Raw genomic sequence first — 113,420 nt, 5'->3', positions numbered from 1 at the left:
CCGGCCCTGGCCAGGTCGCCACGAGCGCACAGCACCTCCACGGCCCGGGTCCTCAGCGCCTCCATCGGCACCACGCGCGCCACCGGGTCGGCCCACAGGTCGTGTGCCCGGTACCGCCCGTCGTCGAGGAGGTCGACCAGCGGAACCCACCGGAGCAGGTTCTCCAGTGGCACAGACTTCCCTGCCACCGCAGCAAGCTCACCGGCCGTCGCACTGCCGAGCGTCACGAGCGCCGCCAGCGTCAGCCGCACGGACTCGGGCAGGCGGCTGAGCACCTCCTCCCTCGCGTACCGCCACGACGCGGCGGGACCGGCGGTGAGGGACAGCCGCACCAGCGCGGGCCAGCCGTGCAGGTCCTCGGGCGGCTCGCGGCCGAACCGTCCCGCCAGCGCGGCCGTCTCGGCCTCGGTGAAGGCCAGCTCGGCGGAGTCGATGCCGGCTACCTCGCCCGCCGCCTCCCTGCGAGCCAGCCGGCAGCTCGGCACGCGCCGCCCCGACAACACGAGGTGCGCGGTGCCCGGCAGCGCCCGCACGACCGCACCGAGGAGCTCCGCGCCCGGCGAGTCCTCCGGGACCTCGTGCACGTCGTCGAGCAGAAGACACACGTCGAGCGGTGCGTGCCGGAGCAACGCGTCCACGACGTCCCGCACGCCGAGCACACCGGGACGGGCGCGGACGGCGAGAGCGCCGAGAATCGATCGCGCCAGCCTGTCCGCGTCCTCGTGGGCGGGCTCGCAGCTCACCCAGGCGTCGATCCCGCGCGGCTCCAGCAGGTTCGCCCGCACCGCCTGGGCGAGCGCGGTCGTCTTGCCGAACCCCGGCCCCGCCACGACGAGCGTCACCGGCAGGGTCCACCGCCCCCGCAACCGGTCGACCAGCCGCAACCGCGGCAGCTCGACGTCCAGCGGCCGCGGCACCCCGTGCAACGGCAGGATCTTGTTGTCCCCCACGCACTACGGAGTCGGCACGCACCTCGGAGATACCGCGCGGAGCCGCTCGCGCACACGGGCGACGAGGGGTCGTGCGCCGAGCCCCTCGAAGACCGCGAGCGCCTCGGCCAGGTCACCGGGGTCGTCACTCTCCAGGAGGGCGACGGCACACCAGTAGTCGCACCCGGCCTGCTGCCACGTCTTGGCGGCCTCGCACCACCGGCCCGTCGCCAGCAGCGCGTGGGGCAGCCCGGAGTCGTCCGGCACCGGACGGCCCGCGACGCGCAGCCACCAGGCCAGTTCCGCGGCCAGCGCCCGCACGCCCAGCCGGCTCGCTTCGGCGTGCAGGGGTTCGAGCACCGCGACCGCGATCTCCTCGCCGCGCAGCCACTCCGCCTCGGCACGAGCCACGGCGACCGGGCCGATGTTCTGCAGCTCCCCGGTGCGGTGCGCGAGATCCCACGCCTCCGCGAGCGCCTCCTCCCCACCGGGCAGACCGCGGCGCACCCGCACCCTGCCCAGTGCGACGAGCGCGGGGCACAGGGTCGGAGGGTTGGCCGGCGGCCGCACCCCGGCCACCAGTTCCGCGTCCGCCGCCGCCCGGTCCCACTCGCCCGTCTCCACCGCGACCGTCGCCCGGATCGTGTACATGCGGTGCAGGTACCGGAGCTCCTCCGCGTCGTCCGCCATCTCGAGCGCGGTCGCGACACACGCCATGGCCTCGTCGAGGCGGAACTCCCAGAGCAGGATCTCGACGACGTTGACCGTGTACCTGCAGAAGTCGCTGACCGAGCCGGACGCCAGCGTCACCCGCCTGGCCTCCGCCAGCGTGGTCCACGCCTCCGTCAGGCCCAGGTCGGCCTGCGCGGTGCCGACGCTCGTCAACGCGTGGGCGAGGGTCTCCTGGTCTCCGGTCGCGCGGGCGAGTGCGATGGCGCGCTCCCCCAGCACAAGGCTCTCCTTCGAGCGGTAGACGATCGACCACAGAGCGCTCTGGTGGGTCAGCGCACGGGCGAGCATCCTGTCGTCACCCGCGCTCTCCAGCAGTGCGGTGGCCTCCTCGGCGGTCTGGTGGGTGAGCTCGGGCATGCCCGCCTGCCAGCAGATCCGCGACAACCACACGAGATCGGCACCGAGCGCGCGGGCGTCACCGAGCCCGCGCCGCAGTGCGACCGCCTCCCGCTGGGCCTCCACAGCCGGGCCCATGTCACCGATGACGCTGTTCTCGATCGCGTAGCGGCCGAGCAGCCCGGCTCGGCGTTCCGGGTCGAGCGGTGTTTGCTGCCGCAGCACCAGCCTCAGGTGCGCCGCTGCCTCCCGGTGTGAGCCCGCCCTGCTCGCGGCCTCGGCGGCCATGGGGCCGTAGCGCACGATCGCGCCGGTGTCGCCGGCCTCGGCCGCGTGGTGCACGACGCGGGCCAGGTCGGTGTCGCCACGTGCCACGAGCGCGGCGAGGACGCGGCCGTTCAGCTCGACCCTCCTGGCCACCGGCAACGCGTCCACGACGGTGCGCCGGATCAGCTCGTGCCGGAACCCGGTGCGGTCCGGTGTCACGGTGAGCAGCCCGTGCCGTTCCGCGGTCACCACGGCGGCGACCCCCTCCGGCAGCAACGCCTCGAGCAGCCACTGCTCGACGGCGGACGGCACGACCGCGAGCTGCGCCAGGGCCTCCTGGCCGGCGTCGTCGAGCCGGTGCAGCCGGGCGAGCACCGCGTCGGCGACCGTCGGCGGGACGCGGCCGAGGTGTCCCGCCGCGAGGACCTCGGTGACGAAGAACGGGTTTCCCCCTGTCACGGCGAACACCTCGCGAGGGTCGAGCCCGCTGGCCGTGACCAGCCGTTCGACCGCCGCGGCCGACAGCGGCGCCAGCTCGAACCGCCGCACCCGCGCCGCCGCCACCTGCCCGAGCAGGCGCTGCGGCAGCCGCCCGGAGGTGCGGTGGGTCAGCACCAGCAGCACCGGCCACGACGCCACCCGCCTGACCAGGAACGACAGCGCGTCCACGGTGGCCTCGTCGGCCCAGTGCACGTCCTCGACGACGAGCACGGCCGGCCGGGCCAGCTCGGCGCGCAGCACCTCGAACACCTCGTCCCGGTCCCCCGCGCCCCGCAGCAGCGGACCGAAGACGTCGCGGAACGGGCCGAGCGCGCGAGGCGTGGCCAGGTCGTCGCACCAGCCGACGAGCAGCCGGGCCTGGGGAGGCGCCGCCCACCGCACCGCGTCCGCCAGTGCCGACTTGCCGACGCCGGGCTCGCCCGACACCAGCACCACCGAGCCCTTCCCCGCGACCGCCTCCCGTGCGGCGGCGGCCAGTTCGGACAGCTCGTGCTCGCGCTCGAGCAGGACTCCCGCCCGCGGCGTGGGCCCGGCTACCGGCACGTCGAGTGCGGTGTCCTGGCGGAGGACGGCGGCCTCCAGCTCCCGCAGGGCCGGGTTCGGGTCGATCCCCAGTTCCTCGCCGAGCGTGTGCCTCAGTCGCTGGTACACCGCGAGCGCCTCGGACTGACGCCCGCCGCGGTACAGCGCGAGCATCAGCCGTCCGTGCGCGTGCTCGTCGAACGGCTGCTCCCGGACGCGCCACTCCAACTCGGGCACCAGCGCCGTGTGCTCGCCGAGCGCCAGCCGCACCTCGGTGAGCGCGTCCACCGCTCCGGTCCTGAGCGCGGTGATGCGTTCGGCCTGCTCGTCCAGCCACGGGTGCCCGGTCACGTCCGCCAGCGGCCGGTCCCGCCAGCACGCGAGCGCCGCCCGCAGCTGCACCGCGCGGACGGCCGGGTCGGCCTCGTCCTGGTCCAGCAACCGCTGGACCGCGAGGAGATCCGTGTCGGCGTCGAGCACGTACCCCGGCCCGCGCACCGCGATCGCCGCACGGTCGCCGAGCACGCCACGCAGGTACGACACGTGGTGCTGAAGCGTGTTCACGGCAGTCCGGGGCGCGCGGCCGCCCCACACCACCTCGCCCAGCCGGTCCGTGCTCACGATCTCGCCCGCCCGCAGCGCCAGCACGGCAAGCACCGCCTTGCGGCGAAGGCCCCGCACCTCCCTCGGCACGCCGTCCACCGTGACGTCGACCGGTCCCAGAATCCGCACCTGCACACCAGGTAGTCGTCCGGCGACGCGGTGATGTCAGCCTGGAACGCCGTTTCCGTCAGGTTTCCGTCCCACGCCAGGCCCCGCGGTCATGGTTCGGCCATGAACCTTCGCAGAAAGACGCTCGTCGCGCTGGCGGCGCTCGGGCTGGCGCTCACCGCGAGCGGTGGGATCGCGAACGCCGCCGGGGTCTTCCACCCCATCAAGAACACCTGGACCGGCATGTGCCTGCAGCCCGAGGGCGGCAGCACGTTCGACGCGCGGATCGTGCAGATGCCGTGCGTGCCCGGCAGCGCCATCCAGAACTGGCACTTCGACAAGATCTCCGGCAACAACTACCAGATCATCAACGAGGCCAGCGGCCGCTGCTTCTACATGAACGGCCCGGTCCGACGCGGGTCGGAGGTCGCCCAGGTGGCGTGCCTGCCTCGGGTCAGCAACCACGTGTGGAAGACGCTCCCGGCGCCGCCGAGCATCGCCGAGATCGAGTCGATGGCGGGCGGCGACCACAACCTGTGCCTGGACGTTCCCGGTGCCGAGGCCACCCCGGGGCTGGGCATGCAGACCTGGGACTGCAACAACACCCCCGCACAGCGGTTCGTCGTCGGCTTCTGACAGCGCAACGGCCCGCCTCCCGGAAGGGAGGCGGGCCGTGTCAGCGGACTATCAGGCGCCGGCGGCCTTGCGCAGGTCCTCCGCGCGGTCCGTCGACTCCCAGGGGAGGTCGACGTCGGTGCGGCCGAAGTGGCCGTACGCGGCGGTCGGGGCGTAGATCGGGCGGAGCAGGTCGAGATCGCGGATGATCGCGGCGGGCCGGAGGTCGAAGACCTCGGTGATGGCCTGCTGGATCTTCTGCGGGTCGACGGTCTCGGTGCCGAAGGTCTCGACGAACAGGCCCACGGGGGCCGCCTTGCCGATGGCGTAGGCGACCTGGACCTCGACGCGGGTGGCGAGGCCCGCCGCGACGGTGTTCTTGGCGACCCAGCGCATCGCGTACGCCGCGGAACGGTCGACCTTCGACGGGTCCTTGCCGGAGAACGCGCCGCCACCGTGACGGGCCATGCCGCCGTAGGTGTCGACGATGATCTTGCGGCCGGTCAGGCCGGCGTCACCCATCGGGCCGCCGATGACGAAGCGGCCGGTCGGGTTGGTGAGCAGGCGGACGTTCGAGGTGTCGAGACCGAGCTCGGCGATCTCCGGGGCCACGACGTGCTCGCGCAGGTCGACGCCGAGGAGCTTCTCCAGGTCGATGCCGTCGGCGTGCTGCGTGGAGATGACGACGGTGTCGAGGCGCACGGGCTGGTCGCCCGCGTACTCGATGGTGACCTGGGTCTTGCCGTCCGGGCGCAGGTACGGCACTGTGCCGTCCTTGCGGACCGCGGTGAGACGACGCGACAGGCGGTGGGCCAGCGCGATCGGCAGCGGCATGAGCTCGGGCGTGTCGGTGCACGCGTAGCCGAACATCAGGCCCTGGTCGCCTGCGCCCTGCTTGTCGATCTCGTCGTCGGCGCCCTCGACCCGGTTCTCGAAGGCCGTGTCGACGCCCTGCGCGATGTCCGGGGACTGCGCGCCGATGGCGATGTTCACGCCACAGGAGTTGCCGTCGAAGCCCTTCTGCGACGAGTCGTACCCGATCTCCAGGATCTTCTCGCGAACGATCGTGGGGATGTCCGCGTACGCCTCTGTGGTCACCTCACCCGCGACGTGGACCTGGCCGGTGGTGACCATCGTCTCCACCGCGACGCGCGAACGCGGGTCCTTGGCCAGCAACGCGTCCAGGATCGAGTCGCTGATCGCGTCACAGATCTTGTCGGGGTGTCCCTCGGTCACCGACTCACTGGTGAACAGCCTGCTGCTGTGCTGGCTCACGGACACTCCTTGTTCGAGGGGCTTCAACGGAAAAATTCTACTGAGGTTCGGTCAAGCGAGCGGTAACTGCGTCCCACACGGCGGACGCCACTTGCGTTTTGGGGCCGTGCGGGATAGCCGTCTCGGCGCCGTCCGGGGACAGCAGCCAGCCCGCGTTGTCGTCCTGCTCGAACGCCTTGCCGTCGCCGACCGCGTTCAGCACCAGCAGGTCACACCCCTTGCGGCGCAGCTTCGCCCGCCCGTAGTCGAGCACCGACGTCGTCGCGTCGCCGGTCTCCGCGGCGAACCCGACGATCAGCTGGCCCGTCCTGCGTGCGGACACGAGCTCCACGAGGATGTCGGGGTTCTTCGTCAGCGCGATCGGGTCGGGGTCGCCGTCGGTCTTCTTGATCTTGTGCCCGGTGAGCGACAACGGCCGGAAGTCGGCCACCGCGGCGGCCATCACGACCACGTCCGCGTCCGCCGCGACCTTGTGCATCGCGTCGCGCAGCTCCAGCGCGGAGCCCACCCGGACCAGGTCGACACCGGCGGGTGTGGCCAGATCGGCCGTGTTCCCGGCGACCAGGGTCACCCTCGCACCGCGTTGTGCCGCGACCCGCGCGAGTGCGAAACCCTGCTTGCCGGACGAGCGGTTGCCGATGAAGCGGACCGGGTCGAGCGGTTCCCGCGTGCCACCGGCGGAGATCGCGACGTGCACGCCCTCCAGCGTCCTCGCGAGGGCGTCGCGGCGCACCAGCAGCAGCCGGGCCAGCTCGACGATCTCGGCGGGGTCCGGCAGGCGGCCCTTGCCGGTGTCCTTGCCGGTCAGCCGGCCGGACGCGGGCTCGGCGACGATCACGCCACGACTGCGCAGCAGTTGCACGTTGTGCTGGGTGGCCGGGTGCTCCCACATCTCGGTGTGCATCGCCGGCACCAGCAGGACCGGGCAGCGCGCGGTCAGCAGGGTGTTCGTCAGAAGATCGTCCGCGAGGCCGTGCGCGGCCTTCGCGATCAGGTTCGCGGTCGCCGGGGCGACCACGACGAGGTCTGCGTTCTGCCCGAGCTTGACGTGCGGCACCTCGTGCACGTCGTCGAACGGGTCCGCGGACACGACCTGACCGGACAACGCCTCGAACGTGGCGGCTCCCACGAACTTCAGCGCACCCTCGGTCGGGATGACACGCACGGAGTGACCGGACTCGGTCAACCGGCGCAGCACCTCACAGGCCTTGTACGCGGCGATGCCCCCGCCAACCCCAAGAACGATCTTGGGGCGAACAGGGGCATCAGCGTCGGATGACGCCGTCACTCGCCCTCGGTGTGCTCAAGCAGACCCGCGTGGATCTCGCGAAGAGCGATCGAGAGGGGCTTCTCACGCGGGCCCGGCTCGACGAGCGGGCCGACGTACTCGAGCAGGCCCTCGCCGAGCTGCGCGTAGTAGTCGTTGATCTGGCGGGCACGCTTCGCGGCGTAGATCACCAACGCGTACTTCGAGCTCACCTGCTCAAGCAGGTCGTCGATCGGCGGGTTGGTGATGCCCTCCGGAGAACCGGTCAGGTGACCGAGCTCGGTGTGGGTGATCACTCGTCAATCTCCTGAATTTCGTGGTCCGACCATCAAGGATAGCAAGTCGGCCGCGGCCGACTGCACGTCGGCGTTCACGACGACCTCGTCGAACTCCTTTTCGGCCGCCAGCTCCTCGCGGGCGATGGCCAACCGGCGTTCGACGACGTCCGGGTGTTCGGTGCCTCTGCCGGTCAACCGGTCCACCAGGTGCTCCCAGGACGGGGGCGCCAGCATGACCAGCTGGGCTTCCGGCATGGCCACGCGGACCTGTCGCGCGCCCTGCAGTTCGATCTCCAGGAGCGCGGGACGGCCCGCGGCCAAAGCTTCCTCGACGGGCCTGCGGGGAGTTCCGTAGTGGTTTCCGGCGAACTCGGCGTGTTCCAGGAACTCGCCCGCCTCGGCCATCTGCTGGAACTTCTCGTGGTCGACGAAGTGGTAGTGCACTCCGTCGACCTCGCCCGGCCTCGGCTTCCTGGTGGTCGCCGAGACGGAGAAGTAGATATCGGGTTGCTGGCTGCGCAGCTCCGCGAGAACGCTGGACTTGCCAACGCCCGACGGCCCGGACAAGACGGTGAGGCGGGAACGGGCAGAACCCGTTCCCGCCTCGGTGCCAATCACTCTCCGCTGAACTCGGAGAGCAGGGCCTTGCGCTGACGGTCACCAAGACCGCGCAGGCGACGGCTGGGAGCGATCTCAAGGCGCTCCATGATCTGCTGAGCACGCACCTTGCCGACACCCGGCAGGGCCTCAAGCAGCGCGGACACCTTCATCTTGCCAAGGATCTCATCGCTCTCGGCGGACTTCAGCACGTCCGTCAGGGTCGTGCCGCCACGCTTGAGGCGCTCCTTGAGCTCAGCCCGAACGCGACGAGCGGCAGCAGCCTTCTCCAGCGCTGCGGCCCGCTGCTCCTCGGTAAGCTGGGGAAGAGCCACGATTTCCTCCGTGGTGTGGATTCTTTTCGGATCGGTGCCGCGACCGTACAAGCCGCAATTGCCTGGGGACAACGTGACCCAGTCAGGTAAATCTTCAGCGGCCTTGATGATGCGGCGGGTGGTAGTAGTACCAACACCCTCCGGCGGCCTGTTCACTGCCCTCCGGCAACTCGTCGCCCACTCTAGGTGTGCTATGAGGCCGGTGACCAGCGGGGCAGCCGGTGGCGTGGACCCTACCAACACATGTTTGCCCAGGTGAGCGCACCACACCCCAAAAGGCGTGGCGCGCCCCTCCTCAGAGGCTCTCCTGAACCCTTCGCACGGCGCTGACCAGCGACGACACGTCGGGGCCGTGCTTGAGAACATCTCGTGAAGAAGTCGGAAAGACGTTGCGCATGTCGGGTCCGAAGAGCCGTTTTAGATCAGCGACCGACCCTCCCTGAGCGCCGAAACCGGGCGCCAGGATCGGTCCGTTGAACCCGGAGAGGTCTACATCCGTTTCCCCGATCGTGGCACCCACGACGAGACCGACATCGCCGCACGGGGAAATGCCTGAATTCCGGGCGGTCGCGAAATCGATGATCGTCTGCGCCACGGTTCGCCCGTCCGGAGCAACCGACCGCTGGACCTGCGCGCCCTCCGGGTTGGAGGTGAGGGCGAGCACGAACACGCCCCTGCCCGTCGCCCGCGCCGTGTCGAGCGCGGGCTGCAGCGAGCCGAAACCCAGGAACGGGGAGACCGTGACCGCGTCACCGGCCAGCGGCGAGCCGTCACCCAGGTACGCCTGGGCGTAGGCGGCCATGGTCGAGCCGATGTCGCCGCGCTTGGCGTCCACGAGCACCAGCGTGCCCGTGCCGCGCAGCTCCGCGATCACCCGCTCCAGCACGGCGACGCCACGAGACCCGTAGGCCTCGAAGAAGGCCGCCTGGGGCTTGACCATCGACACCGTGCCGCCGAACGCCTCCACGGCCGTCAGAGCGAACCTTTCGAGGCCTTCCACGGTCGGGGACAGGCCCCACGACTCCAGCAGGCTCGGGTGCGGGTCGATCCCGACGCACAGGGGTCCGTGCGCCGCAACGGCTTTCGCGAGCTTCTCGCCGAAGGTCACTTGTCACCCCGCAGAGCGGCCTGGAGGGCTTGCAGCGGCTGGACCCCGATGTCACCCCGGATGAGCGCCTCGATGCCGTGCACGGCCGCCGCAGCGCCCTGGATCGTGGTCACACAAGGGATGTCCTTCGCCACGGCGGCGGTGCGGATCTCGTAGCCGTCGATGCGCGGGCCGCTGTTGCCGTACGGCGTGTTGAAGATCATGTCGATCTCGCCGTTCAGGATCATGTCGACGACGTTGCCCTCGCCCTCGAAGTGCTTGCGCACCTCGGTGCACCCGATCCCGTTGCGCTTCAACACCTCGGCCGTGCCCGCGGTCGCCAGGATCTGGAAACCGAGGTCGGCCAGGCGCTTGACCGGGAAGATCATCGCGCGCTTGTCGCGGTTCGCGAACGACACGAACACCTTGCCCGACGTCGGCAGCGAGCCGTACGAGGCCGTCTGCGACTTCGCGAACGCCTTGCCGAACGACGAGTCGATGCCCATGACCTCGCCGGTGGACTTCATCTCCGGGCCCAGCAACGAGTCCACGCCGTGGCCCTCGGGGGTGCGGAAGCGGTGGAACTGCATGACCGCCTCCTTGACCGCGACGGGGGCGTGCTCGGGCAGCCGGGCACCGTCACCGGTGGCCGGCAGGATGCCCTCCACGCGCAGCTCCGCGATCGTCGCGCCGAGCATCACGCGGGACGCGGCCTTGGCCATCGACACCGCCGTCGCCTTGGACACGAACGGCACCGTGCGCGACGCACGCGGGTTCGCCTCCAGGACGTACAGCACGTCGTCCTTGAGCGCGTACTGGACGTTCAGGAGCCCCTTCACGCCGATGCCCTTGGCGATGGCCTCGGTGGAGCGGCGGACGTTCTCGATGTCCGAGGCGCCCAGCGTGATCGGCGGCAACGCGCACGACGAGTCGCCGGAGTGGACCCCGGCCTCCTCGATGTGCTCCATGACGCCGCCGATGAACACCTCCTCGCCGTCGCACAGCGCGTCGACGTCGATCTCGATGGCGTCGTCGAGGAACCGGTCGACCAGCACCGGGTGCTCGGGCGTCACCTCGGTCGCGCGGGCGATGTAGCCCGACAGCGACTCCTCGTCGTACACGATCTCCATGCCGCGCCCGCCGAGCACGTAGGAGGGGCGCACGAGGACCGGGTAGCCGATCTCGTCCGCGATCTCCTTCGCCTCGTCGAACGACGTGGCCGTGCCGAACTTCGGCGCGGGCAGCCCCGCCTCGCCCAGCACCTTGCCGAACTGGCCGCGGTCCTCGGCGAGGTGGATCGCCTCGGGCGTCGTGCCCACGACGGGCACACCGGCGTCGGACAGGCGCTGCGCCAGGCCCAGCGGCGTCTGGCCGCCGAGCTGGACGATCACGCCCGCGACGGTGCCGGAGCGCTGCTCGGAGTGCACGACCTCCAGCACGTCCTCGAACGTCAGCGGCTCGAAGTACAGCCGGTCCGACGTGTCGTAGTCCGTCGACACCGTCTCCGGGTTGCAGTTGACCATCACGGTCTCGTACCCGGCCGCCCGCAACGCCATCGCCGCGTGCACGCACGAGTAGTCGAACTCGATGCCCTGGCCGATGCGGTTGGGCCCGGAGCCCAGGATCAGCACCTTGGGCTTCTCGCGCTGCTCCGCGACCTCGGTCTCCGCGTTCGGGTCCAGCTCGTAGGCGGAGTAGTGGTACGGCGTCTCGGACTTGAACTCCGCCGCGCACGTGTCGACCGTCTTGTAGACCGGACGCACGCCCAGGCGGTGCCGCAACGTGCGCACGCCGTCCTCACCGGCCAGCTCGGACCGCAGCGCGGCGATCTGCCGGTCGGAGAGCCCGGCGCGCTTCGCCTTGCGCAGCAACGGTTCGTCGAGCACGGGCGCGTCCAGCAGCTCCTGCCGCAGCGTCCCGAGCCACGCGATCTGCTCGATGAACCAAGGGTCGATCTTCGACGCGTTGTACACGTCCTCAATGGACGCACCGAGTCGGAGAGCACGCTCGACCGTGTAGAGGCGACCGTCGTGGCCGCGCTCCAGCTGCTTCAGAGTGGACTCCAGGGTAGAGCCCTCCGGGTCCGGCTGCGTCCAGAAACCGACCGATTTCGTTTCCAGCGAACGCAGCGCCTTGCCCAGCGCCTCCACGAAGTTCCGGCCGATCGACATGGCCTCGCCGACCGACTTCATCGTGGTCGTCAGCGTCGGGTCCGCACCGGGGAACTTCTCGAACGCGAACCGCGGCGCCTTCACGACCACGTAGTCGAGCGACGGCTCGAACGACGCCGGGGTCTCCCCCGTGATGTCGTTGGTGATCTCGTCGAGCGTGTAGCCGATCGCGAGCTTCGCGGCGATCTTGGCGATCGGGAAGCCCGTCGCCTTGGACGCGAGAGCCGACGACCGCGAGACGCGCGGGTTCATCTCGATGACGACCATGCGGCCGGTGTCCGGGTGGATCGCGAACTGGATGTTGCAGCCACCGGTGTCGACGCCGACCTCGCGGATGACCTGGATGCCGACGTCGCGCATGTGCTGGTACTCGCGGTCGGTCAGCGTCATCGCGGGCGCGACCGTCACCGAGTCACCCGTGTGGACACCCATCGGGTCGATGTTCTCGATCGAGCAGATGACGACGACGTTGTCGTTGCGGTCGCGCATCAGCTCGAGCTCGTACTCCTTCCACCCGAGCACGCTCTCCTCGATGAGCACCTCGGTGACAGGGGACTCCTCCAGGCCGATCGCCGCGAGGCGCTCCAGCTCCTCCGGCGTGTACGCCATGCCGGAACCCAGGCCGCCCATGGTGAACGACGGCCGGATCACGACCGGCAGGCCGAGCTCGGCGACCGTCGTGCGGACCTCGTCCATCGTCTTGCAGACGGCCGAGCGCGGCACCTCGGAACCGATGCCCCGCACCAGGTCCTTGAAGATCTGCCGGTCCTCGCCGCGCTGGATGGCGTCGATGTCCGCGCCGATCAGCTCGACGTCGTACTTCTCCAGCACGCCGCGCTCGTGCAGCGCGATGGCCGTGTTCAGCGCCGTCTGGCCGCCCAGGGTCGCCAGGATCGCGTCCGGGCGCTCCTGCGCGATGACCTTCTCCACGAACTCGGCCGTGATCGGCTCGATGTAGGTGGCGTCGGCGAACTCCGGGTCCGTCATGATCGTCGCCGGGTTCGAGTTCACCAGGCTGACCCGGATGCCCTCTTCGCGCAGCACGCGGCAGGCCTGGGTACCGGAGTAGTCGAACTCGCACGCCTGTCCGATGACGATCGGACCGGAGCCGATCACCAGGATGTGCTTGAGATCAGTCCTCTTCGGCATCAGCGGGCCTCATTCATCAGCGTCACGAACTCGTCGAACAGGGGCGCGGCGTCGTGGGGACCGGCCGCGGCCTCGGGGTGGTACTGCACGGAGAACGCCGGCGCGTCGAGCAGCCGGACGCCCTCGACGGTGCCGTCGTTCGGGCAGTAGTGCGACAGCACGGCGCGGCCGAACTCCGAGGAGAACTCCTCCCCCGGCGTGCCCTCCAGCGCGAACCCGTGGTTCTGCGAGGTGATGGCGACCTTGCCGGTGGCCACGTCGATCACCGGGATGTTGATGCCGCGGTGGCCGTAGCGCATCTTGTACGTGCCGCGGCCGACCGCGCGGCCCAGGATCTGGTTGCCGAAGCAGATGCCGAACAGCGGCAGCTTGCGGCCCAGGGCCTCCTTCGTCAGCGCGATGGCGTGGTCCTGCGTGGCCGGGTCGCCCGGGCCGTTGCTCAGGAACAGGCCATCGGGGCTGACCTTCAGGATGTCCTCGAAGGAGCTGGTCAGCGGCAGCACGTGCACCTCGATGCCGCGCGCCGCCATCATCCGCGGGGTGTTCGACTTGATGCCCAGGTCGAGCGCCGCCACGGTGAACTTCTTCGTGCCGATGGCCTCGACCACGTACGGGCTCGACGTCGTGACGTCGACCGCGAGGTTCGCGCCGACCATCTGCGCGGAGGCCTTGACCTGCTCGACCATCGACGCGTCGTCGGTGAGCTCGGAGCCCGAGAACACCCCGGCGCGCATGGCGCCCTGCTCGCGGATGTGGCGGGTCAGGGTGCGGGTGTCGAGACCCGCGATGCCGACGACGCCCTGGTTCGTCAGCTCCTCGTCGAGGCCGCGCTTGGACCGCCAGTTCGACGGCGTGCGCGCGGGGTCGCGGACCACGTAGCCGGCGACCCAGATCTTCGACGACTCGTCGTCCTCGTCGTTCCAGCCGGTGTTGCCGATCTGCGGGGCGGTCTGCACCACGATCTGGCGGTGGTAGGAGGGGTCGGTCAGGGTTTCCTGGTACCCGGTCATGGCCGTGGAGAACACGACCTCGCCGAGCGAGACGCCGGTCGCTCCGTACGCCTCACCGCGGAAGACACGTCCGTCTTCCAGCACCAATGCCGCGTTCGTCACGCCTTGCCCTCCGTGTTGATCGGGTTCTGGCTCAGAGCCGCGACCCATTCGTCGTATACGTCCTTGTCGTCACCGCGGAACCCGGTGTCGAACAGGTGGCCTTCGTTCTCCCACTGGACCACCAGAAGACCTTCTTCGCTGAACATGACCTTCCCGGCCAGGCCGCGGTCCGTGCGGGCGTCCCGGATGGACTCGGCGGGGATGAAGATCGCCGACGCGCCGACGCGTTCGATGGCGACGCCCTCCGGCACCAGGCTCAGCGTGGCCTCTGCGCGGAAGCCGATGTCGCCGACCTGGATGCGGTCCTGCCAGTTGCCCGCGTTCGTCGTTCCGATGTAGACGCCCGTGGTCGCGAGCCTGGGCGTGCCCAGGGCGGCCGGGGTCGCGGGGAAGGCGGGCAGGTCTGCCTGCTCGCGCTGACGTCGCTTCCAGCCGTGCCACATGCCGTACACGCACAGGGCGAAGAAGACGAAGACCGCCAGGGACAGGAGGATCCGGGTCATTCCGCGATCCTCCCCGCCAGCGCGGTCACCCGGCCACGCAAGATGGTGGCCGTCACCGCGGCGGGCAGCTCCATGCCCTCGAACGGGGTGTTGCCCGCGATGCTCGCGAGCTGCGCGCCGTTCACCGTCCACGACGCGTCCGGGTCGACCAGCACGAGGTTCGCGGGCTCGCCGACCGCGATCGGACGGCCCTGGTCTGTCAGGCCGGCGATCTGCGCGGGCTTCTCGCTCATCACCCGTGCGACGCCGCGCCAGTCCAGCAGGCCGGTCCGCACCATCGTCTCGACGACGATGCCGAGCGCGGTCTGCAGGCCGAGCATGCCAGGACGGGCAGCCGACCACTCGCAGTCCTTGTCCTGGACCGCGTGCGGGGCGTGGTCCGTGGCGACGCAGTCGATCGTGCCGTCCGCCAGTGCCTGCCGCAGCGCGTCCACGTCGGACTGCGTGCGCAGCGGCGGGTTGACCTTGTTGACCGGGTCGTAGGTGCTCAGCCGGTCGTCGGTCAGGATCAGGTGGTGCGGGGTGACCTCGGCGGACACCTTGGTGCCGCGCGCCTTCGCCCACTTCAGGACGTCCGCCGTGCCGGTGGTGCTGACGTGGCAGACGTGCAGCCGCGCGTCGACCTGCTTCGCGAGGATGCAGTCGCGGGCGACGATCGACTCCTCCGCGGCCGCCGGCCAGCCCTGCAGGCCGAGCCTGGACGCGTTCTCGCCCTCGTGCGCCTGCGCACCGACGGTGAGGCGTGGTTCCTCGGCGTGCTGGGCGATGACGGCGCCCAGGGACTTCGAGTACTCCAGCGCACGGCGCATGATCAGCGGGTCGTGCACGCAGTGGCCGTCGTCGGAGAAGACGCGGACGTTCGCCTTGGACTTCGCCATCGTGCCGAGCTCGGCGAGCTTCTCGCCCTTGAGCCCGACGGTGACGGCGCCGACCGGGTGGACGTCGACCAGGCCGACCTCCTGGCCGCGGCGGGCGACGTGCTCGACGATGACGGCGTTGTCGGCGACCGGATCGGTGTTGGCCATGGCGAAGACGGCCGTGTAGCCACCGAGTGCGGCGGCCTTGGAGCCCGTCTCGATGGTCTCGGTGTCCTCGCGACCCGGCTCACGCAGGTGGGTGTGCAGGTCGACGAAACCGGGCAGCAGCACTGCCCCGTTGCCTTCGATGACTTCGGCTTCTGGATCCGTGCCCTCTGCGATCACGCCGTCGCGGATCAGCAGGTCGATCGGTTCCCCCTCGCCGTAGGGACGTACTCCCTTGAGAAGCAAGGGTTTCACGCGGTTTCCTCCTCGTGGGCAAGCAGGTGGTACAGCACGGCCATGCGCACGTGGACACCATTGCGGACCTGCTCGGTGATCGCGGCCTGCGGGCTGTCGGCGACGACGGAGGCGATCTCCATCCCGCGCAGCATCGGGCCGGGGTGCAGCACTACGGCGTGCTCTGGCAGCAGCTTCAGGCGGCGCTCGTTGAGGCCGTACGCGATCGAGTACTCGCGCGAGCTCGGGAAGAACCCGCCGGTCATCCGTTCGGCCTGCACGCGCAGCAACATCACCGCGTCCTGCGAGGCGAGCTCGGAGTCGATCTCGTGCGAGACCGCGACCGGCCACTTCTCGACGCCGGTGGGCAGCAGGGTCGGCGGCGCGACCAGCGTGACCTCGGCACCGAGGGTGGTGAGCAGGTGCACGTTCGACCGGGCGACCCTGCTGTGCAGGACGTCGCCGACGATCGCGACGCGGCGGCCGTCGAGGTCGCCCAGCCGGTCGCGCAGCGTGGCGGCGTCGAGCAGCGCCTGCGTGGGGTGCTCGTGCATGCCGTCGCCGGCGTTCACCACGGACGTGCTGGTGTGCTTGAGCCAGCCCGCGAGCCGGTGGGCCGCACCGGAGGCCGGGTGCCGCACGATCACGCAGTCGGCGCCCGCGGCCTGCAACGTCAGCGCGGTGTCGCGAAGGGACTCGCCCTTGCTGACGCTGGAACCGGAGCTGCTGACGTTGATCACGTCCGCGGACATCCACTTGCCGGCGATCTCGAACGACACCCGCGTGCGGGTGCTGTTCTCGTAGAACATCGTGATCACCGTGCGGCCGCGCAGCGTCGGCAGCTTGCGGACCTCGCGGCCGAGCAGCGCCTGCTTCAGCCGGTCCGCGGTGTCGAGGATCGCGATCGCCTGGTCGCGGTCGAGGCCGTCGGTGGAGAGCAGGTGCTTCACTTCAGCACCACTCCGTCGCGGCCGTCGAACTCTTCCAGCATCACGACGACGTCCTCGGTCTTGGACGTGGGCAGGTTCTTGCCCACGTAGTCCGCGCGGATCGGCAGCTCGCGGTGGCCGCGGTCGACGAGCACGGCGAGCTGGACGGCGCGGGGCCGGCCGTGGTCGCGCAGGGCGTCGAGGGCGGACCGGATCGTGCGGCCGGAGAACAGCACGTCGTCCACGAGGACGACCAGCTTGTCGTCGATGCCGCCCTCGGGCAGCTTCGTCGCCTCCAGCGGCCGCGTGGGGCCTCTGCGCAGGTCGTCGCGGTAGAGGGTGATGTCGAGCGTGCCCTCGTGCACCGTCCGGCCGGAAAATTCGGCGATCTTAGCGGCTAGCCGGCGTGCGAGGGGGGCTCCCCGGCTGGGAATACCCATCAAGACGACGTCGGGTGCGCTGGGTGCATCGAGAGCGGTCTTCTCGATGATCTGATGGGCCATTCGGGCGACAGTGCGCGCGACGTCACCGGCCGAGAGAATCTCGCGATCCCCGGCCGGATCCGTCGCGCCACGTTGACGTGACGCCACGGCTGGACCTCCTTCCCCGCCTCACTGGACGGGTCCTTAAAGGACGTCGGACACCTAGTAATAACTAGGCTGACCTGCACCGTATCACCTACGGACGGTCAACCATCCGAGTGGTGTGCCAGGCGTGGCGCGCGTCTCTCCTTGAGATCAGCTTGACCTGTCGACCACGGCGAGTAATCATTACTCTGCGTATCGATCTAAGCCTCCCCGCAGCGCGCCAGTACTGCTGTCGGGGCGAATGAACGGAGAACCGCCACATGGGCGACTACGCCAAGGCGTTGGGGGCCAAGCTCCGCGCTATCCGCCAGCAGCAGGGACTGTCCCTGCACGGCGTCGAGCAGAAGTCCGGCGGTCGCTGGAAGGCCGTGGTCGTCGGCTCCTACGAGCGCGGTGACCGCGCGGTGACCGTGCAGAAGCTGGCCGAGCTGGCCGACTTCTACGGCGTCCCCGTCGCCGAGCTGCTGCCCGAGGGCCGCGTCCCCTCCGGTGCCGAGCCGGCCACGAAGATCGTGATCAACCTCGAACGGCTGCAGCAGCTGCCGGTCGAGAAGGTCGGCCCGCTGGCTCGCTACGCCGCGACCATCCAGTCGCAGCGCGGTGACTACAACGGCAAGGTCCTCTCCATCCGCACGGAGGACCTGCGTTCGCTCGCGATCATCTACGACATGACGCCGGGCGAGCTCACCGAGCAGCTGATCGACTGGGGTGTGCTGCCTCCCGAGGCCCGCCCCGCGAAGGAAGACTGACCTTCCTCACACGTTCGGAGCAGTGGCTCCCCTGACGTCCTGCCAGTCGCCCTGAGGACGTCGGGGGAGCCACTGCTGCATTTGTTGCGGAAGCAACCCAGCGTGACGACCGGTCGCCGGGTCCCGTTCAGGGAGCCACGAGCCGCCGGACGTGCTCCCGGTCCGTGATCGCGTGGATCGCCGCGATCCTGCTCTCGCGCACCGTGAACGCCACGAGCGCGACCGGCTGGCCGTCCACCGTCGACACCAGACCGGCCTCACCACCGACGACCGCGGGTTCCATGCACGGCGCCTCCTGCAGCACCGCCGCCTTGGGCCCGACCATGCCGGAGCCGCGCAGCCAGATCCCCTCCGAACGCAGCGTCACGTCGGTGTCCAGCACGTTCCTCCCGGCCATGAACGCGTCGACGATCTCGCGCTGACCTGCGAGACCGACGTCGGACACCGGCCGGTTCGCCACCCGCGCCCGCGCCCTTGCCTCGACCTGCAACGCGCCCAGCGGTGTGCGCCCGATCAATGGCGCCACCTGCTCGAACGGCTCCTCGAACATGTCGTGCAGCACGTAGGCGACGCGTTCGTCGGGGGTCAGCGCGTCGAGTGCGGTCAGCACGCCGAGGCCGGGTTCGTGGTTCGGCTCCCTGCTCACCACCGGGTCCGGCATCTGGAACCCGTTCTTCGCCCGCACGCGCAGCATCGTCAGGCTCACCCGCGCGACCACGGTGCCGAGCCAGCTCGGCTCACCGGTCTTCTCGATCCTGCGCCGCGCCTCCCGCACCGCGTCCGCCGCCTCGGCGAACCGCCCGAGCATGCGGTAGGCGAGTCTGTCCTCCTGGTCCGGCTCCCCGATCATCGTCGGTCCCCCTTCACCTAGAGCGCCCACCTGGAATAGACATCTGGCGGGAGCTAGACGTGACCAGCGACAGCAGTGGTATTGCTCACGGAATAAGCGCGGCCAGTCGTTCGCGGTCCTGGATGACGTGGATAGCGGCGATCCGGTCGTCGCGCACGGTGAACGCCATGATCGAGAACGGCACGCCGTCCACCCGCGTGACGAAGCCGATCTCGCCGCCGACCAGCACGAACTCGACGGACGCCGTGGCGGCGTACTTCCGGAACAGGCTGGCACGCCCGGCGACCGCCCGCCCGCCGATGACCTCCAGGGCACCCGCGCGCAGCAACACGTCCGGGTGCAGCACCGACACCAGGCCTTCCAGGTCGCCTTCCCGCGACGCCCTGAGGAACGCCTGCACCGCCTCGCGCTGCCGGGACAGGTCGACGTTCGGCTGTGGCCGGTCCTGCACGCGCTTGCGGGCCCTGCTCGCCAGCTGACGAGCGGTGGCCGGGGTCTTGCCGATCAACGGCGCGATGTCGTCGAACGGCACGGCGAACATGTCGTGCAGCACGAACGCCAGCCGCTCGTCGGGCTTGAGCGAGTCCAGCACGATCAGCATCGCGAGCCCGACCTGGTCCTTCGCGACGGCCTGCTGCTCGGGCTCCTCCGCCGGTTCGATCACGGGGTCGGGCATCTCGAACGCGTGCTCGCGCCGGTCGCGCAGCATGTTCAGGCACACCCGCCCGACGACGGTCGTGAGCCACGCGGCCGGGTTGTCGATCTCCGCGGTGTCCGCGCGCCCGACGCGGAGCCAGGCGTCCTGCAGCGCGTCGTCCGCCTCGGCGAACGACCCGAGCATGCGGTGGGCGATGGCCCGCAGGCGTGGGCGTTCCTGCTCGAACTGCGCGATCAAAGCTTAGCCCTGTGGCCTGGCGCACACCCTGTCACGTTCCCGCGCGCTGCCGGGTCGACCGGGCAACGACTCATTCGGGAGGGTAATCATGGAGATCCTCGTGACCGGCGGCACCGGCACGCTCGGCAGGCACGTCGTCCCCGCGTTGCGCGAGACCGGCGCCGGGGTGACCGTGCTGAGCCGCCACGGCGACATCGCCTGCGACCTGCTCGGCGAGGTCCCGCCGATCGAGGCCGACGTGGTGGTGCACCTCGCCGGCGGGCAGAAGGGCGACGACGTCGCGACCCGCAACCTGCTGGCGGCCTGCCGGGGAGTCCGCCACCTCGTCCACATCTCGGTGATCGGCGCCGACACGGTGCCGCTGGCGTGGCTGCGCACCAAGCTCGCCTGCGAGCAGGCGATCGTGGACTCGGGCATCCCGTTCACGATCCTGCGTGCGGCCCAGTTCCACGACCTGACCCTGACCATGGTGCGCGGCCTGGCGAAGCTGCCGGTCGTACCGGTGCCGGGCCTGCGGCTGCAGCCCGTCGACGTCCGCGACGTGGCCGCGCGCATCGTCGAACTGGCGCTCGGACAGCCCGCCGGACGCGTCGCGGACCTCGCCGGCCCCACCGTCTACGAGATGCGGCAGCTCGTGCGGGACTTCCTGTCGCTCACGGGCAAGCGCCGCCTCACCGTGCCGGTGCGGCTGCCGGGCAAGGCCGGACAGGCCTACCGGGACGGGCGGAACCTCACGCTGGACGGCGACCGCGGCGCCCGCACGTGGGAGGAGTTCCTGGCCGATCGGTAGCATCCTGGCAACGTGACCTCTTCTCACGCAGACCTTCTCGCCGACCGTAACCCGCTGCCGTCCAGTGTGGACTCCCGGCTGCGCGACCACCTCACGTTCCTGATCGAGGTCGACCGGCTCAAGACCGTGCTGCGCGCGTCCCCTCTCGCGGCGGCCGACCGGCGGGAGAACGACGCGGAGCACTCGTGGCACCTCGCGCTGATGGTCATGACGCTCGCGGAGTACGCCGACGAACCGATCGACGTCGGCCACACGATGAAACTCGTGGTGGTGCACGACCTCGTCGAGATCTACGCGGGTGACACGCCGATCTACGACACCGAACTGGGCGAGAGCCAGCAGGAACGCGAGGAGGCGGCCGCGGACCGGTTGTTCGGGATCCTGCCGCAGGACGCGGGCCGGACGCTGCGCGCGTTGTGGGACGAGTTCGAGGCGCGGTCGACGCCCGAGGCGCGGTTCGCGAAGGCCATGGACCGGCTGCAACCGTTGTTGCTCAACTGGATGGCGAAGGGCGGGACCTGGAAGACGCCCGGTGTGACCGCGGACGCCGTGCGCGGGCGCAAGGCCGTGATCGGCGAGGGGTCGTCGAGGCTCTGGGAGGCGGCGCTCCAGTTGATCGACGAGGGCGAACGACGGGGCTGGGCGCGGTCCTAGGGGGTGTGCCAGCCGCCGGCGAACCACTCGACCTCGCCGGTCGCCGGGTCGTAGCGGCGGCGCTGGATGGTGCCGATGTCGGCGCCGTAGACGTGGATGCCGATCGTGGGCTCGCCGGATTCGGCCACGACCGAGTGAACGTCGTCGTCGGTCGTGCAGCACACGGTGACCTCGCCGCGCCGGAAGACCTGGTCGCCGAGCTCGACCAGGGGACCTGGTCCGGTGGGCTTGGCGTAGCGGATCTCGCGTTCGGCACCGGAGTAGATGCCGACGACGCCCCACGTCTCATGGCCGTGCACGGGCGTGCGCTGTCCCGGTGCCCACACGACGACGGCGACGCACCAGTCGTCGGCGAGGTGGAGCGGGTAGTTGACGTGGTGGTCGGGCGACGGCCGGGTGAGCTCGGGCGGGAGCCGGTAACCGCTGTCCATCAAGGCGGACAGGCGGTCCGCGACCCGTTTGGTGATCTCGTGCTGGTCGTCGGAGGCGGCCACGATCGTCGCCACGTCGTCGAGGAAGGTCTGCAGGTTCATGACCTGAAGCGTGAGGCAGCGCTGGTATGACGTCCAATGCCAAAACCGCGGGCGTCCCATCAACATGGTTGATGAGACGCCCGCGGAAGGGAAACTACAGGACGGCGCGCAACTGGTCCGCGATGACCGCGATCCGGCCGAGCACACCGTTCACGAACCGCGGCGAGTCGTCCGTGGACAGGCCCTTCGCGAGCTCCACGGCCTCGTCGATGGCGACCGCGTCCGGCACGTCGGCCGCCCACAGCAGCTCGTACAGGCCGAGGCGCAGGATCGCGCGGTCGACCGCCGGCATGCGCTGCAGGGTCCAGCCCTCGGCGTGCTCCGAGATCAGGTCGTCGATGCGCGAACGATGTGCGGTGACGCCCTCGACCAGCGAGATCGTGTAGTCGTTCACCGGCGGGACGTCCGGGGACCCGACGCGCGAAGCCAGCAGCGTCACTGCGTCGCTGCCCAGCAGATCGGCTTCGTAGAGGAAGTCGACCGCGCGTTTGCGGGCCTTGCTCCGAGCACCCATCAGGACTTGTCGCTGATGCGGCCGAGGTAGCGGCCGTCGCGGGTGTCGACCTTGATCTTCTCACCGGTCGTGACGAAGAGCGGGACCTGGATCTCGGCACCGGTCTCGAGGCGGGCGGGCTTGGTGCCGCCGGTGGAGCGGTCGCCCTGCAGGCCGGGGTCGGTGTGCTCGATCACGAGCTCGACCGAGGTCGGGAGCTCGACGAACAGCGGCACGCCCTCGTGGGTGGCGACCATCGCCTCCTGGTTCTCCAGGAGGTAGTTCTGGGCGTCACCGACGGTCTCGGACGGAACCGGGATCTGGTCGTAGGTGTCACCGTCCATGAAGATGAAGTCGGTGCCTTCCTTGTACAGGTAGGTCATGCCGCGCTTGTCCACGGTGGCGGTCTCGACCTTGGTGCCCGCGTTGAAGGTCTTGTCGACGACCTTCCCGGTCAGCACGTGCTTGAGGGTCGTGCGCACGAAGGCGCCACCCTTGCCGGGCTTGACGTGCTGGAACGCGGTGACGGTCCAGAGCTGGCCGTCGAGGTTCAGCACCAGGCCGTTCTTCAGGTCGTTCGTGGTGGCCACGGTGGGATTTCTCCTGTGTAGGACGGGGGTGTCAGACGACCACGAGTTCTTTCGTGGTCAGGGTGAGGAGCTCCGGCCCGCTCTCGCGGACCACGAGGGTGTCCTCGATGCGGACCCCGCCCCGCCCCGACAAGTAGACGCCGGGCTCGACGGTGACCGCCATACCGGCCGAAAGTGTACCGGCACCCACCTTCGACAACGCCGGTGCCTCGTGGATCTCCAGGCCGACCCCGTGGCCGAGGCCGTGCAGGAACTCGTTCCCGTGCCCGGCCTTCTCGATCACCTCGCGCGACGCGTGGTCGACGTCGCTCACCTTCACACCCGGTGCGAGCGCGTTGCGGCCCGCCGCCTGCGACCGCGCGACCAGGTCGTAGAGCTCGCGCTGCCAGTCCGCGGGCTTGCCGAGCACGAGCGTGCGGGTCATGTCGGAGTGGTAACCGCCGACCAGTGCGCCGAAGTCGAGCTTGATGAAGTCGCCCACGTGCAGCGTCGCGTCCGTCGGCGAGTGGTGCGGCACCGCCGAGTTCGCGCCGAACGCCACGATCGAGGAGAACGACGGGCCCTCCGCGCCGTGGTCGAGCATGCGGCTCTCCAGCTCGCGCGCGACCTCGCGTTCGGTGCGGCCGGCGCGCAGCCCGCCGTGCCCGATCAACGCCGCGAGCGCGCGGTCCGCCGCCGCGCACGCCATCCGCAGCGCCTCGATCTCGTCCTCGTCCTTGACCAGCCGCAGCTTCTCGACCAGGCCGCCGGCCTTGACCAGCTCCGTCCTGCCCGCGGCCGCCGTCAGCTCGTCCAGGCCGTCGACCGTCACCTGGTTGCTCTCGAACCCGAGCCTGCCCTTCGCGCGCTGGGCGAGGGCGGTGTCGCACGGCCGGTCGATCAGCCGTTCCAGGTCGGGCACCTGCTTCGCCGACTGGGTGAGATAGCGGCCGTCGGTGCAGAACACCGTGGCGTCGTCGCCGTTCGCGTCGACCAGGACGGCGGCGTTCGATCCGGTGAACCCGGTGAGGTACCGGACGTTCAGCAGGTTCGTGACGAGCAACGCGTCCAGGTTCGTGGCCTGGAGCTCCTGGCGCAGGGCGGTTCGGCGTGCGGCGTACGACGACATGTCTCGCAGCGTACGGCCAGTCCTAAGCTGTCCGCATGAGTCCTTGGTTCGTCCGTGCGTTGTGGATGGGGCTCCTGCACGGGGCCGTGCAGACCGGTGTGGCGGCCGTGGGCGTGCGCAGCCCGGAGGCCTCCTCGGTGCGCCCGATCGCGATCGGGTTGCTGATCGCCGCCGCCGTGCTCTGGGGCGCCGTCGACACCATGCGCGACCTGGAGGGGCGCGGCATGCAGTGGTTCATCGCGTCGCTGATCGCCGGGCCGTTCGCGGGCGCGCTGGGCGTGATCGGGTCGGCGTTGCTCGTCGACCAGACCGGGCAGGAGGCGCTGTGGGTGGCGCTGACGGGCGGGGCTGCGTTCACGGCGTTGCTCGTGCTGGCGCCCGCCGGACTGGGGATGCTGCTGGGCGGGTTCCTGGTCAGCAAGGACTCGGCGCGCGGCTAGCGCCTGGTGGTCCTGCCGCTGGCCATCCCGCGCCGACGGGCACCGCCCCGTCTTCCCCGGCACCGTCGTAGCGGCTCGTGAGAGCACGGCCGATCAACCTGACGCGCACGGCCGGGCAGTCGTCCACGATCTCGGCACCCGTGTTGTGTCCACAACGTGCCGCGGTCAGCCCCGCCTAGTCCGACGAGCTGACGATGAGCAGGTACCGCGCCGTCGTGCTGAAGGTGCCGGACTCGCCCTTGACCACCAGCTCGTGCTCCCCCGGCGTGAGCGGCGGGATCCACGCCCACAGCCCGCACCCCTGCGCCGGCACGCGTCCCTCGCGCTGCCCCACCACGTTGTCGCGCGCGGCCTGGTAGACGATCGCGACCGGAGCGATCCGGCGCATCTCCACCACCTGCCCGTCCAGCGTCACCGAGCCCTTCGCCTCCGCCATGAACGCCGTGCAGTTCGCGTCCGTGGAGGCGAGGTTGGCCGCGGGACCCGCGAGCGGGCGACCGGCGGGCACCTGGCAACGGCGGTTCACCGTGCCGCCGAACGTCCCGGCGAAGAACCACACGTCCTTCGGCTGGTTCTCCGCGCACCACTGCCCGGTGTCGTCGACCACGGGGTTGCGGTTCTCCGGAGTCGACGCCGCCCACGTCCACCACTTCGCCTGCAGGTCCTGATCGGACAGTTCCTGCGCCTCGGCCCCCGTCGTCTCACTGCTGACGGGCACGGGCTCCGGCGAGGCCGCGCATCCGGCCAGGAGCAGGGCGAACGCGGCGATCAGCAGTCTCGGCACGATCAGCATCTTCACACGTTCAGGTGGCGATTCAGGTGGCGACGAGCTCGATTTCGAAGCCGTCCTCGTTCTCCAGGAACGCCGCGTAGTGATCCGGTCCTCCCGCGTGAGGATGCCGGTCCGCGAACATGAGTTTCCAGCCGTGCGCCTCGGATTCCAGGGTCAGCCGGTCGACGTCCGCGCGAGTGCCGGCGTGCAGGGCGAGGTGGTTCAGACCCGCCTTCATCCGGTCGTGCGGACCGGTCATGGCCGGCGACCGCTCGACCACGACGTAGGTCTCGCCGAGTTTCCAGCTGACGCCTGCGGGCCAGCGCTGGTGCTCGGCCCAGCCCAGTTCGGTGAAGATCCACCCGAACGTGTGCTCTGCCCGCGCGAGGTCCGGCACCCACAGTTCGACGTGATGCAGCATCGCCCGCTCCCCCTGGCTCCTACGATCGGCTCGTGAAGATCGTCTCGAACGGCGAGCGGCCCGATCTCCAGGGCCCCGCCCAGGCCTCGCTGCGGGACGGCTGGCCGCCGTTCGTGCTGCGCGGCCAGGTCCCGCGGGACCACCGCGACGCCGTGGCGCGGTACTTCCCGCGCTACGACGTGCTGCTGCTCGACGACGACGTGGTGCTCGCGAGGGCGACCGCGGTGGCGCTGAGCTGGGACGGCGAGACCTCGACCTTGCCGGCCGGAGGGTACGACGGTGCCCTGGTCGCGGCGGTCACCGAGCACGAGAGCGGGATCGCGCCGGACACCCTGTGCGTGGTGGCCGCGACCGTGCGGGCCGACCGCACCGGGGGCGGGCTGGCGGGGAAGGTGCTCACCGGCCTGCGCGAACGGGCGGCGGCCGACGGGCTCGCGCGGGTGATCGTGCCGGTGCGGCCGACGCTCAAGGCGGCATACCCGCTGACGTCGATGGCGGACTTCCAGGGGTGGGCACGCGAGGACGGCCTGCACCTCGACCCGTGGATCCGCACGCATCAGCGGCTCGGTGCCACGATCCTCGGGCCTGCGGACCGGTCGATGGTCGTGACCGGCACGGTCGCGCAGTGGGAGGGGTGGACCGGGATGGCGTTCCCGCAGACCGGGCGGTACGTGGTCGCGGGCGGGCTGGACCTCGTGGCGATCGACCGGGAACGCGACCTGGGGGTCTACGAGGAGACGAACCTCTGGATGCGCCACCGCTGAGACACCTCGTGAGCGCCGCCTCCCGAGCCCGCGTCCCGAGCACCGCCTCGTGAGCGCGGCCGCCCGAACGACTCGTCCCGGGCGCTACCTCTTGAGCGCCAGCCAGCGCAGCGCCAGCAGGTAGCCCTCGACGCCCAGCCCCACGATCACGCCGCTCGCCACCGCCGAGATCACGCTGTGGTGCCGGAACTCCTCGCGCTGGTGGATGTTCGAGATGTGCACCTCGACCAGCGGCGCGGTCAGCTGCGAGCACGCGTCGCGCACGGCGATCGAGTAGTGCGTCCAGGCGGCGCCGTTCAGCACCACCGGGATCGAGAGGTCGGCGGCCTCGTGCAGCCACGCGACCATCTCGCCCTCGTGGGCGGTCTGGCGGACCTCTACCTCGAAGTTCAGTTCCTTGCCCTCGGCGACGCACAGGTCGACGAGGTCCTTGTAGGTGGTGCGGCCGTAGACGTCGGGCTCGCGGGTGCCGAGGCGGTCGAGGTTGGGGCCGTTCAGGACGAGGACCCTCACAGCAGCACCTTTCCGGAGCCCGTGGTCGGCTCGGCGGCGACGGCCGAGTACGCGGCGGCGATCAGGGCCGGGTCCGGGCCTTCGAGACGGCCCGGCTTGGCGAGGCCGTCCAGGACGACGAAGCGGAGCACGCCCGCCTTGTTCTTCTTGTCGACCTTCATGCCCTCCATGAGCTGCGGGAGGCCGTCCGGGTCGTACGTCGTCGGCAGGCCGAGCAGCTCCAGCACGCGCTTGTGGCGGTCGGCGGTCTCGTCGTCGAGGCGGCCGGCGAGGCGGGCCAGTTCGGCGGCGAAGACCAGGCCCACGCTGATGGCGGCACCGTGGCGCCAGCGGTAGCGCTCGCGGCGTTCGATGGCGTGGCCGAGGGTGTGGCCGTAGTTCAGGATCTCGCGCAGCGACGACTCGCGCAGGTCCGCCGTGACGACGTCGGCCTTGATCTGGATCTTGCGGCGGATCAGCTCGGCCAGCACGTCGCCGGTCGGGTCGAGGGCCAGGGCCGGGTCGGCCTCGATCAGGTCGAGGATGACCGGGTCGGCGATGAAGCCGCCCTTCACGATCTCGGCCATGCCGGCGATGAGCTCGTTGCGCGGCAACGTCTCCAGCGTCGCGAGGTCGACGAAGATCGCGTCGGGCTCGTAGAACGTGCCTACGAGGTTCTTGCCCGCGTCGGTGTTGATGCCGGTCTTGCCGCCGACCGCCGCGTCGACCATGCCGAGCAGCGTCGTCGGGATGTTGACCAGCCGCACGCCGCGCATCCACGTGGACGCGACGAAGCCCGCGAGGTCCGTCACCGCGCCGCCGCCGAGGCCGACGACGACGTCGGTGCGCGCCAGGCCGATCTTGCCCAGCACGTCCCAGCAGAAGCCCGCGACGGCCAGGTCCTTGCCGTCCTCGGCGTCGGGGACCTCGACGCGGTGCGCGTCGACCCCGACCGCCTTGAGCTCGTCGACCAGCACCTTCGCCGTCTCGGCCAGCGTCGGCTGGTGCACGATCGCGATCTTGGCGACAGGAGCCAGGAACTCGACGATGTCGCCGAGCAGGCCGCGGCCGATCACCACGTCGTAGGGCTTCTCCGCGGCGACCCGGATGCGCACGGGCTCGGTCATGCTTCAGCTCCCTTGATCACCGCGTCGGTCACCTGCTCCGGGTCCAGCGAATCCGTCAGGACCTCGATCGTCGCGACCTCGCGGTACAGCGGCAGGCGCGCGTCCAGCAGCGCCTTGAACGTGGCACGCGGGTTCATGCCGGTCAGCAGCGGCCGTGAGGACGACAGCCCGGTGCGGCGCACTCCCTCGGCCATGCCCACGTTCAGGAACACGACGGTGTGCTCGGCCAGGCGTTCGCGGGTCGTGGCGGACAGCACCGCTCCCCCGCCCAGCGCCAGCACGCCCTCGTGCTCGACGAGCGCCTTGGCGACCGCTTCCTCTTCCATGGCGCGGAAAACGGGCTCGCCGTCGTCGGTGAAGATGTCCGAGACGGGCTTGCCCGCGAGCGCGACGATGTCCGCGTCGACGTCGCGGAACGGCAGCGACAGCCGCGCGGCCAGCAGTTCGCTGACGGTGGTCTTGCCGGCGCCGGGCGGGCCGACGACCACGAAGCGCGGGCTCACATGCCCTCCCAGCGGGCTTCCAGCGCCTTGAGGTACGCGTGGGCGTTGCGGCGCGTCTCGTCCAGCGAGTCGCCGCCGAACTTCTCCAGCGCGGCCTCGGCCAGCACCAGCGCCACCACCGACTCCAGCACCACACCGGCGCGCGGCACGGCGCAGACGTCCGAACGCTGGTGGATCGCGGTGGCGGCCTCGCCGGTGCGAACGTCCACAGTGGCCAGTGCGCGCGGCACGGTCGAGATGGGCTTCATCGCCACGCGGACGCGCAGGATCTCGCCGTTGGTGATGCCGCCCTCGAGGCCGCCTGCGCGGTTCGAGCGGCGCGTCACGCCGACCGGGCCGCTGCCGCGGTCGATCTCGTCGTGCGCCTGCGAACCCCAGCGCTTGGCCGACGTGAAGCCGTCGCCGATCTCCACGCCCTTCATCGCCTGCACACCCATCAGGGCGGCGGCCAGGCGCGCGTCGAGCCGGCGGTCCCAGTGCACGTGCGAGCCGAGACCCGGCGGAAGCCCGTACACGAGCACCTCGATCACGCCACCGACGGTGTCGGCGGCCTTCTGCACGGCCTCCACCTCGGCGACCATCGCGTCGGTGCCGCGGGAGTCGAAGCAGCGCACCGGCGACTCGTCGATCGCGGGCAGGTCGTCGGGCGTCGGCAGCGCGGAGTCCTCCGGCGTCTCGGCCTTGCCGATGGACACCACGTGGCTCAGGACCTGCACGCCGAGCAGCTGCTGCAGGAACTGGCGGGCGACCGTGCCGAGCGCGGTGCGGGCGGCCGTCTCACGGGCGGAGGCGCGCTCCAGCACCGGGCGGGCCTCGTCGAACCCGAACTTCTGCATGCCGGGCAGGTCGGCGTGGCCGGGGCGCGGGCGGGTGAGGGCCTCGTTGCGGCCGGTGGGCTTGAGCAGGCTCGGGTCGACCGGGTCCGGCGACATGACCGTCTGCCACTTGGGCCACTCGGAGTTGCCGATCGTGACCGCGACCGGACCGCCCTGGGTCTTGCCGTGGCGGACGCCGCCGAGGATCTCGACCTCGTCCTGCTCGAACCCCATGCGCGGCGAGCGACCGAAACCGAGCCTGCGGCGCCCGAGCTGGGCTACCAGGTCGTCGGTGGTCACCTCCACCCCGGCGGGCATGCCCTCCAGGACGGCGACGAGGGCGGGGCCGTGTGACTCTCCAGCGGTGATCCAGCGCAGCACGTCCACAATCCTTTCACAGCGTCGTCAAAGCCCAGGTGGCGGCCAGCAGCCCCGGTCCGTGCGGCACGGCACGGCGTCTTCGCAGCACCGCGAGGGCGAGGGTGACCGCGCTCGCCAGGATCGCCGCGGGTAGCAGGGACGGCAGCGGGAGCGCCGCGCCGAGCCCGAAGGCCAGCTTCACGTCCCCGCCGCCCATGAACTCCGGCCGCAGGCGCCGCACGATGAGATGAGCGCCACCGAAAACGAGCGCGGACAGCACGGCGGCTCCCAGCCCGTGGAACGCCAGGAGCAGGAGCGCGGCACCCAAAGGGAGGGTCAGCGCGTCCGGCAACCGGTGGTGCCGCAGGTCGATCACCGCGAGCACGATGCCGACACACGCCAGCACGAACGAGGAGGGCGGTGCGTCCAGGACGTCCGCGACCGTCCACAACGCACTCAGCACAGACGCGAGCAGGACCGTGGTCATGACACCACGGTCCTGCTGGGTACGGCTCGGGCACAAATCCTGACCCGTCGTGAACGGTCCATCCACGCACGGCTCAACGATGCCTCAGACCTGGCTGGGAGAACGCCAGGAACAACGGTTCAGCGAGACCAGTCGAACAGGGCGTCGTTCGCCGCCACGTCCACGCCGACGGCGAGGTCGGCCAGCACCTCGGCGGACGCGTCCAGCGCGATCACCGGGCAGATCGGCGCGAACCCGGCAGCCTCGACCTCGGCCGGGTCCCACGTCACGATCTTCTGACCGGCCTGGACCTGCTCGCCCTTGACGACGTGCAGCTCGAAGCCCTCGCCCTTGCGCTTCACGGTGTCGATGCCGAGGTGCACGAGGATCGCCGCACCGTCACCGCTGGCCACCACGAACGCGTGCGGGTGCAGCGTCACGATCGTGCCGTCGAGCGGCGAGACCACGTCGGACTTCGACCGGACGGGCTCGACGGCCACGCCGGGTCCGACCATCGCCTCGGCGAAGACCTGGTCCGGCACCTCGGAGAGCGCGACCACGCGGCCGGCCACGGGGCTGCCGACGCGGAGGCTCACAGGAGGTCCTCGATGTCCGACGCGATGGTGTCCGCCTCGGGTCCGACGACGACCTGGACGACGTTGCCGGAACGCATGACTCCGTGCGCTCCCAACGCCTTCAGGGCCTTCTCGTCGACGACGGAACCGTCTTCGAGCTCACACCGCAGGCGGGTGATGCAGGGCTCGATCTCGATGATGTTGTCCCGGCCGCCCAGCGCCTCGAGGATCTTCTGAGCCTTCTCGTCAGCCACGTTCGTACCTCTCGTTCCCGTAACAGCGGTTGACACCCGCTCGGTGCGCGGAGCATTCTCCCGCACCAACTGGTCTAGACCGGAAAGTACCACTAGCGAGGAGGTGACCGAGTGAACGAGATCGTGGACGGGCCCAAGCCCAAGCACGCGCAGCTGCGCGAGATCCTGCGAAAGCTGGCCGAACAGGAGCTCGCACCCGGTTCACCGATCCCGTCCGAGCGCGATCTCGCCGAGCGGTACGGAGTCTCTCGCATCACAGTGCGGGCCGCAGTCGGCCAACTGGTCGCCGAAGGCCTGCTCACGCGGGCCAAGGGACGTGGGACGTTCACCGCCAAGCGGCGCTACGACCTGCAGCTCTTCCTGGCCTCGTTCACCTCGGACATGAAGGCGCGCGGGGTAGAACCCAGCACCGAGGTGATCAGCTGCGGCCAGGCGGCACCGGGCTCGAAGGCCTCGCTGGGCCTGGAGGCCGACGAGTACGCGTACCGCGTCGTGCGGCTGCGCAAGGCCGACGGGGCACCGCTGGCGCTCGAGGCCGGCTGGTACAGCCCGCACGTGCTTCCCGAGCTTGACCGATGCGACTTGACCGGGTCGATCTACGAGATCATCGCGACCCGGTACGGAGTCCAGCTGGACCACGCGCGGCAGACCGTGTGGGCAGAGACCGCCGACGCGGAGACCGCGAAGGCGCTCGACGTCCGCAAGGGCAGCCCGCTCCTCGTGTTCAGGAGGGTCGCCAGCTCCGACGGGCGGCCCTGTGAAGACGTGACCTCCTGGTACCGGGGCGATCTCTACCAGGTGACCATGCAACTGGACCGGACCGTCCCGGGTCCCGGTCTGAACTCCGCCAAGGGAGGAACCCGATGAGCACGGACGCCGCAACTGGTGGTCGTGAGATCAAGGGCCTCGCCACGTTGCAACGCTTCGGTCGCAGCCTCATGCTGCCGATCGCCGTGCTGCCCGCGGCAGGTCTGCTGCTCCGCTTCGGCCAGCCCGACATGCTGGGCAAGGACGGTCTGGGCTGGAACGCCGTCGCCTCGGTGATCGGTGCGGCGGGCGACGCGCTGTTCAGCAACCTCGCCCTGCTGTTCGCCGTCGGCATCGCCGTCGGTTTCGCACGGCGCGGTGACGGCTCCACGGCGCTCGCCGGCGTCGTCGGCTACGTCGTGCTGACGAGCGTCTTCAAGGCGATGTCGCCGCTGGTCCTCGACCAGCCGACCGACCCGGCCGCCAAGCCCGAGGTGATCAACTACGGCGTCCTCGGCGGTATCGTCGTCGGCCTGTTGACCGCCCTGCTGTGGCAGAAGTACCACCGCATCAAGCTGCCCCCGTACCTGGCGTTCTTCGGTGGCCGCCGGTTCGTCCCGATCATCGTCGCCGGTGTCATGACGCTCGTCGGCGTCCTGCTCGGCCTGGTCTACCCGTGGTTCGACGCGGGCCTGACCGCCATCGGTGAGTGGGTCACGGGCAGCACGATCATCGGCGCGTTCATCTACGGTGTCGTGAACCGCCTGCTGATCCCGCTGGGTCTGCACCACATCGTCAACAACGTCGTGTGGTTCCAGTTCGGCGAGTACAACGACAAGACCGGTGACATCCCGCGCTTCCTCGCGGGCGACCCGACCGCCGGCACGTTCCAGACCGGCTTCTTCCCCATCCTCATGTTCGCGCTGCCCGCCGCCGCACTGGCGATCGTGCACACCGCGAAGCCGAGCCAGCGCAAGCTCATCGGCGGCATCATGGGCTCCGCCGCCCTCACCGCGTTCATCACCGGTGTGACGGAGCCGCTCGAGTTCGCGTTCATGTTCGTGGCGTGGCCGCTGTACCTGATCCACGCGTTCCTCACGGGTACGTCGCTCGCGATCTCGAACGCCCTGGGCGCGCACGACGGCTTCTCGTTCTCGGCCGGTGCGATCGACTTCATCCTTAACTGGAACATCGCGACCAAGCCGTGGCTGCTGATCGTCCTCGGCCTGATCTACGGTGCGATCTACTACTTCCTGTTCCGCTTCGTCATCACCAAGTGGAACCTGAAGACGCCGGGTCGTGAGGACGACGAGTCGCCGGAGGCCGACGAGAGCATCGTCGGCGGCAGTGGCGACACGGCGGTGCGCGAGAAGCGCGCCACCGACGAGAACAAGTAAGCGAAAACAGCTCTACCGGGAGGAACCATCATGGCCGAGCGACGGGTCACCGTGGCCAGCAAGGTCGGACTGCACGCCCGGCCTGCCGCACTGCTGGCGAAGGCCGCCGCCGACCAGCCGGTGACGGTCACCATCAGCAAGGACGGCGGCGAAGCCGTCGAAGCGGCGAGTGTCCTGGGACTCATGACCCTGGGCGCGATGCATGGTGACGAGGTGGTGCTCAGCGCCGACGGGGACGGAGCGGATGCCGCTCTGGACGCCATCGCCGAACTGATCGCCACCGATCACGACGAGTGAGCCGGGTTGTGAGTGGTCTCGATCGCCCCGACGGCCGAGACCACTCACAACCCACCCGAAGTGCAGCACGACACCCGCGGTCACGACGCCGGCCAAGGTCGGCGGCGTGACCTGCGGGTGGCTCACCATCAGCCAGACGCCTCCCACGGCCAGCGCGGGCGGCACGACGAGTCCCGCGGTCCACCTGCGCAGCAACAGGAACGCGAGCGTCGAGACCAGCAGCGCCGCGCCGAGCGTGTCGCTGAACCGGTGCCAGCCGAGCGACACGGTCTCCGCCGCGACCGCTCCCGCGCCGATCGCCCCCGGTACCGCCACGAACAGCGCGAACCGCCTGGGCACCGCCATCGTCACCGCGATCACCGACGCCACCGCGGCGGTCGTGTGTCCACTCGGGAAGCTGTTGTGCACCAGCACGGCGTCGTCGTCGAGCGGCGGCCGCACCAGCACGTAGAGCTTCAGGACCTGCGCGCCCAGCACCGAACCACCGAGCAGCAGCAACGGTGTGAGCGACTTCTTGCGTGCGAAGAGGATCACGAGGACAGCGGCGACGAGGATCACCATGTCCACGTTGGACGCCCACGAGTGTTGCAGTGACAGTTCGGGCAACGCGGCGTTCTCCGCCTTCTGCCCGAACGACGTCCACACCAGCGCGAAGTACGTGAAGAGGAATCCCAGCAAGCTTCCGGCCATGTCTTCGAGAGTTCGCGAGCCGCTCCATGAGAACGTGCACGGCATGTCATGGTTCCGCTACAGAACCGGCGCCGGTGCCGTCTCCTGCCGATAATGGATCTCGTGGCGATGGTCTTGCTGGTCGAGGACGACCCTTCGGTGCGTGAAGGACTCGGGCTGGCGTTGCGCCGTCAGGGACACGACGTCCGAGCCGCGGGAACGGGTGAGGAAGGCGTCGAGAGGCTGCGCGAGTCCCGCCCCGACATCGTGGTCCTCGACATCATGCTGCCCGGCATCGACGGCTTCGAGACGTGCCGCCGGATGCGCACGCACGCCGAGGTGCCGATCATCATGCTGACCGCCCGCGGCGACGACTTCGACGTGGTGGCGGGCCTGGAGGCGGGCGCGGACGACTACGTGGTCAAACCGGTCGAGCCGCGCGTGCTGGAGGCCCGCATCCGCGCCGTGCTGCGGCGGACCGTGTCCGAGCCGTCGTCGATCGAACGGCACGGCTCGCTGGTGATCGATCGGGCAGGTCTGCAGGTGCTCAAGAACGACGTGAAGGTCGCGCTGACCCCGACCGAGCTGAAGCTGCTGCTGGAGCTCTCCCGCACCCCCGGCCGCGTGCTGACCCGCCAGCAGATCCTGGAGGCGGTCTGGGAGCACGACTACCTCGGCGACTCGCGGCTGGTCGACGCGTGCGTGCAGCGGTTGCGCGCGAAGATCGAGGACGTGCCCTCCGACCCCGGTTACGTCCACACCGTGCGTGGTTTCGGTTACCGCTTCGGCCCGCGATGAGGTCGTTGCTGCGCGGCCTGCGGCCCAGGCTGATGGCCGCGTTCCTGCTGCTGACGGTGCTGGGCGCGGTGGGGGCGGCGGGCGCCTCGTACGCGACCGCCCGCACGTTGCTGCTGGAGGACGCGCAGGACGGCTTCATGAACCCGCTCGTGAAGGACGTCCGCGACTACGCGCCCCGCCTGACCGTGCCGCCGGCGCAGCGGGACCTGGACGACTTCGCGTCGTACCTGCGCGGCTCGGCGGTCGTGACGTACCAGGGCATGCGCTCCGTGAACGGCCCTGACCCGTCGTTCATCCCCGCCGAGATGCGCGAGATGCTCAAGACGAGCGGGACGACCCTCTGGCAGCGCCGCACCGATCTGACCGACCCGTACGTCGTCGTGGGCATCCCGCTGCTGCGCCCGGACGGCACGCCGACCGGGGTGGAGGTGTGGGCGCTGCTGTACCTGAGGGGCCCGCAGGCCGCCATCGACAGTTTCTCCACGGCCGCCTGGGTGGGCGTCAGCCTGGTGCTCCCGCTGGCCCTCGGCCTCGCCCTGTTCACCGCACGAGGGGTGCTGCGCCCGGTCCGCCGCCTCGGCGCCGCCGCCCGCGCGCTGGGGTCCGGCCGCCTGGACAGCCGCGTCGACGTCCGCGGGTCCGACGAGCTCGCCGACCTGGCCCGCACGTTCAACCAGGCAGCCGAGCAGCTGGAAGCGTCCCAGGCCGCCTCACGCCGTTTCGTGGCCGACGTGTCGCACGAGCTCCGCACACCCCTGACCGCGATGAACGCCGTGACGGCCGTGCTGGACGAGGACGCCGACACGTTGCCGCCCGACACGGCCGTCGCCGCCCGCCTGGTCTCCGCCGAGACCCGCAAGCTCACCCGCCTGGTCAACGACCTGATGGAGATCTCCCGCTTCGACGAGGGCCGCAACCTCCTCGAACTGGACGACTGGGACATCGGCACCGCGGTCCGCGACACCCTCGCCGCCCGCGGCTGGGCCACGTCCGTCGAGGCGTCGCTGCCCGAGGGCGTGGTGGCCAGGGTGGACCGCCGCCGCCTCGACGTCATCGTCGCCAACCTCGTGGGCAACGCGCTCAAGCACGGCGGCGTCCCGGTGCGCGTCTCCGTGCGGCCGGGCGTCATCGAGGTGGCGGACAACGGCCCCGGCATCCCCGCCGACGCACTCCCCCACATCTTCGACCGCTTCTACAAGGCAGACACGGCCCGCTCCCGTTCCGAGGGCAGCGGACTGGGATTGGCGATCGCATGGGAGAACGCACGCCTGCACGGCGGCACCATCGAGGCGGCCAACGCGCCCTCGGGCGGCGCGGTCTTCACCTTGCGCTTGCCCTCGTGACCCTCACGGCCTGCGGCATCCGCCCGACCCCCGTCCTCACCGGTGCGGAGGCGCCGACCGTCTCGTCGCACGAGGTGGTCGTCTACCTCGTCACGCCCGAACGGGACGGCCTCACCCGGCGGACCCGCACCTACACGGGCCTCGTAGACATCACGACCGGCACGAACCTGCTGCTGGCAGGGCTCACCGACGAGGAGAAGAAGCTCGGCCTGGTGAGCGAGGTGCCCACGACGTCCGCCAGGGCGGTCTCGGTGCTGAACCTGGTCGTGCTGCCCGAGGAGGTCGCGCAGCAGCTGTCGTCCAAGTGGGGGATCTTCCAGGTGTACTGCACGGCTCGGGCCAGCAAGGCGAACGTGGCCGGGGTGACGATGCCCGACGACTTCTGCCCTTAGTGTTCGTAGAGCACTTCCGGCGACGTGTTGGTGAGATGGCCGTCGTACGGGCCGACCTTGGTCACGCGCGCGCCGTCGCGGAACACGATCTGCAGCCCGTGCTCGACCTCCCACGCGCATTCGGCCTCGACGTTGACGTACACGGCCTCGTCGTGACGCTGGACGAGGATGTCGTGGCCCGCGAACGTGACGTGGTCCCAGACGTCGCTGGGCCCGGCGATGCGGGGGAAGTCGTCCAGGCCGTCGCCGAAGACCTCGCCCATGTGCCGGTAGTAGTCGAAGACACCGGTCGCCGCCGCGTCCAGCGCCGTGTGGTCCAGCGCCAGGAACGAGCGGACGGCGGCGTGGAAGTCGCCCTGGGCCTCGTCGTCCTCGTACCCCTCGACGTGGAACACGAACGGGACGCCGCCGAGCACCGGCACCGGGATCGGCGCGCTGGCCAAACCCTCGTAGTCGTCCTCGGTCACGGTCCCGAGCCCAGGAATCTCCACGACCGCGATCGTAGGAGAAGGCGGGACGCACCGGCGGCCGTGGTGCCGGAACCGGTCGGCCCACGCGCCCAAGCGGAGCCCCCGGCGGACACACCCGTGCGTCCCACCCACCGGCTCTCCCAAGGTGAGGAACACCGGCATCCGATGACCGCGGGCGAGTGGCACATCGTCCGCAGCCAAACGAGTCACGCGTAGGCAACCACACGGCTCGCGCGGACGGGAGTTCCGAGGCCCAGGATCTGACCGAAAGTTACGGGGTGTCTCAGGAGCGGGCGGCCAGCGCGGCGTTCAGCGCCGACCGCATGACGTCCTGCGGCGCGGGCTTGCCGGTGAACTGCTCGAACTGCCCGAAAGCCTGGTGCAGCAACATGTCCAGCCCCGTGGCCAGCCTGGTCCCTGAGGCCTCGACGGCCGCGGCCACCGGCGTGGGCCACGGGTGGTAGATCACGTCCAGCACGTACGGCGCCCGCGCGATGGCCTCGGCCAGCGGCACGGTGGCCTCGGCGGGCACCGTCGACACCACCACGTCCGCGGCACCGGCCAGCACGGCGAGGTCCACAGAGGACAGTTCCAGCACGTCGACGGTGACGCCGACCCGCGACGCGGTCTCCAGCGCCTCCCCCGCACGCGCGGGATCGCGCACCACCAGGGAGACCGAGGAGATCCCGAGCTCGGCGAGCCCGGCCAGCGCGGCCGTGGCCGTCCCGCCCGCACCCAGCACGACACCGTGCGAACCGCCGGAGAAACCCTTCTCCCGCAACGCCCCCACGACACCGTCCACATCGGTGCAGTCGGCGTGCCACTCGGACCCGTTGCGCACCAGCGTGTTCGCCGCGCCCACGGCCGAGGCACGCGGGGTCACGACCGACGCGAACGCCAGCGCCGCGCGTTTGGTCGGCATCGTGCACGACAGGCCCGCCCACTCCGGTCCCAGCGACGACACCAGGGCGGGCACGCCGGCCTCGGAGCACTCCAGGCGGGAGTACTCCCAGTCGAGGCCCAGTTCGGCGTAGGCGGCGTTGTGCAGCACGGGTGAGAGGGAGTGCTCGATCGGCGAGCCGATCACCGCCGCCTTACGCACCGTCACTAGTAGACGCCTTCCTTCTGCGCCTTCTGGTCGAGCCTGTTGTGCTCGTCGAGGTTGTCCGAGAAGCACGACGTCCCGTCCGTCTGGCACTTCACGAAGAACTTGATGGTGCCGGCCTCCGGGTTGATCGCGGCGGCGACGGCCTGCTGCGAGGGCGAGCCGATCGGGGTCGGCGTCAGGCCCTGCCGGTTGTAGGTGTTGTACGGCTGGTCCGCGTTGCGGTCCGCGTCGGACGTGCGGATGTGCGGCTGGTTGTTGCGGTAGTTGATGGTCGAGTCGAACTGCAGCGGCATCGGCTCGGCCATCCGGTTGTAGATGACCCGCGAGACCTTGCCGAAGTCCTTCTCGATGGCTTCCTTCTCGATCAACGAGGCGATCACGAGCACCTCGTACGGGCGGAAACCGGTGTTCATGGTGCCGCCGGGGATGCCGGCGCCCTGGAGCTTCTGGGCGGAGGCGACGATGACGCTGCGGATCAGCTCGACCGCGCTCACGCCCGGCTTGACCTGGTACACGCCGCGCATGATCAGGCCTTCGAGGCGGAACTGCGGTTCGGCGGCCTTCACGTCGGCGAGTGCCCAGTCCGGCACGCCGAGTGCGACCGGGTCGGTCTGCTCGGCGGCGGCCTTGATCTCCTCGGCGCTCAGGCAGACCTTCGCGCCGTCCTTCTCCGTGCAGCTCGCGGCGGCGAGCTGGGAGTAGATGCCGGGGACGGTCTTGCCGTTGGCCTGGATGTCGGTGAGCTTCAGGCCACCGACGATCTGGACGGCGGGGACGCGCGTCTTCGGGTCGATCATGCGCGCGACGGCGTTCTGACCCGACATCTTCGTCTTCATCAGGTAGAAGCCGGGCTGGATCGACGTCACGCGGGTGTCGGTCTTGCTGGCCTCGACGAAGGCGCGCGCGGAGGCGGTGACGCCGTTGTCGTACAGGGTCGACGCGATCTTGCTGACCACGTCGCCGTCCTGGACCTCGACGATGGCGTCGGCCTCGCCGGTGCCCGCGTAGTCCTCGAACGAGCCGATGCCGCGCAGTTCCTTGTAGCCGTAGTAGGCACCGCCCATGCCGACGGCGAGGACCAGCGCCACGACCAGCCACAGGATCGTCTTCTTGCGCTTCTTCGCCTTGGCCCTGGCGTTGTCCCGCTCGCGATCGCGCTTCCTGACAGGGCGTCGCTCATCTGCTTCGGGGTCTGTGAACAACCCGAGATCGTCGCCGCTCACGCCTCGTCCTTTCGGGCGGACACCGTCCGTGCCCGTGCGTCCAGCCAAGATTGCAGGATCTCGACAGCAGCGGCCTGGTCGACCACGGCACGCTGCTTCTTGCCCTTCACACCGCGCTGTGCCAGCACCCGGCTCACCACGACCGTCGTCAGGCGTTCGTCGCTGAGCCGCACCGGCACCGGGGCGATGCGTCCGGCCAAGGCGGCAGCGTACGCGCTCGCCGCCTCCGCCGCGGGACCGTGGCGGCCGGCCAGCGTCTTCGGCAAGCCGACCACGACCTCGACGACGTCATGTTCGGCGACGAGACGTACAAGCTCCGTGAGGTCCGAGCCGCGCTTCTCGTCCCGCTGCAGGGTGACCAGCGGGGTGGCCAGGAATGCGGACGGATCGCTGAGGGAGATTCCCACGCGAACCGACCCGACGTCGACGCCGAGCCTCCTGCCGAGGCCCGGGTCGCCGACATCAGTGGAATCAGCGCTGTTCAAGCACCTTGTCCAGTTCGTTGGTGAGGGCCGTGATGGCGTCGGGAACGCCGGCGGGGTTCGTGCCGCCGCCCTGGGCCAGGTCCGGCTTGCCGCCACCGCGGGCGGCGATGGCCGGGCCGAACACCGGGACGAGCTTGCCGGCGGCGAGGCCCAGGTCGCGGGCGGCGGCCGTGGTGGCCACCACGAAGCTGACCTTGTCGCCGTCGGTGGAGAACAGGGCCACCACACCGGGCTTGCTGCCCAGGCGGTTGCGGACCTCGCCACCGAGGGTGCGCAGGTCGTTGCCAGACACGCCCTCGAGGCCCAGGGCCACCAGCGACAGGCCGCGGATGTCGAGGGCCTTGTCGGCCAGCGCCCCGGCGTTGCCCAGCAGCTCGGCGGCGCGGACCTTCTCGAGCTCCTTCTCGGCGGACTTCAGGCGCTCGACCAGCGACTCGATCCGCTCGGGCAGGCCGTCGGAGCCGACCTTGAGCATGTCGGAGAGGTTCTGCACGATGGCGCGTTCCTTGGCGAGGAACCGCATGGCCTCGATGCCGACGTAGGCCTCCAGGCGGCGCACGCCGGACCCGACGGACGACTCGCCCAGCAGGGTGATGGCGCCGATCTGCGACGAGTGCTCGACGTGGGTGCCACCGCAGAGCTCGCGGGACCACTCGCCACCGATCTCGATGACGCGCACGGTCTCGTCGTAGGTCTCGCCGAACAGGGCGACGGCACCGAGCTCCTGGGCACCGGCCATGTCGGTGTAGACGACGCTGACCGGCAGGTCGCGGCGCACGGCGAGGTTCGAGACCTCCTCGATCTCGCTCTTGGCCTCGGCGGACAAGCCACCGGTCCAGGCGAAGTCGAGCCGCAGGTAGCCGGGCTTGTTGTACGAACCGCTCTGCAGGGCGGACGGGCCGAGCACGTGGCGCAGGGCGGCGTGCACGACGTGCGTGCCCGAGTGGCCCTGGCGGGCGCCGACACGCCACTCCGGGTCGACGCGGGCCTCGACGTGCTCGCCCTCGCTGATCTCACCGGACTTCACGCGCACCTGGTGCACCCACAGCTTGCGGGCGACCTTCTGCACGTCGAGCACTTCCAGCTCGGCGTTGCCGGTGACGATCGTGCCGGCGTCGGACTCCTGGCCACCGGACTCGGCGTAGAGCGGCGTGCGGTCCAGCACGACCTCGACGATGTCGCCCTCGCGGGCAGACTTCACCCGAGCACCGTTGAGCACGATGCCACGCAGCGTGGCCTCGGAGGCGAGCTCGGTGTAGCCGGTGAACTCGGTCGGGCCCTGCTCCAGCAGCTCGCGGTACACCGACTGGTCGCCGTGGCCGGTCTTCTTGCCGGCGGCGTCGGCCTTGGCGCGGGCGCGCTGCTCGGCCATCAGCTTGCGGAAGCCGTCCTCGTCGACGCTCAGGCCGGCCTCGGAGGCCATCTCCAGCGTGAGGTCGATCGGGAAGCCGTACGTGTCGTGCAGCTGGAAGGCCTGGGCACCGGGCAGCGTGGCGCGGCCGTCGGACTTCACCTCGGCGGCGGCGTGCTCGAAGATCCGCGAGCCGGCGTCCAGCGTGCGGAGGAACGTGTCCTCCTCGGCCTTGAGCACCTGCTGGATGCGGGCGAACCCGCTGACCAGCTCGGGGTAGGCCTCGCCCATCGAGTCGCGGACGACCTCGGCGAACTGCTGCAGCACCGGCTCGTTCACGCCGAGCAGGCGGCTGCTGCGCACGATGCGGCGCAGCAGGCGGCGCAGCACGTAGCCGCGGGCCTCGTTGCCGGGCGTGACGCCGTCGCCGACCAGCAGCACACCGCTGCGGGCGTGGTCGGCGATGACGCGGAAGCGGATGTCGTCGATCTCGCTGGCGCCGTACTTGCGGCCGGAGAGCTCCTCGGCCTTGGTGATGACGGCGCGGACCAGGTCGGTCTCGTAGACGTTGTCGACGCCCTGCAGCAGGTAGGCGACGCGCTCGACGCCCATGCCGGTGTCGATGTTCTTCGACGGCAGCTCACCGATGACCGGGTAGTCCTTCTTGGCACCACCCTCGCCGCGGATGTTCTGCATGAAGACGAGGTTCCAGATCTCCAGGTACCTGTCCTCGTCGACTACCGGGCCGCCCTCCTTGCCGTACTCGGGGCCGCGGTCGTAGTAGATCTCCGAACACGGGCCGCACGGGCCGGGGACGCCCATCGACCAGAAGTTGTCCTCGACGCCGCGGCGCTGGATGCGCTCCAGCGGCATGCCGGCGACCTTCTGCCACAGCTCGATGGCCTCGTCGTCGTCCAGGTAGACCGTGACCCAGATGCGCTCGGGGTCGAAGCCGTAGCCACCGTCGGACTGGGAGTTGGTGATCAGCTCCCAGGCCAGCCGGATGGCGTCTTCCTTGAAGTAGTCGCCGAGCGAGAAGTTGCCGGCCATCTGGAAGAACGTCAGGTGGCGCGTGGTCTTGCCGACCTCGTCGATGTCCGGCGTGCGCACGCACTTCTGGATGCTCGTCATCCGCGGGGCGGGCGGCGGGGCCTCGCCGAGGAAGTACGGCTTGAACGGCACCATGCCGGCGTTGACGAACAGCAGGTTCGGGTCGTCGAGCAGCAGGGAGGCGCTGGGGATGTACTTGTGCCCGGCCTTCTCGAAGTGCTCGCGGAAACGCTTGATGATCTCGTGGGTCTGCACGGGAAGTTCCTTGTGTGTTGCTGGGGAAAAGTCAGGGCACGGGTATGAGGCGAACGACTAGTGCTTGCCGTTCGCCCTGGGCGCTCGGCGCCCCGGCGTGAATCCCGTCTGACGTTCCACGGTGTCCTGCAACTCCTGTTCCCGTTCGGCCATTCCCGCGCGCACCTCGGCCCCGAAGGAACCGAGCGCGCCGGCGAGTTCGCGCAGGCCTTCACCCACGTTAGCGCCGATACCGGCAGGAGTCGCCTGCTTAGTCACGTCGGCGGCCTTCTTCGCGACGAACAGGCCTGCCGCGGCACCCAGGCCGAACCAGAAGAGGCGGCTCACTTCGCACCTCGCCTGGGGCGGCGCTTGGTGTGCTTGTTCGGCTGCTCGGCGGCCTTGCGGCGCGCCTTGACGGCCTTGCTCACGCCGTAGGACAGCGCGGCGGCCTTGACCAGCGGGCCGCCGAGAGTGGCGGTGAACAGGCTGGTGAGCGCCGAGACGTTGCCCGTCACGGCGCGCGCGTTGGCCGTGATGCCGTCGACGCGCTCAAGCTGCGTGTTCACGTGCGTGAGCGTCGTGTTGGCCTCGACGAACAACGGGTCCGTGTTCTCGTGGGCCTTGCGCATCGCGATCGTGGCCTCGTCGAAGAAACGCGCCGCCTTGATCGCCACGATCCCCACGATGAGCACGAGCAGCACGAAGGCACCGGCGGCGAGCCACCCTGGCGACACGGATCCTCCTGGTGAACAGGCGTTCGGGCTTGGTTGCGGGTGAGATTACCGGGTGGGTCCGACACCCGGCCGGGCGGCACCTTTTGTTGATCTTCAACGCCCCGTGGCGCCGTCGAGCTGCTCCCGGAGGATGTCGGCGTGGCCCGCGTGCCGGGCGGTCTCGGTGGTCATGTGCGCGAGTACCCACCGCAGCGTCTTCCGCACTCCCTCGACCGGGACGACCATGAGCGCCTCCGGGTCACCGGCGGCCTCGATCGCCGCGTCGCTGCGGGCGATGGCGGCGCGGTAGTCCGCGAGCACCGTCGCCACCTCGCGGCCGGCGGGCACGGTCATGTCGAACTCATCGGCCTCCGACCACTCCGCTCCGGCCAGGTGGTGGCCGAACCAGTAGTGCTCGGCCTCGGCGAGGTGCTGGACCAGCCCCAGGATCGACGTGCCGCTCGCGACCAGCGGCCGCCGCAGCTCCTCGTCGCCGAGCCCCTCCGCCTTCTTGAGCACGCAGTGCCGCTGGAACTTCAGGAACGCGTGGGCGACGTCGAGCTCGCCCGTGTCGACCCGGGGCACGGGTTCGCGCTGGATCTCTGCCATGCGCAGAAACTACGGAAGCCAATTGGAACGGACCACTCATTGACTCACAGCCGTCACAGCCTGTGAAATACCCGTCACACAGGGCTTGACACTCGGTCCTGCACAGCGGAAGTCAGGCCACCCTAAGTTGACCCGTGCAGGAGGCCCAGTGAAGCCGGTGTCGCACCTGGACTCCTATCGCCCGCAGATCACGGCCGGTCCCCCGCCGGTGCCGGAGCTGTCGATGCCGTGGGACGCCCGCGTCGCGCGTTCGGACGGCTACGACCTGCACCTGGTGCACCGCTGGAACCAGGCACCGCACGTGGCGGCGTTCTGGCGGCAGGCCTGGACGCTGACGCAGTGGGAGGACCGGCTGCAGGAGGAGCTGGCGGGCGACGACGTCCGGCCGCTGCTGATCAGCTGGCACGGCCGGCCCGTCATCTACGCCGAGGTCTACCGCGCGGCCAGGCACGCCGTCGCCCGCTGCTACCAGGCGCGGCCGCACGACCTGGGCCTGAACCTCGCGGTCGGCGAGCTGGCGATGACCGACCGCGGACTCGTGCGGTCGCTGCTCCCCCGGCTCACCGACGCGCTGTTCGAGGCCGATCAGCACTGCACGCGGATCGTGCTGGAACCGGACGTGCGCAACACACGGGCCATCAGGTCGTTCGAGGCCGGTGGGTTCGTGGCGGCGGACGAGATCATGCTGCCCGGCAAGGTCGCGCTGCTGATGGTCTGCCGTCGTTAGAACGCGGTGATGTCCTGCGGTGCGCGTTCCTTGCGGCTGAGCGCGCGCACCACGTCGATCGCGGGCCGCTTGTTGAGCGCCATGCGGGTCAACAGGTCGATGACGGTCTCGTTGACCCGGCGCGGGAACTCCGGCGTCTGCACGCCCACGCTCACCGCGAGGTCGTCGGAGTGCACGACGAACTCCATCAGGCGGCTGACCAGGTACTCGTCCAGCGGCACCGCCCACGGCCCCCAGTGCGGCATCCGCACGCCCCGGTTCTCCAGGCCCGGCAACGACTTCCCGAGTTCTTCGAGGGCCTGCTCGACCCTCTGACACAGGTCGTCCCGGCCTTCGGCCGCGAGCTTCTCGCCGCCGGCGCGGATGCGGGTGTGGAACTCGGAGTCGACGTCCAGGTCGGTCCACTTGGCGCGCTCGTAGTGCTCCATCAGCGAGATGACCGGCTCGTCGCCCAGCGGCGTGGAGATCATGCCCGGCAACGGCAGCACCTGGTAGCCGATGTGTCCGGCCAGTCCGCTGACACCGAACTCGGGCAGGGCGCTCGGCTGGTCCCAGTGCCGCGCGACCTCGGGGGCGCGCAGGAGGTCGAGCGCGATGCGGGCGGTGGTCAGAAAGTCTTCTCTGATCGTCACTTCGCCGAAGCTACGCGAACCGGGGCCTGCGCCGAAGGCGTTTTCACTCGCCCCGGATCACCCGGCGCAGCCGCGGCAACCGTTCCGCCACAGCGCGTTCGTTACCGCGGCCGGTCGGCTCGTAGTAGTCGCGCCCCACCAGGTCGTCCGGCGCGTACTGCTGCGTGAGCACGCCCTCCGGCACGTCGTGCGGGTACCGGTAGCCCTGCGCGTTGCCCAGCTTCGCCGCGCCCGCGTAGTGCCCGTCGCGCAGATGTGCCGGCACGGAACCGATGGCGCCCTTGCGGACGTCCTCGATGGCGGAGTAGATCGCGGTGGTGACGGCGTTCGACTTCGGCGCGGTGGCGAGGTGGATCGTGGCCTGCGCCAGGTTCAGGGTGCACTCGGGCAGGCCGATGAGCTGCACGGCCTGGGCCGCAGCCACGCACGTCTGCAACGCCGTCGGGTCGGCCATGCCGACGTCCTCGCTGGCGTGGATCACCAGCCGCCGCGCGATGAACCGCGGGTCCTCGCCCGCCTCGATCATCCGCGCGAGGTAGTGCAGGGCCGCGTCGACGTCCGAGCCGCGGATCGACTTGATGAACGCCGACGTCACGTCGTAGTGCTGGTCGCCGTCGCGGTCGTAGCGCACCGCCGCCTTGTCCACAGTGGACTCCAGCAGCGCCAGCGTGATCACGCCCTCGTTCGACGCCAGCGCGGAGTCGGCCGCGGCCTCCAAAGCCGTCAGCGACCGGCGCGCGTCGCCACCGGCCAGCCGGATCAGGTGGTCCTCCGCCTCGGGCTCCAGCACCACGGAACCACCCAGGCCGCGCTCGTCGGACACCGCGCGCTGGATGACCGAGCGCACGCCGTCGTCGCTCAACGACCTGAGCTGCAGCACGAGCGACCGCGACAGCAGGGGCGACACGACCGAGAAGAACGGGTTCTCCGTGGTGGCCGCGACGAGCAGCACGATCCGGTCCTCGACCGCGCCGAGCAGGGCGTCCTGCTGCGTCTTGGAGAACCGGTGCACCTCGTCGATGAACAGCACGGTCGACTCGCCGGACCGCACCAGGCGGCGCCGGGCCTCGTCGATGACCGACCGCACCTCCTTGACCCCGGCCGACAGCGCGCTCAAGGCGACGAACCGGCGTCCGGTCGCCTTCGAGACCAGCGTCGCGAGGGTCGTCTTGCCGGTGCCGGGAGGGCCGTAGAGCATCACGGACGCCGGCGTGGCGCCCTCGACCAGGCGGCGCAGCGGGGCACCGGGGCCGAGCAGGTGGTCCTGACCGACGACCTCGTCCAGCGTGGCCGGACGCATCCGCACGGCCAGCGGGGCGTTGGCCGCGATGCGCTCGGCCTTCTCCTCGTCGGTCGCGCCGAAGAGGCCCTCGTCGAACAGACCTTCGCTCATGCGTTCGAGCCTAGTTGACGTGCTCCTGTCCTGACGGACGGGATTCCCGCACGGCTACGCCATGGCCGGGATGCTTCCTGTTTCAACGCCCTGTGCCACTCCGAAGAGCGGTCTTACCTGGGCTCCGCAGGCGTTTGACCTCTCCGCACGCCCTGCGGCGAGGATGTTTCGAGCAGCGTTGTGATCCCGGTCGTGGGTGGTCGCGCAACTGGGGCACGTCCATTGCCGGATGTTGAGCGGCATGGTTTCCATGTGGTGCCCGCACTTCGAGCACATCTTGGAACTGGGCAACCACCGCGAAACCGCGTGCACGGTACGGCCATGGCGATCGGCCTTCTGCTTGAGCAACTGGATGAACTGACCCCATCCGGCATCATGTATCGCGCCTGCCAGCCTGCGGTTGCGCACCATGCCGGTGATGTTGATGTCCTCCACGTAGACCGCTTGGTTGTCGCGGACCAGGCCCAAGGCCTGCTTGTGGTGGAAATCCCGGCGTGCTCGAGCGACCTTTCCATGATGGACGGCGACCAGGCGTCGCGCCTTCGCGCGGTTGCAGCTGCCCTTGGACTTGCGCGCTAGAGCACGCTGAGCGTGGGCAAGCCTGCGCTGGGCGCGGGCCAGGTGTCTCGGGTTGAGGATGTCACGCCGGCTTCCACCGGTGCAGGCGATCGTGGCCAGTCGGGTGATGCCGAGATCGATGCCCGACTCCTGCTCGATCGACGGCAACGGGGTCGGCTCGATCTTCACCACGAACGACGCGTAGTAGTGGCCATCCGGTTCCCGGATGATCGTGACCGACGACGGTTCACAGGGCAGGTCACGGGACCAGCGCACCGCCACGTCACCGATCTTCGCCAGGTACAGCCGCCCACCGGGACGCAGGCAGAACCCGTTGCGGGTGAGCCTGAACGACTGCCGGTTGTCCTTGCGGGACTTGAACCTGGGCTTTCCCACCCTGCGACCACGGTGTTTCCCTGACAACGAGTCGAAGAAGTTGCGGTAGGCGCGATGCGCGTCCTGCACAGACTGCACCAGCGCCACCGAAGCCACTTCGGACAACCACGCCCTCTGCTCGGTCGCCTTCGCGGCTGTGATCACGCGCCGCTGCACCTCGGTCGGCAAGATCCTCTCGCCGGCCGCGCGAGCATCCTCACGGCAGCGGATGGCATCGTTGAACACCACCCGCGCACTCCCGAACGTGCGTGCGAGCATCCCGCGTTGAACCACGGTGGGTTCGATCCGATAGCGGTACCTGGCCAGCACGCCGATCACCGTAGCGCGTGGAAGTGAGCACCAAACGGGTCATGTGCGAGGATCGCGTTCCGTGCCCATCCCTCGTGCCGTGCTGCTCGCCGGACCCTCCGGCTCCGGCAAGTCGACACTCGCCGCCCACCTCGGCTGGCCGGTCCTTCGCCTCGACGACTTCTACCGCGACGGCGACGACCCGCTGCTCCCCCGCGACGAGCACGGCAGGGCCGACTGGGACGACGTCGGCTCGTGGAACGCGGACAAGGCCCTCCAGGCGATCGTCGAGCTCTCGAACACGGGCAGGACCGACGCGCCGGTCTACTCCATCAGCGAGGACCGCGCGGTCGGCACCCAGACGATCGAGCTCGGCGACGCGCCCGCGTTCATCGCGGAGGGCCTGTTCGCGGACCTGCTGGTCCAGGGCGCGAAGGACGCAGGGGTGCTGCGGGACGCGATCGTGCTGGCGCCGAGTCCGCCCGTCACGTTCGTGCGCCGGTTCGCCCGCGACGTCGCCGAGGCCCGCAAGCCGGTGCCGACGCTGGTCAGGCGCGGGTTGCGGCTGATGCGCGAACAGCCTCAGGTGGTCAGGCGGTGCGTCAGCGCGGGCATGCGGCGCACGACACCGGCCAAGGCGCGGACCGAGCTCGTTTCGTGATCGGGTTGCCGGGTGGCGGTGGCCCTGATCTGGCAGGATGCCGCTCACACCACGACCGGGGGTAGCCGAGATGTCCGAAACGCCCGGCTGGTCCTCACCGGACCAGCCCCAGAACCAGCCTCAGCAGCCGGGCCAGCCGCCGCAGGGCCAGCAGTACGGCTACAACGCACCGCCGCCGCCCGGCCCCCAGCCGACGATCAAGCCCGGCGTGATCCCGCTGCGCCCGCTGACCGGCGGCGAGATCATCGACGGCGCCATCACGACGATGCGCCGCTACCCGAAGCTGATCATCGGCGCGGCCGCCGTCGTCGCCGCGGTCACGCAGATCCTCGGCCTGCTGGTGCAGCTGCCGTTCCTCGACGACCTCAACGCCATCGTGACGCTCGACCCGAACTCGGTGACGCAGGACCAGGCGATCGACCAGCTGACCAGCGCCCTCACCGGCTTCTTCACCGGCACGCTGCTCAGCGTCATGCTGGTGCTGATCGGCACCGTGTTCCTGTCGGGCTTCATCACCGTCATCGTGGGCCACGCCGTGCTGGGCAAGCCGGTCACGTTCACGCAGGCGTGGGAGGAGTTCAAGCCGCGGCTGCTCCCGCTGCTCGGCGCGACGCTGCTGTCCGTTCTCGTGATCACCGTCGGCCTGATCCTCTGCATCGTGCCCGGCGTCTGGCTGTGGGTGCTGTTCGCCCTGGTCACGCCCGCGCTCGTGCTGGAGCGCTGTGGCGTCACCACCGCGTTCGGCCGCTCGAAGAAGCTCGTGGACGGCGCCTGGTGGCGGACGTTCGGCATCCTGCTGCTCACCATCGTCATCGGCTGGGTGATCAGCTGGATCATCAGCATCCCGTTCGGCCTGCTGGGCGCGGCGACGACCGGCTTCTCCGCCGAGCCGTCGGCGGCGCTGAGCGTGGGCTCGCTGGTCCTGTCGACCATCGGCGCGATCATCGCCTCGACGATCACGCTGCCCTTCAGCGCCGCGGTGACGGTGCTGCTCTACGTCGACCGCCGGATGCGCTCCGAGGGCATGGACATCGAACTTCAGCGGGCCGCAGGGCATGGCGGTCTCTGACGTACCGGTAGATCTCGGCCGCGACGAGGCCAGGGAGGCGGCCGTCCGGGAGCTCAGCGACCCGGCGTACGTCTCCGACGACCCCAACCCGCTGCAACGCGCCATCGAATGGGTCCTCGACCGCCTCGGCGAGCTCTTCGCCGAGGCGGGCGGCATGAGTGGCCTCACCGCGTTCACGGTCGTCGTGGCCGTGCTCGTGCTCGTCGTGATCATCATCAGGCTCCGCGTCGGACGCACGAGCCGCGCGCTGCGCTCGGGCGACAAGGTGTTCGGCTCGACCGTCATGACCGCCGCCGAGCACCGTGCCGCCGCCGAGAAGGCCGCGGCGGCCGGTGACCTGGCCGAGGCCGTGCGTGAACGCTTCCGCGCGGTGGTGCGGGAACTGGAGCAGCGCGGCGTGCTCGACGCACGCGCGGGCCGCACCGTGGACGAGGTCGCGTTCGAGGCTGGCACGGCACTTCCGGTGCTCGCCGGCGACCTGCGCGGCGCGGCGGTCCAGTTCGACGACGTCTGGTACGGCGGCAGGCCCGCGACGGTGGAGGGGTACGAGCTGGTGGTCGCCGTGGACGGCAAGGTGCGCGAATGACGGCGGTCTCCCCCGACGCCGGCCGGATCTGGACGGCCGCGCGCGGTCCCCTGCTGATCGGCGTGATCATCCTCTTCGCCGCGGTCGTGATCACGTTGCTGCGCGGCGGTGGCGAGGGCGGCTCGCTCGACCCGCGCTCGTTCCGGCCGGAGGGCAGCCACGCGGTCGCCGCACTGCTGGAGCAGAACGGTGTGCGCGTCGAGCTCACCGACGACGCGTCCTCCGTGGAGGGTGCGACGCTGTTCGTGACGCAGCCGAACCTGATCGACCCGCAACGGCTCGAGGACCTGAGCCGCAGGGCCGCCGCGACCGTGCTCCTCGCGCCCGCCACCGGGGTGGGCCGGCTGGAGCCCGAGACCCGGCAGCCGGGCTGCGCGCTGGCGGCCGAGGCGGGTGCGGCGACCACGGGCGGGTTCGTCTACGAGGGCGAACAGCGGTGCTACGACTCGACCCTGGTGCGCACCGGCACCGTCACGATGATCGGCTACGGCGGGATCTTCACCAACCGCGACCTCGACGAGGAGGGCAACGCGGCGCTCGCGTTGTCGTTGCTGGGCCAGCACGAACGGCTGGTCTGGTACGAGCCGTCGGCGGCGGACCGGTCGCAGCAGAAGTCGCTGACCGATCTGGTCCCGGACGGCTGGAAGTTCGCCGCGCTGCAGCTCGGCGTCGCCGCCGTGCTGATCGCCGTGTGGCGGGCCCGCAGGCTCGGTCGCGTGGTGCCCGAACGGCTTCCGGTCGTGGTGCGCGCCGCGGAGACCGTGGAGGGCAGGGCCCGGCTGTACCGCCGCTCGCACGCCGCCGCGCACGCCGCCTCGGTGCTGCGGCAGGCGACCCGTGACCGGCTGGCACCGCTGCTGGGAGTGCCACCGGGCGATGATCCGTCCGAGGAGATCGCCCGCAGGACCTCGCGTCCCGTCGCTTCGGTGCGGGCGCTGCTGTACGACGAGGGGTCGGTGGACGACCGGGGGCTGGTCGCGCTGGCCTCTGATCTGGACGCTCTGGAGAACGAGGTGCGCAAGGGATGACGGCTGTGGTCACCACCGAGGAAGCCCGCACGGCGCTGGTGGCGCTGCGCGCGGAGATCGGCAAGGCCGTGGTGGGCAACGACGCCGCCGTGACGTCGCTGATCATCGCGTTGCTGTGCAAGGGACACGTGCTGCTGGAGGGTGTACCGGGCGTCGCGAAGACGTTGCTCGTGCGTGCCCTCGCGCGCGCGTTGGACCTGACGACGACGCGCGTGCAGTTCACGCCGGACCTGATGCCCGGCGACCTGACGGGCTCGCTGGTCTACGACTCGCACAACGCGGCGTTCTCGTTCCGCGAGGGCCCGGTGTTCACGAACCTGCTGCTCGCCGACGAGATCAACCGGACGCCGCCGAAGACGCAGGCCGCGCTGCTGGAGGCGATGGAGGAACGGCAGGTCTCCGCCGACGGCAAGACCCGGCCGCTGCCGGCGCCGTTCATCGTCGTGGCGACGCAGAACCCGGTGGAGTACGAGGGCACCTACCCGTTGCCCGAGGCGCAGCTGGACCGGTTCCTGCTGAAGGTGACGATGCCGATTCCGGCGCGGGAGCACGAGATCGACGTGCTGACGCGGCACGCGTCCGGCTTCGACCCGCGCGATCTCTCGTCGTTGTCGCCGGTCGCGAGCGCCGCGCACCTGGACGCTGGAACGGCGGCCGTGCGCGCGTTGACCGTGGCTCCTGAGGTGATCGCGTACGTCGTGGACGTGTGCCGTGCGACGCGTCAGTCTCCGGCGGTGCGTCTGGGCGTTTCTCCTCGTGGCGCAACGGCTCTGCTCGCGGCCGCACGGGCGTGGGCGTGGCTCTCGGGCCGTGACTACGTGACGCCGGACGACGTGAAGTCGTTGGCCCGCCCCGCGTTGCGGCACCGGCTGGAGCTGCGCCCGGAGGCCGAGCTGGAGGGCGTGACGGCGGACGGCGTGCTGGACGGCGTGCTCGGCGCTGTTCAGGTGCCACGCTGACGTGGCGCTCACGGGCCGCGCGGGCCTGCTCGCGCTCATCGGGGTTCTCGTCGTCGGTCTTCTACTGCCGTCCTGGCAGGGGATTCTCGTCGTGTTTGCTGTTCTCGTACTGTGCGTGGCGGCCGACCTGTTGCTGGCGGCGAGCGTCCGGCCGTTGACGTTCTCGCGCGCGGGGTCGACCTCGGTGCGCACGGGCGAGTTGTGCTCTGTTCAGCTCACCGTGCACAACCCCGGCCGTCGGCTCCGTGGCGTTCTTCGTGACGCATGGGAGCCTTCTGCCGGTGTGGTCTCCGACCGCGTTCCGGTGGACGTGCCCGCTGGTGGCTCGCGTGTGCTGACTTTCGAGCTACGGCCCGTGCGTCGTGGCGATCGTGTCTCGGACCGTGTGACCGTGCGTTCCCACGGCCCGTTGGGCATCGCGGCACGGCAGGGCTCACACGTCGTGCCGTGGACGGTGCGCGCGCTGCCGCCGTTCCACAGCCGCCGTCACCTGCCGCCCCTGCTGGAACGCCTGCGCGAACTGGACGGCCGCCGCGCCTCGTTGATCCGTGGCGCCGGCACGGAGTTCGACTCGTTGCGCGCGTACGTCATCGGTGACGACGTGCGCTCGATCGACTGGCGCGCATCGGCGCGTTCGTCGGACGTGGTGGTGCGCACCTGGCGCCCGGAACGCGACCGTCAGGTGACGATCGTGCTCGACACGGCCCGCACCTCCGCGAGCCGCGTGGACGGCGCGCTGGGCGGCCTGCCCCGGCTCGACACGGCGATGGACGCCGCGTTGTTGTTGTCCGCCTTGGCATCGCAGGCCCGCGACCAGGTCGACTTCCTGGCGTTCAGCCGCAAGGTGCGTGCCTCGGTCCCCCGTGCCACGCTGCCCGTCCTGGTACAGGCCATGGCACCGCTGGAGGCCGAACTGGTCGAGTTCGACGCCCGCGCCGCCGTGGCCGAGGTGCTCCGCCGCTCCGGCCGCCGTTCGCTGGTCGTGCTGCTGACGTCGCTCGAGCCGTCGATCGAGCACGGCCTGCTGCCGCTGCTCCCGACCTTGGCGTCGCGCCACCACCTGCTGATCGCCTCGGTGTCCGACCCGGCCGTGCACGCGATGGCCGCAGGACGTGGCGACTTGGAGGCCGTCTACACGGCTGCTGCCGCGGAACGCACTCTGGCAGAACGCCGCCGTCTCACCGCTTTGCTCGCACGGCACGGAGTCGACGTAGTGGACGCACTGCCCGACGACCTGCCACGCGCTCTCGCGGACCGCTATCTCTCGCTGAAGGCCGCGGGCAAGCTCTAAACGGCGATCGGCGCGACGTCCTCACGTTCGCTCGCGTCCACGTCGCCGGTCTCCCCCTGCTGCGCGGCCCGTCGCCCGATCACGAAGACGTACAACAGGAACAGCACCTCGGCCACCACCCCGATGCCGACACGCGCCCACGTCGGCAGCCCGGACGGCGTCACAAAGCCTTCCAGCACACCGGACACCAGCAGCACCACGACCAGCCCGAGCGCCACGGCCACGACCGACCGCCCCTCCGCGGCGAGGGCCTGGGCACGGGTGCGTTTGCCGGGGTCGATCACCTGCCACCCGAGCCGCATGCCGATCCCCGCCGCCACAAAGACAGCCGTGAGCTCCAACAACCCGTGCGGCGCCAACAGCCCGAGGAACAGCCCACCGCGGCCGGCGCCGAACATCAGTCCGATGCCGACGGCGAGGTTCAGCGCGTTGGTGAAGAGCAGGTAGATCGGCGGAATCGCGAACAGCACGCCCAGCAACAGGCAGGCGGCGGAGATCCAGGCGTTGTTCGTCCACACCTTCGCCGCGAACGACCCGGCCGGATCACTGGAGTAGTAGGACTCGTAACCACCGCCGACCTTGGTCATCTCCCGCAGCTCGTCCGGCGCCGCGATGGACGCCTGCACGTCCGGGTTGGAGGCGATCCACGCCGCGACGAGGCCGGTGACCAGGTAGAACGCGATGCCGGCCGGCACCCACCACCGCCAGCCGAGGTAGATCGCTGCGGGCAGCCGATGAGTGAAGAAGCGAGTGAACACCCGCCAGGCAGGGATGTGGATGCCCGTCAGCACCGACCGCGCCTGCGCGACCAGCGCCGAGAGCCGTTCAACCGTGGCCGGGTCCGGGGTCTGGCTGCGCACGATCGACAGGTGCGTCGTCACGAGCTGGTACAGCTCGATCAGCTCGTCGGCCTCCGGCCCACTGAGCCTGCCGGACCGCTTGACCAGCTTCTCGAGCCGCTGCCACGACTCGCGGTGGCGATCGATGAACACGTCCAGATCCACGATGAGTCACACTATCCGCGTGGGGGACCTCGTCACCGGTGAAGCCGTAGTTCTGGACCTGCGCGTCGCACAGCTCGCGAGCAGGGCGGTCGCGTTCGCGATCGACGTGGCCGTGCAGTTCGGCCTGCTCCTGCTCGTCTTCCTGCTCGCCCCGGTGGACCTCGACAGCGCACTGGCGACGGCGGTGGGCCTGACGCTGCTCATCGCCGTGATGATCGGCCTCCCGACCGCGGTGGAGACCGCGACGCGGGGCCGTTCACTCGGCAAGCTCGCGATGGGCCTGCGGGTGGTGCGCGACGACGGCGGCGCGATCCGGTTCCGGCACGCCCTGGTGCGCGCGCTCGGCGGGTTCGTCGTGGACTTCTGGGTCCTCGGCCTGGCAGGAGCGATCGCGCTGTTCGTGTCGCTCTTCTCGCCGCAGGGCAAACGGGTCGGCGACTACCTGGCCGGCACCGTCGTGATCCACGTGCGCGTGCCGAAGCAGGAGGTGGAGCTCGCCACCATGCCGCCGCAGCTCGCGGAGTGGGCGGCGGGGCTCGACCTGTCGCAGCTGCCGGAGGAGCTGGTGCTGGCGGCCCGGCAGTACCTGAGCCGGTATCACGAGCTGAACGAGCAGGCCCGGTGGGACCTGGGGTCGCGGCTGTCGAACGACGTGGGGGTGGCGGTGCGGTCACCTCGGCTGGAGTACACGCATCCGCATCCGTACCTGTCGGCGGTGCTGGCGGAGCGCCGGCGTCGCGCGTCCTAGGCGCCGGCCAATCGAAGACGCTCGGCCCCCTGCTCCCGCACAGCATCACCAGCCGGCGTCGGATCCCCGTGCAGCACCTCCCACCGCGCGTTGTGCACAGCGGTCCACATGCTCCCGGCCCAGGCGACCTCCATCTCCTCCACGGAGAACGCCCGCCCCCGAACCTGCTGATAAGTCTCGATGAACGCCAGGGAACTCTCCAAAGGCACCCACCCAGGCGGCGAGGCATTGGCGAACGCCCCTGAAGCCGCCCCCACCAAAGCCGCCTCGGGCTGCCAGGCCAGGCTGTCCCAGTCGTGCACGGCCAGCACCTCCCCACCCCGCCACCGAAGGTTCTGCGCCTCGAAGTCCGCATGCCCGAGCACACACGGCAGATCAGTGGCCAACAGCCGCGCTCGAAGCCAAGAAGCCGCCTCCACGAACTCCGACGGCACCACGCTTTGATCAAGCGCATCGAGGAGGTCGATCGAAGGCCACACCCCAGGATCCGCATGATCCCACCGAGCCCACCGCGGCGAAGGCAACGGCGGCGGCACGGACACATCAGCCAGCAAGGCCATCAAAGAAGCGAACACAACGGCATAGCGCCGGGCGACATCAGGCGACGAGCCGAGCAGCATGACCCCACCGGCCAACGACTCCTCGGCGTGCACGGCCATCCCACCGACGAACGTGACCGGCGTGAGCGGGCGGGGGCACGGAAACCCCCGCTCCGCCATAAAACCCTGCGCCGCCAGGCAAGACGAGGCACGGCCGTCGTCCTCGCGGACCTTCACGTAGACCTCGCGGCCATCGGCCAGCAACACACCGAAGACCGAAGAGAGAGACACCCGCTCATACCCGACCTCGGCCGGCAAGCTCCCCAGCTCCGCGAGGCACCAGGCGGCCAGGTCGAAGGTCATACGCCGAGCAACTCGGTCAGCAGCAACGGGTTCATGTAGTCGTCGTAGCGGACGATCTCGCCGTCGCGCAAGTGCAGGATCGCGACGGCCGTGAACGTGTAGTAGTCCTGCTTCACCTTCGACCAGCCGCGGTGGGTGATCTCGGCGACCGCGACGTCTGGGTCGTTGGTGCGCCAGCACTGGGCCTCGACGGTCTGGATCTCGATCCGGTCCCGCACGGAGGCGCCTCGGACCTGGGTGAAGTACGCGCGGATCTCCTCTCGGCCCTTGATCTCCGCCGGTTGGAAGTGCGTCGGGAAGCGGTAGGCCATGACCCCGTCCTCGGCGAAGAGGTCGGCGAACTGGCCGTGTGTCTCCTCCCCCGCCACCATCCTGCGGACGTGGTCGACGATCTGTTCGGGTGTGCGCGTCATGGCTTCATCCCCAAAAGTAGAATCGGAACGGTGACCCCGGTTAAGACGATACGGAACGCGCGCCCCGGTTGGCAACGATGAGGGCCGACGCGGCGCGGAACCGCGAGAAGGTGCTGGACGCGGCACGGGAGTTGTTCGCCACCCAGGGCTTCGAGGTGCCGCTGGACGAGATCGCCGCGAAGGCGGGTGTGGGGCCTGGCACGGTCTACCGCCACTTCCCGACCAAGCAGGCGTTGTTCCAGGCCGTCACGGAGACGCGGGTGTCGGCCATGATCGCGTCGGCCGCGGAGCCGGCGGACGACCCTCAGGAGGCGCTGTTCGCGTTCCTCACCAAGATGGCGGACGAGGCGGCGGTGAAGCGGGACATGTCCGACGCGATCACCGTGTCACCCGAACTGCGCAAGAGCCTGCACAAGGCGCTGGGCGGGCTGTTGCAGAACGCCCAGGAGGCGGGGACGGTCCGCAGTGACGTCACGGCGACGGACCTCGTGGTGCTCATGAAGGGGATGCTGCAGAGCATGCACGAAGGGGCGAATCCCGCCGTGCTGCTGGAGATCGTGCTGAAAGGCCTTCAGTCGAGCCGGAAGCCGTAGGGCAGTTCGAGGCGGTGGCGCGCCAAGAGCGAGGAATCAGCGAGGATCTCGCGGGTCGGGCCGTCCGCCACGACCACGCCGTCGTCGATCAGCACGCTGCGGGGGCAGATCTGCAGCGCGAACGGCAGGTCGTGCGTGACCATGAGCATGGTGGGGGCCAGCGAGAGCAGCAGTTCGGCGAGCTCGCGGCGGGCCACCGGTTCGAGGTTCGCGGACGGTTCGTCGAGCACCAGGATCTCCGGTGAGCAGGCCAGCACGGTGGCCAGCGCGACGCGGCGCCGTTGCCCGCCGGACAGGTGCAGCGGCGAGCGGTCGGCCACCGACTCCATTCCCACGGCGCTCAACGCCTTCTGCACGCGGGCGTCCACATCGGACATGCCGAAGTTGCGCGGGCCGAACGCGACGTCCTCGCCGACGGTCGGGCTGAAGAGCTGGTCGTCGGGGTCCTGGAAGACGAGGCCCACGCGGCGGCGGATCTCGCGCAGGTTCTGCTTGCGCACCTCCAGGCCGGCGATCGAGACCGTGCCCGAGCCGCCGCCGAGGACCCCGTTGAGGTGCAACGCGAAGGTGGTCTTGCCGGCGCCGTTCGGGCCGAGCACCGCGACGCGTTCGCCCCGCTCGACGCGCAGGTCGATGCCGAACAACGCCTGATGCCCGTCCGGGTAGGCGAAGGCGAGCTTCGAGACCTCCAGCGCGGGCGCCGCCACGGTCTCGGGGACGATCGTCGCCGAGCCTCCAGGACTGCCCGTCCAGCCGCGCGACACCATCGCGAGGTGCACCCTCTCTCCGCGTTCGTAGGACCGGATGAACAACGTGCCGACCGACCGGGCCATCGCGCCCGCCTGCCACAGGAACCGCGGGTCGTCACCACGCGAGATGCGGGCGACGCGCATGCGTTTCGCTTCCCCCACGACGACTTCGCCGTACCGCAGCATCAAGGTCGCGATCATGATCAACGGTGCCGGCACCCGCAGTGTCTGCAGGCCGCGCAGCAACTCCCCCGGCGCTGTGGTGGCCGCCAGGGTCAGGCTGATCAGCACACCCAGAGTGCCCTTGGCGAGGATGTTCCAGCCCGCCAGCGAGCCCTCGACCGACACGGAGAGGCCGAGGAAGCCGGTGCGCGGGTCCGTGCCGAAGATCGGCAGCAGGAACGCGAGCACCACGAACGGCACCTCGATCACCGCGCGCTTCACGAACCACAGCACGGGCACCCGCGCGGAGAACCACACCGCGACGATCATCAGCAGGTACAGGCCGAACAGCGGGAACAACGTGCGAGGCGTGGCCACGACGCCCAGCACCGCCCCGAAAGCCACGAGGATCTTCACGTGGGGCGCGAGGCGGTGCACCGGCGAGTCGCCGGCGTGGTGCAGGACGTCGTGGCTACCGGCCATCAGGCGTCGGACTTCTTGCGCAGCACCCAGAACAGGCCGAACGACAGGCCCAGCACGACGACCACGCCGAGCACACCCGCGAGGCCGGTGAACTTGTCGTCACCGCCGAGCGCGTAGTCGGCGAACGTGCTGCCGGAGAACGGGTGCTCCTGGGCGTGTTCGGCGATCCCGGTGTCCTCGACGGTCTTGTCCAGGCCGTCCGGGTCGCCGGACGCGAAGTACGACAGCACCCCGGCGATCAGCAGCGACACGAACACAAAGCCGATGGCGAACTTCTTCACGACCGGACCTCCAGCGGCTTGCGGCTGCCCTTGAGCAGGTAGACGAGGTCAGGCCGGATCGACGCGACCGAGGTGACCGTGACGGCGGTGATCAGGCCCTCGCCGATGCCGATCAACGCGTGCAGGCCCCACATCAGCAGCGCGACCTTGCCGATCTCGACGCCGCCCGCACCACCGATCGCGTACTCGACGACGAAGCCGGTCGCAGCGACCACCGTGTTGACGAACGCCGAAATGAACGCGACGGCGAACAGGCCGCCCTTGCCGCGTTCGGCGAGCTTGCGCAGGGCGACGGCGACCAGGAACCCGGTCGCGGTGCCGATCAGCGCCATGTTGGTGACGTTCGCGCCCAGGGCGGTCAACCCGCCGTCCGCGAACAGCAGCGCCTGCACCACCAGCACGATCGTGACGCACAGCGCGCCGACCCACGGGCCGACGAGGATCGCCGCGAGGGCGCCGCCGAGCAGGTGGCCGGAGGCGCCGGGCAGGATCGGGAAGTTGATCATCTGGACGGCGAAGATGAACGTGGCCACCAGGCCCGCCATCGGCGCCGTGCGGTCGTCGAGGTCCGCACGGGCCTTGACCAAAGCGAACCCGACGCCCACCGCCGCGACGACGAGGAAGGCGACCGACACCGGCGCGTTCAGCAGACCGTCGCTCATGTGCATGGCAACAGGTGACATGTTCAGCCACGCTAATTGCCCGACCTCGGCTATGGCTAGAACTGTGCAACAACGATTTGCAGGCAAGAACGGCGTTGATCGTCACAGGCTCGCTAGTCATCGGATGACTTCTGCGGTTAGATCCGTTCCGCCGCCGCCACGGCACGGAGGGACGAACAGTGACAGAGCTGTCGCGTAGAACCTTTTTGTACGGGACGGGCGCGGCCGTGGGGGCCTCCGCGCACGGGGTGGGCACCGCGGTCGCAACGCCCGAAACATCGGGTCACAACGTCCACCGGGACGTGGTCCGGGACGCTCGCATGGAATGGAGGAGGCTGCCGCAGAACTGGGGCGACAGTCCCTTCCTCGCCAACGGGTTCCTGGGCGTCCAGGTCTACGCGGGACGCACCGCGAACGAGCTGAAGCTCATGCTCAGCCACTCGGAGGTCCAGGACCAGCGCGAACACTGGGAGGCCGCGGTCGGCCTGTCCCGGCTGCCCATCGGCTACCTGACCCTGCAGTTCGCCGGAGCGATCACCACCGTCGACTGGACGCTCGACCTGTGGAACGCCGAGCTCACCGGATCGGTCACGACGACCCAGGGCTCGGCCACGTTCACGATGCTCGTGCACAACTCGCGCAGCACCTTCCTCGCATCCGTGAAGGGTGACGTGACCTGGGGTTTCCAGCCGCTGGAGTCCTCGACGACCCGCCAGATCCGCAGGCCGGCGGACTACACGGCCAACCCCGCGCCGACCCTGGGCACGGCCAACGGCGTCTCCTACGCGGCGCAACCGCTGCTCGCGGGCGGTGGCTACACAACGGCCTGGCAGACCCGCAACGGCCGGTTCGCCGCCCACGTGGCGTACACACACCCTGCGGACACGCACACGTCCGACGCGATCCGTGAGGTGCGCCAGGCGCTCGCGATCCCGTCGGAGGTGCTGACGCTGCAGCATCGCCGCTGGTGGAACGCCTACTTCGCGAAGTCGCTGGTGTCCGTGCCGGACAAGCTCGTGCAGCGCTTCTACTGGCTGCAGCTCTACAAGATGGCCGCGGCGACGAGGAACGACGCGCCCGTCATCTCCGAGTGGGGCCCGTGGTTCCCCGAGCAGGGCAACAGCTGGACGGCCGTGTGGTGGAACCTCAACGTCCAGATCTCGTATCCGCTGATCAACGGCTCGAACCACCACGAGCTCGACGCGGTCACGACCACGTTGAAGCGGTTCGAGCACAACCTCGAGCTCAACGTGAACCCGGCTTACCGCGACGGCAACTCGTACGCGATCTGCCACCCCGGCGACCGCACACTGCGGTCGGGGCCGCGCTACTGCGGCGTTCCGGGCGTCGCGCCGAACGACCATACGGGCAATCTTCTGTGGGCCTGCCACAACGTCTGGCTGGGCTACCGGCACACGATGGACAAGAAGATCCTCAAGGACGTCCTCTTCCCGATCCTGACGAAGGCGGTCAACTACTACGCCCGGTTCCTCGTCGAGGGCGCGGACGGGAAGCTGCACCTGCCGGAGACGCGCTCACCGGAGTACGCGAACGCCACGGACACGACGTACGACCTCTCGCTGATCCGCTGGGGCGTGCGCACGCTGCTGTCCATCGAGGAGAACGCGCACTGGCGGGACATCGCCACCCGGCTCGTGCCGTACCACCTGGGCCCGAACGGTGCTTTGATCGGCAAGGACGTGTCGCTCAACGACTCGCACCGCCACTTCTCGCACATGCTCTGGTTCTACCCGTTGCGCGAACTGACCTTCGACCAGCCGGAGCACCGCGACCTCATCAACAAGACCTTCGACCACTGGGTCTCGCGGCAGCAGGCCTGGGCCGGCTACAGCTACGGCGCCGCCTCCGCGATGGCGTCCGCGATGAGCCGGCCGGAGGAGGCGCTGCGGTTCCTGCGCTACTTCCTCGACCGCAAACAGGTCGGCTCGAACGCCGTGCTGACCGAGAACACCTTCTACCGCGAGGGAGGCAACCTCGCGATCGAGTCGCCGCTGATGTCCGGCCAGGCGGTGCTGGAGATGATGGTCCAGTCGCACAACGACGTCGTGCGCGTCTTCCCGTCGGTTTCGTCCACTTGGGCCGATGCGTCCATCTCGTCGTTGCGCACGCAAGGAGCGTTCCTTGTGGACGCTTCGCGTTCCTCCGGACGGACGGACTGGATCAAGGTCCATTCGGAGGCCGGCGCTCCTTTGCTTCTGGAGCACGGGATCGCGGGCGACATCGACGTCCGCGACACGGGGGGACGGCGCCTCGAGTACAAGACTCGCGGCGCGGCCATCGAGATCCCGCTTCGCCGAGGTCAGAGCGCCGTGATCTCCCGTCGCGGCACACGGCCCGACGTCTCACCACGTGACGTGGCGGCGAACGGCTCGTCTTCGCGCTGGGGTCTGCCGTAACGTCCAAATTCGAACATTCGGATGTGCGTGTGGACGAGTGGGGTGTGCGGTGGATCTTCAACACTGGCTCAACGAGGCGTTGGCCAACCACGAGAAGTGGACGGCCGACTACGGCACCTTCACACCCCACTCGTCGCTGCAGGTCGACCCGGCGCTGTTCGGCTCGGCGCTCGCGGAGCTGCAGGACCGCCTGCGCGACAACTACCCGTTCTTCCACCCGCGCTACGCCGGCCAGATGCTCAAGCCACCGCATCCGGCGGCCGTCGTGGGCTACCTGTCCGCGATGCTGATCAACCCGAACAACCACGCGCTCGACGGCGGCCCCGCGACCGCCGCCATGGAACGCGAGGTCGTCTCGGACCTGGCGAGGATGTTCGGCTACGGCGAGCGGCACCTCGGCCACCTGACCTCCAGCGGCACGATCGCGAACCTCGAAGCGCTCTTCGTGGCCCGTTCGCTGCATCCGGACCGTGGCGTCGCGTACTCCTCCGAAGCGCACTACACCCATTCGCGCATGTGCGGAGTGCTCGGCATCGAGGGTTTCCCTGTCGCCGTGGACGGCCTAGGGCGCATGGATCTGGACTCGCTCGAGGACCTCTTGAAGACCGGCGAGGTCGGAACGGTCGTAGTCACTCCAGGAACTACCGCTTTGGGTGCCATCGAACAGGTACATCTTGTCCTGGATGTCGCACGGCGTTACGACGCACGGGTGCACGTCGACGGGGCGTACGGCGGCTTCTTCACCCTGCTCGCGGGCACCGACCTCGCGCCGGAGCCGTGGGAGGCCATCGGCTCGTGCGACTCCGTGGTGGTGGACCCGCACAAGCACGGCCTACAGCCCTACGGCTGCGGCGCGGTGCTGTTCCGCGACCCGTCCGTGGGCCGCTTCTACCTGCACGACTCCCCCTACACCTACTTCACGTCCGACGAGATGCACCTGGGCGAGATCAGCCTGGAGTGCTCCCGCGCGGGCGCCGCGGCGGCCGGTCTCTGGCTGACGCTGCGGCTGCTGCCGCTGACCAGGGACGGCCTGGGCGAGGTGCTGGCGGCCGGACGGCGGGCGGCCGTGCGGTGGGCGTCGATCATCCGCGAGTCCGAGGCCCTGGAGCTCTACCAGGAGCCTGAGCTGGACATCGTCACGTACTTCCCGCGTACCGACCCGCTGACCCTCTCGGCGGTGGACGCCGCCTCCCACCGGGTGATGGAGACAGGCATGAACGCGGCCGTCGACCCGATCTTCCTGAGCGTGGCACGGGCCTCGAAGACCGCGTTCGCCGCCCGGCACCCCGAGGTGGGGGCCGACGCGGACGGTGCGCGGGTGCTGCGCAGCGTGCTGATGAAGCCGGAGTCGGAGGACTACCTCGACACGCTGCACGCGCGGGTGCTGAGCCTGCTCTGAGCGCTGGTCAGGGGCTTGCCCTCTGACCGGTCAGACCTCGAAACAACGCCAAATTGGGCGACTCACCCCCGGTGAGTCGCCCACAGGCGTCGGATCAGCCGTGCTTCGCGCGCCGGCCGGACCGGCGCGGCGGCAGCGGCGTGTCTCCGCGCAGGTCGAGGCGGCGCTGCTCACCGTTGGCCTCCAGATGCGTCACCATGCGGCGCAGCATCTCGGCCAGCGACTGGGCCTCCGACGACTCCAGCGGGTCGCTGACGAAGACCTCCTCCTCGTTGAACTTGGGGAAGAGGTCGGCCATCAGCTCTTCACCCTCAGGGGTGAGCCGCAGGACCGCGAGGCGCCCGTCGGTGGGGTGGCCCATGCGCTCCAGCAGGCCCCTGGACTGCAGCGTCTTGGCGACGCCCGTCAGGGTCCCCTTGGAGATACCGGCCTCCTCGGCGACGTAGCGCGTCTCCATCTCGCCCCAGATCCACACGACCCAGAGCACGACGAAGCCGGTCCAGGTCAGATCGCTGGTGCGCAGCACCGAGTTCTCGAGGTGCTGGCGAATCGCGGTCGCGGCGCGGTGGATGTTCGACACCGCCGCCATCTGCTCGCGATGCAGCGGCACCGCACCGAGCTTGGCCTGAACGGCTTTCTCGGTCTCGGCAATCGTGTGGTGACCAGACAACTCAAAGTCTCCCGTGCTCGAGCTCAGGTGTTCCCGGCACAATACTTGCGGATCCGAACTATGTCTGTGATGTGGTGCGAGTCGGTCCGCAACCACTTTGATCACGATCCCACATCGTGCATGATCTCGTGACGGTCGTCACCCGTCCAGTTACGGACTGTTGCCCCGTGGTGGACGATGAGTGTGGAGCACCCGACGGGGACCAATGGCGGTCTTTGCTCCACGGACGGGTCGATAGCGTTTGCCCCTCAACGTTATCCCCTCCGCGCCAGCGACACACTGTGCCGGAAAGGTAGTTCGACGTGGTCGGTGAACAGGTGACACGGGAACTCGCGGCAAGACTAGGCGAGGACGGGATCGACGTGGTGCGCGTCGTCTTCCCAGACCTGCTCGGTACCGACCGGGGCCGTGACGTCCTGGTAGAGCATCTACCTGCGGTTACTCAGCGCGGACTGTCGTTCTGCCGAGCCGTGTACAGCACCACTCCCGGCGGCAAGACCACCGAGAACGGGGGTGTGCTCGACGCCGGGCTGCCCGACGTGATCGTGGTCCCCGACCTCGACACGCTGCTGCCCATACCGTGGGAGCCGGGCGTGGCGTGGTGCATCGGCGACGCGGTGAGCCCGGCCGACGAAAGACCGGTGGACGAATCGCCCCGGCAGGTTCTGCGCAGGGCGCTGGAAATATTCGAGACCACCGGGCTGCAGCCGGTGGTCGGCCCCGAGTTGGAATATTTTCTCTGCGAACCGGACGAAGATCGCCCGAACGGGTGGCGCCCTTACTGCGATGAGCCGGGCAACGTCTACGCGACCGGCCGCCGGGGCGATTCAGACGGTCATCTGTTGAGAACTCTTCGCACGCTCAGTTCGGCGGGCCTCCAAACGACCGGCGGCAACCACGAGTACGCCGGCGGGCAGTTCGAGATCAACCTCGTCCATTCGCCCGCCATGGACGCGGCCGACCGCGCGTTCCGCTTCAAGACGAGCGTCAAGGAACTCGCCCGGCGCGAGGGCCGGATGGCCACCTTCATGGCCAAGCCGTTCAACGACGGCGGCGGCAGCGGCTTCCACCTGCACCTGTCGTGCCACGAGAAGGACGGCCGCAACGCGTTCCAGGCGCCCGGCACCACCAGCGGCCTGTCCGACGAGGCGCGCTGGGCCATCGGCGGGATCCTCAAGCACGCCCCCGCGCTGGCCGCGCTGCTCAACCCGACGGTCAACTCCTACAAGCGGTTCGGGCCGGACTCGCTCGCGCCGTGGCTGATCGACTGGGGCCTCGACAACCGCAGCGCGATGCTGCGGGTGCCGGCCGAGCGCGGCGACACCACGCGGCTCGAACTGCGGCTCGGTGACGCGAGCGCCAACCCGTACCTCGGCATCGCGGGCCTCATCGCGGCCACGTACCTCGGCATCCGCGACCAGATCGAGCCGCCGCGCCCGTCCGCCGGGTACGGCTACGACCCGTCCAAGGCCCCGACCCTGCCCGCGACGCTGCCGGACGCCCTCGCCTACCTGGAGGAGGACACGGCGATGGTCGACGTGCTGGGCAAGGACTTCGTGCGGTCCTATGTGGACTTCAAGTGGGAGGAGGTGGCCCGCTTCCAGCGGTTCGTGACCGACTGGGAGTTCACCGAATACGCGTACCACCTATAGTTCACCTGCGATGACTGCACTCACGGACCGGCTCACCTCGATCGCCGACGAAGACGAACTGTTCGACGCTTTCTCCCACTGGGCGACCGAGCGCGGCCTCGCGCTGTACCCGGCGCAGGAGGAAGCGGTCATCGAGCTCGTCTCGGGGGCCAACGTCATCCTCAGCACGCCCACGGGGTCGGGCAAGAGCCTGGTCGCCATCGGCGCGCACCTGGTCGCGATGGCGGCCAACCAGCGCAGCTTCTACACCGCGCCGATCAAGGCACTGGTCTCGGAGAAGTTCTTCGCGCTGTGCGAGATCTTCGGACCCGAGAACGTCGGCATGATGACCGGCGACGCCAGCGTCAACGACCAGGCGCCCATCATCTGCTGCACCGCGGAGATCCTGGCGAACATCGCCCTGCGCGACGGCCACACGGCCGACGTCGGCCAGGTCGTGATGGACGAGTTCCACTTCTACAGCGAGCCCGACCGCGGCTGGGCCTGGCAGGTGCCGATCGTCGAGCTGCCGCAGGCGCAGTTCCTGCTGATGTCGGCGACGCTGGGCGACGTCTCGTTCTTCGAGAAGGACCTGACGCGGCGCACCGGCAGGCCGACGGCGGTGGTCCGCTCGGCACAGCGCCCGGTGCCGCTGAACTTCCAGTACGTCTCCACGCCGTTGCACGAGACGATCGAGGACCTGCTGCACGGCCGTGAGGCACCGATCTACGTCGTGCACTTTACCCAGGCCGCGGCGTTGGAGCGCGCGCAGTCGCTGATGAGCGTCAACGTCGCCACGAAGCCGGAGAAGGAGCAGATCGCCGCGACGATCGGCAACTTCCGGTTCTCGTCCGGGTTCGGCAAGACGCTGTCGCGGCTGGTGCGGCACGGCATCGGCGTGCACCACGCCGGCATGCTGCCGAAGTACCGGCGCCTGGTCGAGCAGCTCGCGCAGGCCGGTCTGCTGAAGGTCATCTGCGGCACGGACACGCTGGGCGTCGGCATCAACGTGCCGATCCGCACCGTGCTGTTCACGGCGTTGTCGAAGTACGACGGCACGCGCACGCGGATCCTCAAGGCCCGCGAGTTCCACCAGATCGCCGGGCGGGCGGGCCGCGCGGGCTACGACACGGTCGGCACGGTCGTCGTGCAGGCGCCCGAGCACGAGGTCGAGAACATCAAGGCGCTGGCCAAGGCGGGCGACGACCCGAAGAAGCGCCGCAAGATCGTGCGCAAGAAGGCCCCCGACGGGTTCGTGTCGTGGAGCGAGTCGACGTTCGAACGGCTCGTCGGCGCCGAACCGGAGCCGCTCACGTCGTCGTTCCAGGTCTCGCACGCGATGCTGCTGAACGTGATCGGCCGTCCCCAGGGCGGCGCGTTCCAGGCGATGCGACACCTGCTCGAGGACAACCACGAGGACCGCCCGAAGCAGCTCAAGCACATCCGCCGCGCGCTGGCGATGTACAAGGCGCTGGTCGCGGCGGGCGTCGTGGAACGCCACGGCGACGACTTCCAGCTCACCGTCGACCTGCAGTTCAACTTCGCGCTGAACCAGCCGCTGTCGCCGTTCGCGCTGGCCGCCATCGAGCTGCTCGACCGCGAGGCGCCGGGCTACGAGCTCGACGTGCTGTCGGTGATCGAGTCCATTCTGGACAACCCGCGGCAGATCCTCGGCGCGCAGGAGCACAAGGCGCGCGGCGAGGCGATCGGCGCGATGAAGGCCGACGGCATCGAGTACGACCAGCGCATGGAGCTGCTCGACGAGGTCACGTACCCGAAGCCGCTCGCCGAGTTGCTCGACGCCGCGTTCTTCACCTACCGCCGCGGCCACCCGTGGGTCGGCGACTACGACCTGTCCCCCAAGTCCGTCGTGCGGGACATGTACGAGCGCGCGATGACCTTCACGGAGTACGTGGCGTTCTACGGCCTGGCGCGCTCGGAGGGCCTCGTGCTGCGGTACCTGGCCGACGCCTACAAGGCGCTGTCGCAGACGGTGCCGGACGAGGCGAAGACCGAGGAGCTCAACGACCTGATCTCGTGGCTGGGCGAGCTCGTCCGCCAGGTCGACTCGTCGCTGATCGACGAGTGGGAGAAGCTCACCAACCCCGACGCCCCGGTCGAGGAGGTCCGCGCCGACCTCCCGCCCGCGGTCACCCGCAACGTCCGCGCGTTCCGCGTGCTGGTCCGCAACGCCCTGTTCCGCCGCGTCGAGCTGGCCGCCAAGCGCGACTGGTACTCGCTGGGCGAACTCGACCACGAGTCGGGCTGGACGGCCAAAGAGTGGATGGACGCGCTGGAGCCGTACTTCGAGGAGCACTCGGACATCGGCGCGGGCCCGAACGCGCGCGGCCCGGCGTTCCTGATCATCAACGTCGAGCGCGAGCGCTGGGTGTGCCGGCAGATCTTCGAGGACCCGGCCGGGGACAAGGACTGGGGCTTCAACGCCGAGGTCGACCTGGCGGCGTCGGACGAGGTCGGCGAGGCGGTCGTGACGATCACGGACGTCGGCCGCCTCTGAGCCAGGCCCTGGCCTCCTCCAGGCAGAGATCACTCCACCGCGCGAGATCGGCGGCAGCCCGTCGCCGCACGTGCCACGGCGCTCCGGCGTCGTGCAGCACGTCTCGCGCGGTGACCGCGGCCCGCTCCCGGTAGTCGCGCCGCAACGCGAGCATCGCCTCGGCGGCCCGGATCCGCACCAGCGGCGCGTTGGTCTCCGTCATGGCCCGGAGTGCTCGCGCGCCGTCCTCCGGCTCGAACACGCCTACCGCCTGGTGCAATCGGATGCGCTGCAGTTCCTCGTCGGACTTCAGGGTTCGCAGGAACCGCACTACCTCGGCGCGCAGGTCCGGCCTGATCTTGCCCACCACGGTCGCGGCCTCCGCCCGGGCTGTCACGGGTAGGTCATCGTCGCTCATGAGGTGTCGCAGTACCGCGACTCCCCGTTCGCGCCCCTTCGCGCCGAACCGCGTCAGCTCCTCCCCTGCCCGCCACCGCAACGCTGCCTTGGTCCTGGGGTCACCGGCGATCGCCTCCAGCACCCGCGCTCCTGCCACCCGGTCCGCGAAGTCGTACTCGCGCAAGCGCTTCGCCGCACGCCAGCGGGTCGCCGGCCGGGCGTCCGCCAGCATCGCGCGCAGGACGCCCACCTCTCTGCATGCTTCGGCTCGCTGCAACCGCTGCTCGGCTGAACGCGGTTCGACGGTCCACTCGAAACGCGAGGACACCCACCGTTCGCGCCAAGGTCTCGTTTCGTCGTCCGCGACTGCCCTCGCCTCGACTCGCACCCGACTGCTCCAGCGGGGGCCGAGCATGGCCAACTCCTCCCGACCTCGCTCGCCAAGACCATCCAGCAACTCCGCGCCCTCGTTCAGGAACTTCGACGACATCCAGGCGAGCGCGGTTGCCGCGGCCACACGTTCGCGATGGGTGCTTTCTGGAGCCGCGAACACATCCCGCACCACAGCCTCTGTTTCGCGGCGCAGTGGCAGAAATCCTTCGTTGTCCAGCGCGGGCAGGCGATGCTTCAATGCGATCGAACGATCAGCGAGCATCATCCGCTGCCCGGCCAACCTGGTCTTGCGCTCCATGAACTCCAGGGCGGATCTCCTGTCCGCAGCTCCGCATTCCGGATCCTGTGCGATCGCACGTGCCAGCAGATCTGTGCCAGCGCTGGGGTTATAAGCCATGTTGTGCAGGTAAGGGATCGCCACGGCCCGTTCAGCAATCGTCAGTTCAGGGTCCGACGCGATCTGGCGCCACACATCCAGCGCGGCTGAGGTGGCCATCATGTCGAGCGACCGCACGCACTCCGCCGATGCGCATCGATCGGCGACGAACCCGAATCGGTCATCCCGTACACGCTCGTGGTATTCGATCGCTCTGGTGACCTGGTCGCTGCCGATCTCGGCGAGAGCCATCAGTGCGGACACGCGAACGTTGTGGTCGAGGTACTCGTCGTCAACGAACCGCAGGAGTGTTTCCGCGACCTCACATCTGCCGAGGTGGACCAGCGCGCTGATGGCCCGCACCCTGTGCTTCACCCGAACGTCCGCGTTGCGAGCTACCTCGTGCAGCAATGGGGCCGGATCTGCGCCGAGCAGTGCCAGCGTGTTCAGCGCTGAATTCCACCAGTAGCGCCGATCGCGTTGATCGCCGACCAGGACCGCTACCGCCTCGCTCGCGAAGTCGGGTTGCAAGGACGCCACCAGAACGGCGGCAGACACACGCAGCCGGGGCTCGACGCCTTCGTCGAGCAGTATCGCCCGAAGCACAGCGGCGACGTCTGATCCACTGAGGCCGAGCATCGTCTGCAGCGCCTCAGCAGCGTTCACCACTACCTCGGGAGTGCTGTCAGCCGACAGCACGACGGCGCGCAGTGCCTGGACCACCTCTGCCTTGAACACGTCCGCGACGTCCGCGAAGTGCCTGAGGCGGACGCTCAGGCTCGTAGTCGAGACGGCTTCGCTCCGAATAAGCTCGATCAACCCGTTCACAGCGGCCTGGTGGAAGGGCTGTCCGAGCTCGATCAGGTTGTCAACAGCAGCACAACGCCAACGTTCGTCCCGCTCACTGTCCCGCAGCATCCGCGTCAACATCCCCGCCGCAGCCACGACGTCGTCCAGTACGGCTCTGGTGAAGAAGATGGACGGCGGCTCACGATCGTCCTCGCCTCCGCTCTCGACCAGCTCGGTCAACACCGCCACCGAGCGCGGGCGACAGCGAGTGTCGAGCCTGGCGAGATTTCGCAGGGCCGACGTCATCACCATGAGACTGAAGCGCTGGCCGGCCAGCGCACGAAGACCGCGAACAACTTCTCCGTGATGCTCCGGGCCGAGGTCGATGAGCTGGTAGGCCGCCTGGTCTCGCCGGTGCAGATAGATGCCCTCGTCCGCAAGGGTCTGCCGCAACTCGGCCAGCGCTCGTGGTCGTACGAGTTCGTCGCAGACGGCAAGTGCGCCGAGCGCGCTCTCCTGCTCCCAGCTCACCGCGTGCCGGTCAGCCAGCGACTCGCAGATTCGCATGAGGTGGCCAGCCGCCTCAGCTCGGTATTCCGGGCCGAGCCCGCGCAGTTCCTGAGCGGCCCAGTAGACCGTGTTGACGGTGGCAACCCGGTCGCTCAGTGCACGACGCAGCATCGAGGCCGCCTGCTCGCGGTACTCCCACCCACATCGGCCGAGCATCTCGCCATGCCGCCAGAGGTGGTACGACGGCATGGCGGATTCTCCTGTCAGGTCCACGATCAACTTTGCCGCCAACGCCCGATGGGATGAGCCGAGACGGGCGAGCACGCCTGCTGCGGCGACCCTCTCCCACGGGGGCAACCACACCTGGGTGATCCGGCTGGTGAGCGCGGTGATCCCTGCGGCGACATGGCTGGTTCCCAGTGAACCGAGAGTCTCGGCCGCCATCTGCGGCAACTCCGTCCCATACCAGGACGAGTAGGTCCGCAGGAGTTCAACGAGGACCGCAGCACAACGATCCGCATGTTCCTCGGTGATCTCCATGAGCCCATTGGCCGCTTCGGCCAGTCGGCTCGGCGAGGTCTCAGGATCGTTCAGCATGGCCAACAACGCGGACACGGCATGAACACGCGCCGATCCCCCCAACGCGGCCAACACCAATGCCGCATCGCGGTGCTCACGAGGTGTCGCGACCGGGTCGGCGAGGATCGCGCGCAGGGCGGGCTCAGCGCCGAACCGCTGCTCTTCAGCGCATTCGGACAGCGCTTCGGCAGCAATGAGCCGACGCCCGGTCTGACCTTCCACATCGGTGACCGCCGCGTGGAGCATCTCCAGGGCGGCCGCTTCATGGCGGCCACGCAGTCGTGTGGCCAGAGCGGCCGCCGCCTCCACCCTGCTCGTCCATGGTGCGAGTGGGTCGTCCATGAGGGCTGCCAGCCAGTCCGGTAGGCCTGGGTGGTGGGTAGCTCGGCTGGCGCCCGCGAGGATGTCGTAGGCGTTGTAGTGCGTGGTCATGGCCCAGGCGCGCACGGTGGCGAGGAACGCCTCGATCGCGGTCGACGAAGCCGGGAGGTGGCCTGCCAGCAGGCGGGCGGCCAGGAGGTGTTGGTCGGAGTCGCCGGCGTTGAGGGTCCGGAGTAGTTCGTCGGCCTGTGGTGGGTGGAGGCGACCGTAGTGCAGCAGGACGCGGCGGGCGTGGCGGCCGTGCTCGCGGGGACGGGCCGCGTGCAGCAGGTGCGCGAAGTCGTTGTGCTCGGCGGAGAAGTCCGCGGGCAGGCTGCGGGCCTTCGCGGTGGCGGCCAGGTGGTCCGCGAAGCTGTGGTGCAGGAAGTGGACGTCGTCGGCGCGCAGGGTGAACGGGCCCACGGCGGTGAGGAAGCGGACCAGGTCGTCGTGCCAGTCGCCTGGGACGTGCTGGGCGGCCCACGCCTGAGCGGCGCCCAGTAGTGAGGTGTCGGCTTCCACGCGAACCAGGCCCAGGTGTTCGAGCATGGGTTCGCGGTGGGCGTCGAGCGGGCTGGGGTGGTGTGGATGGCCGGTGCGCAGGTACTTGAGGTACGCCTCGTAGAGCTCGTACTGGTTGTCGGGCAACGGGTGGGCTCGGCGTTGTTCGAAAATGATCGCGGCGATGGTGGCGAGCAAGGGGACGCGCACGAGCTCGTCGAGGTAGGCCTTGCGGATCTGGCGCAGGAAGTTCGTGGCGGCGTCACCGTCGTCGGAGAACCAGCTCTCCGCGAACGTGCGCAGTGCCTCCTCGTCGAACGGTTGCAGCTCGTAGCGCGTGGCACCGATGCGTTGCAGCGGGGCCAGCACGCCACCCTCGATGGGGCGCGTCGTCAGGACGATGCGGTAGACGTCGCCGGAGGCGGCCCAGCCGGCGAGCGCGTGCACCAGGTCGTCGCGGGCGGCCGGTGAGGTGACCTCGTCCAGGCCGTCGACGAGGAGCAGCCAGCGGCAGCCGGAGACGCGTTCCTCGAAGTGCGACGGGTCGATCGCGCACCTGAGCCTCAGGTTGTACTCGGCTCGCACGCTCGCGGCCAGCGCCTCGGCGAACGGAACGTCGAGGCGTGCGGCCAGTTCCCTCGCGGGCAGGCGCAACGGGACCACGCGCTCGGTCGCCTGTCCGGCGCCTTCACCGGACCAGCCGAGCGCGAGCTCCGCGGCGAGCCGCAGGGTGAGGGTCGACTTGCCCTGGCCGGGACCTCCGGTGATCACGAGGTGGTCGTCGGACTCCAGCGCCTCGCGCACCGCTCGCGATGGCGGCCGCACCGACGTCCGCACGCGCGGGGACGCGGACACGTCGACGAGTTGGCCGTGCCCGTCGACCATCGGCCGTGGCCTGGCCTCGCCGGACGTGAGTTCATCGCCTCCGGTGCCGAGGTCCTGCCGCACGTACACGGTGGACAGCGACGGCGTTCGCGCGCCACGCAGCTGGTACGGCAACTGGTCGGCCATCAGGATCTGCGCTCGCATCAGCGAGGCGATCTCGACGGGTGCGGCACGGCGGGGCACGGTGCCGACGTTCAGGTCGCCGTGGATCTCGCCCACCTGAACGACGTTCGTGGCCTCGCCCACTCGCGCGAAGTTGGTGGCGTCGCCTACCTGCTCTGAGGTCATGCCGGCCTCCCGCAGCACTCGTTCGGCCTCGAAGGTCTGGCTACGGTACCTGCGCACGTGCTGCGCGCGGCTGGTGTCACGTAGCTCCGTCCGGGTATCCAGCAGACCCCGCGGGACGCCCTCGACCGCGGTCACCGGGCGTCCCGATCCGCGAAGCACTTCCTGCGACCGGTCAGAACGCGGTCACGGCACAAACAGCGCAACCCTGCGGCAAAAGAGTTAATTCGCCCGGCGAGAACTCTTCACACCGGGGACGCAATGCCCGGATTCATGCGGCCGGCGACACACCGGCTGGACTCGCTGCCACCGGCACCGCCAGGCCTACCAGGCACGTAGAACCGACACGGTGTCGGGAAACGTCGACTAAACGCCGAAAACCGTTCATTTCAGCCGACGGCCATAAGTTCGGCCAGTTGAGACAAGCGCCAGTTGAGACGGAATGCGCAATCGATTGACCGAGTGGTCCTACTGGGGCAACATCATTGCACTGGACCAGAACGGTCGAGATATGGTGATGCCCAGTTGGGGGAAATGACTGGCGCAGCACGGCTGGAGGACTGAAGTGGACCCGGCACTGGACGCCTTGCGCGACCGGCTGGCGGAGATCATCGCGTCACCGCCGGACAACACCGAGGAGCTCGTCGACACGCTGAGCGGTCTCGCCAAGCTCTCGAACCAGTGGTCCGAGGCCATCCAGGCGCTGCGCGCGCCCACCCGCAGACTGATCGGCCCGGCCGCCGCCGCCTCCGTGAGCGTCGCCGCCCGCCGTGCCGAGGAGTCGTTCATCGAGCTGGAGATCACGCTCGGTGACGCGCTGGCGGCCCAGCCCCGCGCGATCCGCCAGCCCTGATCCGGGCCGGTTGCTGATCCGGGCTGCTCACTGAGGGTTCACGTGTCCTCACGCAGACACACCCGATCGGAGGGTTCCCGCTCGTCGTCCCCTGGCGGATGATGCGGCCGATCGGGGTTTCAGGGCGGGAGGGGGTGCTCGTTATGCACACGGTGTGCAACCAGACCCCCGCCGCGAGTCACCCTCCGTGAGAGGGCATGATCGCGTATCCGACGCCCTCGGCTCACCAGGCGCGCGATGACCGAGCGTGGTCTAATCGCCGCCACGTGAGGATCGGCCGTACACAGTTTGGACTCGATCTCGAATGACCTCAGGTCTGCCCTGCCCCATCTGCGAGGGGCCGGATCGACGTGGCAGCCTCGAGCGCTCCCTGAGGGTGCTCGCCGTCGACGACGAGGCGCCCGCGCTGGAAGACCTCGTGTACCTGTTGCGTTCCGATCCGCGCATCGCCCACGTGGAAGCGGTCACCGACGCGACCAAGGCGCTGCGGGTGTTGCACCGCGCGATGGACGCCGGGCAGCCGTTGGACGCGGTGTTCCTGGACATCCGCATGCCGGGGCTCGACGGTCTCGACCTCGCCCGCGTGCTCTCGCGGTTCGCGCAGCCGCCGCCCGTCGTGTTCGTGACGGCGCACCAGCAGCCGGCCGTGGAGGCGTTCGAGCTCAAGGCGCTCGACTACCTGCTCAAGCCCGTGCGCCCCGAGCGGCTCGCGGAGTCCGTGCACCGCATCGTGCACGAGGTCTGGGACTCGAAGACCCCCGCCGAGCCCTCCGCGCAGGCGCCCGCGCAGCCCGCGAACTCCACGCCGCCGGAGATGGGTGACGAGGTCATCCCCGTCGAGCTCGGTGGCGTCACCCGGTTCATCCGCCTCGCCGACATCCGGTACGTGGAGGCGCACGGCGACTACGCCCGGCTGCACACCGCGACCGGCAGCGGCCTGGTGCGCGCCGCGTTGAACGGTCTCGAGGAACGCTGGCGCAGCGCGGGGTTCGTCCGCATCCACCGCAGCCACCTGGTCTCGCTCGGCCACATCGACGAGCTGCGGCTGGAGGACGGGCACCTGAGCGTCACGATCGGCGGCGCGGTGCTGCCGGTCAGCCGCCGGCACGCGCGGCACCTCCGTCAGCTGCTCGTCCGCCGCGCCCGGCCCGCACCCGTCTCGGGTGCGGCGCCCGCCGGTGCCCTGCAACCGAGGAACGGGCTCGGGTCGTGACGACGCCGCCACCCCGGAGGCCGGAGAAGCCGACCCAGCGCGTGGTGGTGACGAGCCCGCGCACGCGGGCACCCCGTGCGCGCCGCCCGTACTCGGGCACGCGCGAGATCAACGAGCAGAGCGAGCTCGGCGCCGTCTACATGCGCACGCTCATCCGGGCGCAACGGCGGCTGGGCCTGTCGGTGTGCCTGGTGGCGACCGGCGCGCTGGCTCTGCTGCCGCTGCTGTTCGCGATAGAGCCGGAGCTCGGCCGGTTCCGGATCCTCGGGCTCGGGCTGCCGTGGTTCCTGCTGTGCGTGGCGACGTGCCCGATGCTGCTGCTGGCCGGCTGGTTCTACGTGCGGCAGGCCGAGCGCAGTGAACGCGAGTTCGCGGAGCTGGTCGAACGTCCATGACGAGTGGTTACGCCATCGTGGCGGTGCTGGTCGTCGCACTGGGCACGATCCTGGTCGGCACGTACGGACTGCGCGTCTCCCGCACCACGTCGGACTTCTACGTCGCCTCGCGGACCGTCTCGCCGTGGTGGAACGCCTCCGCGATCGGCGGTGAGTACCTCTCGGCGGCGTCGTTCGTCGGCATCGCCGGGCTGATCTTCGCCTACGGGCCGGACATGCTGTGGTTCCCGGTCGGCTACACCGCCGGGTACCTGGTGCTGCTGACGATGGTCGCCGCCCCGTTGCGGCGGTCCGGCGCCTACACGCTGCCGGACTTCGCCGAGGCCCGCTTCCGCTCCCGCGGTGTGCGGGCGGTCGCGTCGATCCTGGCGCTGGCGATCGGCTGGCTCTACCTGCTGCCCCAGCTGGAGGGCGCGGGCCTGACGCTGAACACGGTGACGGGCGCGCCGGACTGGCTGGGCGCGCTGGTGGTCACGGTGGTCGTGACGGTGAACGTGATGTCCGGCGGGATGCGGTCGATCACGTTCGTGCAGGCGTTCCAGTACTGGCTCAAGCTCACCGCGATCACCGTGCCGATCGCGTTCCTGATCGTCGCCTGGCAGGTGCACGGCGCCGACTCGCTGACCAGGCCCGAGTACCCGGCGTTCCGGCAGGACACCGAGGTCACGTTCCAGCGCCTGACCACGATCCACGCCGACGAGTTCATCTCCATCAGGGGCACCGGCGAGATCGACGGCGCACGCGTCGAGAACACCGTCGTCGTGCTGCCGGAGGGCTATCACCGCATCGGGCAGGGCTCGGAGTTCACGTTCCCGAAGGACGCGCCTGTCCCCCATCTGTCCACAATGGCGCACAACACCAACGAGATGTGGTCGCTGCCGATGTCGAGCGGCCAGGACTTCCCGTTGTACGGGGCCTATTCGCTCATCATCGCGACGTTCCTGGGCACCATGGGCCTGCCGCACGTGATCGTGCGCTTCTACACGAACCCGAACGGCACCGCCGCGCGCCGCACCACGTTGATCGTGCTGGGCCTGCTGTCCGTCTTCTACCTGATGCCACCGATGTACGGCGCGCTCGGCCGCCTCTACACCCCCGAGCTGCTGATGACCGGCCAGACCGACGCCGTGGTGCTCGTGCTGCCGACGCGGATGATCGAGGGCATCGGCGGCCAGCTCCTCGGCGCCCTCGTGGCGGGTGGCGCGTTCGCGGCGTTCCTCTCGACGTCGTCGGGCCTGGTCGTGTCGCTGGCCGGTGTGCTCTCGCAGGACGTGCTGCGCCTGGGCGGTGTGCGCGGCTTCCGGATCTCCACGGTGCTCGCGGGCCTGGTACCGCTGGCGATGACGTTCGTGTCGACGGGCATGCCCGTGGCGGACATGGTGGGTCTCGCGTTCGCCGTGGCCGCGTCCTCGTTGTGCCCCTTGCTGATGCTGGGCATCTGGTCGAGTCGCATCACGACGGTCGGCGCGATCGCCGGCATGCTCGCGGGCGGTGTGCCCGCCCTGACCGCGGGCCTGGTCACGATGTTCACCGACACCGGCGACGCCTGGTACGAGATCCTGCTGTCCCGCCCCGCCGCGTGGACGGTCCCGCTCGGCTTCACCGTGATGTACGTCGTCTCGCTGCTCACCCAACGGCACGTGCCGGCGGGAGTGCAGCGCACGATGGTCAAGCTCCACGCGCCCGAGAACCTCGGGCTGGACAGCTCGAGCTCCAGCTCGGGTCCGAACTCGGGCGAAGAGCGAAGCTAGTGGTGTGCCCCGGCCCTTGGCGGGCGAATTCACGCCCAGCAGGGCGCCGCGAGGCGCCCGTCTGACCGCGAATTCACCCGGCAAGGTTCCAGGCCACACCACTAGAAGGTGACGCGCGAATGCAAGACTTCCTCACCGCCGCCGCGATCCTGATCGTCGGCGGGGCCGCCGTCCTCGTCCTGTGGCGGGGCACGCGCAACAAGCAGTCGCTCTCGACCGAGGCCCAGCGCGTCACCTACGAGACCCTGCACACGGCCTGGTCCGCCGCTCCCCCGCTGCGCGCCGGCCTCGTCCCGGACGCCGCGAAGAAGTCCGCACGGCACCTGCGCACCCTGCTGGACACCCCCGCGCTCGCCCTGACGGACGAGACGGAGGTCGTCGCCTGGGAAGGGGTGTCCGAGCACCACGCGGCCGACGCCATGGCCCAGGCCGCCGACGTCTTCCTGACCGGCCGCACCCAGGCGTTCGACATCGGCTGCACCGAGCCGAACTGCCCGATCAACTGCGCGGTCGTGGCCCCGCTGACCGTCGAGGGCCGCGTGGTCGGCACCCTCGCCGCCTACTCCCGCGAGGCCTCGGCCGGGCTGGTGCGCGCCACGAACCAGGTGGCGCGCTGGGCGGCCGGTCAGCTGGAACTGGCGGAGCTGGACCGCTCCCGGACGCGGCTGGTCGAGGCCGAGGTGCGGGCGCTGCGCGCGCAGATCTCGCCGCACTTCATCTACAACTCGCTGTCCGCCATCGCCTCGTACGTCCGCACGAACCCGGAGCGCGCGCGGACGCTGCTGCTGGACTTCGCGGACTTCACCCGCTACTCGTTCCGCCGTCACGGCGACTTCACGACGCTGGCCGAGGAGCTGCGGTCGATCGACCAGTACCTGGCGCTGGAGCGGGCGCGCTTCGGCGAACGCCTCAAGGTGACCCTGCAGGTGGCGCCCGAGGTGCTGCCGGTGACCGTGCCGTTCCTGTGCCTGCAGCCGCTGGTGGAGAACGCGGTCCGGCACGGCATGGAGGGCAAGGTCGAGCCGGGGCACATCCAGATCTACGCGAACGACGGCGGCGCCGAGGCCCACATCACCATCGAGGACGACGGCATCGGCATGGACCCGGAGAAGCTGCGCCGCACGCTGGCCGGGCAGGTCGACGAGTCCGCGGGCATCGGCCTGGGCAACATCGACGAACGGCTGCGGCGCGTCTACGGCGACGAGTACGGGCTGGTCGTGGAGACGGCGTGCGGGCTGGGCACGAAGATCACCGTGCGGGTGCCGAAGTACCAGGCGGGGATCAACGGCATGTGACCGCTCATCGCACGATGAGCGGTCCACCGAACGCACAAAAACGCCGGGGCCACCCTTCCTCAGGGTGACCCCGGCGAAGATCAGCGATCAGCTGGCGGCCTTCGCGGCGCGGCGGTCCGCCGCGTCGAGCACCGCACGGATCCAGTCGAGCTCCTCGGTCCCGCAGGCCCCTTCGGCCGCGGCACGGCGCAGGCGGACCCAGAGGCCCAGGTCGGTCCACTCCTGGAACCGGCGGTGCACGGTCGGCACGGTCACGCCGAACGACGCGGGCAGGTGCCTCCAGGCACAGCCGGACGACAGCACGAACACGATCGCGGTGAACACCGACCGGTTGCACACCCGGCCGCGCCCGCCGCCCTGCCTGCGGACCTTGGCCGCCGGGATGAGCGGTTCGACGACGGCCCACAGGTTGGCCGAGACCAGGCGGGCGGAGAGCTGCTCGATGACGTCACCGCGGCCGGACTCCACGCTGGACTCGGGCCAGGCGGAGGTGCGCATCCAGGACTCGGGGCGGGGCCCCACGTCGGCGGGCCGCTGGTCCTGGCGGGCGGACTCGGCGCGCTGACGGGAGCGGAGCAGGGTGGCCAGCGCGGTGTCCTCGGCCGTGGTGCGGCGCTGGGGGACGGCGTAGGCCTGGTGCTGCTGGGCGTGGCGCGAGATCTCGGCGCCCACCGTGCGGCGGAACGACGGGGTGCCCGCGAGACGGGGGTCCACCGGCTGGCCGTAGCGGACCGGCACCTGGCTGACCGCAGCCTGACGCGGGGGCACCTGACCCGCGGGCTGCTGGCGTGGCGGGACGGGGCGCCCAGGCACCTGACGGGGCGGGACCTGCCGCGCGAGCCGCGGGTCCGGGGTGCGAGCGAACTGTGAGTCGGTCATGGGGTCCTCCGCCAGGACTTTTCCGTCAGGTGACAGCGCTCACAGTAGGAAGGAGGCCAGAAAACAGGTAAGTACGTAGGCCATAAAAGGCGACGAGCGGCTGTGCGGTGGCGATACGCGGCCTGCCCTGTTGAGACGAGTGGTGCACTGTCTGCGACGAACGGATAACCGGTCGTGGGATCGCTCTCACGATCGGGTGGCCCACCGACCGCCCCACCGGACGGTAATGATCGGGTCGTTGACGCCCCGGATACCGTCGAGGCGTGAAGCTCTTGGCCACCAGCGACCTGCACGTCTCCTACCAGGACAACCGCGACGTGGTGGAGTCGATCTCCCCCGCGGACCCGGCGGACTGGCTGATCATCGCCGGGGACATCGCGGAGAAGTTCGACTCCGTCGAATGGACGCTGCGCACGCTCCGCCCGAAGTTCGCGAAGCTGATCTGGTCGCCGGGCAACCACGAGCTCTGGACCACCAAGGACGACCAGAACCAGTCCCGCGGCGAGATGCGCTACAAGCAGCTCGTGGAGCTGTGCCGGGGCCTCGACGTGATCACGCCGGAGGACCCGTACGTCACCTTCGAGGGCACCGGCGGACCGGTCACCGTCTGTCCCCTGTTCCTCGGGTACGACTACTCCTTTCGGCCGCACGGCGCCACGGACGTGAAGTCCGCCCTCGCCATCGCGCACGAGGCGGGCGTCGTGTGCACGGACGAGTACTTCCTGCACCCCGACCCGTACCCGTCGCGCGAGGCGTGGTGCCAGGCGCGCGTCCAGGAGACGGCGGACCGCCTGGCGCAGGTCCAGGGCCCGACCGTGCTGATCAACCACTACCCGCTCGTGCGCGATCCCACGTTCGTGCTGCGCTACCCCGAGTTCGCGCTCTGGTGCGGCACGACGCTGACCGCCGACTGGCACAAGCGGTTCAACGCGGTCGAGATGGTCTACGGCCACCTGCACATCCCCCGCACGACGCACTACGACGGCGTGCGCTTCGACGAGGTCTCGCTCGGCTACCCGCGCGAGTGGAAACCACGCGGCACCACCCAGGTGAAGCTGCACGACGTGCTGCGGGAGTCATAACGTGCTGGAGCAGCTTCTTCCCACGCCGATCGTGGCGGTGGAGCGGTACCACGACGAGCAGCCGGTCGAGCTCTTCCCCGAGGAGGAGGCGCTGCTCGGCAACGCCGTGCCCAAGCGCCGGTTCGAGTTCGGCACGGTCCGCGCCTGCGCCCGCGAGGCCATGCGCGCGCTCGACGTCGAACCCGCCGCGATCCTGCCCGGCCCGAAGCGCGAGCCGCTGTGGCCGGCCGGGATCGTCGGCAGCCTCACGCACTGCACCGGCTACCGGGCCGCAGCCCTGGCACGGTCCGGCGACTTCGAGACGATCGGCATCGACGCCGAGCCGCACCAGCCCGCGCCCGACGGCGTGCTGGGCGCGATCGCGATCCCGGCCGAGCTGCGCAGGATGCCCGGGCTGAAGGTCGACGACCCGAAGATCTGCTGGGACCGGCTGCTGTTCAGCGCCAAGGAGAGCACCTACAAGGCCTGGTACCCGGTCACGAAGCGGTGGCTCGGGTTCGAGGACGCGGACATCACGCTCGACCCCGACGGCACGTTCCACTCGCGCATCCTGCTGCCCGACACCCCGATCGCCGGGTTCGCCGGCCGCTGGCTCGTGCAGGGCGACGTGCTCGTCACGGCCATCGCCGTGCCCGCCTCGTAGGGGTCCGCGGTTGTCCTGTCTTGTTCCGGAACAAGACACCTGAGTGTCGGATTGATCAACCGTGGTGCACAGTGGTGGGGTGAACCCTCGACCGCCGGGAGGCCACCATGGGCGAGGACGTCGCGAAGCACGAGTTCACGCGCGAGGACCGCACGCGGTACCGCACCAAGGTGCGGCGTTGCCTCGACGTGTTCGCGCGGATGCTGCGTGAAGCGCGCTTCGACTTCGAAAGGCCGATGACCGGCCTGGAGATCGAGATCAACCTCATCGACGAGAACTGCGATCCGGCGATGAAGAACCACGAGGCCCTGGACGTCATCGACGACCCGGACTTCGTGACCGAGCTCGGCCAGTGGAACATCGAGATCAACGTGGCTCCCCGCCGGCTCGCCGGTGGAGGCATCACGTCGTTCGAGGAGACCGTGCGCCGCAGCCTCAACGATGCCGAGGAGAAGGCCCGCGCGGTCGGCGCGCACATGGTCATCAACGGCATCCTGCCGACCCTGCGCACCAAGGACATCTCGCCGGACCTGCTCTCCGGCAACCCGCGCTACGCGTTGCTCAACGAGCAGGTGCTGGCCGCGCGGGGCGAGGACCTGCAGATCGCCATCGACGGTGTCGAGCGGCTGCACCTCACGGCCAGCTCGATCGTCCCGGAGGCAGCGTGCACGAGCACGCAGCTGCACCTGCAGGTGTCGCCGGAGCAGTTCCCCGCGTACTGGAACGCCGCCCAGGCCATCGCGGGCGTGCAGGTCGCCGTCGGCGCGAACTCGCCGTTCTTCCTCGGCAAGGAGCTGTGGCGCGAGACCCGCATCGCACTGTTCCAGCAGGCCACGGACACCCGCGGCGACGAGCTCAAGGCCCAGGGCGTGCGGCCGCGCGTGTGGTTCGGCGAGCGGTGGATCAACTCGATCTTCGACCTGTTCGAGGAGAACGTCCGCTACTTCCCCGCGCTGCTGCCGATCACCGACGACGAGGACCCGCTGGCCGTGCTCGACAAGGGCGACACGCCCGCGTTGAGCGAGCTCAAGCTGCACAACGGCACCATCTACCGGTGGAACCGGCCGGTGTACGACGTGGTCCGCGACCGGCCGCACCTGCGCGTCGAGAACCGCGTGCTGCCGGCCGGGCCGACCATCGTGGACACCCTGGCCAACGCCGCGCTCTACTTCGGGCTGGTGCGGGCGCTGGCCGAGGACGAGCGTCCACTGTGGTCGCAGATGAGCTTCCAGGCGGCCGAGGAGAACTTCAACGCCGCCTCGCGCAACGGCATGGACGCGCAGATGTACTGGCCGGGTGTCGGCACGGTGCCGGTGGTGGAGCTGGTGCTGCGCCGGCTGCTGCCGCTGGCGCACGAGGGGCTGATCCGGTGGGGCGTCGACTCCGCCGAACGCGACCGGCTGCTCGGCGTGATCGAGCAGCGGTGCCTGAGCGGCGTGAACGGCGCTACCTGGCAGGCCCGTGAGTTCCACCGGCACTACGACCACACGCACATGGACCGGGCGGACGCGTTGCGCACGATGCTGCGGACCTATGTGGACCTGATGCACGCCAACGAGCCCGTCCACACCTGGCCGTTGACATAAGACGAAGGGGTGTGGCCGCCGAAGCAGCCACACCCCTCGCCATTCACTCGGTAAGACCCTTCAGGCGCCCCGGCGCACTTGGGGCAACTCCCTGCCTGTACTGCCTACTCGTTCAAGAAACTGTCCGGCGTCCTGATGCGCTCGCGCACCCAGATGCCGGCCTCCTTCAGCACACCCGTTCCGGAGAAGTTCGTACCGGAACAGGTGCCGGTCTTGAACACCGCCCCCGACAGGCCGTCGTCGGAGTAGTTCCAGTTGGCCCACGAGATCTTCTTGCGGGCCATCAGGTCGATGTACTTCTGTGACGTCGTGAAGTCGTTCGAGCCGCCGCCGGACGCGGTCTGCGTGCCGAACTCGGTCACGAACACCGGAACAGCGCTGGAGACGCGGTCCAGGACGTCGATGTACGCCTGCTTGTGCGAGTTCGCGTAGAAGTGGAACGAGTACATGAAGTTGGTCGCGTTGACCTTGTTGTTCAGCACCTGCGACGGGTCCTGGCCGTCGGAGTGGCCGAAGGTCGACCAGCCGTTCGTGCCCGAGACGATGAGGCTGTCCGGGTCGATGGTGCGGATGACCGGGATCATCTGCTCGGCGTAGGACTTCACGCTGGCCCACGACGTGCCGTTGGGCTCGTTGGCGATGTCGTAGATGATGTTCGTCTTGTCCTTGTGCCGGTTGGCGATCTCCGTGAAGAACGTCTTGGCGCGGGACAGGTTGTAGTTCGGGTCACCGGGCGAGAGCTGGTGCCAGTCCACGAGGACGTAGATGCCGCGACGCGTGGCTTCCTCGATGTAGCCGTGCATCATGTCGGTGAACTTGCGGGGGTCGGTCTCGTACCCGTCCTCCTGGATGTACATGGCGACGCGGATGAAGTCCGCGTTCCAGTCGTTGACCAGCGCGTCCCACCACTGGGACTTGGCGCACTGGTGGTACCACTGGATGCCGTGCGTGCTCATGCCCCGCAGCTGGATCGGGTTGCCGTACTGGTTGCAGAGCTGCACACCGCACACGCGCAGCAGGCCGTTGATGTCGTGCGGCCTGGTGCCGCCGGGCGTGCCCGGCTGCGTGCGCACCGAGACGGAGTTCGACGCACCGGACAGGTTGCCCGCGGCGTCACGCGCCCGCACGGTGAACGTGTACGCGGTGTCCGGCGTGAGGCCGGAGACGGTGTGCGTGGTGCCGGTCGCGGTCTGCCCGTTGGACAGGACGTAGGCGGCGACGCCCACGTTGTCCGTGGAGGCGTTCCACGCCAGCGACACCGACGACGACGTGGTGCCCGTCGAGCGCAGGTTGCCCGGCACCGAGGGAGCCTCGGTGTCCGGCGTGCCGCCGCCTTGTGCGTCGACGTCGATGCGGTCCAGGTTCGGGCCGCCGTTCGCCGTCGTCGCGACCGTCGTGATCGTGTTGGCACCCGCCCTGAGCGTGACGTTGGTGGACTTGGTCGTCCACGTGGTCCACGCTCCCGTGCTCGGGAAGGACAGGTTCGACGCCACCACGGTGCCGTTGACCGAGATGTTCATCGGGCGGTTCGCCGTCTGGCCGTTGGCGAACCGGAACGTGAGCGCGGCCGAACCGGCGGCGGGCGCGGTGACGGTGAACTCGACCGAGCTGCCGACCTCGTTGTCGTAGTTGACGAAGCCCGAACCGGTGAAGCCCGCGTGGTTCGACTCGACGAGGCCGTTGGAGATCGTCGCGCTCTCCGCCTGGTACTGGACCACGGCGGCGTTGGCTACGGCCGGCACAACAGCGATGGCTAGTGCTGCTGGGACGACCAGGAACAGGGGTCTGGCCACAGGGTGCCTCCTGTGTAAGGGGGACAGCAGGGCGCGGCGGCGATTTAGTTAAGAAGGTTTCCTATCAGTGGTGGTGTGAATCACAGCACTGGACCACTGCTCCTGTCAACAAATTCGGGCGACCGGAACAAGTGGGATGAGGCATCCTCGACCACCTGATGCGATCCACAGTCACCGTGACCCCTGCACAGCTCCCCGAGGTGCTGCTGCACGTCGCCGTCGTCCGGCCGGTCTTCCTCTGGGGAGCACCGGGCATCGGCAAGTCCTCACTCGTCCGCAGGTTCGCCACCGAGCTGGGCCTGGAGTGCGTCACGCTGCTGGGCACCCAGCTCGCGCCGGAGGACCTCATCGGGGTCCCGGAACTGGTCGGTGGCCGTTCCCGGTTCGCCCCGCCGGAGTCCATCGCGCGACACGACCCGTACTGCCTGTTCCTCGACGAGCTGAACGCGAGCTCCCCCGAGGTGCAGAAGGCGTTCTACTCGCTGATCCTCGACCGCCGCATCGGCTCCTACGAGCTGCCGAAGGGCTCGATCGTGATCGGCGCCGGCAACCGGGCCGTCGACAACGCCCTGGCGCGCCCGATGGCGTCCGCACTCGTGAACCGCATGATCCACGTGCACCTCACGGCGTCCGCCCGCGACTGGCTGGCATGGGCGCGGGAGAGCGACATCCACCCGTGGGTGCTGGAGTACCTGACGCAGCGCCCGGACCACCTGTGGAGCGCGGCGCCGAAGGTCGAGGAGTCGTTCTCCACGCCGCGTGGCTGGCACATGCTCTCCGACGCGCTGCACTCGTTCGGCGACGACATCTCCGAGGACCTGCTCGGGGTGCTGGCGTTCGGCACGGTCACCGCGAGCCACGCGTCGATGTTCAAGGCGTACGTGAAGACCGTGCGCAACGCGTTCGGGCTGGAGGCCGTGCTGCGCGGGGACGTCCGCTGGCCGTCGGCTCCCCAGGACCGCGACCTGCTGTACTTCCTGGCAGAGGCGTTCCGCGCGCGGCTGGTGAAGGAGCTGCCGCACGACAAGGCGCACGCGCCCGCGGCGGGCAAGCGGCTCGCGCACCGGGGCAAGGCACTGCTGCTGGAGCTGGCCGAGCTGTCGCTGGAGATCGCGCAGATGGTGATCGCGGCCGACGACGACGGCAACCCCGTGCTGCCCGCGTGGTTCCTCGTCGAGGTCACCCGCGACCTGCCCCGACTGGTCGCCGCACGCGCATGAGCCGGCGCGGAAAAGCCCACGTGGACCAGGCAGCCCTGGACTTCGAGGCCGCACGCGCGCAGATCCGCCTCCACCCGCTGTTCGCGCCGTTGAGCAGCTACGGGAGCAGGAACTCCGACCACCCGTGGGCGGACATCTCGCTCGACGGGTCGATGCTCGCCCACCCGACGCGCAAGGCCACCGAGGCCGAGTGGGTGTGGGTGTTCGCGCATTGCCTGCTGCACCTGGGTTTCGGCACCCACTCGTGCGACGACGTGCTGGACTTCCAGCCCGCGATCCGGCTCGGCACCCGCCCGTTCTCCTGGGAGCCGGGCCGGTGCGTGCGCGGCGGACCGGCCACCGATCCCCAGCGCTGGGCCGATCGGTTCGCCGCCGGACTGTCCAACGCCGCCGTGGCCGCGATCGACGTGGCGGGCGGCGCCCGGTCGTCGTTGTCCGACTCACGGCCGGTGCGCGGCGAGTGGGATCTCGCGCTCGGCTGGTTCGTGTCGAACTACCCGCTGCTGGGCGCGCTCGCGTCCACGATGAAGGTGGTGGCGGACGCGGAACTGGCGCGGGGCTGGGACATCTCGATCGCGGCGGTGTCGGCGGCCTCTGCCGAGATCTACGTGAACCCGTTGGCGGGCTTGACGAAGCCGGAATGGCGGTTCGTGCTCGCCCACGAGATGCTGCACGCCGCGCTGCGTCACGGCGACCGCGTCGGCGGGCGGGATCCCTACCTGTGGAACATCGCCGCCGACTTCGTGGTGAACGGCTGGCTGGTCGAGATGGGCGTCGGCTCACCGCCGTCCGGCGTCCTGCACGACCCGGAACTGCGCGGCCTTTCGGCGGAGTCGGTCTACGACCGGATCGCGGTGGACCTGCGGCGGTACCGGAAGCTGCTCACGTTGCGCGGCAACCATCAGGGCGATCTGCTCGGCGACCCTCTGCGCGGGCCATCGGATGTGGCTGATCTCGACGAGTTCTACCGGCGCGCGTTGCTGACCGGGCTGAGCTGTCACACGTCGTCGCGCGGACTCCTGCCCGCCGGGCTGGTCGAGGAGATCCGGGCACTGGAGCACCCGCCGCTGTCGTGGGACGCCCAGCTGGCGCGGTGGTTCGAGGAGTTCGTTCCGGCCGTGGAGAAGCGGCGCAGCTACGCGCGGGCGTCGCGGCGGCAAGCGTCCACTCCGGACATTCCGCGGCCCGGCTGGGTGCGGCCGGAGACGCTGGAGTCGCGGCCGACGTTCGGCGTCGTGCTCGACACGTCCGGCTCGATGGACCCGCGGCTGCTCGGCAAGGCGCTCGGCGCGATCGCCTCCTATGCCGCGGCGCGTGACGTGCCTGCCGCACGCGTGGTTTTCTGTGACGCGATGGCGTATGACGCTGGATATGTGCCCGTCGAGGACATCGCGGGCAGGGTGACGGTGCGCGGGCGCGGCGGCACGGTGCTGCAGCCCGGCATCGACGCGCTCGAACGCGCCACCGACTTCCCCGCCGCCGGGCCGATCCTGGTCATCACCGACGGCGGCTGCGACGTGCTGCGGATCCGGCGCGAGCACGCGTTCCTGATACCGGCGGGCGCGCACCTGCCGTTCCGCGCGCGCGGCCCGGTCTTCCGGATGTCCTGATGGAGATCGCCTGCGACGAGTCGGGTTCCGAGGGCGAGAAGCTCGTCGGCGGGGTCACGGCGGTCTTCGCGCACGCCGGTGTCTCGCTCTCGCAGGCGGAGGCGTCCGGCTGCGTCGAGTCGCTGCGTGAGATGATCAAGTCGCCCGCGCTGGAGTACAAGGCGAACCACCTGCTGCGGCAGAAGAACCGGTGGGTGCTGCTGTGGTTTCTGGGGCCGGACGGACCATTGGTGGGCAAGGCGCGCGTCCAACTCGTGGACAAACGGCGGTACCTCGCCTCACGGGTGCGTGCCGAGTTCGGCGGGGTGACGGGGCCGCTGGAGCTCTACAACGACCTGCTGCGGGCCCGTGGTCCGCGCGGGAATCTCGATCCGCTGTTCCCCGCCATCCTGCGGGCGGTGGCGCAGTGGCAGACTTCGGGGAGCGGGCCGGTGTCGATCGTGCACGACCAGCAGCTGTCGCTCACCGATGGGCGGATCCGGCAGCTCAAGAAGCTCGCGCCACGGCTGCAAAGCCTGACGCTGGTCGACTCGCAGTACGACGCCCGCGTGCAGGTTGCCGACTTCCTGGCCGGAATCGCGCGACGGGTCGCAGAAGAAGAGCTCAACGGAAGACCTGACCGCGAGGTGATCGAGTTGCTGATGCCGTTCGTCGTAGGACCGAGGATGTGGAATGCCTGACGCGATTTTCGCCGACCCTCGGCTGGCCAAGATCTACGACGCCTTCGACGGGCCGCGCGTGGACCTGGACCTGTACCTGGGGATCGTGACCGAGCTCGAGGCGAAGAGCGTGCTCGACGTCGGCTGCGGGACGGGCTGCCTGGCCGTGCTGCTGGCCGCGTCCGGGCGGTCGGTCGTCGGGGTGGACCCGGCGCTGGCCTCGCTGGAGATCGCGCGGGCCAAGGACTCCAGGGTCACGTGGATCCACGGTGACGCGACCACGCTGCCCCCGATGGCGGTCGACGTCGTGACGATGACCGGGAACGTGGCGCAGGTGTTCCTGGGCGACGACTGGGAGTCCACGCTGCGCGGTGTGCGCGGTGCGTTGCGGCCCGGCGGGCACTTCGTGTTCGAGACGCGCCGGCCCGACCGCAGGGCGTGGGAGGACTGGTCGCGCACGAAGCCGCGCGTGCTGGTCGGGGTGCGGGAACAGCTCGAACTGCTGGGCGTGAACCTGCCGTTCGTGTCGCTGCGGCACACCTACCAGTTCCCGGACGGCTCCGTGGTCGCCTCGGACTCGACGCTGCGGTTCCGCTCGCGGCCCGAGGTCGAGCAGAGCCTCACGCGCTGCGGCTTCGAGGTCGTGGACGTGCGCGACGCACCGGACCGGCCCGGCAGGGAGTTCGTGTTCGTGGCCCGCAGGGTCAACTGACCAGCGCGGGCTGCTTCCACGCCTGCACGAGCCACGGCAGCACGCGCGGCAGGCGGTCGGCCACGATGTCGTGCAGCACCAGCACGATCCGGCCGGAGTGAGCGGGCCCCGCGTCGAGCCACACGACGTGCATGAGGACGCCGGTCTGCAGGTCGAGCCCCGCCTCCGCCTCCGCGAGGGCCGCGGGGGTGGCGGCGGCGGGGTCCGCGACCTCGTGGTGCGCGAAGCCGGAACGACACAGCTCAGGGTGCAGTTCCACCAGGGACTCCATGGCGGCGGCGAGGCGTCCCACGCCCAGCCCTGCCCGAACCTGCACCGTAATGGTTCTCACGTTAGGAGAGCCTAACCTAGGCCCACGCGGGGTTCCGCCCACTGAGTCCCAGGACACGGTCGAGCAGAGGCGCGTTCGAGTCCACCTCCACCGCGGCTCCGAACAGCGAGCCGTCGCGGTCGTCGGGACCGATCGACGTCGCGTTGCCGTGGACGACCTGGAGCAGGCCCTCGTCGACCTCGAACGGCTGCCCGGTCGCCCGCGCCAGGTCCCAGCCGTGCAGCACGATCTCTTCCAGCGCCACGGCACCCGCGACCTCACCGGGCAGGTCGACGCCGCCCGCGCGGGTCATGCCCTCCCAGGCCTCCGGTGCCCGCCAAGCCCGCGAACTGGTCGGCCGCGGGGTCAGGTCGAACATCAGTAGCCGTCGCCTCCCCAGAACTGCTCCTCGAGCGTGTCCGCCGTACCGGCGAGCAGCTGGAGCGGGTCGGTGAACTCGTGGATGTCGAGGTCCTTGAGCGGCAACGAGTGCCGGACCACGACGTGCTCCCCCATGATCGCGAGGCCGCACGCGACGGTGGAGTTGCCCACCTCCGCCAGCACCGTGTGCAGGTCCACGTCCTTGGCCAGCCCGCACGGCGACGCGATCTGCACCCACTCGTGCATCTTGTCGAGCACTTCCCTGACGATGATCACGACCTGCGTGCGGTCGTCCTCGTCCTCCTCCACGTCCCCGAAGGTGAAGAGGATCCTCAGTTCCTCACCGTCGTCGTGGATGACGTCGTACTCGGCGCGGACGTAATCCGCGAGGTCTCCCCAACTCGCCATGGCGCAACCCTACTTGCCGCGATGGCCCACAGCCCGACGACGAGCACGGCAGCCACCTCGGCGGCGAGCAAGATCCTCTCTATGTAGCCCAACGGGAACACGCGCCACCACCGAACGTCGGAGGCCATGCCCATCACAATGGCGTAGAGGATCGGCATGAATGCGACAACACTGATCAAACCGGACGCCATCGTCCACCTCGCGTGCTTTCCCCACACGTGGTCCCGCAGCCACGGCCGGGCGAGCGCGATGACGGCGATCGGCAGGCTGACGAACGCGACCATGCTGCCGAACCGGTGGATGCTGCCGCTGAGCTCGTTGGTGCCCATCGCCCAGTTCGTCTTGGGGAACAACACCACGAGAAACAGGCCGATGGACCACAGCGTGAGCGCGATCGCGCCGGTGGAACGCCACCTCGTCAGTCCTTTGTGGACCAATACGCCGAGGATCGCGAGCGAGCCGACGGCCAGCGACACCACGGCGATGTCGAAGACGGTCCGGTAGTCGCCCAGCGCGTACTCGCTGATCGTGCGGCGCAGCGGGCCGACGGTCAGGTCGAGCAGGCCGACCATGGCCACCGTCGCGACGACGGCGAGGGAACCGCCGGCGGCGGCTAGTCGAGGTATCAGCACATAACGGACAACGCTCGGGTGAACGCGCGGGGTTCCTCGGTTCAGGAACCCGACAGCTTGCCCACAGGCTTTCACCAGGTTCAGCCGAAGACGCCGCCGCAGGTGATGTTGACCTGGGACCCCGTGATGGCGCGCCCCCAGTCCGAGGCCGCGAACACGGCCGTCCTGCCGACGTCCTGCAGTGTCGCCGCCCGTCCGAGCAGCGTGCTGCCGACGATGTCCTCCTCGATCGGCGCCCGATGTTCCGCCGGCACCGACTCGGGGATGCCGCCGGTCTGCAGCGTCACCACCCGCACGCCGTGCCCGCCCAGCTCCGCGGCGAGCTGGCGGCGCATCGCCTCGACCGCGTCGAACGCCGCGAGCAGGCCCCCCAGCTGCCACCTCCGGTGCGCCGACGCCTCACCGGAGCCGCCGAAGAACAGGATGACGCCCGACTGCTGCTTGATCATGTGACGGGCCGCGGCACGGGCGGTGAGGAACTTGCCCCTGACCGCCGACACGACGGGGCTGAGGTAGTCGTCGACGCTCATCTCGACCATCGGCGTGCCCTGGACGTCGTTGTCGGTGGTGACGTTGACGGAGATGTCGATCCGGTCGAACGTCGCGGCGTGGCGGTCGACCGCCTGCTCGTCCAGCACGTCCACGACGGCGTACCGGGCTTCGAGCTCCTCGGCCTTCGCCTTGAGCGTCGCCTCAGTGCGGCCCGCCAGGTGCACGTCGGCACCGGCACCGGTGAACGCCGCGGCGATCGCGCCGCCGACGCTGCCCGCACCGCCGTAGATGACTGCGGTCTTCCCGTTGAGGTTCATCGGTTCGCCGGTCATGACGTCGAGGCTAACTCCGCAGGGCGACGCTCGCCTCTTGCGCGACCGCGCGCGCCACCGCGTTCAGCGCCGGCGAGTCGAGCTTCCACTGCTGCCAGTACAGCGGCACCGAGATGGTGCGGCCGGGCGCGAGGTCGACCAGGCCGTCCTGGAGCTGCTGCGGCGGCACCATTCCCCAGCCGAGGCCCGCCACGATCGTCCGCACGTACACCTCGGACGACGGGACGTAGTGGCGGTGCTCCGAGGCTCCGCGGCCGCGGGTCAGGGTGCGCACGAAACGGTCCTGCAGGTCGTCGTTGCGGTCGAACACGACCACGGGCGCGTCCGGCAGCCACGACTTCAGCTGCCCTTGGTCGTATCTGTCCACGTAGGACTGCGAAGCCATTGCCGCGTAACGGATCTCCCCCAGTTTGCTCACCGAGCAGCCCGCCACCGGTTCGCGCGAGGACGTCACCGCCGCCATCACCACACCCTGCCGCAGCAACGCCGTCGTGTGGTCCTGGTCCTCGCGGTGGAGGTCGAACGAGATCCTCAGCGACGACGGAACCCGTTGCAGGGCAGGCAGGAACCACGTGGCGAGCGAGTCCGCGTTCACCGCGATCGGCACCCGCACCACGGCGTCCTCGCCCAGTGCCGCGTCGAGGTCCTGGTCCAGCGCGAGCAGTTGCCGACCGTAGCGGACGATCACCTCGCCGGACGGGGTGAGGCGCACCGGGCGCGCACGCACCAACAACACCCGGCCCGTTCGCTGCTCCAGCGCCTTGATGCGTTGCGACACAGCGGAAGGCGTGACGTGCAACGCGGCCGCGGCGGCGTCGAACGTGCCCGCGTCGACGACCGCGAGCAGTGTCCGCACCAGATCCAGATCCATCACGACCACTAATGGTACGTAAGAATCTGTAGCTGGTCTCATCAAAGCGGCGTAAATACCGTGAACACCGTGACTGACCTGCTGCTCGGCTTCGGCACCATGATGACCCTGATCGTCGCGATCGGGGCGCAGAACGCTTTCGTGCTGCGCCAGGGACTTCGGCGCCACGCGGTCGCGCAGGTCGTCGCCGTGTGCGCGATCTCGGACGCGATCCTGGTCGCGGTGGGCGTCGCCGGGTTCGGCGCGATCGTGAAGGCGTTCCCCGCGGCCATCACGATCGCCGCGGTCGTGGGCGGGATCTTCCTGCTGGGGTACGGATTTCTCGCGGCACGCCGCGCGTTCGCCCCGTCAGCCCTGAACGCCGGCACGGACATGAGCACCCGCCCCGTCCTCACCGCGCTCGCACTGACGTGGCTCAACCCGCACGTCTACCTCGACACGCTCCTGCTGCTCGGCTCGATCGCGGCCGGCCGCTGGCTGTTCGGCGTCGGCGCGGTCACCGCCAGCATCACGTGGTTCGTCGCGCTCGGCTTCGGCGCCCGGCTGCTCAGCCCGCTGTTCGCGAGGCCCCGCGCGTGGCGGGTGCTCGACGGCCTGATCGCCGCCGTGATGATCACTCTCGGGGTGACCCTGATCGCCGGCTCATGATCATCACGAGCACCGCCGCCACCGCCAGCACGCCGCTCGTCACGGGTGCCGCGGCACCGACGAAAAGGGACGTCGAAGCGAGCCCCGCACTGACCAGAGCACCGAAGACGACCCGAGGCCGAAGATCACCCACGTAGATCACCCTAACCCACGACACGCCCATGTTGGGTGGCGATTCAGACCCCACCACCACATGTAGTATCTGCCGCGCTAGTGGTTCACCGGCTTGGCTCAACGAGCCGGTGAGGCAAGAGGGAACCTGGTGAAAATCCAGGACTGCCCCGCAGCGGTAAGTGGGAACGAAAGCCGTCAACGAAGCACTGGGTCTCACGACCTGGGAAGCGACGGCCGGTAGGAGTTCGCGGTACGCCCACGAGTCCGAAGACCTGCCACTGGTGTGTGCGCAAGCCTGCGCGCACGACACGGTGCCCCGAGGGAGGGCGGCTGTGTGCCCAGCGGCGTGTCCGCTGGCGCGCGCACGCGTTTCCTCGGGCCGATCTCGCGAGGAGAGAGCGTGCCCGACCGCCTTTCAGTGGTCATCGACGAAGCCTGCGCCGACCTGCCCAACGCGTCGGCCGAGGCGGTTCTGGCCGAGACCAAGCGCAACCTCTACGACGGCATCACCGACGCCGAGCTCGCGCTGGCGCCGATCATGGCCGCGCGCACGATGGTCGAGCACGACCCGGACTACTCCTACGTCAGCGCCAGGCTGCTGCTGGACAAGCTCCGCGCCGAGGCCTGCGGCATCCCCCTGTCGCACGCCGAGATGACCGAGCGCTACCCCGCGTACTTCGCGCAGTTCGTGCGCTACGGCATCGAGTTCGGCCAGCTCGACCCGCGCCTGGCCGACTTCGACCTGGCCCGCCTGGGCGCCGCCCTCGACGCGTCCCGCGACCTGAACTTCCAGTTCCTGGGCATGCAGACCCTGTACGACCGCTACTTCCTGCACCACGACGACCGCCGCTACGAGCTGCCGCAGGCGTTCTTCATGCGCGTGGCCATGGGCCTCGCCCTGCAGGAGGACGACCGCGACGCCCGCGCCATCGAGTTCTACGAGCTGCTCTCGTCGTTCGACTTCATGTGCTCGACGCCGACGCTGTTCAACTCGGGCACCACGCGCCCGCAGCTGTCGTCGTGCTTCCTCACCACGGTCGACGACGACCTGGCCGGGATCTTCCACGGCATCAGCAACAACGCGCTGCTCAGCAAGTTCGCCGGTGGGCTCGGCAACGACTGGACCCCGGTCCGCGGCATCGGTGCGCACATCAAGGGGACCAACGGGCGGTCGCAGGGGGTCGTGCCGTTCCTCAAGATCGCGAACGACACCGCGGTGGCCGTGAACCAGTGCTTCGCACCGGAGACCGGTGTCTACACCGCCGACGGCGCCAAGGCGATCAAGGACATCCGGGTCGGCGACCTGGTGCTCGGTGTCAGCGGCAACTACCGCGAGGTCACCGGCGTCATGCTCTACGACCAGGTCGACCCGATGGTCGAGGTCAAGGTCAAGCACTCCGTCGAGACGCTCAAGGTCACCGCGGGGCACCCGTTCTACGCCATCAAGGGCGTGCCGCTCGGCCAGGAGAACGCCCGCACCCTCAAGTGGCTCGCCAACGACAAGGTGCGCCCGGAGTGGGTGGACGCCGGTCAGCTGGAGAAGGGTGACTACGTCGCCCAGGTGATCCCCAAGGAGATCGTGCCCGTCCCCGGCCTCGGCGAGGACGACGCGCGGCTGTACGGGATCCTGCTGGGTGACGGGCACCTGTCGAAGGACGGCATGCAGTGGGGTGTCTCCGGCAACCCCGAGCTGGACGTGCACCTGGACTTCGTGCGTGAGTACCTGTCCACGCGCGGCATCCACTTCTGGGAGAGCGGGCGCGACGACACCTACCTCCAGATCCACTGGGCTTCTGGACGTGGCGTCCGGCGTGACGCCGAGACGGACCGCATCACCGGCGCGGGCGACCCCACGCTTCCGTTCACCCACGAGGATCTCTACGACGGCGACCGCAAGAAGCGGATCTCCCGGAGGTTCTCCCACCTTCCGCACGCGCAGACTCGGAAGTTGTTGCAGGGTCTGCTGGAGACCGATGGTGGCGTGTCCCGTGGTGTCGAGGTCTACTTCACCACGACGTCCTCCGCGCTCGCCGCAGGTGTCCGCTATCAGTTGCTGCGTCTCGGAGTTCCCTCCGCTGGGCAGTACCGCGAACGCGAGCAGAACCACACCGGCACCCGCTCGGACGGCACGGAGATCTCCTTCTCCGGCGTCGTGAAGGCGTTCGACATCAGGGTCCCCGCCGTCGAAGGCATCGCCGAGCTCGTCGGCTGCCGCCCGATCACCAAGCACAACTGGGTCGAGCACGCGGACATGGTGTTCTCGCGCGTCCGGGAGGTGCGGGAGACCGAGGTCGTCCCGGAGGTGTTCGACCTCAAGGTCGAGACCGACGAGTCCTACATGACCACCGCCGGCCTCGCCCACAACGGCGGCAAGCGCAAGGGCGCTGTCTGCGCCTACCTGGAGACCTGGCACATCGACGTCGAGGAGTTCCTCGACCTGCGCAAGAACACCGGCGACGAACGCCGCCGCACCCACGACATGAACACCGCGAACTGGGTGCCGGACGAGTTCGTGCGCCGGGTCCGCGCGAACGGCCAGTGGACGCTGTTCTCCCCCGACGAGGTGCCGGACCTGCACGACGCGTTCGGGGACGCGTTCGCGGAGAAGTACCGCGCGTACGAGGCGATGGCCGACAACGGCGAGATCAAGGTCTTCCGCCGTGTGCAGGCCGTTGACCTGTGGCGGCGCATGCTGACCATGCTGTTCGAGACCGGTCATCCGTGGATCACGTTCAAGGACCCGTGCAACCTGCGGTCGCCGCAGCAGCACAGCGGGGTCGTGCACTCGTCGAACCTGTGCACCGAGATCACGCTGAACACCACGATCGACGAGGTCGCGGTCTGCAACCTCGGCAGCGTCAACCTCGCGCAGCACGTCACGGCCGAGGGCATCGACCACGCGCGGCTCGAGAAGACCGTGCGCACCGCGGTCCGCATGCTCGACAACGTGATCGACGTGAACTACTACACGATCACCGAGGCGCGGAACTCGAACCTGAAGCACCGGCCGGTCGGCCTGGGGCTGATGGGGTTCCAGGACGCGCTGTTCGCGCTCGGCACGCCGATGGCGTCGAAGGAGGCCGTCGAGTTCGCCGACCGTTCCATGGAGGAGATCAGCTACTACGCGATCTCCGCGAGCGCCGAGCTGGCGCAGGAACGTGGTGCGTACCAGTCGTTCGAGGGGTCGTTGTGGTCGCGCGGCATCCTGCCGGTGGACTCGCTGGAGATCCTGGCCGCGACGCGCGCCGACGGTGAGCTGGAGGTCGACCGCTCGTCCACTCTGGACTGGGCGCCGGTCCGCGAACAGGTCAAGCGCGGCATGCGGAACTCGAACGTCATGGCGATCGCGCCGACCGCGACCATCGCGAACATCACCGGTGTGAACCAGTCGATCGAGCCCCTGTACCGCAACCTGTACGTGAAGTCGAACATGTCCGGCGACTTCACCGTGATCAACCCCGACCTGGTGCGCGCGCTCAAGCAGCGCAAGCTGTGGGACGAGCAGATGATCTCGGACCTGAAGCTGCACGACGGCAGCCTCGGCGCGATCGACCGGGTGCCGCCGTACCTGAAGGCCCTGTACGCCACCGCGTTCGAGGTCGACAGCTCGTGGCTGATCGAGGCTGGCTCGCGCCGGCAGAAGTGGATCGACCAGGCGCAGTCGCTGAACCTGTACCTGGCGGCGCCGAGCGGGCGCAAGCTCGACGAGCTCTACCAGCTGGCGTGGTTGCGCGGTCTGAAGACCACGTACTACCTGCGCACGCAGAGCGCCACGCACGTGGAGAAGTCCACGTTGCAGGGCACCGACGGCAAGCTCAACGCCGTCTCGCCCGTGTCCGTTGACCCTAACTGCTCCATCACCGACCCCGACTGCGAGGCGTGCCAGTAATGACCGAGAACCTGATCGACGTCGGTGCCGCCCGCGTCTCCGTCGACGACAAGGCGATGATCAACTGCCGCGCCGACGTCAACCAGCTGCTGCCGCTCAAGTACCACTGGGCGTGGGACAAGTACCTGGCCGGCTGCAACAACGCGTGGATGCCGACCGAGGTGTCCATGCAGGCGGACATCGGCCTGTGGAAGTCGAAGGACGGGCTGACCGACGACGAGCGCCTGATGATCAAGCGCAACCTCGGCTTCTTCGCCACGTCGGAGTCGTTGGTGGCCAACAACATCGTGCTCGCGGTGTACCGGCACCTGACGAACCCCGAGTGCCGCCAGTACCTGCTGCGCCAGGCCTTCGAGGAGGCCGTGCACACCCACACGTTCCAGTACATCTGCGAGTCGCTCGGTCTCGACGACGGCGAGCTGTTCAACATGTACCGCGAGATCCCGTCCATCACGGACAAGGCGGCGTGGGCGCTGCAGTTCACCCAGCACCTCGAGAACCCGGAGTTCAAGACCGGCACGCCGGAGATGGACCAGGCGTTCCTCAAGGACCTCATCGCGTTCTACGTGGTCTTCGAGGGCATGTGGTTCTACACCGGGTTCGCGCAGATCCTGTCGCTGGGCCGCCGCAACAAGATGGTCGGCATCGCCGAGCAGTACCAGTACATCCTGCGCGACGAGTCGATCCACCTGAACTTCGGCATCGACGCGATCAACCAGATCAAGATCGAGAACCCGCACCTGTGGGACGAGGTGTTCCAGAAGGAGGTGCGGACCATGCTCGCCGAGGGCTGCGAGCTGGAGATCGCGTACGGCCGCGACACCATGCCGAACGGCATCCTGGGCCTCAACGCCGAGCTGTGCGAGCAGTACATGCGGTTCATCACGAACCGCCGCTGCGTGCAGCTCGGCCTGGAGCCGGTGTGGGAGCCGACGGAGAACCCGTTCCCGTGGATGTCGGAGATGATGGATCTGAAGAAGGAGAAGAACTTCTTCGAGACCCGTGTCATCGAGTACCAGAACGGTGGCTCACTGGAGTGGTGACAGCACCGCGGCCTTTGGGAGCCCGGCCCGGTCCGCCACCGGCCACGCCAGCGGATCGGGCCCGAGCTTCACGAGCTGCGCGACCTGCAGCCGCGACCACGGCGAGATCTCGCGCGTGCCGTCGAGGACCCCGGCGGCGAAGTCGGCCCACGCCACCCGTTCGGTCGAGTCGACCTCGTCGGGGTTCGGGTCCGGCTCGTCGTCGGAGAGCACGCGGAACACCGGGCACATCTCGTTCTCGACGACACCGTCCATCTCGGCGCGGTAGCGGAAGGCGGGCAGGAGCAGCTCGGGTTCGGAGACCTTCATGCCGAGCTCGTCGCGCAGGCGGCGGAGCACGGCCTGGGCCATGTCCTCCTCCGGCAGCGGGTGGCCGCAGCAGGTGTTGGTCCACAGGCCGGGGAAGGTCCTCTTGTGCAGCGCGCGGCGGGTGAGGATCGTGTTGCCGGCCGAGTCGAAGACGTAGCTGGAGAACGCCAGGTGCAGCGGTGTGCTCGCGTGGTGCACCACTGCCTTGTCCTCGACGCCGATGGCCGAACCGTCCTCGGCCAGGAGGACCACCTGTTCCACAGTCACGGGCACCACGTAATCACACGCGGGCCAAGATCGGGAACCACGCGGACGAGTGAGCTTGAGCGTAGAGATAGCCGGACCATAGGTGTCGCAGGTCACCCTGGGGGCATGACTTCCCCGTTCGCTCAGGCTCACACCATGTTCCTGGTGCTGGTCAGCCCGGCGGGCCAGTACTCGATCTGGCCCGCGGTGCTGCAGGTACCCGCAGGGTGGCAGGTCGTCCACGGAGTCGCCTGCCGCCAGTCCTGCGAGGACTACGTCCAGGCTCTCCGCGGCGACCTTCCCCTGGCTGCCTAGCAGGTCAGCCGCGCGTCGCCCCACACAGCGTGGTCGAGGCCCGTGCCGTCACCGCCGTCGGTCACGCGCAGCGTCAACGCTTTCACCCCACCGACATCAACGCTGACGGGCAGCGCCGGGTCGACGGACCGGCGCAGCGGGCTCGCGTGCAGCACGCGGCCGTCGCCCAGCACCTCGAACGTCACCGTGCCGCCGCCGGCCGCGCGGTCCACCCTGCCGTCGACCTCGTCGTCGACGCCGACCGTCGCGTCGAACCGGGAGCACGTGCCGAGTTCGAAGGGGACATCCGCGGGTGTCGTCCCGATGCCCTTGCCGAACCGCACTCCGCCGGTGGTCAACGTCCTGCCCTCGACGGAGAGGTCGGTGCCGGCGACGTACGAGACCCCGGCGGGCAGGGGTTTCCAGACGTGGGCGCGCGTCGCCTTCTCGGCCTCCACACCGGAGAACCGCGCCACCAACGGCACGTCCGTCAGTCCCACAACAGGATTCGCGCCGACCCGCACGGTCCACCGGCCGGTCAACGACTCCCCCGGCGCGACCCGGAAAGCCGACAGCGCGGACGAAACAGTCCACCCGGACGGCACGCGCGGCGCGAAGGTCACGCCGTACAAGGGCCGGTCCGAGGTGTTGGTGACCGTGCCGCTCATCTCGAACGACTGTCCCGGCTGCACGGACACCTGTGCAGGCGTGACAGCAACGGAAGTCGACGGCACGCCACCGGTGGGCCGTGCGCAGGTGTCGCGCGAAGGACGGCAGACCAGCGCGACGAACCCGCCGTCGCGAGCCACCGGGATCGTCAGCTTCGCCGAGCTCACCACGCTTTCCTTGACCAGCCCGGCAGTTCCGTCGCGCACGACCTCGACCAGCCACCGGCCGGCTCCCAGGGCGGGCAGGTCCAGCACGCGGGCCTCCCCCGCCACCGCCCCGCCGACGAACCACCGGTCACCCGAACGCCGTGCCATCACCACGCTCTCGCCCGGCTGCCCGGACAGCAACCGGGTCTCGTCCCACGCCGCCGGCGCCTGCTCCAGGAACCAGCGCGCGAGCGGACGGGCGTCGTAGGAGTCCGGGCGCCCGGCCAGGTTCTGCACGCCCGACTCGTACAGCACAGACAACGCCAGCTCGGAGCCGTCGGTGTTGGCACGGGTGCGGTGGAAACCGCCGGGCGTGTAGTCCATTCCTCCCACGACGTTGCGGGTGAACGGCAACGCGGTCAGGTGGGAGGTGGTGAGACCGCTGGACTTCTCCGCGCCGTGCACGGCCTCGGTCGTCATGACGTGCGGCCAGGTGCGGTGGATGCCGTGCGGCAGCGTGGCTCCGTGGAAGTTGACCAGGAAGTGCAGGCGGGCGGTCTCGGGCAGGATCTCGTCGTACCAGCGGTAGCGCTCCTGGCCGTCGGAGTCCATGAAGTCGATCTTCAGGCCCCGCACTCCCCAGCGGTGCAGCCACGGCAGGTAGTCCGCGCGCTTCTCGGGAGTGTCGACGCTGCTGAACCGCACCCACGTGTGGATGCCGACGCCCCGCGCCGACGCGTACCGGACGAGCTCCGGGATGAAGCTGGTCTGACGCCAGTTCGGGTCGTCGTACCACCCGGCGTCGACCACGACGTACGGCCAGCCGCGCGCGGCCGCGTAGTCCACGAACTCCTTCTGCCGCACCAGGTCCTGCTGCACGGAACGGCCACCGGCGAGCCACGACCACACCGCGGGGCCGGGTTTGATCCACGACGTGTCGCGCACTCGGGAAGGCGGCGCGAGGTCGTCCACCAGCGTCGACTCGACCACCGTGGCCAACGAGCCCACGATCATCGTGCGCCACGGCGTCTTCAGCGCACCGGACACCGCGACGACCGGGTCCCACAGCTTGACCTGGTACCGGCCGCCACCGGCGTGCACGAGACGTCCGCCGGAGTACCGTCCGTCCACATCGGACTCGGTGATCAACGCGTAGGAGCCGCCGACCTGGAACAGCGCCGGATGCATGTACTCGGCCTGCTCGGCGCCCCCTGCGGTCGTCCGCAGGAACGGGTTCTCGTAGTCCCGCCGGTACTTCGCGAGCCACGCCACCGAATCCTCCGGCAGCACAAAGGCGGAGGCCTCACCGGTCACCGCGCCGACACCAGAAGGCAACTCGTAGCGGTACGCGACACCGTCAGGAGATTCGCGCACGACAAGGCGGAGAACACCACCAGCGGACGTGAACCGATAGGTCGTCTCGGTGGCGCGCACGACCCGGTCCCGCTTCTTGCCGGACGTCGTGCGGTAGCGCTCGAAGATCGCCCGGCGTGACTTGCCGGTCAGGGAAAGTCCTGTGGAGAAGTCGGCGCGCTCGGTCGTGATCCCGACCGGCGACGGCCGCAGAACGGTCCTGCCCCGATGCGTCACCGCCAGGGTGACGGCGCCGCCGGAGACGGCCACGACGGCCCGAGGTCCCTCAACACCCGCCTGTGCGGGCGGCACGACCAGCCCCAACGCCAGCGCGACCACAGCAAGCGCACTCACCGCCACGGACACTCCCCTCGTGAACCGGGGCGGCGGTCACCGGAGGTACATCCCTCGACCCGGACGCTATGCCGGGCATTTCGTCCGAGTCAAGGGATGTAACAACCATGACAACTATTGACTAGCAGTGCTCAGAGCAGGGTGATGTGCCCGTGCGAAGAGGCGCCACCGTGCTCGTTGTTGCCCGCGTACGAGGCCGTGAAGCCCTGCAGCAGGGTGGACAGGCCGACCAGCAACGGCACGTTCGCGTCGCAGGTGGCCTTGCCGGACGAGCCGGTCGTCGCGGTGCAGAGCGGGCTGCCCTTCACCGTGCGGAAGACGACCGTCTGGCCGGCGATCGGCGCCCCGGTGTGCTTGTCGGTCAGCGTCGCGTCGAGCGAGCGGACCGTGAACCCGAGGAGCCGCAACTGCAGCTGGGCGGAGCCGGACACGAGCTTCGACGCGGCGGGTGGCACGAAGTTGATCGCGACGCCCACCGGGCGCTGGCCCACGGCGATGGTGCTGGTGACCGTGTTGGACGCCGTGTCGATGACCGACACCGAGTTGCTGTTGTAGTTCGTGACGTACGCCGAGGCACCGTCCGGCGTGAGGGCCACGCTGATCGGGCGGTCGCCGACGAAGATCTTCTGCAGTTCCGTCATCGACGTGAGGTCGACGACGGACACCGAGTCGAACTCGCTGTTCGTCACGTACGCGCGGGTTCCGTTGGGCGTCAGCGCGATGCCGTGCGGCGTGAAGCCGACGGCCGCGGTGCCGACGACGGTGCGCGAGGCCACGTCGATGGCGGAGACGCTGTCCGAACCCTTGTTCACCACGTACATCCGCGTGCCGTCCGCCGACGCCGCGATGGCGGTCGCCGCGTTGCCGACGGCGATCGTGGCGACGACGGTGTTGGACGTCGTGTCGATGACCGAGACCTTGCCCGGACCGGGAAGGTCGTGCGTGACGTAGACGGACTTGCCGTCCTTCGTGACGACGACGCCGTCGGCGTTCGAGCCGACCGTGACGGTCGCGGTGACCGTCAGCGTGGCCGTGTCGACCACGGACACCGTGCCGTCCCCGTAGTTGGTGACGTAGACGAAGCCGCCACCGGGGGCGACCGCGACGCCCGCCGGGTGGGACCCGACGGGAATGGACTTGTCGACCGTGTTGGTCGGCGTGTCGATGACTGTCAGCGTGTTCTGCGCGGAGTTCGTCACGTAGCCGCGCGTCCCGTCGAACGCGACCGCTGCCATGTAAGGCGAGTTTCCGTTGCTGTCAGCGATCGTCGTGGACACCGCGTTCGTGGCCGTGTCGATCACCGACACCCCGCCGCCGTTGTTGGCGACGTATCCGAGCACCCGGCCGGCGGGAGCCGCCGAGGCCGGGGTCACCACCAGTGCCGTGGTGACGGCAGCAGCCATCACCAGTGGACGCAACCGCATTTTCATTGCCTCCTGCGCGAGTCATCCCGACCCTTCAGGACATCGCGACCGGATGAGCGGACGTTAGCCTCTTCTCGAACCAGTGGTCGGAGTACTCGGCTGCGTTGTACGGAGCAATCTCCACGAACCCGTGCTTGGCGTACAGCGTCCGCGCCTCCACGAGATCTTTGCGCGTGTCGAGCCGCAACGTCGTGATGCCGCGCTTGATCGCTTCGGCCTCCATCGCCACGAGCAACGCCGACGCGGCACCCTGTCCGCGGAACTGCGTGCGCACGAACATCCGCGTCAGCTCACCGACACCGTTGTCCAGGAAGCGCATGCCCAGACAGCCGACATCGTTGCCATCGCGCGCCACGACGAGGAACACCGGCACGTCGTGGTCCTGCTCGTCGCGCTCGTAGGCGTCGATCTCGGCGTCGTTCGTCGGCCGCCCCCAGTAGCGGCTGATCATCTCGGCGTTGTACTCGCGGTTGAGCGGCGAACGCGCGGCGTCGGTGGCCGTCACGGTCCAGTTGGTCATGGGACCATCATCGAAAGCCCGTCCACTGTGATTCAGATCACTGCAACACCCGTGCCGCGAGAAGCCAACTGGGGGCGTGATGTTCGCGGAGCTGTTCGACGAGCACGCCCATCCGCTGCACCGATATCTGGCGCGGCGGGTGGGCGTCGACGTGGCTGACGACCTGGTCAGCGAGACTTTCCTCGCCGCCATGCGCGGCGAGGAGGGCTACGACCCGGAGAGGGGCAGTGTCGTCGGCTGGCTGTACGGCATCGCGACGAACCTGTTGCGCGGCCACGCCAAACGCGAGACCCGCCTGTTGCGCACCGCCGAACGGTACGGCGTCGACCTGGCTGTGGCCGAGTCGCTGGAGCACACGGTGGTCACCCGCATCGACTCCCGCGCGCACCTGCGCCGCATCGCCCGCGAGCTGGGCCGGATGTCCCAGCCCGACCGCGACCTGGTGCTGCTCGTGTCGCTGGCCGGCCTGTCCGTGCAGGAGGCGGCGGAAGCCCTCGACCTCAACCCCGGCACCGCCCGGTCCCGTCTGCACCGCCTGCGCGCGAAGCTGAAGGAAGTGGAACATGCGTGACGTGCTGGACGACGACCTCGCCGAGCTGTACGCGGTGCGCGGCGGAGACGACGCGCGGCTGGCCCGGTTGCGCGAGCAGCTCTTCGCCGAGAAGCCGCAACGCCGTTCGCGGCGCTGGGTGGGCATCGCGGCCGCGGCCGTCGCGGTGGTGATGATCACCGGGCTGGTGGTGCTGCTGCGGCCGGTCTCCCGGGACGCGCCCGCGACCATGCCGGTGAAGCCCGCGGCCTCCTTGGCGGAGGCCGCGACGCTGCTGGAGGTGGCGGAGCAGCCGACCAGGAGGTACCGGCACGTCAAGTACCAGCTCTGGCAGCTCGTCACCCACGCGGAGGGGCCGTTCGACGCGACCTCGGTCAAGTACGAGTACGACGTGTGGCTGCCCACCGCACCGGGCGAGATGGTGGTGATCTACCGCAGGTTCACCGGCGAGCACCGGGCGGTCACCGGTCCGCAGCGACCGATCGAGGACATCGAGGAGCGGTCCAGCGGCACGATCCTGTGGAACTCGTTCTGCGCGGCCACGCCGTGCCAGGAGGAGACCATCTCGAAGCCGTTGCCCGTCGACGACAGGGACAAGCTGGAGGCAGCGGCGCAGGCGATGCTCTCGCCGTTCACCACCACCGAGGAGAAGGCCGGGCTCTACCGCAGGCTCGCCGAAGGCCCCGCGATCCGCTGGGACAACGGGAAGGTGTTCGCCGAAGGCAGCCGGTGGGTGTTCAGGGTCGATCCCGCCACGGGTGAGGTGACCGGCATGGACGTGGTCGCACCGGTCGACACCAGGCTGCCCGACGGCACGCTGGCGTTGAGCGTCACGGTCACCTACGAGTGGACCGATCAGCGCCCGTCGTAGGACCGCGGCAGGTACCAGGCCAGGGCGGCGCGCAGCTCGGCGACATCGCGCTCGCGCCGCCGCCTGGTGCGCTCGTGGGCGATCGGGAACACCCGCACGCCGCCGTGGTGCGCGCCGAAGAACCGGCGCGGTGCCGGGTCCTTCAGCCAGACGACGACCCACGGCCGTTTCTTGTGCGGCACGACGCGCACCCGCGCGAGCTCGTACCACCAGTACTGGTGGAACTTGCCGTTGCGCGTCGTGGCGATGCCCTCGCGGCTGATCTCGATGACGACCTTGCGGCGGGCGGCGGCGCTGAAGTACCGCACCGCGCGCACGACGAGCACGCAGAACGCGGCCAGGGCCAGCAGCTGCGTGGCGCCGTTGGCCTGCGCGGCCGGGTCGGCGATCGCGGCGGCGAGCAGGGCCACGGCGAGGTTCAGCCCGCCCCACGCCATCGGCACGAACCGCGACGTCGAGAACGTCGCCGCGGCGGGTGTCATCGGCGCGGGCATCTTGCTGGTCGGCGCCTTCGGCGTCACGACCTGGGAGAGCAGGCGCGTCACCTCGGCCGGCTCCGGGCGCTTGGCAGGGTCGCGGTGCATGCACTTCTGCACCAGCGGCCGCAGCGGCTTGGGCACACCGTCGATGTCCGGCTCGCCGTGCGCGGCCTTGTAGAGCAGCGTGGCCGTCGGGCCCTCGCCGAACGGGCCCTTGCCCGTCGCCGCGTAGACCAGCACGGCGCCGAGGGCGAACACGTCGCTCGGGGAGGCGACCTCCTGGCCGGTGATCTGCTCCGGAGAGAGGAAGCCGGGCGTGCCGAAGACCATGCCGGTCTCGGTCAGCGCGGTGTGCTCCATCGCGCGCGAGATGCCGAAGTCGATGACGCGGGGTCCGTCGGCGCCCAGCAGCACGTTGGACGGCTTGAGGTCGCGGTGGACCAGGCCTGCCCGGTGGATCGCGGTGAGCGCCTCGGCCAGACCTTCGGCGAGGCGTCTCAAATGGTGCTCCGGCAACGGACCGTGCCGTTCGATGGCCTCCTGCAGCGTCGGGCCGGGCACGTACTCCGTGGCCATCCACGGCCGGGGCGCGCGCGTGTCGGCGTCCACCACGGCCGCCGTGCCGGCGCTGCCGACCGCACGGGCCATCTGCACCTCGCGGCGGAAGCGCTCGCGGAAGCGCGGGTCGTCGGCGAGCTCGGCGCGGGCGACCTTGACCGCCACCTGGCGTCCGTCGCTGCCTTGTCCCAGGTAGACCGTTCCCATGGCACCACGACCAAGCCTGCCCAAGAGCAGGTAGTCCCCAATGCGTTGTGGTTGGTCCACCTTCACCGGATCGAGGGTAGCGGGAACTCGGGCCGAAACCTCACATCTGAGTAGATCTACGTATCGTTGTCACCCATGGGTCGGACCCGCTTGTACCGCAACGGCGAACTCGTGGACAGGGACTTCCCCCTCACGAAGGTCGCGGAGCATCTCGAAGATCACTCCGCCGTCGTGTGGTTCGACCTGTGCGCGCCGGCCGACGACGAGATAGGTCTGCTGCGCGACGAACTGGGGTTGCACGAGCTCGCGATCGAGGACGCGTTCTCCGAGCGGCAGCGTCCCAAGGTCGACCGCTACCCCTCCCACCTGTTCCTGAGCGTCTACGCGGTCCGGTACGAGAAACACGAGATCAAGACGTGCGAGGTCGACGTCTTCGTGACCGAGAACGCCCTCGTGACGGTGCGCGAGAGCGAGGACTACGGCCTGGACGGCGTGCAGCGGCGGTGGGACAGCGCGCCGACGCTGGCGTCGAGCGGGGTCGGGTTCCTGCTGCACGGCCTGCTCGACGACGTGGTGGACGGCCACTACGCGGCGGCGCAGAAGCTCGACGACGACATCGAGGCCCTCGAGGACCGCATCTACGAGGAGAAGCCGCACGTCGGGCGCAAGGCGCTGCAGCTGCGGCGGGCGTTGGTGCAGCTCAGGCGTGCCGCGCTGCCGATGAGGGAGGTGCTGGGGTCGCTGCTGCACCGCGAGCACGGCGTCGTGGACGACGCGATGATGCCGTACTACCTGGACGTGAAGGACCACGCGCTGTTCACGGCCGAGCTGACCGAGTCGATGCGGGAGCTGATCACGAACCTGCGCGAGGCCGAGGTCGCCGTGCAGGGCAACCGGCTCAACTCGATCATGAAGAAGGTCACCAGCTGGGCCGCGATCATCGCCGTGCCGACGGCGATTTCGGGCTACTACGGCATGAACGTCCCTTACCCCGGCTTTGAGCAGAAATGGGGTGTTTGGGTGTCCACGCTGGGTATCTTCGGCCTCTCCTACTTCCTGTACCTGATGTTCAAGCGCCGCGATTGGTTGTGAGCCTGTGAAGATCCACCTGACCCGCCGCGACGAGCTCGCGATCATCACGATCGACGCGCCGCCGCTCAACCTGTACGCCCTCGACCTCGACGCCGAGTTCCACGAGGCCCTGGACGAGCTGGGGGACGCGCGGGCGTTGCTGGTCAACGCCACGGGCCGGGTCGTGTCGGGTGGCGTGGACGTGTCGCTGTTCGCCGCGCAGGAGTACCGCGACGAGGCGCAGCAGCTGTTCGACCGCATGCTCCTCCTGCCGCAACGCATCGCCGCGCTGCCGATCCCGACCGTGTTCGCCGCGCACGCGCTGTGCCTGACCTGGGCTTTCGAGCTGGCGGTCGCGTGCGACCTGATCCTCGCGTCCTCGTCGGCCCGGTTCGGGCTGGTGGAGAAGGTCGTGGGCCTGACGCCGACGATGGGCGGCACCCAGCGGCTAGCGGCGCGGGCGGGCGTGGCGCGCGCGAAGGAGTTCGTGATGACGGGCGACCTTTACGACGCCGCCACGCTCGAACGGTGGAATGTCGTTAACCGGGTGTTCCCCGACGAGGGTTTCGCAATGGCCACCGAGCAGTTCGCGCTGGGTCTCGCCACCGGTCCGACGCAGGCACATTTTGCGACCAAACAGGTGCTCGCACATTTCGAGAACGGTGGCGTCCCGGAGGCCGACGCACACGTCACGACGATCGCCTCGGCGTTGTTCGAGACCGAGGACCTGCCACGCGCTGTGCACAGCTTCCTCACGGACGGTCCCGGCCGCGCGACATTCACGGGTCGTTGATCTCACACATCAAAGAATCATATGGCACGGTGATTGAACCGTGATCTACCTGCTCACACGGATGGAGCATTCCCCACCAGGCGGAAGATGATGTTGCGGCGCAAGGAGATCCGCTTGACTCCTCCCGTTCTGCCGTGCAGTGTGCTGACCGTTCAACGGCCCCGTACGAACTCCGTCGCACGAGTTTTGTACAAATTCCGCAACGGCCGACGACACAATCAGCGAGTTCACGGTCCCCCGTCGTGAGCGCGCGTGGAGGTAGAACCAGCCGTGAGACTGAGATTGGCCGTACTGCTGACCGGTGGTGTCATCGCGTTGGCCGCCTGTACCCCGACCAAGGCGGCCCAACCGACACCCGTCGCGGACAGCGCCAGCGCCACCTCGACCAGCACTGCCAGCAGTAGCTCCGCCGCCCCGAGCAGCAGCTCGGCGGCACCCAGCAGCTCGACGACGAAGACCGCCACCAACGGCCCCGTGAAGCCCCCGCCGAACACCCCCGCACCGGCAGGCTCCCCCGGCTGGAAGCTCACCCAGGCCAACACGGGCCTCGCGGCCCACGGCCTGAACTGCGACTCGCTGCCGCTCTACACCGGCCCCGGCGCCCCCGCGGCCGGCACCGTGATCTCCGGCAAGCGCGTCGAACAGGCCCTCACCCTGTTCGCGGGCAACATCACCATCGAGAAGTCGTGCATCCGCCCGAAGAACCTCGGTGAGACCGCCCCGCTGATCACGACGAACGGCCCCTGCGGCAGCAACTCCTGCCAGGTCACCGGCGCCCCGGTGACCATCCGCGACTCGAACATCGACGGCTCGGCCCTCTCGGCCAAGACCATCGCGGGCTCCTGCGCGTTCCTCGGCGTCGGCACCCTGCAGCGCAACTACATCAGCGGCATGGGCTCGGGCATCTGCTTCTACAACACCGGCAGCACCCTGAGCGGCCTCGCAGAGGGCAACTACGTCCGCGGCCTGCGCTCGGACGGCGACTCGCACAACGACGGCGCCACGGTCCGCGACTTCCCGCTCGACAAGAACGCGGGCCGGACCCTGACGTTCCGCAACAACCGCATCGACTGCTCCACCGGCAACGACACCGGCGCGCTGTTCATCCAGACCTACGGCGGCGACATCGACAACGTCACCGTCGAGGGCAACCTCCTGGAGGGCGGCGGCTACCAGCTCGGCCTCGAGTCGGGCTTCGACAACCTGTACGGCCGCAACATGAAGTCCATCAACAACCGCTTCACCGGGACCGGGTGGGGTGCGGCCTACGTGAGCCAGAAGGGCGCGAACTACAAGTGGGCGGTGTGGCAGGACAACTTCCTGCACGACCCCAACGCGCCGGACGCCAAGGGCAAGCCCGCGGGCACTCCGTAGTCCCGTGACCGCCTGCGCCGCCGAGCCCCCGCCGGCGCAGGCGGCGCGTGGGCTCGGTCAGGCGGTGCCGGAACGGCGCTCGGCCTCCGCGAGGCGTTCCTCGAGGGCCCGGATGCGGTCGTAGAGATCGACCAGGGTCACGCCGTCGGCCACAACGCCGGGGCGCTGCCAATGCCTGCGCACGAAGTCCTCCCGGCTCTCCTGCGGCGACTGCTGGAACCCGGCGAAAGGCGAAGCACCGGGTGCCGTGTCCGACGTGCGTGCGCCCAGCGCGCCGAACAAGGACTTCTGCAGCTTCATGAAGGCCATCCCGACGAGCACGATCACCACGACAGCGGTGACGGGTATCAGCCAACCCCAAGCGTCCGACATGAGAACCCCCTGATCCTTGGACAGCGGAGATCGACTTTACCGGCCGCGGCACCCGCTCAGCCGTTGTCGCGGAACCTCAGCCACCTCCCGCTGAGCGAGTCCCAGATCTCCTGGTACCGCTCGAACATCTCCCGAACCCGCTCGACATCCACCTCCGCGGCCGGAGTGGACGCCACGTAGTAGGCGAGATCATCCTCCAGCCGGTGGAACTTGTAGCTGGCCTCCTCCATCAACACCCACAGCGAGCGCCAAGCGAAGAACGGCTCCAAAGCGGACACCACGGTCACCACCGCCACCAGCGAGAACGCCGTGCCTGTCCAGGGGTCCAGGTTCTGCAGGCCGAGAATGATCGTCGACACCGCCGAAAGCACCAAAGTGGTCAGTCGGACAGTTACGGACTTCCACCTGAACCGCTGCTTGCGGGAACGGGCGTACGCATGTCCGCGTTCGATCTGTCCTAAGAGATGCTGGGCGAGTTCGTGCGGCTTCAGGCCGGACGGCAAGTCGGTCACCGGCAAGACAATAGTTTCGAGGTAACTTCCCCGCGTGCAGTTCGATGGACCGAGAACCTTGCTGGCCGTTCACGCTCACCCCGACGACGAGTCGCGGTCGACCGGAGGGGTCCTGGCCCACTACGCGCGCCAGGGTGTCCGGATCGTCCTCGTCACCTGTACCGGTGGCGAGCTGGGTGACATGCCCGGCGGTGCCAAGCCCGGCGAGCTGAACCACCACCCGCAGGCGGTGGCGGCGCGCAGACGGTCCCAGCTCAACGCCGCGTGCGATGTGCTCGGCATCACAGACCTGGAACTGTTGGGGTACCACGACTCCGGCGAGACGGGCGAGGTGCCGCCTGGCGGGTTCTGCTCGATTCCCGTCGAGACGGCGGCGGGGCGGGTGGCCGCGCTGATCGAGCACTTCCGGCCGCAGGTGGTCGTCACGCACGACCACCACAACCCGCACCAGCACCGCGACCACGTCCACGCGGCACGGGTGGCGCAGCACGCGGTCAAGGAGACCGGGATCCCGGCGAAGCTCTACCTGGAAGCCCACGACAGTCTTGCCACCACCACGATCGACACGTCCGGTGTCGCCGACGTGAAGCGCAAGGCGTTGCACTGCTACGAAAGCCAGTCGCTGATCGGGAAGCTGACGGCGCAGCAGCGGTTCGCGGCCGAGTCCTACATCCGCGCGATCGACACGACCGGGGCGACGCTGCCGGAGACCGACCTGTTCGCCGGCATCACGAACCACGGGCCGGATCTGCCCCGGTGGTAACGCAAGGGGCGTTCGCCCTGAGGACGAACGCCCCTGCAAAAACCTAGAGCGGGAGTGCGGACAGCAGGCTGCTCGCGAGGTCGCTCGCCTGGGCCAGCAGAGAAGAAGCCTGGTGCACGAGACCGCTGACCATGTCCATGATTCCAGCCACGGCGAGAACCTCCCCGACGAACCCGGCGGGCCAGTCCCACCGGGTGTTGCCGGGAATCAAAGCGCTAGCACAACAAGCGCGCCCGCCCTGTCACACCATTGAGCTAAATGGACAGTCTCAAAAGGACTAGCGGCCGAGTGACGTGCACGTCAGGCCGGCCCGGCGGATGACGTCCGGGTCCAGCAGGTTCCGCGTGTCGACGACGACGGGCTGACGCACGGTCTCGGCCAGGCGCGCCCAGTCCAGGGACCTGAACTCCGGCCACTCGGTCAGCACGACCAGGGCGTCGACGTCCTTCGCCGCCACGTACGGATCGTCCACAACGGACACCGGACCGAGGTCCGTGCCTCCGGCCAGGGCAGGGTCGTAGCCGACGAGCTCCGCGCCCGCCTGCTTCAGCAACGCCGCCACGGCCAGGGCCGGCGAGTCGCGCAGGTCGTCGGTGCCCGCCTTGAACGTCAGGCCCAGCAGGCCCAGGCGCACGTGGGACAGCGAGCCGCCGCGCTTGCCGGTGACGGCCAGGCGGACCTTCTCGACCATCCGCTGACGCTGGCGCTCGTTGGTGTCGATCGTGGCGCGCAGCAGGCGGAACTCGAAGTCGGCGGCGTCCGCGACCTGGAGCATCGCGTGCGTGTCCTTGGGCAGGCACGAGCCGCCCCAGCCGGGGCCGGGGTTGAGGAACGCCTGACCGATGCGCTTGTCGTAGCCCATGCCCTCGGTGACGTCGGTGATGTTCGCGCCGAGGCGCTCGCACAGCTCCGCGACCGCGTTGACGTACGAGAGCTTCATCGCGAGGAAGCAGTTCGCCGCGTACTTGACCATCTCGGCCGAGGCCGCGTCGGTCAGCACCGTCGGCGCGCCCAGGCGGGCGTACAGGGCCGCCACGCGCTCGGCGGCGTCCTGCTGGTCGCAGCCGACGACGATGCGGTCCGGGTTCAGGAAGTCGTGCACGGCCGAGCCCTCGCGCAGGAACTCGGGGTTCGAGACGACGGCGACGTCGTCACGGCGCAGCAGCTCTGCGGTGCGGATCGACGTGCCGACCGGCACCGTGGACTTGTTGACGATCACGGTCCCGGACGGCAGCAGGTCGCGCGTCTCGTCCACAACGGACTCGACGGCCGCGAGGTCCGCGATGCCGCCGACACCCATGGGCGTCGGCACGCACAGGAACACGACCTCGGCGTCGGCCACCGCGGCCGACGCACCCAGGACGAAAGACAGGCGGCCGGAGGCCAGACCCTCGGCGACGAGCTCGGCGAGGCGCGGTTCGAGGATGTCGACCTCACCGCGCGAGAGCCGCTCGACCTTCGAGGCGTCGACGTCCGCGCACACCACGCGGTGGCCCAGCGAGGCGAGGCACGCGCCGGTGGTCAGACCGACGTAGCCGGTGCCGACGACAGCGATCCTTCTGACGAACATCATTCTCCCGTTCGGGTCACGGCGAACGCGCGGAGCACGGCGTCGTCGCTCACGTCGATCATCTTGTTGCCCCACTGGTCGACACCGGCACCGAGCTCGGGCCTGCCGTCGGGGAACGGGCCGCGCGAGGCGAAGCCGGTGAGCCCGTCGAACACACCCACGTAGTTCTCGGCCTGAGGACGCCAGTCGAGCACGGCCTCACAGCGGCGACGGCCCTCGAAGCCGAGGCGCGCACGGCGTTCCGCGTCGTCGAGCAGGTCGAGCAGCGACGTCGTGAAGCCCTCGACGTCACCCGGTTCGACCAGCACGGCGCACTCGCCGGCGGACACCACGGTCTCCTGCAACCGGTAGGTCACGACCGGCAACGCGTAGGCCATGTACTCCATGGTCTTGTTCATAGTGGACACGTCGTTCAAAGGCGACAACGGATCCGGGCCCAGTCCGACGGACGAGGTCGACAGGTAACGGGTGATCTGTTCGGGCCCAACCCGTCCGGTGAACTCGACGTACGGATCGAGCCCCCAGGCCGTGGCCTGCTTCTTCAGGTCTTCGAGGCAGTCGCCGAACCCCAGCAGGGCGAACCTGACATCGGTGCGCCCGCGGTCGAAAACAACTCTGCGTGCGACTTCCAGGACGCCGTCGACGCCGTCCTGCGGTCCCATGATTCCGAGATAGGCCACCAAGTGTTTGCCGCCGCGTCGGAGTTCGTCCACGCCCTCGACAGGCCGCATCACGGTGGTGTCCGGGCCGGAGCGCACGACGGTGGTGTGCTCGGGCTTCACATCACCGCGCGTCCACGCGATCTTCTGGTACGAGGTGTTGGTCGACGTCACCCGGTCGGCCGTGCGGAACGTCCGGCGCTCCAGCCACTTCAGGATCCGGTACTGAAGCTTGCCCGCGAACCCCTTGGGCTCACCGAAGCGGGACAGGAACACCTCGGGGTTGAGGTCGTGGTGGTCGAAGACGAACTTCACGCCGCCGAGCCGCCACAGCAACGCCAAGGCCCAGTAAGTGTCTGGCGGGTTGCACGCCTGCATGACGTCGAACCGCCTGCGGGCACGCACCTTCACGCTCAGCAACGCGGTGCGCACCCAGCAGTACAGGAACTCCCACGCGTAACCCAGCGCACCTTCGGCCTGGGGCGGCGGAGCGTACTTGTAGATGTGCACTCCGTCGAGGAGTTGGTAGGCGGGATCACC

At 69.5% G+C, this 113,420-nt stretch carries 112 protein-coding genes, 3 pseudogenes and 1 riboswitch (2 of these 116 cut by a window edge); of the genes and pseudogenes, 47 read left to right on the top strand and 68 right to left on the bottom strand.

Annotation, left to right across the window (positions count from 1 at the left end; translation table 11 throughout):
• Both ACSHWB_RS28925 and ACSHWB_RS28920 read right to left on the bottom strand, forming a co-directional pair.
• Positions 1–950, bottom strand: the 5' end (the start) of a protein-coding gene (locus tag ACSHWB_RS28925) for a hypothetical protein (protein ID WP_439656433.1). 1,951 nt of this gene lie to the left of the window's left edge; the window shows 950 of its 2,901 coding nt (coding positions 1–950); the start codon lies at positions 948–950; the stop codon falls past the left edge of the window.
• 3 nt (positions 951–953) lie between these two features.
• Positions 954–4,019, bottom strand: coding sequence for a BTAD domain-containing putative transcriptional regulator (locus ACSHWB_RS28920; RefSeq protein ID WP_439656432.1), 3,066 nt, complete (start codon positions 4,017–4,019; stop codon positions 954–956).
• 102 nt (positions 4,020–4,121) lie between these two features.
• Here ACSHWB_RS28920 and ACSHWB_RS28915 point away from each other — a divergent pair, with 102 nt between their 5' ends.
• The gene (locus ACSHWB_RS28915; protein ID WP_439656431.1) at positions 4,122–4,634 is read left to right on the top strand and encodes an RICIN domain-containing protein; all 513 of its coding nucleotides are present in this window, start codon (positions 4,122–4,124) and stop codon (positions 4,632–4,634) included.
• A gap of 51 nt (positions 4,635–4,685) precedes the next feature.
• On the opposite strand, the gene metK is transcribed toward ACSHWB_RS28915, so the two are convergent.
• The 12 genes from metK to pyrR all read right to left on the bottom strand — a co-directional run bounded on the left by metK (position 4,686) and on the right by pyrR (position 17,162).
• Entirely contained in the window at positions 4,686–5,888 is a 1,203-nt protein-coding gene (gene metK / locus ACSHWB_RS28910; protein WP_439656430.1) for a methionine adenosyltransferase, read from the bottom strand.
• Between the two features lie 37 nt (positions 5,889–5,925).
• Entirely contained in the window at positions 5,926–7,134 is a 1,209-nt protein-coding gene (gene coaBC / locus ACSHWB_RS28905; protein ID WP_439664684.1) for a bifunctional phosphopantothenoylcysteine decarboxylase/phosphopantothenate--cysteine ligase CoaBC, read from the bottom strand.
• Positions 7,135–7,172: 38 nt separating this feature from the next.
• A complete protein-coding gene (gene rpoZ, locus ACSHWB_RS28900; protein WP_045313812.1) occupies positions 7,173–7,451 on the bottom strand; it encodes a DNA-directed RNA polymerase subunit omega in 279 nt (92 codons plus the stop codon).
• Between the two features lie 3 nt (positions 7,452–7,454).
• On the bottom strand, positions 7,455–8,051 hold the full coding sequence (gene gmk / locus ACSHWB_RS28895; RefSeq protein WP_439656429.1) for a guanylate kinase: 597 nt from the start codon (positions 8,049–8,051) through the stop codon (positions 7,455–7,457).
• Entirely contained in the window at positions 8,048–8,365 is a 318-nt protein-coding gene (gene mihF, locus ACSHWB_RS28890; protein ID WP_030481817.1) for an integration host factor, actinobacterial type, read from the bottom strand. Before mihF ends, gmk begins: the two co-directional genes overlap by 4 nt.
• A 295-nt stretch (positions 8,366–8,660) precedes the next feature.
• Positions 8,661–9,473 (bottom strand): orotidine-5'-phosphate decarboxylase, encoded by an 813-nt coding sequence (gene pyrF, locus ACSHWB_RS28885; protein WP_439656428.1) that lies wholly within the window; start codon positions 9,471–9,473, stop codon positions 8,661–8,663.
• The gene (gene carB, locus ACSHWB_RS28880) at positions 9,470–12,772 is read right to left on the bottom strand and encodes a carbamoyl-phosphate synthase large subunit (RefSeq protein WP_439656427.1); all 3,303 of its coding nucleotides are present in this window, start codon (positions 12,770–12,772) and stop codon (positions 9,470–9,472) included. Before carB ends, pyrF begins: the two co-directional genes overlap by 4 nt.
• Positions 12,772–13,932 carry a glutamine-hydrolyzing carbamoyl-phosphate synthase small subunit gene (carA, locus tag ACSHWB_RS28875; RefSeq protein WP_439656426.1) on the bottom strand — a complete coding sequence of 387 codons (1,161 nt, stop codon included), beginning with the start codon at positions 13,930–13,932 and terminating at the stop codon, positions 12,772–12,774. The genes carB and carA overlap by 1 nt, the downstream gene beginning before the upstream one ends.
• Complete coding sequence (locus ACSHWB_RS28870; RefSeq protein ID WP_439656425.1) at positions 13,881–14,387, bottom strand: PH-like domain-containing protein; 507 nt, start codon at positions 14,385–14,387, stop codon at positions 13,881–13,883. The genes carA and ACSHWB_RS28870 overlap by 52 nt, the downstream gene beginning before the upstream one ends.
• Positions 14,384–15,664 (bottom strand): dihydroorotase, encoded by a 1,281-nt coding sequence (locus tag ACSHWB_RS28865; protein WP_439656424.1) that lies wholly within the window; start codon positions 15,662–15,664, stop codon positions 14,384–14,386. Before ACSHWB_RS28865 ends, ACSHWB_RS28870 begins: the two co-directional genes overlap by 4 nt.
• Positions 15,661–16,593, bottom strand: a complete 933-nt coding sequence (locus tag ACSHWB_RS28860; RefSeq protein WP_439656423.1) for an aspartate carbamoyltransferase catalytic subunit — start codon at positions 16,591–16,593, stop codon at positions 15,661–15,663. The genes ACSHWB_RS28865 and ACSHWB_RS28860 overlap by 4 nt, the downstream gene beginning before the upstream one ends.
• A complete protein-coding gene (gene pyrR, locus ACSHWB_RS28855; RefSeq protein ID WP_089912344.1) occupies positions 16,590–17,162 on the bottom strand; it encodes a bifunctional pyr operon transcriptional regulator/uracil phosphoribosyltransferase PyrR in 573 nt (190 codons plus the stop codon). The genes ACSHWB_RS28860 and pyrR overlap by 4 nt, the downstream gene beginning before the upstream one ends.
• Before the next feature lie 257 nt (positions 17,163–17,419).
• Between pyrR and bldD the strand changes: the two genes are divergently transcribed.
• Complete coding sequence (gene bldD, locus ACSHWB_RS28850; RefSeq protein ID WP_030471611.1) at positions 17,420–17,908, top strand: transcriptional regulator BldD; 489 nt, start codon at positions 17,420–17,422, stop codon at positions 17,906–17,908.
• Positions 17,909–18,035: 127 nt separating this feature from the next.
• Here the strand turns inward: bldD and ACSHWB_RS28845 are convergent, their stop codons facing one another.
• Both ACSHWB_RS28845 and ACSHWB_RS28840 read right to left on the bottom strand, forming a co-directional pair.
• Entirely contained in the window at positions 18,036–18,758 is a 723-nt protein-coding gene (locus ACSHWB_RS28845; protein WP_439656422.1) for an RNA polymerase subunit sigma-70, read from the bottom strand.
• Positions 18,759–18,843: 85 nt separating this feature from the next.
• Entirely contained in the window at positions 18,844–19,653 is an 810-nt protein-coding gene (locus tag ACSHWB_RS28840) for a sigma-70 family RNA polymerase sigma factor (protein WP_439656421.1), read from the bottom strand.
• Positions 19,654–19,741: 88 nt separating this feature from the next.
• Here ACSHWB_RS28840 and ACSHWB_RS28835 point away from each other — a divergent pair, with 88 nt between their 5' ends.
• Positions 19,742–20,443, top strand: a complete 702-nt coding sequence (locus ACSHWB_RS28835; RefSeq protein WP_439656420.1) for an SDR family oxidoreductase — start codon at positions 19,742–19,744, stop codon at positions 20,441–20,443.
• A gap of 12 nt (positions 20,444–20,455) precedes the next feature.
• Complete coding sequence (locus ACSHWB_RS28830) at positions 20,456–21,097, top strand: HD domain-containing protein (RefSeq protein ID WP_439656419.1); 642 nt, start codon at positions 20,456–20,458, stop codon at positions 21,095–21,097.
• On the opposite strand, the gene ACSHWB_RS28825 is transcribed toward ACSHWB_RS28830, so the two are convergent.
• The 4 genes from ACSHWB_RS28825 to ACSHWB_RS28810 all read right to left on the bottom strand — a co-directional run bounded on the left by ACSHWB_RS28825 (position 21,094) and on the right by ACSHWB_RS28810 (position 23,821).
• Positions 21,094–21,630: a hypothetical protein gene (locus tag ACSHWB_RS28825; RefSeq protein WP_439656418.1), complete on the bottom strand. Its 537-nt coding sequence runs from the start codon at positions 21,628–21,630 to the stop codon at positions 21,094–21,096. The two genes, ACSHWB_RS28830 and ACSHWB_RS28825, sit on opposite strands and share 4 nt — an antisense overlap.
• A 94-nt stretch (positions 21,631–21,724) precedes the next feature.
• The gene (nusB, locus tag ACSHWB_RS28820; RefSeq protein WP_439656417.1) at positions 21,725–22,144 is read right to left on the bottom strand and encodes a transcription antitermination factor NusB; all 420 of its coding nucleotides are present in this window, start codon (positions 22,142–22,144) and stop codon (positions 21,725–21,727) included.
• Positions 22,144–22,713: an elongation factor P gene (gene efp, locus ACSHWB_RS28815; RefSeq protein ID WP_439656416.1), complete on the bottom strand. Its 570-nt coding sequence runs from the start codon at positions 22,711–22,713 to the stop codon at positions 22,144–22,146. Before efp ends, nusB begins: the two co-directional genes overlap by 1 nt.
• 31 nt (positions 22,714–22,744) lie before the next feature.
• Entirely contained in the window at positions 22,745–23,821 is a 1,077-nt protein-coding gene (locus ACSHWB_RS28810; RefSeq protein WP_439656415.1) for a M24 family metallopeptidase, read from the bottom strand.
• Between the two features lie 35 nt (positions 23,822–23,856).
• Between ACSHWB_RS28810 and ACSHWB_RS28805 the strand changes: the two genes are divergently transcribed.
• Complete coding sequence (locus ACSHWB_RS28805; RefSeq protein WP_439656414.1) at positions 23,857–24,261, top strand: B-4DMT family transporter; 405 nt, start codon at positions 23,857–23,859, stop codon at positions 24,259–24,261.
• Positions 24,262–24,436: 175 nt separating this feature from the next.
• Here ACSHWB_RS28805 and ACSHWB_RS28800 read toward each other — a convergent pair whose 3' ends face one another.
• Both ACSHWB_RS28800 and ACSHWB_RS28795 read right to left on the bottom strand, forming a co-directional pair.
• Positions 24,437–25,054, bottom strand: coding sequence for a hypothetical protein (locus ACSHWB_RS28800; protein ID WP_439656413.1), 618 nt, complete (start codon positions 25,052–25,054; stop codon positions 24,437–24,439).
• A gap of 22 nt (positions 25,055–25,076) precedes the next feature.
• Entirely contained in the window at positions 25,077–25,454 is a 378-nt protein-coding gene (locus tag ACSHWB_RS28795; RefSeq protein WP_439656412.1) for a VOC family protein, read from the bottom strand.
• Positions 25,455–25,486: 32 nt separating this feature from the next.
• Between ACSHWB_RS28795 and ACSHWB_RS28790 the strand changes: the two genes are divergently transcribed.
• Positions 25,487–26,218 (top strand): Long-chain-fatty-acid--CoA ligase, encoded by a 732-nt coding sequence (locus ACSHWB_RS28790; RefSeq protein ID WP_439656411.1) that lies wholly within the window; start codon positions 25,487–25,489, stop codon positions 26,216–26,218.
• An 84-nt stretch (positions 26,219–26,302) separates the two neighbouring features.
• Here ACSHWB_RS28790 and aroQ read toward each other — a convergent pair whose 3' ends face one another.
• The 7 genes from aroQ to ACSHWB_RS28755 all read right to left on the bottom strand — a co-directional run bounded on the left by aroQ (position 26,303) and on the right by ACSHWB_RS28755 (position 30,810).
• Positions 26,303–26,731 (bottom strand): type II 3-dehydroquinate dehydratase, encoded by a 429-nt coding sequence (aroQ, locus tag ACSHWB_RS28785; RefSeq protein WP_439656410.1) that lies wholly within the window; start codon positions 26,729–26,731, stop codon positions 26,303–26,305.
• Positions 26,728–27,837 (bottom strand): 3-dehydroquinate synthase, encoded by a 1,110-nt coding sequence (gene aroB, locus ACSHWB_RS28780; RefSeq protein WP_439656409.1) that lies wholly within the window; start codon positions 27,835–27,837, stop codon positions 26,728–26,730. The genes aroQ and aroB overlap by 4 nt, the downstream gene beginning before the upstream one ends.
• Entirely contained in the window at positions 27,834–28,340 is a 507-nt protein-coding gene (locus ACSHWB_RS28775) for a shikimate kinase (protein WP_439656408.1), read from the bottom strand. Before ACSHWB_RS28775 ends, aroB begins: the two co-directional genes overlap by 4 nt.
• On the bottom strand, positions 28,337–29,536 hold the full coding sequence (gene aroC, locus ACSHWB_RS28770) for a chorismate synthase (protein WP_439656407.1): 1,200 nt from the start codon (positions 29,534–29,536) through the stop codon (positions 28,337–28,339). The genes ACSHWB_RS28775 and aroC overlap by 4 nt, the downstream gene beginning before the upstream one ends.
• A 13-nt stretch (positions 29,537–29,549) precedes the next feature.
• Positions 29,550–30,002 (bottom strand): prepilin peptidase, encoded by a 453-nt coding sequence (locus tag ACSHWB_RS28765; RefSeq protein ID WP_439656406.1) that lies wholly within the window; start codon positions 30,000–30,002, stop codon positions 29,550–29,552.
• Between the two features lie 119 nt (positions 30,003–30,121).
• Positions 30,122–30,577: a PTS sugar transporter subunit IIA gene (locus ACSHWB_RS28760; RefSeq protein ID WP_439656405.1), complete on the bottom strand. Its 456-nt coding sequence runs from the start codon at positions 30,575–30,577 to the stop codon at positions 30,122–30,124.
• Positions 30,574–30,810, bottom strand: a complete 237-nt coding sequence (locus tag ACSHWB_RS28755) for a glucose PTS transporter subunit EIIB (protein ID WP_090005969.1) — start codon at positions 30,808–30,810, stop codon at positions 30,574–30,576. Before ACSHWB_RS28755 ends, ACSHWB_RS28760 begins: the two co-directional genes overlap by 4 nt.
• Before the next feature lie 111 nt (positions 30,811–30,921).
• Here ACSHWB_RS28755 and ACSHWB_RS28750 point away from each other — a divergent pair, with 111 nt between their 5' ends.
• Genes ACSHWB_RS28750 through ACSHWB_RS28740 form a run of 3 tightly spaced genes read left to right on the top strand, consistent with a single transcriptional unit; the run spans position 30,922 to position 33,251 of the window.
• Entirely contained in the window at positions 30,922–31,677 is a 756-nt protein-coding gene (locus ACSHWB_RS28750; protein WP_439656404.1) for a GntR family transcriptional regulator, read from the top strand.
• Positions 31,674–32,954, top strand: coding sequence for a PTS transporter subunit EIIC (locus ACSHWB_RS28745; RefSeq protein ID WP_439656403.1), 1,281 nt, complete (start codon positions 31,674–31,676; stop codon positions 32,952–32,954). The genes ACSHWB_RS28750 and ACSHWB_RS28745 overlap by 4 nt, the downstream gene beginning before the upstream one ends.
• 30 nt (positions 32,955–32,984) lie before the next feature.
• A complete protein-coding gene (locus ACSHWB_RS28740; RefSeq protein WP_439664683.1) occupies positions 32,985–33,251 on the top strand; it encodes an HPr family phosphocarrier protein in 267 nt (88 codons plus the stop codon).
• Between the two features lie 201 nt (positions 33,252–33,452).
• Here the strand turns inward: ACSHWB_RS28740 and ACSHWB_RS28735 are convergent.
• A pseudogene (locus tag ACSHWB_RS28735) lies at positions 33,453–33,812 on the bottom strand (phosphatase PAP2 family protein); the annotation flags it as partial.
• 231 nt (positions 33,813–34,043) lie between these two features.
• Between ACSHWB_RS28735 and ACSHWB_RS28730 the strand changes: the two are divergent.
• Genes ACSHWB_RS28730 through ACSHWB_RS28720 form a run of 3 tightly spaced genes read left to right on the top strand, consistent with a single transcriptional unit; the run spans position 34,044 to position 36,453 of the window.
• Positions 34,044–34,718, top strand: coding sequence for a response regulator (locus ACSHWB_RS28730; RefSeq protein ID WP_439656402.1), 675 nt, complete (start codon positions 34,044–34,046; stop codon positions 34,716–34,718).
• Positions 34,715–36,061: a sensor histidine kinase gene (locus ACSHWB_RS28725; RefSeq protein ID WP_439656401.1), complete on the top strand. Its 1,347-nt coding sequence runs from the start codon at positions 34,715–34,717 to the stop codon at positions 36,059–36,061. Before ACSHWB_RS28730 ends, ACSHWB_RS28725 begins: the two co-directional genes overlap by 4 nt.
• A complete protein-coding gene (locus ACSHWB_RS28720; protein WP_439656400.1) occupies positions 36,058–36,453 on the top strand; it encodes a hypothetical protein in 396 nt (131 codons plus the stop codon). Before ACSHWB_RS28725 ends, ACSHWB_RS28720 begins: the two co-directional genes overlap by 4 nt.
• Here ACSHWB_RS28720 and ACSHWB_RS28715 read toward each other — a convergent pair.
• The 8 genes from ACSHWB_RS28715 to ACSHWB_RS28680 all read right to left on the bottom strand — a co-directional run bounded on the left by ACSHWB_RS28715 (position 36,450) and on the right by ACSHWB_RS28680 (position 43,699).
• On the bottom strand, positions 36,450–36,944 hold the full coding sequence (locus ACSHWB_RS28715; protein ID WP_439656399.1) for a DUF6985 domain-containing protein: 495 nt from the start codon (positions 36,942–36,944) through the stop codon (positions 36,450–36,452). The two genes, ACSHWB_RS28720 and ACSHWB_RS28715, sit on opposite strands and share 4 nt — an antisense overlap.
• Before the next feature lie 262 nt (positions 36,945–37,206).
• Positions 37,207–38,031, bottom strand: coding sequence for a shikimate dehydrogenase (locus ACSHWB_RS28710; protein ID WP_439656398.1), 825 nt, complete (start codon positions 38,029–38,031; stop codon positions 37,207–37,209).
• The gene (gene mltG, locus ACSHWB_RS28705) at positions 38,031–39,254 is read right to left on the bottom strand and encodes an endolytic transglycosylase MltG (RefSeq protein ID WP_439656397.1); all 1,224 of its coding nucleotides are present in this window, start codon (positions 39,252–39,254) and stop codon (positions 38,031–38,033) included. The genes ACSHWB_RS28710 and mltG overlap by 1 nt, the downstream gene beginning before the upstream one ends.
• Positions 39,251–39,739, bottom strand: coding sequence for a Holliday junction resolvase RuvX (ruvX, locus tag ACSHWB_RS28700; protein ID WP_439656396.1), 489 nt, complete (start codon positions 39,737–39,739; stop codon positions 39,251–39,253). The genes mltG and ruvX overlap by 4 nt, the downstream gene beginning before the upstream one ends.
• Positions 39,726–42,395 carry an alanine--tRNA ligase gene (alaS, locus tag ACSHWB_RS28695; protein WP_439656395.1) on the bottom strand — a complete coding sequence of 890 codons (2,670 nt, stop codon included), beginning with the start codon at positions 42,393–42,395 and terminating at the stop codon, positions 39,726–39,728. Before alaS ends, ruvX begins: the two co-directional genes overlap by 14 nt.
• 57 nt (positions 42,396–42,452) lie before the next feature.
• Positions 42,453–42,722: a hypothetical protein gene (locus ACSHWB_RS28690; RefSeq protein ID WP_439656394.1), complete on the bottom strand. Its 270-nt coding sequence runs from the start codon at positions 42,720–42,722 to the stop codon at positions 42,453–42,455.
• Positions 42,719–43,111 carry a DUF948 domain-containing protein gene (locus ACSHWB_RS28685; RefSeq protein ID WP_439656393.1) on the bottom strand — a complete coding sequence of 131 codons (393 nt, stop codon included), beginning with the start codon at positions 43,109–43,111 and terminating at the stop codon, positions 42,719–42,721. The genes ACSHWB_RS28690 and ACSHWB_RS28685 overlap by 4 nt, the downstream gene beginning before the upstream one ends.
• A gap of 93 nt (positions 43,112–43,204) precedes the next feature.
• The gene (locus ACSHWB_RS28680) at positions 43,205–43,699 is read right to left on the bottom strand and encodes a DinB family protein (RefSeq protein ID WP_439656392.1); all 495 of its coding nucleotides are present in this window, start codon (positions 43,697–43,699) and stop codon (positions 43,205–43,207) included.
• Positions 43,700–43,847: 148 nt separating this feature from the next.
• Between ACSHWB_RS28680 and ACSHWB_RS28675 the strand changes: the two genes are divergently transcribed.
• Entirely contained in the window at positions 43,848–44,426 is a 579-nt protein-coding gene (locus ACSHWB_RS28675) for a GNAT family N-acetyltransferase (RefSeq protein ID WP_439656391.1), read from the top strand.
• Here the strand turns inward: ACSHWB_RS28675 and ACSHWB_RS28670 are convergent.
• From ACSHWB_RS28670 to ACSHWB_RS28660, 3 genes are read right to left on the bottom strand one after another with little or no spacing between them, the layout of a single operon-like run.
• Complete coding sequence (locus tag ACSHWB_RS28670) at positions 44,423–45,058, bottom strand: maleylpyruvate isomerase N-terminal domain-containing protein (protein ID WP_439656390.1); 636 nt, start codon at positions 45,056–45,058, stop codon at positions 44,423–44,425. The two genes, ACSHWB_RS28675 and ACSHWB_RS28670, sit on opposite strands and share 4 nt — an antisense overlap.
• A gap of 43 nt (positions 45,059–45,101) precedes the next feature.
• Positions 45,102–46,451 carry a replication-associated recombination protein A gene (locus ACSHWB_RS28665; protein WP_439656389.1) on the bottom strand — a complete coding sequence of 450 codons (1,350 nt, stop codon included), beginning with the start codon at positions 46,449–46,451 and terminating at the stop codon, positions 45,102–45,104.
• A 54-nt stretch (positions 46,452–46,505) separates the two neighbouring features.
• A complete protein-coding gene (locus ACSHWB_RS28660) occupies positions 46,506–47,714 on the bottom strand; it encodes an RNA-guided endonuclease InsQ/TnpB family protein (RefSeq protein ID WP_439656388.1) in 1,209 nt (402 codons plus the stop codon).
• A gap of 61 nt (positions 47,715–47,775) precedes the next feature.
• Between ACSHWB_RS28660 and ACSHWB_RS28655 the strand changes: the two genes are divergently transcribed.
• The 6 genes from ACSHWB_RS28655 (at position 47,776) to ACSHWB_RS28630 (ending at position 53,287) form a co-directional block, all read left to right on the top strand.
• A complete protein-coding gene (locus ACSHWB_RS28655) occupies positions 47,776–48,354 on the top strand; it encodes a uridine kinase family protein (RefSeq protein ID WP_439656387.1) in 579 nt (192 codons plus the stop codon).
• 70 nt (positions 48,355–48,424) lie between these two features.
• Entirely contained in the window at positions 48,425–49,423 is a 999-nt protein-coding gene (locus tag ACSHWB_RS28650; RefSeq protein WP_439656386.1) for a hypothetical protein, read from the top strand.
• Positions 49,410–50,009 (top strand): DUF4129 domain-containing protein, encoded by a 600-nt coding sequence (locus ACSHWB_RS28645; RefSeq protein WP_439656385.1) that lies wholly within the window; start codon positions 49,410–49,412, stop codon positions 50,007–50,009. Before ACSHWB_RS28650 ends, ACSHWB_RS28645 begins: the two co-directional genes overlap by 14 nt.
• A complete protein-coding gene (locus ACSHWB_RS28640; protein ID WP_439656384.1) occupies positions 50,006–51,037 on the top strand; it encodes a DUF4350 domain-containing protein in 1,032 nt (343 codons plus the stop codon). Before ACSHWB_RS28645 ends, ACSHWB_RS28640 begins: the two co-directional genes overlap by 4 nt.
• Positions 51,034–51,996 carry an AAA family ATPase gene (locus tag ACSHWB_RS28635; protein ID WP_439656383.1) on the top strand — a complete coding sequence of 321 codons (963 nt, stop codon included), beginning with the start codon at positions 51,034–51,036 and terminating at the stop codon, positions 51,994–51,996. The genes ACSHWB_RS28640 and ACSHWB_RS28635 overlap by 4 nt, the downstream gene beginning before the upstream one ends.
• 1 nt (position 51,997) lies before the next feature.
• Positions 51,998–53,287 carry a DUF58 domain-containing protein gene (locus ACSHWB_RS28630; protein WP_439656382.1) on the top strand — a complete coding sequence of 430 codons (1,290 nt, stop codon included), beginning with the start codon at positions 51,998–52,000 and terminating at the stop codon, positions 53,285–53,287.
• Here ACSHWB_RS28630 and ACSHWB_RS28625 read toward each other — a convergent pair.
• A complete protein-coding gene (locus ACSHWB_RS28625; protein WP_439656381.1) occupies positions 53,284–54,291 on the bottom strand; it encodes a stage II sporulation protein M in 1,008 nt (335 codons plus the stop codon). The two genes, ACSHWB_RS28630 and ACSHWB_RS28625, sit on opposite strands and share 4 nt — an antisense overlap.
• Before the next feature lie 19 nt (positions 54,292–54,310).
• Between ACSHWB_RS28625 and ACSHWB_RS28620 the strand changes: the two genes are divergently transcribed.
• Positions 54,311–55,039, top strand: a complete 729-nt coding sequence (locus ACSHWB_RS28620; RefSeq protein WP_439656380.1) for an RDD family protein — start codon at positions 54,311–54,313, stop codon at positions 55,037–55,039.
• Here ACSHWB_RS28620 and ACSHWB_RS28615 read toward each other — a convergent pair.
• On the bottom strand, positions 55,036–55,941 hold the full coding sequence (locus tag ACSHWB_RS28615; RefSeq protein WP_439656379.1) for a phosphotransferase: 906 nt from the start codon (positions 55,939–55,941) through the stop codon (positions 55,036–55,038). The genes ACSHWB_RS28620 and ACSHWB_RS28615 overlap by 4 nt on opposite strands.
• Positions 55,938–56,354, bottom strand: a complete 417-nt coding sequence (locus tag ACSHWB_RS28610; RefSeq protein ID WP_439656378.1) for a nuclear transport factor 2 family protein — start codon at positions 56,352–56,354, stop codon at positions 55,938–55,940. The genes ACSHWB_RS28615 and ACSHWB_RS28610 overlap by 4 nt, the downstream gene beginning before the upstream one ends.
• 77 nt (positions 56,355–56,431) lie before the next feature.
• Here ACSHWB_RS28610 and ACSHWB_RS28605 point away from each other — a divergent pair, with 77 nt between their 5' ends.
• The gene (locus ACSHWB_RS28605; RefSeq protein WP_439656377.1) at positions 56,432–56,947 is read left to right on the top strand and encodes a TetR/AcrR family transcriptional regulator; all 516 of its coding nucleotides are present in this window, start codon (positions 56,432–56,434) and stop codon (positions 56,945–56,947) included.
• Here the strand turns inward: ACSHWB_RS28605 and ACSHWB_RS28600 are convergent.
• The 4 genes and pseudogenes from ACSHWB_RS28600 to ACSHWB_RS28585 form a co-directional block, all read right to left on the bottom strand.
• Positions 56,926–57,714 carry an energy-coupling factor ABC transporter ATP-binding protein gene (locus ACSHWB_RS28600; RefSeq protein WP_439664682.1) on the bottom strand — a complete coding sequence of 263 codons (789 nt, stop codon included), beginning with the start codon at positions 57,712–57,714 and terminating at the stop codon, positions 56,926–56,928. The genes ACSHWB_RS28605 and ACSHWB_RS28600 overlap by 22 nt on opposite strands.
• A pseudogene (cbiQ, locus tag ACSHWB_RS28595) lies at positions 57,703–58,341 on the bottom strand (cobalt ECF transporter T component CbiQ); the annotation flags it as partial. The gene ACSHWB_RS28600 and the pseudogene cbiQ, both read right to left, overlap by 12 nt.
• Positions 58,341–58,622 carry a PDGLE domain-containing protein gene (locus ACSHWB_RS28590; RefSeq protein WP_319973283.1) on the bottom strand — a complete coding sequence of 94 codons (282 nt, stop codon included), beginning with the start codon at positions 58,620–58,622 and terminating at the stop codon, positions 58,341–58,343. The gene ACSHWB_RS28590 and the pseudogene cbiQ, both read right to left, overlap by 1 nt.
• Positions 58,619–59,305 carry an energy-coupling factor ABC transporter permease gene (locus ACSHWB_RS28585; protein WP_439656376.1) on the bottom strand — a complete coding sequence of 229 codons (687 nt, stop codon included), beginning with the start codon at positions 59,303–59,305 and terminating at the stop codon, positions 58,619–58,621. The genes ACSHWB_RS28590 and ACSHWB_RS28585 overlap by 4 nt, the downstream gene beginning before the upstream one ends.
• 299 nt (positions 59,306–59,604) lie before the next feature.
• On the opposite strand from ACSHWB_RS28585, the gene ACSHWB_RS28580 reads away from it, so the two are divergent.
• Both ACSHWB_RS28580 and ACSHWB_RS28575 read left to right on the top strand, forming a co-directional pair.
• Positions 59,605–61,701, top strand: coding sequence for a glycosyl hydrolase family 95 catalytic domain-containing protein (locus ACSHWB_RS28580; protein ID WP_439656375.1), 2,097 nt, complete (start codon positions 59,605–59,607; stop codon positions 61,699–61,701).
• Between the two features lie 49 nt (positions 61,702–61,750).
• Positions 61,751–63,100: a pyridoxal phosphate-dependent decarboxylase family protein gene (locus ACSHWB_RS28575; protein ID WP_439656374.1), complete on the top strand. Its 1,350-nt coding sequence runs from the start codon at positions 61,751–61,753 to the stop codon at positions 63,098–63,100.
• Between the two features lie 94 nt (positions 63,101–63,194).
• On the opposite strand, the gene ACSHWB_RS28570 is transcribed toward ACSHWB_RS28575, so the two are convergent.
• Positions 63,195–63,710, bottom strand: a complete 516-nt coding sequence (locus ACSHWB_RS28570; RefSeq protein ID WP_237047954.1) for a MarR family winged helix-turn-helix transcriptional regulator — start codon at positions 63,708–63,710, stop codon at positions 63,195–63,197.
• A gap of 362 nt (positions 63,711–64,072) precedes the next feature.
• Between ACSHWB_RS28570 and ACSHWB_RS28565 the strand changes: the two genes are divergently transcribed.
• Both ACSHWB_RS28565 and ACSHWB_RS28560 read left to right on the top strand, forming a co-directional pair.
• On the top strand, positions 64,073–65,422 hold the full coding sequence (locus ACSHWB_RS28565) for a glutamine synthetase family protein (RefSeq protein WP_439656373.1): 1,350 nt from the start codon (positions 64,073–64,075) through the stop codon (positions 65,420–65,422).
• A gap of 10 nt (positions 65,423–65,432) precedes the next feature.
• A complete protein-coding gene (locus tag ACSHWB_RS28560; RefSeq protein WP_439656372.1) occupies positions 65,433–67,919 on the top strand; it encodes a DEAD/DEAH box helicase in 2,487 nt (828 codons plus the stop codon).
• Here the strand turns inward: ACSHWB_RS28560 and ACSHWB_RS28555 are convergent.
• Positions 67,897–72,978, bottom strand: coding sequence for an NACHT domain-containing protein (locus tag ACSHWB_RS28555; protein WP_439656371.1), 5,082 nt, complete (start codon positions 72,976–72,978; stop codon positions 67,897–67,899). The genes ACSHWB_RS28560 and ACSHWB_RS28555 overlap by 23 nt on opposite strands.
• Before the next feature lie 562 nt (positions 72,979–73,540).
• Between ACSHWB_RS28555 and ACSHWB_RS28550 the strand changes: the two genes are divergently transcribed.
• The 5 genes from ACSHWB_RS28550 (at position 73,541) to ACSHWB_RS28530 (ending at position 78,482) form a co-directional block, all read left to right on the top strand.
• On the top strand, positions 73,541–73,828 hold the full coding sequence (locus tag ACSHWB_RS28550) for a hypothetical protein (RefSeq protein WP_319982980.1): 288 nt from the start codon (positions 73,541–73,543) through the stop codon (positions 73,826–73,828).
• Positions 73,829–74,132: 304 nt separating this feature from the next.
• Positions 74,133–75,041, top strand: a complete 909-nt coding sequence (locus tag ACSHWB_RS28545) for a LytR/AlgR family response regulator transcription factor (protein ID WP_439656370.1) — start codon at positions 74,133–74,135, stop codon at positions 75,039–75,041.
• The gene (locus ACSHWB_RS28540) at positions 75,038–75,436 is read left to right on the top strand and encodes a hypothetical protein (RefSeq protein ID WP_439656369.1); all 399 of its coding nucleotides are present in this window, start codon (positions 75,038–75,040) and stop codon (positions 75,434–75,436) included. The genes ACSHWB_RS28545 and ACSHWB_RS28540 overlap by 4 nt, the downstream gene beginning before the upstream one ends.
• Entirely contained in the window at positions 75,433–77,187 is a 1,755-nt protein-coding gene (locus tag ACSHWB_RS28535) for a sodium/solute symporter (RefSeq protein WP_439656368.1), read from the top strand. The genes ACSHWB_RS28540 and ACSHWB_RS28535 overlap by 4 nt, the downstream gene beginning before the upstream one ends.
• 119 nt (positions 77,188–77,306) lie before the next feature.
• Positions 77,307–78,482 carry a sensor histidine kinase gene (locus tag ACSHWB_RS28530; protein ID WP_439656367.1) on the top strand — a complete coding sequence of 392 codons (1,176 nt, stop codon included), beginning with the start codon at positions 77,307–77,309 and terminating at the stop codon, positions 78,480–78,482.
• A 90-nt stretch (positions 78,483–78,572) separates the two neighbouring features.
• On the opposite strand, the pseudogene ACSHWB_RS28525 reads toward ACSHWB_RS28530, so the two are convergent.
• Positions 78,573–78,980 (bottom strand): annotated as a pseudogene (locus tag ACSHWB_RS28525) (transposase); the annotation flags it as partial.
• 644 nt (positions 78,981–79,624) lie between these two features.
• Between ACSHWB_RS28525 and ACSHWB_RS28520 the strand changes: the two are divergent.
• From ACSHWB_RS28520 to ACSHWB_RS28510, 3 genes are all read left to right on the top strand, one after another.
• The gene (locus tag ACSHWB_RS28520; protein ID WP_439656366.1) at positions 79,625–80,443 is read left to right on the top strand and encodes a metallophosphoesterase family protein; all 819 of its coding nucleotides are present in this window, start codon (positions 79,625–79,627) and stop codon (positions 80,441–80,443) included.
• A gap of 1 nt (position 80,444) precedes the next feature.
• The gene (locus ACSHWB_RS28515; protein ID WP_439656365.1) at positions 80,445–81,086 is read left to right on the top strand and encodes a 4'-phosphopantetheinyl transferase family protein; all 642 of its coding nucleotides are present in this window, start codon (positions 80,445–80,447) and stop codon (positions 81,084–81,086) included.
• A gap of 107 nt (positions 81,087–81,193) precedes the next feature.
• Complete coding sequence (locus ACSHWB_RS28510; protein WP_439656364.1) at positions 81,194–82,672, top strand: glutamate--cysteine ligase; 1,479 nt, start codon at positions 81,194–81,196, stop codon at positions 82,670–82,672.
• A 104-nt stretch (positions 82,673–82,776) separates the two neighbouring features.
• Here ACSHWB_RS28510 and ACSHWB_RS28505 read toward each other — a convergent pair whose 3' ends face one another.
• Positions 82,777–84,465, bottom strand: coding sequence for a cellulase family glycosylhydrolase (locus tag ACSHWB_RS28505; protein ID WP_439656363.1), 1,689 nt, complete (start codon positions 84,463–84,465; stop codon positions 82,777–82,779).
• A 158-nt stretch (positions 84,466–84,623) separates the two neighbouring features.
• Here ACSHWB_RS28505 and ACSHWB_RS28500 point away from each other — a divergent pair, with 158 nt between their 5' ends.
• From ACSHWB_RS28500 to ACSHWB_RS28485, 4 genes are read left to right on the top strand one after another with little or no spacing between them, the layout of a single operon-like run.
• Positions 84,624–85,685 (top strand): ATP-binding protein, encoded by a 1,062-nt coding sequence (locus tag ACSHWB_RS28500; RefSeq protein WP_439656362.1) that lies wholly within the window; start codon positions 84,624–84,626, stop codon positions 85,683–85,685.
• A gap of 20 nt (positions 85,686–85,705) precedes the next feature.
• Positions 85,706–87,295 (top strand): vWA domain-containing protein, encoded by a 1,590-nt coding sequence (locus ACSHWB_RS28495; RefSeq protein ID WP_439656361.1) that lies wholly within the window; start codon positions 85,706–85,708, stop codon positions 87,293–87,295.
• On the top strand, positions 87,295–87,975 hold the full coding sequence (locus tag ACSHWB_RS28490) for a DUF3800 domain-containing protein (protein ID WP_439656360.1): 681 nt from the start codon (positions 87,295–87,297) through the stop codon (positions 87,973–87,975). The genes ACSHWB_RS28495 and ACSHWB_RS28490 overlap by 1 nt, the downstream gene beginning before the upstream one ends.
• Entirely contained in the window at positions 87,968–88,666 is a 699-nt protein-coding gene (locus ACSHWB_RS28485) for a class I SAM-dependent methyltransferase (RefSeq protein ID WP_439656359.1), read from the top strand. Before ACSHWB_RS28490 ends, ACSHWB_RS28485 begins: the two co-directional genes overlap by 8 nt.
• Here the strand turns inward: ACSHWB_RS28485 and ACSHWB_RS28480 are convergent.
• The 6 genes from ACSHWB_RS28480 to ACSHWB_RS28455 form a co-directional block, all read right to left on the bottom strand.
• Positions 88,659–88,997 (bottom strand): hypothetical protein, encoded by a 339-nt coding sequence (locus ACSHWB_RS28480; protein WP_439656358.1) that lies wholly within the window; start codon positions 88,995–88,997, stop codon positions 88,659–88,661. The two genes, ACSHWB_RS28485 and ACSHWB_RS28480, sit on opposite strands and share 8 nt — an antisense overlap.
• Before the next feature lie 16 nt (positions 88,998–89,013).
• Positions 89,014–89,355 carry a TIGR03086 family metal-binding protein gene (locus ACSHWB_RS28475; protein ID WP_439656357.1) on the bottom strand — a complete coding sequence of 114 codons (342 nt, stop codon included), beginning with the start codon at positions 89,353–89,355 and terminating at the stop codon, positions 89,014–89,016.
• Positions 89,355–89,765, bottom strand: coding sequence for a hypothetical protein (locus tag ACSHWB_RS28470; RefSeq protein ID WP_439656356.1), 411 nt, complete (start codon positions 89,763–89,765; stop codon positions 89,355–89,357). Before ACSHWB_RS28470 ends, ACSHWB_RS28475 begins: the two co-directional genes overlap by 1 nt.
• Positions 89,690–90,397, bottom strand: a complete 708-nt coding sequence (locus ACSHWB_RS28465; protein ID WP_439656355.1) for a DUF998 domain-containing protein — start codon at positions 90,395–90,397, stop codon at positions 89,690–89,692. Before ACSHWB_RS28465 ends, ACSHWB_RS28470 begins: the two co-directional genes overlap by 76 nt.
• A gap of 80 nt (positions 90,398–90,477) precedes the next feature.
• Positions 90,478–91,221, bottom strand: a complete 744-nt coding sequence (locus ACSHWB_RS28460; protein WP_439656354.1) for an SDR family NAD(P)-dependent oxidoreductase — start codon at positions 91,219–91,221, stop codon at positions 90,478–90,480.
• Positions 91,222–91,231: 10 nt separating this feature from the next.
• Positions 91,232–92,092, bottom strand: a complete 861-nt coding sequence (locus tag ACSHWB_RS28455; protein WP_439664681.1) for a LysR family transcriptional regulator ArgP — start codon at positions 92,090–92,092, stop codon at positions 91,232–91,234.
• Between the two features lie 69 nt (positions 92,093–92,161).
• Between ACSHWB_RS28455 and ACSHWB_RS28450 the strand changes: the two genes are divergently transcribed.
• The 3 genes from ACSHWB_RS28450 (at position 92,162) to ACSHWB_RS28440 (ending at position 97,786) form a co-directional block, all read left to right on the top strand.
• Entirely contained in the window at positions 92,162–92,740 is a 579-nt protein-coding gene (locus tag ACSHWB_RS28450; RefSeq protein ID WP_439656353.1) for a LysE/ArgO family amino acid transporter, read from the top strand.
• 197 nt (positions 92,741–92,937) lie between these two features.
• Positions 92,938–93,148: riboswitch (cobalamin riboswitch) on the top strand.
• 106 nt (positions 93,149–93,254) lie between these two features.
• Positions 93,255–96,743, top strand: a complete 3,489-nt coding sequence (locus tag ACSHWB_RS28445) for a ribonucleoside-diphosphate reductase subunit alpha (RefSeq protein ID WP_439656352.1) — start codon at positions 93,255–93,257, stop codon at positions 96,741–96,743.
• Positions 96,743–97,786, top strand: coding sequence for a ribonucleotide-diphosphate reductase subunit beta (locus tag ACSHWB_RS28440; RefSeq protein WP_439656351.1), 1,044 nt, complete (start codon positions 96,743–96,745; stop codon positions 97,784–97,786). The genes ACSHWB_RS28445 and ACSHWB_RS28440 overlap by 1 nt, the downstream gene beginning before the upstream one ends.
• Here ACSHWB_RS28440 and idi read toward each other — a convergent pair.
• Positions 97,772–98,356: an isopentenyl-diphosphate Delta-isomerase gene (gene idi / locus ACSHWB_RS28435; RefSeq protein ID WP_439664680.1), complete on the bottom strand. Its 585-nt coding sequence runs from the start codon at positions 98,354–98,356 to the stop codon at positions 97,772–97,774. The two genes, ACSHWB_RS28440 and idi, sit on opposite strands and share 15 nt — an antisense overlap.
• A gap of 111 nt (positions 98,357–98,467) precedes the next feature.
• On the opposite strand from idi, the gene ACSHWB_RS28430 reads away from it, so the two are divergent.
• On the top strand, positions 98,468–98,656 hold the full coding sequence (locus tag ACSHWB_RS28430) for an MbtH family protein (RefSeq protein ID WP_439656350.1): 189 nt from the start codon (positions 98,468–98,470) through the stop codon (positions 98,654–98,656).
• Here the strand turns inward: ACSHWB_RS28430 and ACSHWB_RS28425 are convergent.
• From ACSHWB_RS28425 to ACSHWB_RS28415, 3 genes are all read right to left on the bottom strand, one after another.
• Entirely contained in the window at positions 98,653–101,157 is a 2,505-nt protein-coding gene (locus ACSHWB_RS28425; protein ID WP_439656349.1) for a glycoside hydrolase family 97 catalytic domain-containing protein, read from the bottom strand. The genes ACSHWB_RS28430 and ACSHWB_RS28425 overlap by 4 nt on opposite strands.
• A 131-nt stretch (positions 101,158–101,288) precedes the next feature.
• A complete protein-coding gene (locus ACSHWB_RS28420; RefSeq protein ID WP_439656348.1) occupies positions 101,289–102,581 on the bottom strand; it encodes a beta-propeller fold lactonase family protein in 1,293 nt (430 codons plus the stop codon).
• A 34-nt stretch (positions 102,582–102,615) separates the two neighbouring features.
• Positions 102,616–103,101, bottom strand: coding sequence for a GNAT family N-acetyltransferase (locus ACSHWB_RS28415; protein ID WP_439656347.1), 486 nt, complete (start codon positions 103,099–103,101; stop codon positions 102,616–102,618).
• Between the two features lie 79 nt (positions 103,102–103,180).
• Here ACSHWB_RS28415 and ACSHWB_RS28410 point away from each other — a divergent pair, with 79 nt between their 5' ends.
• Positions 103,181–103,672 carry an RNA polymerase sigma factor gene (locus ACSHWB_RS28410; protein ID WP_439664679.1) on the top strand — a complete coding sequence of 164 codons (492 nt, stop codon included), beginning with the start codon at positions 103,181–103,183 and terminating at the stop codon, positions 103,670–103,672.
• Positions 103,665–104,522 (top strand): hypothetical protein, encoded by an 858-nt coding sequence (locus tag ACSHWB_RS28405; RefSeq protein WP_439656346.1) that lies wholly within the window; start codon positions 103,665–103,667, stop codon positions 104,520–104,522. Before ACSHWB_RS28410 ends, ACSHWB_RS28405 begins: the two co-directional genes overlap by 8 nt.
• On the opposite strand, the gene ACSHWB_RS28400 is transcribed toward ACSHWB_RS28405, so the two are convergent.
• On the bottom strand, positions 104,507–105,826 hold the full coding sequence (locus ACSHWB_RS28400) for a serine/threonine-protein kinase (RefSeq protein ID WP_439664678.1): 1,320 nt from the start codon (positions 105,824–105,826) through the stop codon (positions 104,507–104,509). The two genes, ACSHWB_RS28405 and ACSHWB_RS28400, sit on opposite strands and share 16 nt — an antisense overlap.
• Before the next feature lie 75 nt (positions 105,827–105,901).
• Here ACSHWB_RS28400 and ACSHWB_RS28395 point away from each other — a divergent pair, with 75 nt between their 5' ends.
• Both ACSHWB_RS28395 and ACSHWB_RS28390 read left to right on the top strand, forming a co-directional pair.
• On the top strand, positions 105,902–106,858 hold the full coding sequence (locus ACSHWB_RS28395; RefSeq protein WP_439656345.1) for a magnesium transporter CorA family protein: 957 nt from the start codon (positions 105,902–105,904) through the stop codon (positions 106,856–106,858).
• Positions 106,859–106,862: 4 nt separating this feature from the next.
• Positions 106,863–107,630, top strand: a complete 768-nt coding sequence (locus ACSHWB_RS28390; protein ID WP_439656344.1) for an enoyl-CoA hydratase/isomerase family protein — start codon at positions 106,863–106,865, stop codon at positions 107,628–107,630.
• Between the two features lie 227 nt (positions 107,631–107,857).
• Here the strand turns inward: ACSHWB_RS28390 and ACSHWB_RS28385 are convergent, their stop codons facing one another.
• Entirely contained in the window at positions 107,858–108,124 is a 267-nt protein-coding gene (locus ACSHWB_RS28385) for a hypothetical protein (protein WP_439656343.1), read from the bottom strand.
• Between ACSHWB_RS28385 and ACSHWB_RS28380 the strand changes: the two genes are divergently transcribed.
• Complete coding sequence (locus tag ACSHWB_RS28380) at positions 108,105–109,004, top strand: hypothetical protein (protein WP_439656342.1); 900 nt, start codon at positions 108,105–108,107, stop codon at positions 109,002–109,004. The two genes, ACSHWB_RS28385 and ACSHWB_RS28380, sit on opposite strands and share 20 nt — an antisense overlap.
• 57 nt (positions 109,005–109,061) lie before the next feature.
• On the opposite strand, the gene ACSHWB_RS28375 is transcribed toward ACSHWB_RS28380, so the two are convergent.
• Together ACSHWB_RS28375 and ACSHWB_RS28370 are read right to left on the bottom strand one after the other, a co-directional pair.
• On the bottom strand, positions 109,062–109,376 hold the full coding sequence (locus ACSHWB_RS28375) for a hypothetical protein (protein ID WP_439656341.1): 315 nt from the start codon (positions 109,374–109,376) through the stop codon (positions 109,062–109,064).
• Between the two features lie 56 nt (positions 109,377–109,432).
• Positions 109,433–109,888: an SLATT domain-containing protein gene (locus tag ACSHWB_RS28370; protein ID WP_439656340.1), complete on the bottom strand. Its 456-nt coding sequence runs from the start codon at positions 109,886–109,888 to the stop codon at positions 109,433–109,435.
• Between the two features lie 34 nt (positions 109,889–109,922).
• Here ACSHWB_RS28370 and ACSHWB_RS28365 point away from each other — a divergent pair, with 34 nt between their 5' ends.
• The gene (locus tag ACSHWB_RS28365) at positions 109,923–110,651 is read left to right on the top strand and encodes a PIG-L deacetylase family protein (protein WP_439656339.1); all 729 of its coding nucleotides are present in this window, start codon (positions 109,923–109,925) and stop codon (positions 110,649–110,651) included.
• A gap of 277 nt (positions 110,652–110,928) precedes the next feature.
• Here the strand turns inward: ACSHWB_RS28365 and ACSHWB_RS28360 are convergent, their stop codons facing one another.
• Both ACSHWB_RS28360 and ACSHWB_RS28355 read right to left on the bottom strand, forming a co-directional pair.
• Entirely contained in the window at positions 110,929–112,221 is a 1,293-nt protein-coding gene (locus ACSHWB_RS28360; RefSeq protein WP_439664677.1) for a UDP-glucose dehydrogenase family protein, read from the bottom strand.
• Positions 112,221–113,420, bottom strand: the 3' portion of a protein-coding gene (locus ACSHWB_RS28355; protein WP_439656338.1) for a glycosyltransferase family 4 protein. Its footprint extends 132 nt past the window's final position; the window shows 1,200 of its 1,332 coding nt (coding positions 133–1,332); its start codon lies off the right edge, out of view; the stop codon is at positions 112,221–112,223. Before ACSHWB_RS28355 ends, ACSHWB_RS28360 begins: the two co-directional genes overlap by 1 nt.

It is taken from the genome of Lentzea sp. HUAS TT2, assembly GCF_051853195.1.
In the GTDB taxonomy this organism is placed as follows: domain Bacteria; phylum Actinomycetota; class Actinomycetes; order Mycobacteriales; family Pseudonocardiaceae; genus Lentzea.
The sequence above is the reverse complement of the archived record's forward strand: the minus strand, read 5'-3'. Positions and strand labels throughout refer to the sequence as shown.

Bases quoted from the DNA above. Each gene is read 5' to 3' on its own strand.
- ACSHWB_RS28915 (WP_439656431.1), top strand. From the start codon at position 4,122: ATGAACCTTCGCAGAAAGACGCTCGTCGCGCTGGCGGCGCTCGGGCTG.
- carB (WP_439656427.1), bottom strand. From the start codon at position 12,772: ATGCCGAAGAGGACTGATCTCAAGCACATCCTGGTGATCGGCTCCGGT.
- carA (WP_439656426.1), bottom strand. From the start codon at position 13,932: ATGGGTCGCGGCTCTGAGCCAGAACCCGATCAACACGGAGGGCAAGGC.
- ACSHWB_RS28870 (WP_439656425.1), bottom strand. From the start codon at position 14,387: ATGACCCGGATCCTCCTGTCCCTGGCGGTCTTCGTCTTCTTCGCCCTG.
- bldD (WP_030471611.1), top strand. From the start codon at position 17,420: ATGGGCGACTACGCCAAGGCGTTGGGGGCCAAGCTCCGCGCTATCCGC.
- ACSHWB_RS28845 (WP_439656422.1), bottom strand. From the start codon at position 18,758: ATGATCGGGGAGCCGGACCAGGAGGACAGACTCGCCTACCGCATGCTC.
- ACSHWB_RS28835 (WP_439656420.1), top strand. From the start codon at position 19,742: ATGGAGATCCTCGTGACCGGCGGCACCGGCACGCTCGGCAGGCACGTC.
- ACSHWB_RS28825 (WP_439656418.1), bottom strand. From the start codon at position 21,630: ATGAACCTGCAGACCTTCCTCGACGACGTGGCGACGATCGTGGCCGCC.
- nusB (WP_439656417.1), bottom strand. From the start codon at position 22,144: ATGGGTGCTCGGAGCAAGGCCCGCAAACGCGCGGTCGACTTCCTCTAC.
- ACSHWB_RS28810 (WP_439656415.1), bottom strand. From the start codon at position 23,821: ATGTCGTCGTACGCCGCACGCCGAACCGCCCTGCGCCAGGAGCTCCAG.
- ACSHWB_RS28805 (WP_439656414.1), top strand. From the start codon at position 23,857: ATGAGTCCTTGGTTCGTCCGTGCGTTGTGGATGGGGCTCCTGCACGGG.
- ACSHWB_RS28800 (WP_439656413.1), bottom strand. From the start codon at position 25,054: ATGCTGATCGTGCCGAGACTGCTGATCGCCGCGTTCGCCCTGCTCCTG.
- ACSHWB_RS28795 (WP_439656412.1), bottom strand. From the start codon at position 25,454: ATGCTGCATCACGTCGAACTGTGGGTGCCGGACCTCGCGCGGGCAGAG.
- aroB (WP_439656409.1), bottom strand. From the start codon at position 27,837: ATGACCGAGCCCGTGCGCATCCGGGTCGCCGCGGAGAAGCCCTACGAC.
- ACSHWB_RS28765 (WP_439656406.1), bottom strand. From the start codon at position 30,002: ATGACCACGGTCCTGCTCGCGTCTGTGCTGAGTGCGTTGTGGACGGTC.
- ACSHWB_RS28745 (WP_439656403.1), top strand. From the start codon at position 31,674: ATGAGCACGGACGCCGCAACTGGTGGTCGTGAGATCAAGGGCCTCGCC.
- ACSHWB_RS28740 (WP_439664683.1), top strand. From the start codon at position 32,985: ATGGCCGAGCGACGGGTCACCGTGGCCAGCAAGGTCGGACTGCACGCC.
- ACSHWB_RS28725 (WP_439656401.1), top strand. From the start codon at position 34,715: ATGAGGTCGTTGCTGCGCGGCCTGCGGCCCAGGCTGATGGCCGCGTTC.
- ACSHWB_RS28680 (WP_439656392.1), bottom strand. From the start codon at position 43,699: ATGGCAGAGATCCAGCGCGAACCCGTGCCCCGGGTCGACACGGGCGAG.
- ACSHWB_RS28665 (WP_439656389.1), bottom strand. From the start codon at position 46,451: ATGAGCGAAGGTCTGTTCGACGAGGGCCTCTTCGGCGCGACCGACGAG.
- ACSHWB_RS28650 (WP_439656386.1), top strand. From the start codon at position 48,425: ATGTCCGAAACGCCCGGCTGGTCCTCACCGGACCAGCCCCAGAACCAG.
- ACSHWB_RS28645 (WP_439656385.1), top strand. From the start codon at position 49,410: ATGGCGGTCTCTGACGTACCGGTAGATCTCGGCCGCGACGAGGCCAGG.
- ACSHWB_RS28640 (WP_439656384.1), top strand. From the start codon at position 50,006: ATGACGGCGGTCTCCCCCGACGCCGGCCGGATCTGGACGGCCGCGCGC.
- ACSHWB_RS28635 (WP_439656383.1), top strand. From the start codon at position 51,034: ATGACGGCTGTGGTCACCACCGAGGAAGCCCGCACGGCGCTGGTGGCG.
- ACSHWB_RS28615 (WP_439656379.1), bottom strand. From the start codon at position 55,941: ATGACCTTCGACCTGGCCGCCTGGTGCCTCGCGGAGCTGGGGAGCTTG.
- ACSHWB_RS28610 (WP_439656378.1), bottom strand. From the start codon at position 56,354: ATGACGCGCACACCCGAACAGATCGTCGACCACGTCCGCAGGATGGTG.
- ACSHWB_RS28605 (WP_439656377.1), top strand. From the start codon at position 56,432: ATGAGGGCCGACGCGGCGCGGAACCGCGAGAAGGTGCTGGACGCGGCA.
- ACSHWB_RS28600 (WP_439664682.1), bottom strand. From the start codon at position 57,714: ATGGTGTCGCGCGGCTGGACGGGCAGTCCTGGAGGCTCGGCGACGATC.
- ACSHWB_RS28585 (WP_439656376.1), bottom strand. From the start codon at position 59,305: ATGTCACCTGTTGCCATGCACATGAGCGACGGTCTGCTGAACGCGCCG.
- ACSHWB_RS28580 (WP_439656375.1), top strand. From the start codon at position 59,605: ATGGAATGGAGGAGGCTGCCGCAGAACTGGGGCGACAGTCCCTTCCTC.
- ACSHWB_RS28560 (WP_439656372.1), top strand. From the start codon at position 65,433: ATGACTGCACTCACGGACCGGCTCACCTCGATCGCCGACGAAGACGAA.
- ACSHWB_RS28555 (WP_439656371.1), bottom strand. From the start codon at position 72,978: ATGACCTCAGAGCAGGTAGGCGACGCCACCAACTTCGCGCGAGTGGGC.
- ACSHWB_RS28545 (WP_439656370.1), top strand. From the start codon at position 74,133: ATGACCTCAGGTCTGCCCTGCCCCATCTGCGAGGGGCCGGATCGACGT.
- ACSHWB_RS28535 (WP_439656368.1), top strand. From the start codon at position 75,433: ATGACGAGTGGTTACGCCATCGTGGCGGTGCTGGTCGTCGCACTGGGC.
- ACSHWB_RS28530 (WP_439656367.1), top strand. From the start codon at position 77,307: ATGCAAGACTTCCTCACCGCCGCCGCGATCCTGATCGTCGGCGGGGCC.
- ACSHWB_RS28510 (WP_439656364.1), top strand. From the start codon at position 81,194: ATGGGCGAGGACGTCGCGAAGCACGAGTTCACGCGCGAGGACCGCACG.
- ACSHWB_RS28500 (WP_439656362.1), top strand. From the start codon at position 84,624: ATGCGATCCACAGTCACCGTGACCCCTGCACAGCTCCCCGAGGTGCTG.
- ACSHWB_RS28490 (WP_439656360.1), top strand. From the start codon at position 87,295: ATGGAGATCGCCTGCGACGAGTCGGGTTCCGAGGGCGAGAAGCTCGTC.
- ACSHWB_RS28485 (WP_439656359.1), top strand. From the start codon at position 87,968: ATGCCTGACGCGATTTTCGCCGACCCTCGGCTGGCCAAGATCTACGAC.
- ACSHWB_RS28475 (WP_439656357.1), bottom strand. From the start codon at position 89,355: ATGTTCGACCTGACCCCGCGGCCGACCAGTTCGCGGGCTTGGCGGGCA.
- ACSHWB_RS28470 (WP_439656356.1), bottom strand. From the start codon at position 89,765: ATGGCGAGTTGGGGAGACCTCGCGGATTACGTCCGCGCCGAGTACGAC.
- ACSHWB_RS28460 (WP_439656354.1), bottom strand. From the start codon at position 91,221: ATGACCGGCGAACCGATGAACCTCAACGGGAAGACCGCAGTCATCTAC.
- ACSHWB_RS28455 (WP_439664681.1), bottom strand. From the start codon at position 92,092: ATGGATCTGGATCTGGTGCGGACACTGCTCGCGGTCGTCGACGCGGGC.
- ACSHWB_RS28440 (WP_439656351.1), top strand. From the start codon at position 96,743: ATGACCGAGAACCTGATCGACGTCGGTGCCGCCCGCGTCTCCGTCGAC.
- ACSHWB_RS28430 (WP_439656350.1), top strand. From the start codon at position 98,468: ATGACTTCCCCGTTCGCTCAGGCTCACACCATGTTCCTGGTGCTGGTC.
- ACSHWB_RS28420 (WP_439656348.1), bottom strand. From the start codon at position 102,581: ATGCGGTTGCGTCCACTGGTGATGGCTGCTGCCGTCACCACGGCACTG.
- ACSHWB_RS28415 (WP_439656347.1), bottom strand. From the start codon at position 103,101: ATGACCAACTGGACCGTGACGGCCACCGACGCCGCGCGTTCGCCGCTC.
- ACSHWB_RS28410 (WP_439664679.1), top strand. From the start codon at position 103,181: ATGTTCGCGGAGCTGTTCGACGAGCACGCCCATCCGCTGCACCGATAT.
- ACSHWB_RS28405 (WP_439656346.1), top strand. From the start codon at position 103,665: ATGCGTGACGTGCTGGACGACGACCTCGCCGAGCTGTACGCGGTGCGC.
- ACSHWB_RS28395 (WP_439656345.1), top strand. From the start codon at position 105,902: ATGGGTCGGACCCGCTTGTACCGCAACGGCGAACTCGTGGACAGGGAC.
- ACSHWB_RS28375 (WP_439656341.1), bottom strand. From the start codon at position 109,376: ATGTCGGACGCTTGGGGTTGGCTGATACCCGTCACCGCTGTCGTGGTG.
- ACSHWB_RS28360 (WP_439664677.1), bottom strand. From the start codon at position 112,221: ATGTTCGTCAGAAGGATCGCTGTCGTCGGCACCGGCTACGTCGGTCTG.